The 115343-nt window shown below is 40.9% G+C and carries 115 protein-coding genes, 1 tRNA gene and 1 riboswitch (2 of these 117 running past the window's edge); of the genes, 9 read left to right on the forward strand and 107 right to left on the reverse strand.

Annotated elements, in window-relative coordinates; genetic code table 11:
• From Ami103574_RS10390 to Ami103574_RS10420, 7 genes are all read right to left on the reverse strand, one after another.
• A protein-coding gene (locus Ami103574_RS10390) for a leucine-rich repeat protein (protein ID WP_163066949.1) crosses the window boundary here: on the reverse strand, positions 1-3798 show its 5' portion. It extends 1419 nt beyond the left edge of the window; the window shows 3798 of its 5217 coding nt (coding positions 1-3798); its start codon is at positions 3796-3798; its stop codon lies off the left edge, out of view.
• Positions 3799-4158: 360 nt separating this feature from the next.
• Positions 4159-4707, reverse strand: a complete 549-nt coding sequence (locus Ami103574_RS10395) for a DUF1697 domain-containing protein (RefSeq protein WP_163066950.1) — start codon at positions 4705-4707, stop codon at positions 4159-4161.
• Positions 4708-4739: 32 nt separating this feature from the next.
• Complete coding sequence (locus Ami103574_RS10400) at positions 4740-6299, reverse strand: MAC/perforin domain-containing protein (RefSeq protein ID WP_163066951.1); 1560 nt, start codon at positions 6297-6299, stop codon at positions 4740-4742.
• 308 nt (positions 6300-6607) lie between these two features.
• Complete coding sequence (locus Ami103574_RS10405; protein ID WP_163066952.1) at positions 6608-7237, reverse strand: TetR/AcrR family transcriptional regulator; 630 nt, start codon at positions 7235-7237, stop codon at positions 6608-6610.
• Complete coding sequence (locus Ami103574_RS10410) at positions 7234-7539, reverse strand: DUF2834 domain-containing protein (RefSeq protein WP_163066953.1); 306 nt, start codon at positions 7537-7539, stop codon at positions 7234-7236. The genes Ami103574_RS10405 and Ami103574_RS10410 overlap by 4 nt, the downstream gene beginning before the upstream one ends.
• 239 nt (positions 7540-7778) lie before the next feature.
• Complete coding sequence (locus Ami103574_RS10415; protein WP_163066954.1) at positions 7779-8246, reverse strand: DUF2798 domain-containing protein; 468 nt, start codon at positions 8244-8246, stop codon at positions 7779-7781.
• Positions 8247-8514: 268 nt separating this feature from the next.
• The gene (locus Ami103574_RS10420) at positions 8515-9147 is read right to left on the reverse strand and encodes a hypothetical protein (protein ID WP_163066955.1); all 633 of its coding nucleotides are present in this window, start codon (positions 9145-9147) and stop codon (positions 8515-8517) included.
• A gap of 77 nt (positions 9148-9224) precedes the next feature.
• Between Ami103574_RS10420 and Ami103574_RS10425 the strand changes: the two genes are divergently transcribed.
• Positions 9225-9842, forward strand: a complete 618-nt coding sequence (locus Ami103574_RS10425) for a cyclic nucleotide-binding domain-containing protein (protein WP_163066956.1) — start codon at positions 9225-9227, stop codon at positions 9840-9842.
• A gap of 101 nt (positions 9843-9943) precedes the next feature.
• Here Ami103574_RS10425 and Ami103574_RS10430 read toward each other — a convergent pair whose 3' ends face one another.
• The 5 genes from Ami103574_RS10430 to Ami103574_RS10450 form a co-directional block, all read right to left on the reverse strand.
• Positions 9944-10720, reverse strand: coding sequence for a S1 family peptidase (locus Ami103574_RS10430; RefSeq protein ID WP_163066957.1), 777 nt, complete (start codon positions 10718-10720; stop codon positions 9944-9946).
• Positions 10721-10848: 128 nt separating this feature from the next.
• Positions 10849-11592, reverse strand: coding sequence for a TraX family protein (locus Ami103574_RS10435; RefSeq protein WP_163066958.1), 744 nt, complete (start codon positions 11590-11592; stop codon positions 10849-10851).
• Positions 11593-11709: 117 nt separating this feature from the next.
• The gene (locus tag Ami103574_RS10440; RefSeq protein WP_163066959.1) at positions 11710-12201 is read right to left on the reverse strand and encodes a nucleotidyltransferase domain-containing protein; all 492 of its coding nucleotides are present in this window, start codon (positions 12199-12201) and stop codon (positions 11710-11712) included.
• Positions 12202-12379: 178 nt separating this feature from the next.
• A complete protein-coding gene (locus Ami103574_RS10445) occupies positions 12380-12817 on the reverse strand; it encodes a GNAT family N-acetyltransferase (protein WP_163066960.1) in 438 nt (145 codons plus the stop codon).
• A gap of 50 nt (positions 12818-12867) precedes the next feature.
• Positions 12868-12958, reverse strand: a tRNA-Ser gene (locus Ami103574_RS10450).
• A 257-nt stretch (positions 12959-13215) separates the two neighbouring features.
• Between Ami103574_RS10450 and Ami103574_RS10455 the strand changes: the two genes are divergently transcribed.
• Positions 13216-14325 (forward strand): aminopeptidase, encoded by a 1110-nt coding sequence (locus Ami103574_RS10455; RefSeq protein ID WP_163066961.1) that lies wholly within the window; start codon positions 13216-13218, stop codon positions 14323-14325.
• A gap of 157 nt (positions 14326-14482) precedes the next feature.
• Here the strand turns inward: Ami103574_RS10455 and Ami103574_RS10460 are convergent, their stop codons facing one another.
• From Ami103574_RS10460 to Ami103574_RS10545, 18 genes are all read right to left on the reverse strand, one after another.
• The gene (locus Ami103574_RS10460; RefSeq protein WP_163066962.1) at positions 14483-15412 is read right to left on the reverse strand and encodes a thiamine pyrophosphate-dependent enzyme; all 930 of its coding nucleotides are present in this window, start codon (positions 15410-15412) and stop codon (positions 14483-14485) included.
• Entirely contained in the window at positions 15402-16664 is a 1263-nt protein-coding gene (locus Ami103574_RS10465; RefSeq protein WP_163066963.1) for a pyruvate ferredoxin oxidoreductase, read from the reverse strand. The genes Ami103574_RS10460 and Ami103574_RS10465 overlap by 11 nt, the downstream gene beginning before the upstream one ends.
• Positions 16664-16966, reverse strand: coding sequence for a 4Fe-4S binding protein (locus Ami103574_RS10470; RefSeq protein ID WP_163066964.1), 303 nt, complete (start codon positions 16964-16966; stop codon positions 16664-16666). Before Ami103574_RS10470 ends, Ami103574_RS10465 begins: the two co-directional genes overlap by 1 nt.
• Positions 16966-17547 carry a 2-oxoacid:acceptor oxidoreductase family protein gene (locus tag Ami103574_RS10475; RefSeq protein ID WP_163066965.1) on the reverse strand — a complete coding sequence of 194 codons (582 nt, stop codon included), beginning with the start codon at positions 17545-17547 and terminating at the stop codon, positions 16966-16968. The genes Ami103574_RS10470 and Ami103574_RS10475 overlap by 1 nt, the downstream gene beginning before the upstream one ends.
• A 557-nt stretch (positions 17548-18104) precedes the next feature.
• Positions 18105-18368 (reverse strand): DUF3343 domain-containing protein, encoded by a 264-nt coding sequence (locus tag Ami103574_RS10480; protein ID WP_163066966.1) that lies wholly within the window; start codon positions 18366-18368, stop codon positions 18105-18107.
• 81 nt (positions 18369-18449) lie between these two features.
• Entirely contained in the window at positions 18450-19508 is a 1059-nt protein-coding gene (locus Ami103574_RS10485; RefSeq protein WP_163066967.1) for an SIR2 family protein, read from the reverse strand.
• A gap of 164 nt (positions 19509-19672) precedes the next feature.
• Positions 19673-21346, reverse strand: a complete 1674-nt coding sequence (locus tag Ami103574_RS10490) for a CotH kinase family protein (RefSeq protein ID WP_163066968.1) — start codon at positions 21344-21346, stop codon at positions 19673-19675.
• Between the two features lie 122 nt (positions 21347-21468).
• Complete coding sequence (gene sfsA / locus Ami103574_RS10495) at positions 21469-22149, reverse strand: DNA/RNA nuclease SfsA (RefSeq protein ID WP_163066969.1); 681 nt, start codon at positions 22147-22149, stop codon at positions 21469-21471.
• A gap of 121 nt (positions 22150-22270) precedes the next feature.
• Positions 22271-23047 carry a bifunctional hydroxymethylpyrimidine kinase/phosphomethylpyrimidine kinase gene (gene thiD / locus Ami103574_RS10500; protein ID WP_330587255.1) on the reverse strand — a complete coding sequence of 259 codons (777 nt, stop codon included), beginning with the start codon at positions 23045-23047 and terminating at the stop codon, positions 22271-22273.
• A gap of 1 nt (position 23048) precedes the next feature.
• Positions 23049-23699 carry an HAD family hydrolase gene (locus tag Ami103574_RS10505; RefSeq protein WP_163066970.1) on the reverse strand — a complete coding sequence of 217 codons (651 nt, stop codon included), beginning with the start codon at positions 23697-23699 and terminating at the stop codon, positions 23049-23051.
• Positions 23696-24334, reverse strand: coding sequence for a thiamine phosphate synthase (gene thiE, locus Ami103574_RS10510; protein ID WP_163066971.1), 639 nt, complete (start codon positions 24332-24334; stop codon positions 23696-23698). Before thiE ends, Ami103574_RS10505 begins: the two co-directional genes overlap by 4 nt.
• Positions 24321-25142: a hydroxyethylthiazole kinase gene (gene thiM, locus Ami103574_RS10515; protein ID WP_163066972.1), complete on the reverse strand. Its 822-nt coding sequence runs from the start codon at positions 25140-25142 to the stop codon at positions 24321-24323. The genes thiE and thiM overlap by 14 nt, the downstream gene beginning before the upstream one ends.
• 12 nt (positions 25143-25154) lie before the next feature.
• The gene (gene thiC / locus Ami103574_RS10520; RefSeq protein ID WP_207710492.1) at positions 25155-26459 is read right to left on the reverse strand and encodes a phosphomethylpyrimidine synthase ThiC; all 1305 of its coding nucleotides are present in this window, start codon (positions 26457-26459) and stop codon (positions 25155-25157) included.
• A gap of 82 nt (positions 26460-26541) precedes the next feature.
• A riboswitch (TPP riboswitch) is annotated at positions 26542-26642 on the reverse strand.
• A gap of 128 nt (positions 26643-26770) precedes the next feature.
• Positions 26771-28210 (reverse strand): D-alanyl-D-alanine carboxypeptidase family protein, encoded by a 1440-nt coding sequence (locus Ami103574_RS10525; RefSeq protein ID WP_163066973.1) that lies wholly within the window; start codon positions 28208-28210, stop codon positions 26771-26773.
• Between the two features lie 101 nt (positions 28211-28311).
• Positions 28312-28602, reverse strand: a complete 291-nt coding sequence (locus tag Ami103574_RS10530; protein ID WP_163066974.1) for a TIGR04076 family protein — start codon at positions 28600-28602, stop codon at positions 28312-28314.
• Positions 28603-28663: 61 nt separating this feature from the next.
• A complete protein-coding gene (locus tag Ami103574_RS10535; protein ID WP_163066975.1) occupies positions 28664-29362 on the reverse strand; it encodes a response regulator in 699 nt (232 codons plus the stop codon).
• Positions 29322-30818 carry a sensor histidine kinase gene (locus Ami103574_RS10540; RefSeq protein WP_163066976.1) on the reverse strand — a complete coding sequence of 499 codons (1497 nt, stop codon included), beginning with the start codon at positions 30816-30818 and terminating at the stop codon, positions 29322-29324. Before Ami103574_RS10540 ends, Ami103574_RS10535 begins: the two co-directional genes overlap by 41 nt.
• A gap of 16 nt (positions 30819-30834) precedes the next feature.
• Positions 30835-31509 carry a Crp/Fnr family transcriptional regulator gene (locus Ami103574_RS10545; protein ID WP_163066977.1) on the reverse strand — a complete coding sequence of 225 codons (675 nt, stop codon included), beginning with the start codon at positions 31507-31509 and terminating at the stop codon, positions 30835-30837.
• 129 nt (positions 31510-31638) lie between these two features.
• Here Ami103574_RS10545 and Ami103574_RS10550 point away from each other — a divergent pair, with 129 nt between their 5' ends.
• The gene (locus tag Ami103574_RS10550; RefSeq protein ID WP_163066978.1) at positions 31639-32349 is read left to right on the forward strand and encodes an ATP-binding protein; all 711 of its coding nucleotides are present in this window, start codon (positions 31639-31641) and stop codon (positions 32347-32349) included.
• A gap of 13 nt (positions 32350-32362) precedes the next feature.
• A complete protein-coding gene (locus Ami103574_RS10555) occupies positions 32363-32551 on the forward strand; it encodes a DUF6774 domain-containing protein (RefSeq protein ID WP_163066979.1) in 189 nt (62 codons plus the stop codon).
• Between the two features lie 37 nt (positions 32552-32588).
• Here the strand turns inward: Ami103574_RS10555 and abc-f are convergent, their stop codons facing one another.
• The 20 genes from abc-f to Ami103574_RS10655 all read right to left on the reverse strand — a co-directional run bounded on the left by abc-f (position 32589) and on the right by Ami103574_RS10655 (position 56501).
• Complete coding sequence (gene abc-f / locus Ami103574_RS10560; RefSeq protein ID WP_163066980.1) at positions 32589-34067, reverse strand: ribosomal protection-like ABC-F family protein; 1479 nt, start codon at positions 34065-34067, stop codon at positions 32589-32591.
• 330 nt (positions 34068-34397) lie between these two features.
• A complete protein-coding gene (locus Ami103574_RS10565) occupies positions 34398-35600 on the reverse strand; it encodes an FprA family A-type flavoprotein (protein ID WP_163066981.1) in 1203 nt (400 codons plus the stop codon).
• Positions 35601-35645: 45 nt separating this feature from the next.
• The gene (locus Ami103574_RS16250; RefSeq protein WP_163066982.1) at positions 35646-37550 is read right to left on the reverse strand and encodes an acyl-CoA dehydrogenase family protein; all 1905 of its coding nucleotides are present in this window, start codon (positions 37548-37550) and stop codon (positions 35646-35648) included.
• Between the two features lie 54 nt (positions 37551-37604).
• A complete protein-coding gene (locus Ami103574_RS10575; RefSeq protein WP_246213128.1) occupies positions 37605-38087 on the reverse strand; it encodes an RrF2 family transcriptional regulator in 483 nt (160 codons plus the stop codon).
• Positions 38088-38171: 84 nt separating this feature from the next.
• Positions 38172-38360 carry a hypothetical protein gene (locus tag Ami103574_RS10580; RefSeq protein ID WP_163066983.1) on the reverse strand — a complete coding sequence of 63 codons (189 nt, stop codon included), beginning with the start codon at positions 38358-38360 and terminating at the stop codon, positions 38172-38174.
• 125 nt (positions 38361-38485) lie between these two features.
• On the reverse strand, positions 38486-39952 hold the full coding sequence (locus tag Ami103574_RS10585) for an amino acid permease (RefSeq protein ID WP_163066984.1): 1467 nt from the start codon (positions 39950-39952) through the stop codon (positions 38486-38488).
• Positions 39953-40397: 445 nt separating this feature from the next.
• Complete coding sequence (locus Ami103574_RS10590; protein WP_163066985.1) at positions 40398-41252, reverse strand: DNA-binding domain-containing protein; 855 nt, start codon at positions 41250-41252, stop codon at positions 40398-40400.
• Positions 41253-42518 carry an ATP-binding protein gene (locus Ami103574_RS10595; protein ID WP_163066986.1) on the reverse strand — a complete coding sequence of 422 codons (1266 nt, stop codon included), beginning with the start codon at positions 42516-42518 and terminating at the stop codon, positions 41253-41255.
• 68 nt (positions 42519-42586) lie between these two features.
• Positions 42587-44023: an amino acid permease gene (locus tag Ami103574_RS10600; protein ID WP_163066987.1), complete on the reverse strand. Its 1437-nt coding sequence runs from the start codon at positions 44021-44023 to the stop codon at positions 42587-42589.
• A gap of 193 nt (positions 44024-44216) precedes the next feature.
• A complete protein-coding gene (locus Ami103574_RS10605; protein ID WP_163066988.1) occupies positions 44217-45614 on the reverse strand; it encodes an aldehyde dehydrogenase in 1398 nt (465 codons plus the stop codon).
• Positions 45615-45623: 9 nt separating this feature from the next.
• A complete protein-coding gene (locus Ami103574_RS10610) occupies positions 45624-47141 on the reverse strand; it encodes a Mur ligase family protein (protein ID WP_163066989.1) in 1518 nt (505 codons plus the stop codon).
• A 25-nt stretch (positions 47142-47166) separates the two neighbouring features.
• On the reverse strand, positions 47167-47883 hold the full coding sequence (locus tag Ami103574_RS10615) for an aspartate/glutamate racemase family protein (RefSeq protein WP_163066990.1): 717 nt from the start codon (positions 47881-47883) through the stop codon (positions 47167-47169).
• Between the two features lie 87 nt (positions 47884-47970).
• The gene (locus Ami103574_RS10620; protein ID WP_163066991.1) at positions 47971-49176 is read right to left on the reverse strand and encodes a carboxylate--amine ligase; all 1206 of its coding nucleotides are present in this window, start codon (positions 49174-49176) and stop codon (positions 47971-47973) included.
• A 158-nt stretch (positions 49177-49334) separates the two neighbouring features.
• Positions 49335-50270, reverse strand: a complete 936-nt coding sequence (locus Ami103574_RS10625; RefSeq protein WP_163064718.1) for a hypothetical protein — start codon at positions 50268-50270, stop codon at positions 49335-49337.
• Positions 50212-51774 (reverse strand): recombinase family protein, encoded by a 1563-nt coding sequence (locus tag Ami103574_RS10630; protein ID WP_163066992.1) that lies wholly within the window; start codon positions 51772-51774, stop codon positions 50212-50214. Before Ami103574_RS10630 ends, Ami103574_RS10625 begins: the two co-directional genes overlap by 59 nt.
• A 29-nt stretch (positions 51775-51803) precedes the next feature.
• Complete coding sequence (locus Ami103574_RS10635; RefSeq protein WP_163066993.1) at positions 51804-51956, reverse strand: hypothetical protein; 153 nt, start codon at positions 51954-51956, stop codon at positions 51804-51806.
• Positions 51957-52164: 208 nt separating this feature from the next.
• Entirely contained in the window at positions 52165-53901 is a 1737-nt protein-coding gene (locus tag Ami103574_RS10640; protein ID WP_163066994.1) for a hypothetical protein, read from the reverse strand.
• A gap of 77 nt (positions 53902-53978) precedes the next feature.
• The gene (locus Ami103574_RS10645; protein WP_163066995.1) at positions 53979-55001 is read right to left on the reverse strand and encodes an S-layer homology domain-containing protein; all 1023 of its coding nucleotides are present in this window, start codon (positions 54999-55001) and stop codon (positions 53979-53981) included.
• Positions 55002-56008: 1007 nt separating this feature from the next.
• Entirely contained in the window at positions 56009-56221 is a 213-nt protein-coding gene (locus Ami103574_RS10650; RefSeq protein WP_163066996.1) for a hypothetical protein, read from the reverse strand.
• Between the two features lie 52 nt (positions 56222-56273).
• Positions 56274-56501 carry a helix-turn-helix domain-containing protein gene (locus Ami103574_RS10655; RefSeq protein ID WP_163066997.1) on the reverse strand — a complete coding sequence of 76 codons (228 nt, stop codon included), beginning with the start codon at positions 56499-56501 and terminating at the stop codon, positions 56274-56276.
• A gap of 88 nt (positions 56502-56589) precedes the next feature.
• On the opposite strand from Ami103574_RS10655, the gene Ami103574_RS10660 reads away from it, so the two are divergent.
• Positions 56590-56820 carry a helix-turn-helix domain-containing protein gene (locus tag Ami103574_RS10660; RefSeq protein WP_163066998.1) on the forward strand — a complete coding sequence of 77 codons (231 nt, stop codon included), beginning with the start codon at positions 56590-56592 and terminating at the stop codon, positions 56818-56820.
• 124 nt (positions 56821-56944) lie between these two features.
• Here the strand turns inward: Ami103574_RS10660 and Ami103574_RS10665 are convergent, their stop codons facing one another.
• A complete protein-coding gene (locus Ami103574_RS10665) occupies positions 56945-57148 on the reverse strand; it encodes a helix-turn-helix transcriptional regulator (RefSeq protein WP_163066999.1) in 204 nt (67 codons plus the stop codon).
• Positions 57149-57289: 141 nt separating this feature from the next.
• On the opposite strand from Ami103574_RS10665, the gene Ami103574_RS10670 reads away from it, so the two are divergent.
• Positions 57290-57670, forward strand: a complete 381-nt coding sequence (locus tag Ami103574_RS10670) for a helix-turn-helix domain-containing protein (RefSeq protein WP_163067000.1) — start codon at positions 57290-57292, stop codon at positions 57668-57670.
• A gap of 272 nt (positions 57671-57942) precedes the next feature.
• Complete coding sequence (locus tag Ami103574_RS10675; protein ID WP_163067001.1) at positions 57943-59148, forward strand: deoxyguanosinetriphosphate triphosphohydrolase family protein; 1206 nt, start codon at positions 57943-57945, stop codon at positions 59146-59148.
• 74 nt (positions 59149-59222) lie between these two features.
• On the opposite strand, the gene Ami103574_RS10680 is transcribed toward Ami103574_RS10675, so the two are convergent.
• Positions 59223-59654, reverse strand: coding sequence for a hypothetical protein (locus Ami103574_RS10680; protein ID WP_163067002.1), 432 nt, complete (start codon positions 59652-59654; stop codon positions 59223-59225).
• Between the two features lie 344 nt (positions 59655-59998).
• Here Ami103574_RS10680 and Ami103574_RS10685 point away from each other — a divergent pair, with 344 nt between their 5' ends.
• Positions 59999-61246, forward strand: a complete 1248-nt coding sequence (locus Ami103574_RS10685) for a DNA polymerase Y family protein (RefSeq protein WP_330587029.1) — start codon at positions 59999-60001, stop codon at positions 61244-61246.
• Positions 61247-61759: 513 nt separating this feature from the next.
• Here Ami103574_RS10685 and Ami103574_RS10690 read toward each other — a convergent pair.
• The 50 genes from Ami103574_RS10690 to Ami103574_RS10935 all read right to left on the reverse strand — a co-directional run bounded on the left by Ami103574_RS10690 (position 61760) and on the right by Ami103574_RS10935 (position 106757).
• Positions 61760-62116, reverse strand: coding sequence for a hypothetical protein (locus tag Ami103574_RS10690; protein WP_163067003.1), 357 nt, complete (start codon positions 62114-62116; stop codon positions 61760-61762).
• Positions 62103-62579 carry a type II toxin-antitoxin system HicB family antitoxin gene (locus Ami103574_RS10695; protein WP_207710493.1) on the reverse strand — a complete coding sequence of 159 codons (477 nt, stop codon included), beginning with the start codon at positions 62577-62579 and terminating at the stop codon, positions 62103-62105. Before Ami103574_RS10695 ends, Ami103574_RS10690 begins: the two co-directional genes overlap by 14 nt.
• A 43-nt stretch (positions 62580-62622) precedes the next feature.
• Entirely contained in the window at positions 62623-62883 is a 261-nt protein-coding gene (locus Ami103574_RS10700) for a type II toxin-antitoxin system HicA family toxin (protein WP_163067004.1), read from the reverse strand.
• 225 nt (positions 62884-63108) lie between these two features.
• Positions 63109-69297, reverse strand: a complete 6189-nt coding sequence (locus Ami103574_RS10705; RefSeq protein WP_330587032.1) for a helicase-related protein — start codon at positions 69295-69297, stop codon at positions 63109-63111.
• Positions 69298-69797: 500 nt separating this feature from the next.
• Positions 69798-70847: a DUF3991 and TOPRIM domain-containing protein gene (locus Ami103574_RS10710; RefSeq protein WP_163067005.1), complete on the reverse strand. Its 1050-nt coding sequence runs from the start codon at positions 70845-70847 to the stop codon at positions 69798-69800.
• A gap of 120 nt (positions 70848-70967) precedes the next feature.
• Positions 70968-71522, reverse strand: a complete 555-nt coding sequence (locus Ami103574_RS10715) for a helix-turn-helix domain-containing protein (RefSeq protein WP_163067006.1) — start codon at positions 71520-71522, stop codon at positions 70968-70970.
• Positions 71523-71653: 131 nt separating this feature from the next.
• Complete coding sequence (locus Ami103574_RS10720) at positions 71654-72007, reverse strand: hypothetical protein (protein ID WP_163067007.1); 354 nt, start codon at positions 72005-72007, stop codon at positions 71654-71656.
• A gap of 11 nt (positions 72008-72018) precedes the next feature.
• Entirely contained in the window at positions 72019-72501 is a 483-nt protein-coding gene (locus Ami103574_RS10725) for a single-stranded DNA-binding protein (protein WP_163067008.1), read from the reverse strand.
• Positions 72502-72517: 16 nt separating this feature from the next.
• Positions 72518-72949 carry a prepilin peptidase gene (locus tag Ami103574_RS16195; protein WP_163067009.1) on the reverse strand — a complete coding sequence of 144 codons (432 nt, stop codon included), beginning with the start codon at positions 72947-72949 and terminating at the stop codon, positions 72518-72520.
• Positions 72949-73698: a DUF6674 family protein gene (locus Ami103574_RS10735; protein ID WP_163067010.1), complete on the reverse strand. Its 750-nt coding sequence runs from the start codon at positions 73696-73698 to the stop codon at positions 72949-72951. Before Ami103574_RS10735 ends, Ami103574_RS16195 begins: the two co-directional genes overlap by 1 nt.
• Before the next feature lie 114 nt (positions 73699-73812).
• Positions 73813-74886 (reverse strand): hypothetical protein, encoded by a 1074-nt coding sequence (locus Ami103574_RS10740; RefSeq protein ID WP_163067011.1) that lies wholly within the window; start codon positions 74884-74886, stop codon positions 73813-73815.
• Positions 74887-74900: 14 nt separating this feature from the next.
• Positions 74901-75629, reverse strand: coding sequence for a JAB domain-containing protein (locus Ami103574_RS10745; RefSeq protein ID WP_163067012.1), 729 nt, complete (start codon positions 75627-75629; stop codon positions 74901-74903).
• Complete coding sequence (locus Ami103574_RS10750; protein WP_163067013.1) at positions 75610-75933, reverse strand: hypothetical protein; 324 nt, start codon at positions 75931-75933, stop codon at positions 75610-75612. The genes Ami103574_RS10745 and Ami103574_RS10750 overlap by 20 nt, the downstream gene beginning before the upstream one ends.
• Before the next feature lie 29 nt (positions 75934-75962).
• Positions 75963-76442 (reverse strand): hypothetical protein, encoded by a 480-nt coding sequence (locus tag Ami103574_RS10755; RefSeq protein ID WP_163067014.1) that lies wholly within the window; start codon positions 76440-76442, stop codon positions 75963-75965.
• Positions 76443-76451: 9 nt separating this feature from the next.
• Positions 76452-76898, reverse strand: a complete 447-nt coding sequence (locus tag Ami103574_RS10760; RefSeq protein WP_163067015.1) for a DUF4320 family protein — start codon at positions 76896-76898, stop codon at positions 76452-76454.
• Positions 76899-76909: 11 nt separating this feature from the next.
• A complete protein-coding gene (locus Ami103574_RS10765; protein WP_163067016.1) occupies positions 76910-77122 on the reverse strand; it encodes a hypothetical protein in 213 nt (70 codons plus the stop codon).
• A 23-nt stretch (positions 77123-77145) separates the two neighbouring features.
• Positions 77146-78042, reverse strand: a complete 897-nt coding sequence (locus tag Ami103574_RS15855) for a hypothetical protein (RefSeq protein ID WP_246213129.1) — start codon at positions 78040-78042, stop codon at positions 77146-77148.
• Between the two features lie 22 nt (positions 78043-78064).
• Positions 78065-78997: a type II secretion system F family protein gene (locus Ami103574_RS10775; RefSeq protein ID WP_163067017.1), complete on the reverse strand. Its 933-nt coding sequence runs from the start codon at positions 78995-78997 to the stop codon at positions 78065-78067.
• A gap of 13 nt (positions 78998-79010) precedes the next feature.
• The gene (locus tag Ami103574_RS10780; RefSeq protein WP_163067018.1) at positions 79011-80363 is read right to left on the reverse strand and encodes an ATPase, T2SS/T4P/T4SS family; all 1353 of its coding nucleotides are present in this window, start codon (positions 80361-80363) and stop codon (positions 79011-79013) included.
• Between the two features lies 1 nt (position 80364).
• Positions 80365-81132, reverse strand: coding sequence for an AAA family ATPase (locus Ami103574_RS10785; RefSeq protein ID WP_163067019.1), 768 nt, complete (start codon positions 81130-81132; stop codon positions 80365-80367).
• A 6-nt stretch (positions 81133-81138) separates the two neighbouring features.
• Positions 81139-81852, reverse strand: coding sequence for an RcpC/CpaB family pilus assembly protein (locus Ami103574_RS10790; RefSeq protein ID WP_163067020.1), 714 nt, complete (start codon positions 81850-81852; stop codon positions 81139-81141).
• Positions 81853-81872: 20 nt separating this feature from the next.
• A complete protein-coding gene (locus Ami103574_RS10795; RefSeq protein ID WP_163067021.1) occupies positions 81873-83336 on the reverse strand; it encodes a hypothetical protein in 1464 nt (487 codons plus the stop codon).
• A 2-nt stretch (positions 83337-83338) separates the two neighbouring features.
• Positions 83339-85240 (reverse strand): VirB4 family type IV secretion system protein, encoded by a 1902-nt coding sequence (locus Ami103574_RS10800; protein ID WP_163067022.1) that lies wholly within the window; start codon positions 85238-85240, stop codon positions 83339-83341.
• Positions 85237-85875 carry a hypothetical protein gene (locus tag Ami103574_RS10805; RefSeq protein ID WP_163067023.1) on the reverse strand — a complete coding sequence of 213 codons (639 nt, stop codon included), beginning with the start codon at positions 85873-85875 and terminating at the stop codon, positions 85237-85239. Before Ami103574_RS10805 ends, Ami103574_RS10800 begins: the two co-directional genes overlap by 4 nt.
• Positions 85805-86179: a hypothetical protein gene (locus Ami103574_RS10810; RefSeq protein WP_163067024.1), complete on the reverse strand. Its 375-nt coding sequence runs from the start codon at positions 86177-86179 to the stop codon at positions 85805-85807. The genes Ami103574_RS10805 and Ami103574_RS10810 overlap by 71 nt, the downstream gene beginning before the upstream one ends.
• A 14-nt stretch (positions 86180-86193) precedes the next feature.
• Positions 86194-87339, reverse strand: coding sequence for a C39 family peptidase (locus tag Ami103574_RS10815; protein ID WP_163067025.1), 1146 nt, complete (start codon positions 87337-87339; stop codon positions 86194-86196).
• Between the two features lie 31 nt (positions 87340-87370).
• A complete protein-coding gene (locus tag Ami103574_RS10820) occupies positions 87371-88276 on the reverse strand; it encodes a hypothetical protein (RefSeq protein WP_163067026.1) in 906 nt (301 codons plus the stop codon).
• A 21-nt stretch (positions 88277-88297) separates the two neighbouring features.
• The gene (locus Ami103574_RS10825) at positions 88298-88615 is read right to left on the reverse strand and encodes a hypothetical protein (RefSeq protein ID WP_163067027.1); all 318 of its coding nucleotides are present in this window, start codon (positions 88613-88615) and stop codon (positions 88298-88300) included.
• A complete protein-coding gene (locus Ami103574_RS10830; RefSeq protein ID WP_163067028.1) occupies positions 88612-90504 on the reverse strand; it encodes a type IV secretory system conjugative DNA transfer family protein in 1893 nt (630 codons plus the stop codon). The genes Ami103574_RS10825 and Ami103574_RS10830 overlap by 4 nt, the downstream gene beginning before the upstream one ends.
• 6 nt (positions 90505-90510) lie before the next feature.
• Positions 90511-91440 carry a hypothetical protein gene (locus tag Ami103574_RS10835; protein WP_163067029.1) on the reverse strand — a complete coding sequence of 310 codons (930 nt, stop codon included), beginning with the start codon at positions 91438-91440 and terminating at the stop codon, positions 90511-90513.
• A 39-nt stretch (positions 91441-91479) separates the two neighbouring features.
• On the reverse strand, positions 91480-92628 hold the full coding sequence (locus Ami103574_RS10840) for a hypothetical protein (protein WP_163067030.1): 1149 nt from the start codon (positions 92626-92628) through the stop codon (positions 91480-91482).
• Between the two features lie 22 nt (positions 92629-92650).
• A complete protein-coding gene (locus tag Ami103574_RS10845; protein WP_163067031.1) occupies positions 92651-93913 on the reverse strand; it encodes a hypothetical protein in 1263 nt (420 codons plus the stop codon).
• Position 93914: 1 nt separating this feature from the next.
• Complete coding sequence (locus Ami103574_RS10850; protein ID WP_163067032.1) at positions 93915-94409, reverse strand: hypothetical protein; 495 nt, start codon at positions 94407-94409, stop codon at positions 93915-93917.
• The gene (locus Ami103574_RS10855) at positions 94406-94801 is read right to left on the reverse strand and encodes a hypothetical protein (protein WP_163067033.1); all 396 of its coding nucleotides are present in this window, start codon (positions 94799-94801) and stop codon (positions 94406-94408) included. Before Ami103574_RS10855 ends, Ami103574_RS10850 begins: the two co-directional genes overlap by 4 nt.
• 19 nt (positions 94802-94820) lie before the next feature.
• Complete coding sequence (locus Ami103574_RS10860; protein ID WP_163067034.1) at positions 94821-94967, reverse strand: hypothetical protein; 147 nt, start codon at positions 94965-94967, stop codon at positions 94821-94823.
• Positions 94968-94975: 8 nt separating this feature from the next.
• A complete protein-coding gene (locus Ami103574_RS10865; protein ID WP_163067035.1) occupies positions 94976-95119 on the reverse strand; it encodes an amiloride-sensitive sodium channel family protein in 144 nt (47 codons plus the stop codon).
• 17 nt (positions 95120-95136) lie between these two features.
• Entirely contained in the window at positions 95137-95967 is an 831-nt protein-coding gene (locus tag Ami103574_RS10870) for a hypothetical protein (RefSeq protein WP_163067036.1), read from the reverse strand.
• Between the two features lie 10 nt (positions 95968-95977).
• The gene (locus Ami103574_RS10875) at positions 95978-96919 is read right to left on the reverse strand and encodes a hypothetical protein (RefSeq protein ID WP_163067037.1); all 942 of its coding nucleotides are present in this window, start codon (positions 96917-96919) and stop codon (positions 95978-95980) included.
• A gap of 19 nt (positions 96920-96938) precedes the next feature.
• Positions 96939-98315 (reverse strand): P-loop NTPase family protein, encoded by a 1377-nt coding sequence (locus Ami103574_RS10880; RefSeq protein ID WP_163067038.1) that lies wholly within the window; start codon positions 98313-98315, stop codon positions 96939-96941.
• A gap of 1 nt (position 98316) precedes the next feature.
• Entirely contained in the window at positions 98317-98979 is a 663-nt protein-coding gene (locus Ami103574_RS10885) for an SAF domain-containing protein (RefSeq protein WP_163067039.1), read from the reverse strand.
• 257 nt (positions 98980-99236) lie between these two features.
• Positions 99237-99869, reverse strand: a complete 633-nt coding sequence (locus Ami103574_RS10890) for a hypothetical protein (RefSeq protein WP_163067040.1) — start codon at positions 99867-99869, stop codon at positions 99237-99239.
• 22 nt (positions 99870-99891) lie between these two features.
• Positions 99892-100629, reverse strand: a complete 738-nt coding sequence (locus Ami103574_RS10895; protein ID WP_163067041.1) for a hypothetical protein — start codon at positions 100627-100629, stop codon at positions 99892-99894.
• A gap of 693 nt (positions 100630-101322) precedes the next feature.
• Complete coding sequence (locus Ami103574_RS10900; protein WP_163067042.1) at positions 101323-101505, reverse strand: hypothetical protein; 183 nt, start codon at positions 101503-101505, stop codon at positions 101323-101325.
• An 18-nt stretch (positions 101506-101523) separates the two neighbouring features.
• Positions 101524-101931 (reverse strand): single-stranded DNA-binding protein, encoded by a 408-nt coding sequence (locus Ami103574_RS10905; protein ID WP_163067043.1) that lies wholly within the window; start codon positions 101929-101931, stop codon positions 101524-101526.
• 158 nt (positions 101932-102089) lie between these two features.
• Positions 102090-102488, reverse strand: a complete 399-nt coding sequence (locus tag Ami103574_RS10910) for a hypothetical protein (protein ID WP_163067044.1) — start codon at positions 102486-102488, stop codon at positions 102090-102092.
• 27 nt (positions 102489-102515) lie between these two features.
• On the reverse strand, positions 102516-102833 hold the full coding sequence (locus Ami103574_RS10915) for a hypothetical protein (protein WP_163067045.1): 318 nt from the start codon (positions 102831-102833) through the stop codon (positions 102516-102518).
• Between the two features lie 107 nt (positions 102834-102940).
• Entirely contained in the window at positions 102941-104470 is a 1530-nt protein-coding gene (locus tag Ami103574_RS10920; protein WP_163067046.1) for a hypothetical protein, read from the reverse strand.
• Positions 104457-104747, reverse strand: a complete 291-nt coding sequence (locus Ami103574_RS10925) for a hypothetical protein (protein ID WP_163067047.1) — start codon at positions 104745-104747, stop codon at positions 104457-104459. The genes Ami103574_RS10920 and Ami103574_RS10925 overlap by 14 nt, the downstream gene beginning before the upstream one ends.
• Before the next feature lie 4 nt (positions 104748-104751).
• Complete coding sequence (locus tag Ami103574_RS10930; protein WP_163067048.1) at positions 104752-105942, reverse strand: ParB/RepB/Spo0J family partition protein; 1191 nt, start codon at positions 105940-105942, stop codon at positions 104752-104754.
• A gap of 8 nt (positions 105943-105950) precedes the next feature.
• The gene (locus Ami103574_RS10935; RefSeq protein WP_163067049.1) at positions 105951-106757 is read right to left on the reverse strand and encodes a ParA family protein; all 807 of its coding nucleotides are present in this window, start codon (positions 106755-106757) and stop codon (positions 105951-105953) included.
• Between the two features lie 291 nt (positions 106758-107048).
• Here Ami103574_RS10935 and Ami103574_RS15860 point away from each other — a divergent pair, with 291 nt between their 5' ends.
• Positions 107049-108359 carry a collagen-like domain-containing protein gene (locus Ami103574_RS15860; protein WP_207710494.1) on the forward strand — a complete coding sequence of 437 codons (1311 nt, stop codon included), beginning with the start codon at positions 107049-107051 and terminating at the stop codon, positions 108357-108359.
• A gap of 170 nt (positions 108360-108529) precedes the next feature.
• Here the strand turns inward: Ami103574_RS15860 and Ami103574_RS10945 are convergent, their stop codons facing one another.
• The 5 genes from Ami103574_RS10945 to ribH form a co-directional block, all read right to left on the reverse strand.
• Positions 108530-108775, reverse strand: coding sequence for a hypothetical protein (locus Ami103574_RS10945; protein ID WP_163067050.1), 246 nt, complete (start codon positions 108773-108775; stop codon positions 108530-108532).
• A 65-nt stretch (positions 108776-108840) separates the two neighbouring features.
• Entirely contained in the window at positions 108841-109002 is a 162-nt protein-coding gene (locus Ami103574_RS10950; protein ID WP_163067051.1) for a hypothetical protein, read from the reverse strand.
• 90 nt (positions 109003-109092) lie between these two features.
• Positions 109093-109401 carry an ATPase gene (locus Ami103574_RS10955; RefSeq protein WP_163067052.1) on the reverse strand — a complete coding sequence of 103 codons (309 nt, stop codon included), beginning with the start codon at positions 109399-109401 and terminating at the stop codon, positions 109093-109095.
• Between the two features lie 107 nt (positions 109402-109508).
• The gene (locus Ami103574_RS10960; RefSeq protein WP_163067053.1) at positions 109509-114818 is read right to left on the reverse strand and encodes a S8 family peptidase; all 5310 of its coding nucleotides are present in this window, start codon (positions 114816-114818) and stop codon (positions 109509-109511) included.
• Between the two features lie 267 nt (positions 114819-115085).
• Positions 115086-115343, reverse strand: partial view of a 6,7-dimethyl-8-ribityllumazine synthase gene (gene ribH, locus Ami103574_RS10965; protein WP_163067054.1) — the 3' portion only. 204 nt of this gene lie beyond the right edge of the window; 258 of the gene's 462 nt are visible here — the last part of the coding sequence; the start codon falls outside the window, past its right edge — the gene reads right to left on this strand; it ends in the stop codon at positions 115086-115088.

A 115343-nucleotide genomic window follows, 5' to 3' on the forward strand; every position in this document is an offset into this window, starting at 1 on the left:
ATAGAATGCAGACGCACCAATCGTATCAACATTTTTTAGATTCGCTACAAAGCCTGTAGTTTCATCTCCCTGGACTTTGATTGCCGTAAGTGATTCGCAATTGTAGAATGCTTCTTCCCCAATCTCCGTAATGGTGGTTGGCAGCGTAATTTCCTCTAATAATCTTCCTCTGAAGAACATTCCTTTACCGATATGTGTCAGCTGAGAGCCCTCTTCAAAGGTAACTGTCTTCAACCCGTAATTCCAAGCGAAAACATAATCGTGAACAGTCTCTAAGGATGCAGGCAGTGTCAGCACCTCCAGCTTCGCATTATCCGAAATTGCTCCGTTTTCCAGTTCTTTTAAGGTACTGCCCTCTGCAAAAATAACGGAAGTTAAATTTGCATTGCTGGAAATGGCGTTCACCCCAATTTTCTCAATGGTATTTGGAATGGTGATGCTTGTTATGTCAGCATTTCCATGGAAGGCACTTGTAGCAATGGTCTTTACCGTATACCGATAACCATTGTGGATTACCTGGCTTGGAATAACCACATCACCTGCGATACCGGTTAAGGTACTGCCATTTCCAACCTGTATCGTCCCGTTTTCTCCATTATCCGGGTCAGCCAAAACAACATAAGAAATGCCGTCCTTTGTGAATGCAGCTTCTTTAATATCGTCCTCTAATAACGTGTTGTCTACTGTAATATTAGATTCCGAAACACCTTTTTCCACCAACTTGCTCTTCACCGCCTCTGTTGCCACATAGTATTGTGCGGACTTTAAGGAATTAAAGGCAGCACCCAGTTCAATGGTCTCGCTTGTTGTTGCTGTAGAACGAATTTTGATGGTCGTTAAGTTTCCAGGCAAAGCCGAAGCACCAAAAGAAACAACACTCTTAGGGATTTCTATTTCTTCCAAGGCATCACAGCTGTAGAATAAGTAATCGGCCAAACTGGTAAGTCTTGCCGAAAGCTTAACGCTTTCCAAATTTACGCATTTATAAAATGCCATTTTGCCGATGGCGGTTACATCATCATGCATGGTCACGGCGGTCAGCTTCGCCATTTGGTTCATCGCATTTGTTCCGATGGTGGTTACATCGGTGCCCAAAGCCAGTGTTTTGAGTTCCTGATTTTTATAAAACGCATAATCAGTAATGGTTTTTACCGTATCCGGTACGGAATAACTATTCCCTTCTTTTGCGGCAGGATATTGCAACAGAATCATCTTTGCTGCATTCATCAATACCCCGTCTACACTGCTATATGTGCTGCTTCCGGCAGCAACCTGAATGGAGGTTAAGCTATTGCAATCGTAAAAAGCCTGTGTTCCAATAGATTTAATCGTAGCCGGCAGTTCTACAACAGAAACCTTTGTGGTTGCAAAAGCACTGTCTCCAATGGATTCCAAACTGGAGCCGAACGTAACTGTTTTTAAATACTTGCAGTTTTTAAACGCATTGTTGCCAATGGTTTTTACTGTAGAAGGCAGCTGAATTGCCAATAAAGATGTGCAATACCCAAACGCATCTGCACCGATGGACTGTAGCTGACTTCCTTCTTCAAAGGTTACCGTAGTTAAACTACTGCAATCGGAAAATGCTTTATCTTGAATAGTGACGACGGATTTAGGAATGGCTATCGTTTTTAAATTACTTCCCTCACCCAATGCATCGGCAAAAGCAGAGGCACCAATTGAAGTTACCGTATATTTTTGACCGGTTAAGGACTCTATTACTTCTTCCGGAATAGTCATGTTTGCGGTTAAAGTAAAGCCTCCAAAGCTACCATTCCCTACCTGAACAGTACCGTTTTGCTCCCCTTTAGGGTCCGTAAGCACTTTATAGTAAATGCCATCTGTAACGAAGTTATCAATCTCGGGGATAGGATCATGTCCCTTTGAGGTAATCTTGTCCCCAGAGATTCCCAGCGTACTCACCATAACCCCTTTAATCGCATCTGTCTCAACGGTATATTGAGTAGTGCTTGGCACACTGTTAAATGCGCTGGCATCGAAGTCCAGTTCCATAGACAGCATTGTAACGGATTCCAAGTTCTCACAGCCGCTTAAAATATTGTCATCAATATAGGTTACACTAGCAGGAATGGTAAGACTGGTTAATGCTGTGCACTTATAGAACAGGTAATCCGGAACACTTGTCAGCTTTTCGGATAATATCACTGTTTTCAGCTTGGTGCAATTTTGGAATGCTAACCGTCCAATGGTTTCCACATTCTTCCCAAAGGTAACCTTTTTTAAAGAGCTGGCATTAGAAAATGCAAACATCCCAACAGCGGTTACATTGTCTGTAAGAGTAATTTCCTCTAGGTTTGCTGCGCTGGCAAACGCATAGGCATCAATGGTTTGTACAGATTCCGGTGTTATGTATTTCTCGTCATCCTTGCTTGCTGGATATGCAATCAACTGTGTTTTAGCTTTGTTAAACAGAATGCCATCTGTACTGCTGTAGTCCGCATTGTCACCAGAAACGGTGATGGATTTCAATTTTTTGCATTCATGAAGGGCATCTTTTCCAATGGAGGTAGTCGAAGCAGGAATATAAATATTTTTAATCTGTGTGCTGGAGAAAGCTGATTCGCCCAAGTATTCCAAGTTAGAATCTGCGGTTTCCAATCCCATCGTTTTCAAAACAGCACAATTTTGAAAAGCAGAGTTTTCAATTCTCACAATGGATGAAGGAATGTTAATGCTTTCTAACTGTTCACAGAAATGAAAAGCCTGTTTCCCAATGCTCTCCAATTCACTGTTATTTTCAAAAGTGACTGTCTTTAAAGAGCCATTTGACCAAAAGGCTTTCTCTCCAATATCAGTTACCTTTGCAGGAATAGTGATATCTGTTAACGCACCGCAGCTATTGAATGCGTCCTTTTGAATTGTGGTTAAACTTGCTGGAAGCTCCACCGAGGTGAGCTGTTCGCAAAGGCTAAACGCCTGCTCCGGAATTTCTTCAATGCCATCAGGCAAAGTGATACTTTCCAGGCTTGAACCTGCAAAGCAGGATACTCCCAGTGTTCTAACAGAATCAGGAAGTGAAAGGGACGTCATTGTCACACTGTAAAAAGCCATGTCCCCAAGGGTCGTGATGGTAGAAGGCAGTGTAACAGAGGTAACCTCCTCGTTCCTCATAAAGGCCTTGTTTCCAATTGTTGTTACGGTATAAGTTTCGCCCTCATATTCTATAGTGGCCGGAATGGTGATACTGCCGGATAATCCGGAGAGTGCTTCACTGCCAGTACCAACCTGAACCGTTTTATCTTCTTCAGATAACACCTTATACGTAATAGACTCTTTCTCAAAAGTAGTACCCACAGATAACTGTAGTGCCATGATAGCCTGCATGAGCGGGGCATTTATCTCTGGCTCAATCAGAATTTCTGGATCCTCTAAAACAGGTTTCTCTTGAATGATTTCATCTTGGATGATTTCATCATTTGCAGCCTCATCCTCTGTAATATTTTCCTCTTTTTCTTGGGAATCTACTGCTTCCGGCTGTGTGCCTTGATCGTCTGTTTCATTGTTGCCATCATCGATGCCGTTTGTTTCATCTCCGCTATCCGTAACGTCCTGTGTTTCCGTTGATTCAAGGTCATCTCCCTTGTCTTCCCCATCAACAGTTTCAGAAATCGCTTCGTCATTTGCATTGCTCTCAGAATCTCCGACATTTTCATTTGATTCTATGGCATTTGCCTGCGTTGCATCGGTAGAGTCCACATCCGCTGCACTTACAACTGAAATAGAGTTTACTGATAATGCAGAGATTATCATCGCTGCAATCAATTGCTTTCGTTTCATTTTAAACCATCCTTCCTGAATAGATTTGATTTTAAATAGTTCGTAAATAATCAAAACGAACTATTACATGCTTTAGTGTTAGCTATGGCTAACTAAATATGCTTTAGATGGGTTAGCCATAGCTAACCCATCTAAAGCATATTCTAATTGTTCTTTCGTCACATGTCAACATAATTTTACAAAAATCTGCTAATTTATACACGGGTCATTAAACTTCCTCTTCTAGTACAATCAAAAAGACATACATTCCCTTAGCAGAAAAAGTATGTCTTAATTTTTTACCCAGCTATATCAAGATATTATTTAATTTTTAAGTTGAAATTTTAACGATCACCTATCAGACAGCTGCTCCTAATTGGTTTACTCCTTTGATAGCAAAAGCAGCTTTTTCGCCGTGTTGGCATTTCTAATTGTTACTTTGTTATTCACAGAAGAACTTGCGATTTTATACCACCTCGTCTTTGATAATGTGGCTCTTGGTGCAGACCAAAAAATCACATTCTTGTAATAACCAACTTGTTCGTATTCCGGTTTAGCTTCTCCCACGGCATTATATACTTCTTCCATAGTAACAGGTGGAATAAGAAAGATGGCTTGGTGTATCACTTCTTGATCAGAATTTATATCCCACCATTCGGGGGCATTATCCAAAGCTTGCAATAATTCTTGTTGAGAAATAATTACCACAGGAACATCCAGCATAAAGCTTTTCTCTATCATGGCTTTACATCTGCTGCTTATTTCACTTGCATCATTGTTATCACTGGAAAAAAGCACATTCCCACTATTGATGTAGGTACGAACATTTAAAAAGCCTATATCTTCAAAGGCCTCTTTTAACAAGGGCATTGATATTTTGTTTTTACCGCTAATGTTTATGCCACGCAAAAGAGCAATGTATTTTTTCAACCCAAAGTACCTCCTAAATCTAATATCATCGCTTATTCCCAAGGATTAATAAAAAATTCCACCGGCTTATCTAGGAGTTCTTTTGTAGACTCTCGAAACCACAGCGGGTAGCTATAAATCCTGTCACTTGCCACTATAGCAAATAAATTCGCATGAAGAGACTCCTTACGTCGATCACAATCGCAAATAACATATTTCCCTGTTAGTACGGATTTAAGTTTAAAGCTCTTTGCAGCAGACCCAAAAGCCTCGAGATAAAATCTGCTGTCTTTGTCAAAGTCATCTTCTCCATCAAAGAACAGCTGCCCTGCATTTGTATACCCTTTCTCTGCAAATGTACTTTTACTACCGCTTACCCTCAAATACTTTTTATTACAGCAAAGCTGAAAAGAATAGGTGTTGTCCGGGTACCTGGTCTTTTTTATGTGATGGTAGGGCATCAGCTCCTTACTGGAGGACATTCTGCTGTCTAAAAAAGCAACATTAGCTGCTCTATAAAATACCTCTTCACTCACACCCATCATATCTTTATTCATACCGCCACTTAAGGGCTGTATCCACTTATGTTGACGCTCTTCCTCAAATATGCCGCGACGAGATTTATAGGAATAAATTTCATAAACTTGGCAGGACATAGAGACATCTTGTTCTTCCCCATGTTCCTTTGACAAATAATTAGAGACATCTATATTTCGTGCGTCTGCCATTTCATAAAAAGTACGCTCTAATTCTTTGCTTCGTTGAGCAGTTTCGGCAAAAACCCAGATAGGCGTATATTCATAAACATTGGACAAGACATGGAAACTCTTATCTTCTAAAGATTTTCCCCATAGTTTTAAGACGTCTACCATATCGCTATATTTAATCATACCAGCTAAGAGTCCGGCTTGTCCCCCATAGCAATAGGATCGTATTTCTGTATTTGTAAGAACTGTCTTTTGTTTTTCTGTTAAGGCAGTTGATGAAGAAGCCGATACAAAAGAACAGGTCGCATCAACAGCCGCTTTTAATTCATTGCTGCTTAATTTTTCACTGGAATTATAGATAGCGGTGACTTGGATAAACCCTCCTATAGTGGCCTCTTTAATAATATGCGTGCCATAGGCTTTAAAGATTTTATGGGGTTCTATACTGCTGTCATTTAAACTTTCCAAAACTGCTGGATCAATAATAGATTTCCACTTCGTTTCATTTCTATATGCAGGCTTTAATGTGTGTTTTTTTGTGTTAACAGACACAATCCCACTGTAGTATTTAGCTGTTCTTTTCAAGGTTTTACTTTCTCCATACTTAGCAGAAAGTTTCCCCGAAAAAAAGGGAATCTTTTTCCCTGGCTCTATAGAAGCATTTACATCTAGGTCTGTGAAGCATTCCAAAAAAGAATCTCTCTCAACAGAGAGGGTTACTCCCTCTTCTATAGCAAAACTATCAATAACGCCGTCCTTCCCATAGGCACTATCTAAAAAAATAGTTCCTTTAAGTTGTGAGGTATTAGGCCCCGAAGCATTAATAATATCAATGCCATACCCAATATATGTATTCCCGCCATCATTTAACTGAGCGCCAAGCCCGATTTTATTGTTCTTCTCCATATCTCTGCCTCCTTCATACAAACCCTTTAATAATTCTAACTTGTCATAGTATATTAAACTTGTAATTTCCAGCCACCCTGTCGAATACGGTGTTTCTCACGCAACGAGATTCAATCTAAGTATACCATACCCACCCAGAAAATTCCACTTCTAACCATATTCGATAAATTTAGACAAAACGATCTGCGTCCCAACGGGAACGGCAAGCAAAAGGAATAGACGGAACAGACAGCATGAAAAAAACAGAGTGTACCGTTCAATACACTCCGTTTTTCATTAGCTTTATTGTTGAGTCATAGATTAGATTATTATAAGGTGTTAACATCTTTGAACAAACTTTGTATGAAAGTGGTTGTCACAAAATCTTTATGCCTTTGTAAAAAGCTCTTTGAAAAAGGGTCAATTTTAAGTGACTTTGCAATCAAATCTTTCTGCAAAAAAGGAAACCACGTAATCGAAAGAGAGTACATTAAAATGCTGTCACTGTCTTGGCTGACTATTATACCTCGATTACGTGCCAGCTCTATCAGGTCTTTGCCCTGTTCTACTATAGCTAAAAAGTTATCTATGGATAAAAGGAAACCGTTGTTGTCAAGGGCTTCTCTACAAATCAATTGAACATATGTCGGTCGTAGAAAAATAAAGTCAATATGGGTGCAAAGCAGTTCCCTTACGCGCCCCACAATATCGTCACTCTCTAATAAATCCCTACGCTTAACAAATTCTCTTTCGTCATCAATTAAACGCAGCAACACCGCTTTATATAACGTAGGTTTATTCTTAAAATAATAAGTAGGTGTAGCTCTTGACAAGTTGGCATACTCACCAATTTCTGCAAGACTCGTATTGTTAAATCCTTTCGTTGCAAATAGCTGTTCTGCGGCGTCTAATATTTTGTTTTTTGATCTCTCGGCATCTCGCATGACCTCTTCCCTCATCTCTTATCCTCCCGCAAGAATAGGTAGAATGGTACAGAAAATGATAGCCCTATGCAAAAGTTACCCACAAAAGGTATCCACCAGAATTTAATGTCTTTTTTCTTATGGTCAACAAAAATGAATGCTAACCAAGCCAACCAGGTAATGATAAAATCAGCAGCAAAAAATTTTGAGATTGGTGTAGAGAGCCATTCACTAACAAAAAGTGATAAATTTAGGCCATTTACAAGCAACCACGGCACAAAAATAGCAAATGGGATGATGGTTCCAAGAACAGAGAATCCTAAAAAAAATTTCTTCATCAAGCATCCTTCCTTATAACAAATTAACTTGTTATTCAACAAGTTAATTTATTATACTTGTCCTAAAGCCCAAAGTCAATCTATTATATGAAAAAAGCCAATCCATATGGATTAGCTTTTACTTGTGTCATTTGGTCAATATAGATGCAACCGGAGCTAAGACTTCCCTTAATCTAAAACAAATTATAGAAGTCCTATATAAAATTCATCTATCCTGCTAAAAATGAGATATTACTATATTATTTTGTAAGCGAATTTTTAAATAACGTTCTAAAAAGTAACCTGATTAATGGCCCAGCAAAAAATATTTGAAAACAAAGAGCCATTGGAAAATTGATTACGGTTGTTTGAAGCCATACAGCAATAAATTCCTTCCCTGCATTTTTAAACAAAAGCGTTACTATTAAACTCATCGTTGGACACATTAAACATACAATCATCGAGGAGATTGCTAAAAGAATAAAAATAGGGGGATCGTTAGGTTTTACAATTCGAAATGCAAGAAAAGTCGATAATTTATCAATTACAACTATTTCTATTATAAATGCAATTGGTACTAAAATAATTAGCTCGTGAAAACCCTCTAAAAAAACTGAATTGGCCATTCCACCAATATTCAACGAAACATTGTAGCAAACCATGGTGTACACCATGACGACTACCATCATAAAGGTAAAAATAACTTGTTGATACTTTGTTTTGGGCATAAAAAAATCTCCTTAAATGAAATATTTAACACAAGTACGTGTTGTTCGTTAATCATTCAGGAGAATGTACGTTTCCAATTTACCATACTATATTGTTTAAATTGTATCATATATAAGGTTTATCTGTCAATATCCTGAACACTTACAAGACTTGCCCCCTAGATTAATTTATTTATAACAGAATAAGTGAAAATTCGCATCCATGGGTCCCTGCTATACACGACACTTTTTATTCTGGGAGCAAGTAGCTATATGCAATAATAGTTGCCTATTGTGAAATATCCAGTTTTTGAAAGTATTTATAGGACTTGCCTAACAAATAAGGCAGCAACATGAAACTAATAATAGTTCCCTCTCGAACATAAAACGGTACATGGACTGATATAACCAAAATCAGTATAATCAAGAAGAAAATCAAATCAATTGAAAATCGCACTGTAGAAAGCTCCTTGTGCAATAGGTTGTTTAAGGTTATGCAAAAGCCTTCCATCGGAAACTTTATAATTCCAATTGCAAGCAAAATTCCTAATGTGACTGACGAAAGCAACAGCCCGATAATAAATAGAGCTAATTTTAAAAAGTACTCATTCAATACCATTGAATGCAGCACAAAATAGACAAAAAAGTTGACAATAAAACCATTTAGCAATATTACAATTATTTGCACGAAATCAGATGTGTTTACTTTAAACTTGCGCATAATTATATTCGTACACCAAAAAAATCCATTAATCATGTTTAAAATGGTTCCTATTTTTATATCTAGTACATCGGCCAAAGTAAGGGATAAAGCATTGAACATGCTCTGGCCAACATTCGACTTAACTTGTAAGGAAATCCCAAATCCAAACAATATGAATAAGATAAGCGACACTGAAACTCTTTTTATTTTTATAGACATTTTTTTACCTCCAGATATATAATACAAGAAAGTAAATAGAAAAAATATGATAAATCTCACAGTGAAAGGATTATGCTATGATTGAATTGCCGTCTCAACTATATGCTCTAGGGAAACCCAAAGTTTTTTCTAAAGGCACACATATTTATCATACACAACAGGCTGTTACTCAATGTTACTACATTATTAGCGGTATCGTTAAGGTATATATTGATCATCGCAACGGAAAAAGATCTGCATTGGATTTTTTTAATGGCGGTGATTGGCTTGGGGAGATATCAATTTTTATTCACGAAGATACCATAAAAGAAAACCAAGTTTTAGAAGAAGTTCATTGTTTAGAGTTTGATTTGAACATGCTGCAAGAGTATTGTAATTCATCATCTAACATATCATTCTATTTTGCCACATATATGGCAAACAAGTTATTAGACAGAAGCTACAGAATGAGTGAATACATGAATTATTCTTTGGCTGAAAAATTGGCTCAATTTATAATACGATATGAAAAAAACGGAATTTACTCCATTTCCCATACAGATGCATCTGAGTATTTAAATGTTAGTTATAGACATGTTTTATACATCATTAAAAAATTTTGCGATCAAGGAATACTCAAGAAGGAAAAACACTATAGGATTACAGACTATACCCAACTCGAGGAGTATGTAGACTGTCATGGCAGCAGTGAATAAGCTTATCCTGTAAACTTACTAAATCATTGTTCTAAGGTTAGTTGTAAGAAATAAAAACAAAAAAGTCACCTAAATTAATAGGTGACTTTTTAATTAATGTGTCATAATTCCATATCCATGATACTTAAAAATTCTAATATTCTATCACAGGGCATGGCTTTGCCTTTTACAAATTGATGAAAGATATTTTCACTTGCTCCCAAAACGATACCGACAACTTCCATATCTTTATTTAGTAAAGCGCCACCACTGCTTCCTTGGGATATCTTTGCTGAATGCTCAATAACAGGATATTGATTTAAACCAGCTATATCTCCAAATGGAACCGGATTTTTACTTGTAATTTTCCCCGTAGTTATACTATTTCTGCTGCCTTCATGAGGATTTCCGATTGCCGCCACGGGTTCCTTGTATTTAAACCCTGATGCAATGGATAACACTGCATATTCCTTTTTAGAATAAAAGCTGATAACCGCAAGATCGTAAGTGTCATTATAATATTCAAGAAGCGCTTGGGGGAATTGTTCGTAATATCCTTTTAGACCCATATTAACACCGGCTTCATTATATGTCGGCTGGTCATATCCCAAAGCAATGATTTTTATCTTTTTTTGATCAGGCTCTAATCCATGCAAAGCCGTCAGCACATAATATTTTTCGGCATCCTTTTTAAAAATCACGCCGCTTTGTCCTGCGGAAAAGGAGGTTGAGCCAGCCTCCTCTGTTATATTGATTAACAAAATATTAGCGGAAATGGCCTTATTGTTAATCGCTTCTACGAACTCTACGTCATTTCTGCCGAAGTTAAATATAGCATACACCATTACACCCAGTATCACAGCCGCACATATTATTGCACTAATATATTTTCTTTTCATTATTATCCACTATCATTTTAACTCCATTTATCTATTTGCCATAATATAAAAAGCAATATAAAGTTCATGTCTCTTTTGTTATGTGCCACTTTAAGTACAGTATAAAAAAGAGTCCGTTTAAAATCAGTCTAAAACAACAAGGAAACGTTCCCATAAATTACAAGTCTCAAAATACCTATAATGATAAGATGTGCGGGATAATATGCGTAAAAAAACCATTTTATCCAATTCGCTTTACCTTTTTTACCATTATATAATTTTAAAACTGGATAAACAAGTAAAATGCCCGATAGTACCATTGCATAAACTTTGCTTACAAAGAAAAAAGAAACAACACCATACAAAAAAACCAACGGCAACATCTTTTTCATTTGGCCCTTTAGATCACCACGTTTTCTATACATGCCTATAATTGCTAAAACAGCAATGCATGACCAATCTGCAGGAAAGGCACTCCATATTAGAATAAAAATGATAATTCGCTTTAGCCCAATTCTAATTTGTAACTTTTTATTATCATCTAGCCATAAAACTACTACAGCAATAAACAATGGATACATAATACTTGTTTGGTTAAATATCCCTGTACTAAAGGGAATTAGTGGAATTCCAAAGGAAAAACAATATGCAAAATGGGAGATTACTGCAAAAATGCCCAATCTCATTATGTACTTCTTTATATCCTTTGTGTAGTGATATCCTTCACAAATAAAAAACCACATAATAGGAGCAGTTAATCTTCCAATCAGGTGCATCACAATCGGCAGTGGTTCTGCTGTAAAACCGGGAAAAATCAAATCTGCCACATGATCAATAGTCATAGCAATAATTGCAATGAACTTCAAATGATTACTGTTTAGTTTTGTCGGCATTTATTTTACTCCTATATTCTCCTCATATAAATATTCTTCATCCACTCTATTTTACCACACAAAACAACAAAGTCATGTATGATTTCAAATCCTCAAACATGACTTTAATTTGTGTCATTAGGTCAAAATAGATGCAAGATTTCTAAGATCAATTTTATCAACTTCTCTCAGCTCATATCCACTATGAAATAATTTCTGGGCTTCTGCAGAAATACACGGGATAATTCGTTCATCAAACACAGCACTCGAAAACCATTCTGCTTTAAAATCATACCAATCATCATTTAATCCAGCTTGTTTTGCACTTCCATCTTCACTGATTATTAAAGGGTGTATATCTATATATCCCAATTTCGGATGACACAGCTCAATACGTGTGGGACGCCAGTCGGTTGTAATCGTATAGCCTTTTACCTCCAGTGCATCTAATAAAATATCTGTAAATTCTCCGTCAAAGTCCACATCAACATCCCTGTGCTCCCTGTTTTGCTTTCCAAGCAAAATGTCCACGCCCCAGCCACCATCTATCCAATACTGTATATGAAGGCTGTCCAGTAAATCCAGAACTTCCATTAAATTTTCCTTGTTGGTAATTTCCTTTCTTTCCATAAAATCTCCTTATTATAAATTGTCATTATATGTTTATTATATCATCTAGCTCTACAAAATATAGAAAAATAATCAGGTCAAAATAGATGCAATCACAACAAATTTCAAAACGAACCGAATCTTAACACGACGCTTATACCTATTATGAAGCGTGGGGCGCAATTGTAATATCATGGCATCAAGAGTTCTTCCATTCTTTTTTCAAAATAGCATATTGGTATGTATTCTCATAATATGGAGTTCCATCAGGATTGTTTATAAAGGATATAAACTCAAGAAATAGTCCCTCTTTTCTCATTCCTAACCGTTCACAAACTTTTTGTGAAGAGATATTGTCAGCCTCTGCATACGCATAAATTCTCCTTGCATCTTTTTCAAAAAGATATCGAAAAAGTTCTTTCGCAGCTTCTGTTGCATGCCCATTTCCACCATAATTCAAATTAAAGTTCCATCCCACGCTATAAGTATCAAGTCCTTCTCTCTTTGCAAACACTTCACCAATAATAAAGTCTGAGTTGTGCAAACAAACTGCATAGCAATTGCCGAAAATCCCGCCGTTTTGTCTTTCTTTAAGTTTTATTACTGCCTCATCATAAGAATTTACTTTTTCACTCATGAATATAGACAAACTAAAAGACCGACGACATAAATCGACGGTCTTCGCAATGGCGGAGATGGAGAGATTCGAACTCTCGCGCCGGTTACCCGACCTACCGCATTTCGAGTGCGGACCCTTCAACCACTTGGGTACATCTCCTTATTCTATTTGCTGCTTCATTCTCAATTTGCAACGAAGAAAATTATACCATACAACGGCATCTTATGCAATCAAATTCCGTCGGATCCGAACTATCCTTTATAATTTTTTTAAGATTTACTTGCTTCACTGCCTGCCGATGAACATTCCTAAAACAACTCTACAAACGACTTTTATAATCTGCAATCTTGGGGTATAATAAATATTGGAAATAACCACCCAGAAAAAATACCTAAAAAGAAAAGGAGATAAGATATATGGATCCACGCATAAAAAAACTAGCAAATGTATTAGTTGACTATTCCTGTGACGTGAAGCCTGGTGAAAAAGTCTTCATCCACTATGAAGGTGAATGCACAAAAGCCCTGGTGAAACAACTGATAAAAAACATCTACGCCAAAGGCGGACTTCCCTATTTTGAGATTCGGGATGCTGAGATCAACCGAGAGATTCTGCTAGGCTGTACGGAAGAGCAAATTGAGTTTATGAAAGAATATCAGCTGAAGCAGATGGAAGGCATGGACGCCTACATTTCCATCCGGGCGGGATTGAATACATCAGAAACCTCCGACGTGCCTTCTGCGAACATGAGTATGTACAACCGGATTCTCCATCCGGTGCTGGAGCAGAGGGTAAACCGCACGAAATGGGTCGTTCTGCGTTATCCTAACCACAGCATGGCCCAGTTAGCTACCACTAGCCTGGAGGCCTTTGAGGACTTCTATTTTGAGGTGTGCACCCTGGACTATCAAAAGATGGCTGAAGCGATGACTCCTCTGGTAGAGCTCATGAATCGGACAGATAAAGTCCATCTTGTGGGACCAGGGACAGACCTGACCTTCTCTATCAAGGGAATACCAGCTATCAAGTGTTCCGGCGAACGCAATATTCCAGACGGCGAAGTGTATACAGCTCCTGTAAAGGATTCCATGAACGGCATCATTTCCTACAATACCCCATCCGAAGAATTGGGCTTTACCTATGAAAACATTGTCTTTGAAGTGAAAGACGGAAAAATTATAAAGGCCACGTCCAACAACGATAAAAAGATTAATGAAATTCTGGATACAGATGAAGGCGCCAGATACTTCGGAGAATTTGCTATCGGAGTCAACCCATATGTGCTTCACCCGATGAAGGATACGCTGTTTGATGAAAAAATCGCCGGCTCCTTCCATCTGACACCGGGACAGTCTTATGAAGATGCTCCTAACGGCAACGGTTCTGCTGTCCACTGGGATTTGGTTATGATTCAGCGTCCAGAATACGGCGGCGGTGAAATCTATTTTGATGACGTCCTAATTCGAAAGGATGGCTTGTTTGTCCTTCCTGAACTTCAGTGCTTAAATCCCGATTCCTTAAAATAGGCATCACAGACCTTATAAAAAGATAACGCACGTCAGAGCCCCCAAGGGATATGGCGATATAGGTGCAGGACAAAACCAAAACGCCCTCAGATTAGGTGTATCTTACTCCTTCTGAGGGTGTTTTTTGCTTGTAGTTTTAATTGGTTTTATTCTCTGCTTATTTGCACTTGTCCAGCAACCGCTGCCACTGTTGGTCTACATACTGCTGGGCGTCTTCAATCATCCATTCGTTCCCTTTGGTAAACATATGCTTAAACCGCCCCTGCTTCTTCAGAAATTCTTCTATCGGCAATTTCTTCTTCGGCTCGTAGCTGAGCTTCCAGGTGCCTTCTTCAATCTCATACAGCGGCCATACACAAGTGTCTGCTGCCAGTCGGCATAGTTCGGCCAGCTCGGCCATATCATACCGCCAACCTCTTGGACACGGAGCTAAAACGTTGAGAAAGCAGGCTCCTTCCGTATAAATAGCCTTGTGAGCCTTTTCGTGAAGGTCTTTAAAGTTGCCGAGGAAAGTAGTCTGTGCCGCATAGGGTACGTTATGAGCGGCAATAATCTCCGTCAGATTCTTCTTCCGCTGAGTCTTGCCATAGGATTCTCTGCCTACCGGAGTCGTGGTGGCATCAGCAAACCGAGGTGTAGCCGAGGACCGCTGAATACCAGTATTCATGTAGGCTTCGTTGTCGTAACAGACGTAAACCATGTCGTGTCCTCGCTCCATGGCTCCTGACAAGGATTGCAGGCCGATGTCATAGGTGCCGCCGTCTCCGCCGAAGGTGATAAATTTAAAATTTTCCTCAATTTTGCCCTTCTTTTTCAACACCCGATAGGCGGCTTCCACACCGCCGCAGGTTGCGGCTGCATTTTCAAAGGCGCTGTGAATGTAGCTGTCTTCGTAAGCCGTGTAAGGATACAGATAGGTCGATACCTCCAGGCAACCGGTGGCATTGGTGACCACGGCCCGATCCGACGGTTCCAGCGCCCGCAGGACGCCTCGGACGGCTACAGATGCGCCGCAGCCTGCGCAGAGGCGGTGGCCGCCGGCCAGCCGTTCCGGCTTTTCCATCTCCTGTTTAAAATTATAAGCCATTGCTTTGCCACCTCCAGTTGTTGTTCTCCATCTGATACCGCTCATAAGTCACGTCTTTTTCTGCTCCGTCTGCTTCCCGCTGACCGATATGTCGATAGACGGGGCCGGTCTGACGGGTCTCCACAATGCTGTCCAGCTGACTGTAAATCTCTTCAAAATCGGTTACGGTAATGTCTCTGCCCCCCAGCCCGTATACGTAATTAATCAGGTTCGGACGCTGAGGCAAATCGTAAAGAGCAGAACGGGTCTCCGCAAACAAAGGCCCTCCCGCAGCAGAAAAACTCTCCGCCTTATCCATGACAGCCACCGCCTTAACGTGAGATAGGGCCTCCGCCAGCTCCTCCATGGGGAAGGGGCGGAAAACACGAATCTTAATCAAACCCGCTTTCTTCCCCTGCTGCCGCAGTGCATCCACCGCAGCCTTCCCTGTGCCGGCACTGGAACCAATAAGTACCACGGCTACCTCCGCATCCTCCATCATGAATTCCTCAAAGAAGCCATATTTCCTGCCGGTAACCTGCTCAAAGGCCTCGGCCACCTCCAGGATAACTTTTTTCGCACTTTTCATGGCTTCCGCCTGTTGTTTTTTAAATTCCATATAATAAGCCGATATGCCATAGGGCCCTACGGCCAGAGTATTATCCTTTTGCAGCAGATAATGTTCTGGCTGGTATTCTCCCACGAAGTCCCGAACTTTATCATCTTCCAGTAAGTCCATATTTTCTACCGCATGACTGGTGATGAAGCCGTCCTGGCAGACCATCACCGGCAGTCGGATATCCTTATGCTCCCCAATAGGCATCGCTTGAAGGAAATTGTCGTAAGCCTCCTGATTGGTCTCCGAATAAATCTGAATCCACCCGGAATCTCTAGCCCCCATGGAATCAGAATGATCGTTATTGATATTGATAGGCCCGGTCAGGGCCCGATTCACCAGCGCCATAGTAATTGGCAGCCGATAGGAGGAAGCCACATATAGCAGCTCCCACATGAGGGCCATACCGCAGGACGAGGTAGCTGTCACGGCCCTGGCTCCCGCAGCCTGAGCCGCGATACAGGTAGACATGGCACTGTGCTCTGATTCCACTGCTACGAACTCCGTATCCACCAGCCCATCTGCTACGTAAGAGGAAAAATACTGCGGAATTTCCGTAGAGGGCGTGATGGGAAAAGCGCCCATCACGTCGGGATTAATCTGCTTCATGGCAATGGCTACTGCTTCATTGCCGGATAATCTGTCTCTGATAGCCATCACTTTTCCTCCTTTTCAAACTGGATGGCACCGAAAGGACATACCTTGTAGCATATGCCACAGCCCTTACAGTGCATAAAATCAAAATCTGTCCGCTTTCCTTCTGCCACCGGTATGGAACTGTCGGGGCAGAAGGGAACGCAGATTAGACAATGTTTGCATTTATCTTCTATAAAAATCGGGGTCATGGTTCGCCAATCCCCCGTGTTTACCAACTTAGACGTAGCCGGCTCGTAAATCTCAGCCCCGGGAGTCAATTCCTGCCAAGGGGTGTGTTCATTAATCTCTGCTGCCTTTCTCATTAGCCTACCTTTACCTCCTCCATGGATTTTCTCAGGGCTTCCATATTGCCAGAAACCACCTGAGGCTTTGTCGTAAACTTGTGACGCAGGGAACTCTCCATATCTCGGATAAATTGCTCCTGTTCCACGATTTTACTAATCTTTACCGCAGCCGCCAGCATAGGGGTGTTCGGCATATTCCGGCCAATAGTCTCTTCTGAAATCCGTCTGGCATCGATAGAGCACACCTGCCCCTTAAAACCACCCAGCAGGCTTCTCAATTCTTCCGGCTCTTTCTCACTGTTGATAATGATGGCCCCTTCTTCCTTCAATCCGCTGGTCACATCCACACTGCCCAACAAGGTTTCATCCACTACGATGACGTAATCCGGACTATAAATATTAGAATGAACCGTGCACCGCTTATCGGTGATTCGGTTATAGGCTGTAATCGGCGCACCCATCCGCTCCGGACCGTATTCCGGAAAACCCTGTACGTGCTTCCCTGAGTAAAAGGCCACATCCGCCAACAGCAGGCAAGCGGTCTTTGCACCCTGGCCTCCTCGTCCGTGCCAACGAATCTCCACTGTACTCTTTCCCATCTTTCTATACCTCCATAAATCCTCTACTCTTTTTGTATGTGCAGGTAAAATAATAAAAAAAGACTTCTATCCTTGTAAAAGGACAAAAGCCTAAAGCATTTGCTATACCACCTCATACAACATACTAACATACGCGTTCCCGATTACGGGGGAAAACCGTCAAAGCTTACGTGGGGAGGCCCCAACCTTTCCTTCTTGGAAATGGCCTTGCCTCCGTTTCAGCCCTGCAACTCGGGAGTGATTTTCAGCTGTCCTGCTACTCCTGTCAAGCTCTCACCGTCCTTGACTCGCTCCTATTTTCACCTGGATACTTACTCTCTCCGTCATCGTCTTTTGCTTATTCAGTTGACTGCTTTTCATTTAGCATACTTGAATTTTAGTATAAAAAAGTCCCGCTGTCAAGATTTTTTTATTTTTTAAAACAAATAATTTTAAATATATTTGTTTTAAAAAACAATTATCGTAAATTCAGCGGTTCTTCTCTGTTATAACATGAAAAAAGCTTATTCAAAGCTTAATAAGCTTTAAATAAGCTTTTATTTTATCTCAACTACAGTCTAAAAAGACAGCCTTCTATACTGAGTGGTTCCGGTAGAATAATCGATCAGGAAAATGCTCTTGACGGTGAGTATTTCCCCGTCAAAGATACGCAGCACCTGGCTAATATCCTCTGTTTTCACGTAAACAGCATATCCGCAGGACGTAACAATCTCTGAGGGCGCTCGCTTTACGGTGCTCCGGATTCCCAGCTCGGTTATCTTTTCCTGAGCATACTTTGCCTTATAAAACGAAGAGAACGTAAGCAAATACTCATTTTTCATATTGTGTGCCTCCCATCCTATGAGACTCGCGGTCTATACTCATCATATGCGGGGCACCGCTTTTCTGCTATCGAAAATAAATTATTCCAAAACCTGAAATGGGTCTTTGGAAAATTCCTGAAAGGACATCTCTCTTATATAACGAATTTGACTGCTGTGCTTAAAAAATCGGTGGTAACGATGTTCTTCCTTTTGAATCGCTCCATTGATTTTATCCGGAAAATAGTTGATTACCGTTGCCTTAAACGGGTTTTCCTTGGCCCGGTTCAGTTCAGCCCGCTTCAACAGGTATTTGATGTGCATGTCAGCGCTGGGCAGGGAATAGCCTGAAAATACAATGTGATCTGCTTCCCGCAGGACCTTTTCCGCATTATTCCAAATATTGGTCAGGTACACATTGCCCATGTCCTTGTAATAGGTAGGGGGAACAATGATATATTGGGCCTCGCCGCGGCATTGACCACAAGTCACCGCTCCCGGATTATCCACGATAGACAGCGTTCCTTGCGGGTCTATCTTCGCGTCGATACACTTGCAAACCGGACAATATTTCCAGTTCAAAGACCCATGGATTTTTAAGAGTTTTACACTCTTCTCTGCTGCATCCCCGCGATCCAGATGATAAAAGCCATAATCCACATCAAATTTTCGCCCCAACACATTGTCCAAAATGATATCATAATTGGTAGAAATAAAAGTAATGTCCCCCTGAGATATGACCTCCTCCAGGTTCTCAATAAGCTTGGCGTGGCTCTCTCCCTGCATGCCGTTCTGCCGAGCCTCAATCTTATATTGAATTGCCTGCGCCATGGCAAAAATCAATGCCGTCCGATACTTATAAAGATTGCCTAAATCACTGCGGTACTTCTCATTGCGTTCAATGGCTAAATCCAAAATACCCAGTGCCTCTTCAAAGGTGGGGAACACAGCCTGCCGATAATTAAAATCTTCTTCAAAGGCAAAAAAATTCTTAAAATATCGATCCACCAATCCCTTAACTTTACTGTGTTTTAGTGGATATCTCCGATTAAATCCTTCATCTTCACACGCCTGAAAGTAAGAACAGAACAATTCCCGCTGCAAAGGCGCACCGTCCGCCTTAGAGGCTCCTGCTCCTAAAAATATGACTGTCTTTTTCATCACAGCTCTCCTTACATTTCCTTCACCAGCCCTGATTATTTTCTTCACTTATCTATTAAGTATACCATACCATTCCTACCGTCGTCTGAGAAAAGCAAAAGATTCGGGCGCAGCCGATCATGGCAGTAACGCTCGAATCTTTATATCTTAGAAAATAGAATTCCTTATTGAGGTGAACCCTCTGTCTTGTTTCCATTTTCTCCGTTTTCCTGATTTTTCCTCTGTTGCTGTGGTCCCCCACCCTGAGACCCCATATCCTCTATGCTTAGCGAACTGGCATCGATTAACTGAACACCTTCCCCTTGCTGCGCCTCTGTAGTAGATGGCAAATCACCGCTCAACTGGGCGCGGATACTGGATGCCCGCAGTAAACAGAACTCTTTCAAAGTGCTATAAGCCTTGTCGAATTCATCTACGGTATAAAAAGCCGTCGCATCCTTTTCCACATATGGGCGAATCATATTGTAAACCGAAGTAATCTTTTCCTCAAATTTACCGGATTCAAAGTAACTGGTGATGAATTCATCAAAATACTGGTGATAAAGCTCCTTATACTGTTCATTGTTGACAATGAAACTCCACATAGGCCGATCTGCTTCCTGGGCACCAGACAGCGGTGTGTCGATGGCGTAATTTACCATAGAAGTAGCCTGATCCCCATCAGCTTCCGTGGTGTTGCTTGTACGCTGTGCTCCAGGCCCCTTCATGCCTCCAAAAGCACCAAAGGCCAAGTTGTAATCCCAAGGAATCAGGGAGAGCACTCCATCTTTTTCGTACAAGTAATAGTTGTGCAGCATGTTGCCCGTATAGCTGTCGTAATTATCTACAAAGTTGTGAGCCACAAAGTATTTAATGATGGACTCTACATCCAGCGCACTTTCCAGGTCTTCCCCTGTACTAAGCTGTTTCAGGGCTGTAACAACCCGCTGCTGGTCTTCCTCTGTCGCATCCGTCTCTCCATTGTCAAAGATATCGCTATAGCTGTCCAGCTGGTCATCGGTATAGGCTAGGCTGGCGCCTTTACTGGACCCGCCGAATCCTTCAGCACCTTCGCCTGCTTTGTTTCCATCCTTGGACCAATCCGGCGGAGCCTGCATGGCTCCCGATGTCGTGCTGCCGCTTTGTCCATTCGGCATCCCCTCTGGCCTCTCACCCATAGCTCCTCCCGAAACAGATTGTGCCATGTCTGCCGGAGCCTTCATACCATCTTTGTCCATATTGCCCATGTTGTTCAACTGTTCCGTCTCCGGTTTATAGAGTTCACCTGCATCCTCTCCATAATTCCTGCTCAGGAAGGAATCGCTGACATCTTCCACGGCTAAGTACAGCCCCCAAGGTTCGCCGTTTATGGAAATATTCACAAAGCTGGTTAAAGGCGCAGCAGCACCTGCTTCCCGCATCATTTCATAGCTGAAATAATCCTTCATGTACGTAGCATCCGACATGAGATTATTCAAACTCAATTTATCCAGTCCGTAATAAGTCTGTCCGTCTACATATTTATCAAAGTTAATCTTAAAGCTATACCGATCCGTCGTATCATCGCTGGCAATCTGACTTAGTGACGTATTTCCCTTGGTAGCAAAAGACACCTCTGAAAAGGTCTCTCCATCAATCGTAACGTCTGCCTTATATTTACTCTTTTCCAGGGGATTTTCCAATAAATCCTGCCAGTCCTCCTCCCCTATATCCACATTAATCTCGTGGACGACGGAATCGTTCAGCAGCTTGTCTTCATACTCCATGGTCTTTCCCTGATCGGTGGAAGCATTGCTGCACCCGGTAAAGGCAGCTATCACTAAGGTTAAGCTGCATACTATGGCGATGGTCTTTTTCATAAGCTATTCCTTTCTTCTGAAACTATGCCTGTAATGGCCTCTGCCCTGTTGGGGCCGATTTTTTTCAGTATACAGTCAGATTAAGGAACTTCTATAAGGGTTTTGTGAGCAATTTATGAAGTTTACAGAAGGACGGGGAGCCTCTGCCCTATGGCAATGCTCTCTGGCGTCACAGCACATTGGAAAGCCAGAACCTGCACCCCCTGTTCCCATACCTGGCGGAGCACTTGCGCAAATTCCCTATGGGTCCGCTCGTTGGCTGTAAATAAAAGGGCATCGGCCATCTGTACCACAAAGATGACGTAAGCCTCATACCCCTCCTGCAAACATTCCGACAACTCTTTCAAATGCTTGACTCCCCGTTCCGTCGGCGCATCAGGAAAGCGAACCAGGCCGCCTTCCTCTAAAGTCACACCCTTGACCTCCAGGTAAATCTTTCGAGCTCCCGTCTCTACGTAAAAGTCAAAGCGGGAATTTTTATACTTACTCTCTGGCTTGATAAGCTCTATATCCTCAAAGAGGCCGCCGCTTTGGAGCCACTCTTGAACCGCCTTGTTTGGGACCTGGCTATCCATATTGATCAGTAAATCCTTCTTATAGACGGCAATCAAGTCGTACTTGGTCTTTCTGGAAGGATTGTCTGCTTCCTGCACGAAAATCTTGGCCCCCGCTGTCAGCAGCTCTCGACATCTGCCCGTATTTTTCACATGACAGATTTCTTCTCTTCCATCGAGGAGAATATGGGCGATGAAGCGGTTAGGCCTGGATAAAAACACCGCCGGGCGAATGCGTTCATACCTCATTATTTATCTCCTCTGCCCTCATCAACATACTCTTGCACTTCATATCTTTGTCTCCTTTTTCTCTGTCTTCCTGCGGCTATCTTGAACCATATATCTAAGAGTATATCATACTTTCATTTTTTCAGCTGTATAAGTTCCACATGTGGTTGAGAGGCCCTGAACCCGACCCTAAATCAAGCTGAGCCTTCAATGCGCCGGATATATATTCTTTTCCCCTACAGACACTTTCATGCAGGGTTTTGCCCCTTGCTAGACCACAGGCTATGGCAGAAGATAACGTGCAGCCCGTTCCATGAGTATTCGGATTATTGATTCGCTCTCCTGGAATCCAAGCTCCCTTTCCATTTTCATAAAGCAGATCTGCGGCATCAAAAAGGAGATGTCCCCCTTTAATCAGTACATTACTGTAAAATCGATTATAAAGTGTTTCCGCGGCCAGCAGCATATCTCTGTGACTCCTTATGGAAAAGCCGCATAAGCCCTCTGCCTCGGGGATATTGGGCGTGACTAAGTCGGCAACAGGAAACAGTTTTTTTACCAGCGCATCTATGGCATTTTCTGATAGCAAACGACTTCCGCTTGTGGAAACCATAACTGGATCCAGTACAATGTTGCGGGCCTTGTAATGCTGCAATCGCTCTGCGATAACTTCAATAATGTCGGGATTTGAAACCATACCGATTTTTACGGCATCGGGGAAAATATCGGTAAACACGGCATCAAGCTGCTCGGCGACAAATTCAGGCGCCGTATCCGCCACACCAGATACCCCTTTTGTGTTCTGAGCGGTAAGGGCGGTAATAACGCTCATGGCATACATCTTATGAGCGGTAATGGTTTTAATATCAGCCTGAATACCCGCGCCTCCGCTGCAATCAGAACCGGCAATCGTAAGCACTTTAATCAAAACAAGCCCCCATTTCTCTAAGAGAGCAGATGTATGTATCTGCGGTTTCCCTGAGCTGATTTTCATATTTGGCAAAAGACTTATCCTGCACTGCTATTACAGGAAATCCGGCGGTTTTTGCAGTTTTTACCGCGTGGATTGCATCTTCAAACACCGGCGTATACTCCTTTTCCGTCTTTAGTACCCGGAGGGCGTATTCAAAAATATCTCCTTGGTCTTTTCCCAAACCAACATCCCCACAGGTGATGATCCCTTGGAAATATCCCAGCCAGCCTAGCCGAGAGAAGGCGGCCTTTACCAAATATTGATCCGTTGCGGTTACCACACACATTTTTATGCCCCGGCTATAAAACTGTCTCAAAAGTTCGTCCGCTCCGTCTTTAGGTAGCACCTGATAGCGATAGAATGTTTCTATGCTGGCGTTTATCTCCTTTTCAATTTCTGCAACAGTCTGTGCCAGCTGGTATTGGCTCTGAAAATGTGCTGCCGCCTGACGAAGAGTCATCCATTTCAATCTATCCGAAAGGCCCTCTTTTGGCACAATCCCCTGAGCACGTAGATACGCTTCCCCTAAATGGTCCCACATCTCCATGGATTCCAAAAGCGTTCCGTCCAAATCGAAAATAGCACCCTTCATCTTCATAACAACCACTTTTCCGCCAGCTCACGAAGCGCCAGGCAGCTTACCCGGATATCCGGCTGCGCAAAAATCGCGGAAACAAGAGCAACCCCGGCAAGCCCTAAATCGGTGAGCTGGTGAAGGTTTTCTTTGGCGATGCCGCCTATGGCCACTACCGGTATTTTAACAGCATGGCATATTTCGCCCACGGTTTCCAATGAAACAGCATCTGCATCCGCCTTGGTTGAGGTGGAAAACACTGCTCCTACCCCAAGGTAGTCCGCACCGCTTTTTTCCGCAGCTCTCGCGTGTGCAACAGTGCTTACTGATACGCCTAACAACATATTTTCACCAATCCGACTGCGGACATCCTGTGCATTCATGTCCCTTTGTCCGACATGAATGCCGTCGGCCTTGCTATCCAGGGCAATTTGCACATGATCATTAATGATAAACGGTACGCCGAACTTATGACAGAGCGCTTTTATCTCCAGTGCTTCCGCCAAGAATTCATCGTCTGGCATGGACTTTTCCCTCAGCTGTAAACAAGTAGTACCTCCTTTTAGGGCCTCTTCCACCGCCACACTGAGGTGCTTGCCCTTTAGCCAGGAACGGTCGGTAACCCCATACAAGAGCAGCGAATTTTTATCGAATTGCATACCGTGCTCCTTTATCCAGCGTTTCGCCGTCCAAATTATAGATGGCATCAATGATGTAGCTGCGGTAAGTAGCATTGCCATCAGCGGTGGTCAGCCTCTTGTACGCAATCTCTCCCGCAAGACCCATGGCACATACCGCTGCCGCAGCGGCCTTTAGCTTCTCTTGGGGATTGGCTGAAAGAAATGCAGCAATCAAACAAGTGAGCATACAGCCTGTCCCGGTGATTTTTCCCATCTCCGGCCGACCATTGCGGATGACGTATGCCGTATCTTTATCCCCAACAATATCAATGGCCCCCGTAACGGCTACAATGGTACCCATTTGCTCTGCGTATGCTTTGACAAAAGCAATTGCCGCAGTTAGTGTTTCTTCGGAAACCACATCGGTTTCAGCGGCATCAACTCCTTTTGTGCTTCCGCCAATCGCTGCCAAGGTCTTTATTTCAGAGCTGTTGCCTCGAATGACATCAAATTTTATTTCCTCCATCAGCTTTTTTGCCGTACTGGTTCGAAGGGCTGAAGCCCCTGCCCCCACCGGATCAAGAATGACTGGGTGAAAAAGCTCGTTGGCCTTTTTTCCGGCAGCGAACATGGCAGGAATAGTGTTTTGATTCAAGGTGCCAATGTTGATGTTCAAGGCACTGCAAATAGAAGTAATGTCTGCTGCTTCCTCTATATCATCGGCCATAATCGGCGAAGCTCCAGCGGCAAGCAATATATTGGCACAGTCGTTTACCGTGACATAGTTTGTGATATTATGCACAAGCGGGGAAATCAGACGTACATTTTCAATAAAATTTCCAAACATTATAAATCCTCCTTATTTCGCGGTTACGACTTCACCATTTAGAATCTTGTTCATATTCCGCATAGCACACATTTCGCCGCACATGGTGCAGGCATCTTTAATCTCTGACGGATTTTCGTCGTGAATTTTTCTTGCCTTTTCAGGGTCTATGGACAGCGAGAACATCTTTTCCCAATCCACCTCTTGGCGGGCTTTGCTCATTTCATCATCCCAGTCAGAAGCATGTGGAATATTCTTGGCCAGGTCGGCGGCGTGAGCGGCGATTTTAGCGGCGATAATACCGTCGTGAACATCCTGCTCGTTGGGCAAGCGCAAATGCTCGGCCGGCGTAACGTAGCAGAGAAAGGCAGCGCCATTTGCCGCTGCAACGGTACCGCCGATAGCAGAGGTAATGTGGTCGTATCCCGGAGCAATATCAGTCACAAGAGGGCCTAAAACATAATACGGTGCTCCATGACAGAGGGTCTGCTGTAATTTCATATTTGAAGCAATCTGATTCAGGGGCATATGTCCGGGGCCTTCGATTATCACCTGCACATCTCGAGCCCAGGCTCTTTTGGTTAATTCACCTAACGTAATCATTTCTTCCACCTGGGTGGCATCTGACGCATCATGGGTGCTGCCAGGCCGACAGGCATCCCCCAAACTGAGGGTGACATCATATTTTCGGCAAATTTCCAGAAGTTCATCAAACTGTTCGAAAAAAGGATTTTCTTTTCCTGTCATCTGCATCCAGGCAAACATGAGAGATCCTCCTCGCGACACAATGTTCGTTATGCGGTTTCTGTTTCTCATAAATCGAGCAGCAGTAGCCTGATTCATGCCGCAGTGAATCGTCATAAAGTCGAATCCGTCTTCTGCATGGATTCGGGCAATTTCCAGCCATTCATCTGACGTAATTTCAGCTAGCTCTTTGTTGTAATACACTAGCGCATCATAAATGGGTACACTGCCCAAGGCTGCCTTACACTGTGCTGCCAACGTGCGCCGAAAAGCACGGGTATCACCAAAGGTGCTTAGATCCATGATGGCATCTGCACCTAATCGTTCTGCTTCCTGCACCTTTGCCAATTCCACGTCTATGTTGCAGCAATCCCTGGATGCGCCCAGATTTACATTGATTTTGGTAGAGAGCATACGACCAATTGCTTTCGGATGCCCAATCTGGTGTCTTTTGTTCTTAGGTATAACTGCTTGCCCCTCGGCAATAAGCGCTCTCAGCTGCTCCGCAGAAATATGCTCATCTCCCGCTGCGATTTCCATTTCAGGCGTAACGATGCCAAGCCGTGCCGCCTCCATTTGTGTTGCGTAAGCCATAATCCAACTTCCTTTCCATTTTTAATAAATACAAAAATGCCCCTTTCCGCCGAACGGAAAGAGGCAACAAAAACACCACGATGTGCTATATGTTTGCTTTCCTACGGCGGCATTATCCGCATCAGGTATAAGGGTCGAAGCTTTTGCTTCCTCTCAGCCGTAACGGCTCCCCTGAGCATTTTTCACATTATAACATAAAGGAAAGGGAATAGTAAGCACTTATTCTTCTTATTCTCACATCTTTTTTATTATCTAAAATAGAAATTCGGACATATCAAGCTTTTATCTGCTGGGCTTCTCTCCTACATCCTTTACTGAATCATATTCTTTACCAGCCGCTTATAAAGCTGGAAGAGACTGGCTTTCTGAGCGCTCTCTTCCGCTACCAGCGGATAACGGCCAAGTTCTTTTTTATCCTGGTAAACCACGATTTCTCCTACCTTATCGCCCTTTTTAATTGGAGCCTTCACTTCTTTATCTTGCTCTACCTCAAAAGTTACCCCATCCTTTTGACCTTTTTCCACTAGGATGGAAATATCCTCGCCTGCCACCGCATTGATATAGTTTGGCTCCCCTTTTTCAATTTCCATCAACCCGTGAGGCTCGCCTTTTTCTGCCAGTTTCACCGTATCATAAGCAGCAAATCCATAATCTAACAGTTTGCCGGCTTCGGCAAAACGGACCTTCGAGCTGGAGCAGCCTAAAACGACAGCAATCAAAGTCATATCATCCCTGGTAGCAGAACCGGAAAGGCAGTAGCCAGCCTCCTGAGTAAAGCCGGTCTTGATGCCATTGGCTCCTGTATATTGCTTAATCAGCCGGTTGGTATTGGTCAGACCAAATTCCGTCTGTTTGCCCGGCAGTCCCACCATCATCTGATCTTGCCACTTGGTGAACCAATCGTGAGTCTTCTCGTGTTTAATCAATTCACAAGACATAATCGCGATGTCATGAGCACTGGTGTAATGCTCTGCCACCGGCAGTCCGTTGGTGTTGACAAAATGAGTGTTCTCCATCCCCAGCTCTCGAGCTCGGCTGTTCATATTTTCTACAAAAATATCCACACTGCCGGAGATGTATTCTGCTACAGCTACACAGGCATCATTTGCTGATACCATGGAGATTCCTTTCATTAAATCTTCCAAAGGATGCTGTTCACCTGGCTCCATGTACATCTGAGAACCGCCCATAGAAGCCGCTTTCTCCGATATGGTTACCATATCTGTCAGCTTCACTTGACCTCGGTCAATAGCCTCCATGGCCAGCAGCATGGTCATAACCTTCGTCACAGAAGCCGGCGGCAATCGGTCTGCTCCGTTTTTAGAAAAGAGCACTTTGCCGCTGCCTACGTCCATCAGTACTGCCGCTTTAGCATCTACTGTTAACCCTGCGTTATTCACTTCCAGCGATCCAGCCGAACTCCCTGAGCCGGCACCTGATTCAGAGCCGCCTCCCTCTCCAGCTGTCGGATCAACAACTGCCGGTGTATCTGCACTGACTGAAGGATCCTCTGATTCCAGCTGTCCTCCTTCTCGGCCTGCGGAAACAGTTTTACCCAAATCATCAGGCAGAATACTGCCAATGCCAATGGCACCGCCGCCCACTACCAGTACACCGACTAGCAGGACGGACATAAATCGAATCAGCGAAACCCGGTGCACCGTCCGGGCTACCAGCAGCCGCTTCTTCCAGTGAACCAGATTCTTTCTCGTCTTCTTCCTTCTATCAGAATGTCTATTAAAAATACGCATAATTTCCCTCCCTGCCCTGCTCTTTGTTCAAGTCAGTTACACTAATATTATGATATTTTTAAAGACATCTTATTATTCTTATATTCTGGCAGAAAAGCCGATTATTTCTGGCGACATTCTTCTTTTATCGCCTCTCGCTCAATTTCAAACACATTAATGACATCGGCATCCGGGCAGCAAAACTTACATTTATCCGCAGTCTCTCCGCCTGGAACGGTGCCGCCATACCGCAGGATGTCGATGTAAGGGAAGGCCGTGTGCAGCATCATGGGGCACATGTGTCCTCTGTCTTGGTCAAAATCAAAAGTGTCTCCCACCTTATGCCCATAATGACAACCGCCTTTTCCAATTTTATCCACCATGCGCAGCGTGATTTTTGGTCTTTTCGCCATGTTCTGCCTCCTTTTTCACCTTTGGTTTTATAAATGCTTTTCTTGATAATCCTTGGGACATCTACTCGTCTATAAGCCGATATCCTACCCCCACCTCCGTCATGATGTACCGAGGCTTAGCCGGGTTCTTCTCGATTTTGCGCCGCAATGCCGCCATCAAGGTCCGCAGCGCCTGGGTGTCACTGCAATAATCCACCCCCCAGACCTGTTTTAAAATATAACCTGTAGTTAATACCTTACCAATGTGTTTAAAAAACAATGCCAACAAGTTGTATTCCATAGGGGTTACATGAATCTGCTCTCCTGACAATTCTACCAGCCTCTTATCCAAATCAATCTTCAACTCTCCCACCTGAAAAGCCGTCTCTTCTTTTTCCCTGCTCCATTTGCTCATATGGCGAAGCGCCACCCGAATTCGAGCCAGCAGTTCTGCAGAAGAAAAGGGTTTGGTCAGGTAATCGTCAGCTCCCAAATCTAAGGTGGATACTTTTTCCCGATCTTGATCTCTGGCCGACAGGACCAGAATAGGTATGTCGGAGTTTTTCCGAACCTGTTGAATAATCTGGCTGCCATCCATATCCGGCAGGCCTAAATCTAGAAGGAGCAGATCAAACTGCTGAGACTCCAGCAGACTGAAGGCTTCTTTACCACTTCCTGCCAGTACGGGCTGAATGCCTTCTCCCTTTAAAGTATAGGCAATAAAATTTCGAATCTGCACATCATCCTCGACGATTAGAATGCAAGTGTCTTGACTGTTCATCCTTCTTCACCTCCATCGGCAGTGTAAAAATAAATTCGGCCCCCTTGCCATCGGAGCTGTTTCCAGCCTCCATACGTCCTCCGTGAGCTTTAACGATAGCCTCACAAATGGTTAGCCCCAGGCCAGTACCCCGATGTGCATCCGCCAGCTTTCCTCTGGAGGTGAAAAAAGGCTTGAACAATAGGGGTAATTCTTCGCTTTTAATGCCCTCTCCCTGATCTCGAACGGTAAAAATCACCTCTTGCCTCTTCGGGTCTGCTGTTACCGATACGCAGATTTCACCCTCCTTAGGGGTGTGCTTCACGGCATTATCCAGGAGGTTCATCAGCACCTGCTGGATAAGCTTTCCATCCATCGGAATAAGCAACAGCTCTGGAGGCACTTCCACCTTAATCTCATATTCGGGAAAGCGTCGGCCGATATGGGATACCGCCCCGCCTACAATTTCTTCCACAGCTTCCTGCTCCTTGTCGATGAGCAGCTGGCCATCCTCAAGCTTAGTCAAGCTGAGAATATTTTCCATCATACCGTGAAGCCAGTCCGCTTCATTGTATATCCCTTTTATCATCTGGTATTTTTCATCAGATGGCTGAATCAGATCCAACAGCATTTCCGATGTGCCAATGATGCCTGATAATGGTGTCCGCAAGTCATGAGAAACAGACCGCAGCAAATTGGTCCGATACCGTTCCTGAATGATTTCTGCATCAGCTGCCATTTGCTTTTGTGAAGCCTGCCACCGATCCATAGCCAAAGCGATGCTTTCAATCATCACCTGCAGAAGATTCTTTTGTTCCTCGTCCATAGTTCGACCCTTGGTAGCTGGAATGCGAATCATCCCTAAAGGCTCTTCATTGCCATAAATAGGCCAATCCCAAAATTTTTTACCTTGATCCCAAGCAGCCTCCAGGTTTTCCATCCGTATCCGGAGTTTTTTATATTGATCTGACCGATAGAAACACAGGCATTCCGCCTCACAATCAAAGCTCAGACTCACCGCGCTGGCAGCAATCTGTGCCATATCACCGATGTCGCTGGCCCCAGTTAAACGGGTATTAAGGCTGTAAAGAGCCATTGCCTCCGCTTCCTTCTTTCTGGCCTCCCTGGTGCTGTCCTTCATTTTAAAGGTCAGGGACCGGGTTATCAGCGCCGTAGTAATCATGATGACAAAAGTCATCCCATAACTGAGGTTGTTTTCAGACACAGAAAAAAAAGGCTCTGTAAAGAAATAATGAAAAATAAAGGTCGCCGCGATAGAGGCGGCGATACCCGTTATATATTCCGATGCTGCCCAGGTGGTCAACAGCACAGCCAACAAGTAAACCAGTACGATATTGGTCTCTGACAAGCCCATGTACTGCAATCCGTAACTGATGACTGAAGCCCCGCCAATCATGGCAGCAATCAACAGCACTCGGCAGATAAAAAGATATTTCCACGTCCTGGTTTCTTTCATGTCTTCTCCTTAAAACTCAATGGAATTCATCCATTAAGAGGTTGAATTCATTCTTGTTAAACTCCAAAATGCCTTCTTCCCGCAGCTTGCTCAGCTCGTTGGACAGGGCACTTCGGTCTACACAGAGGTAGTCTGCCAGCTCCTGTCGGTTGAAAGGAATCTTAAAACTTCGCCTTTCCTGCTGCTGGGTCTGCTCAAACAGATAGGACAGGACTTTGTCCCGGGTGCTCCGCTTGGACATATGTTCAATCTTATTGTTGAGCATAATATTCTTTCTGGCCAATATGCCCAGCATGTTTTCCAGCAGCCGGTGATGAAAAAGACAGGCATTGCTGCACGTATTGATGATGCGATTATAGTCAATAAACATGATCGTGCAGTTAACGCTGGCCATGACAGTGACTGGCAGCTTTTCGGTGGAAGCACAGGAAAAAGCTTCGCCAAAGATTTGTCCAGTAGCGATATGTGCAATGATGGTACGATTGCCCATAATGTCTTCCTTGACAATGTGCACACTGCCTTCCACTACAATACCTACTCGATCGATTCGATCCCCCGCCATGAGAATAATCTCATTCTTGCTGAAATCCCGTACCTTGACCATCAGACAGTCCAGCATGATCGGCAGTTCTTCCTCCGTCATGTTGGCGAACAAGGGGTTATGCTTTAAAATATTTAAATATTTTTTCATTTTTCACCTCTTTGTTGTAAAAACAACAGATTCTCTGGTTGTAGTATAGTAGTATAAGCACATAAAGTCAATGACAATTCACCAAATCACAATATAGGATGATTTTTTAGAAATATGGAGGATATAAAGATGATTAGAAAGATTATAAAGATTAATGAAGAAAAATGTAACGGATGTGGACTGTGTGCAGAAGCCTGTCATGAAGGAGCCATTGCCATGGTTGACGGCAAGGCCAAATTAATTCGTGATGACTACTGTGACGGCCTGGGAGACTGCCTGCCAGTCTGCCCTACAGATGCCATCGCCTTTGAAGAGCGGGAAGCGGCAGCTTACGACGAAGCCGCTGTACTGGCCAAGAAAGATGACAAACAACCAGATTTGCCTTGCGGCTGTCCAGGTACCCACTCCAAGGCCTTCCACCGAACCCAGCCTGCTGCCCAGGCAGCCCCTGCGCCTACCCCAGCAGCAACCATGGAATCTCAGCTTTCCCAGTGGCCGGTTCAGATTAAGCTGGTGCCAATCAATGCTCCTTACTTTGACGGGGCCAACCTGCTGATTGCGGCAGACTGCACCGCCTTCGCCTATGGCAACTTCCACCAGGAGTTTATCCGCAACCACGTGACCCTCATCGGATGCCCAAAACTAGATGCCGGAGAGTACAGCGAAAAGCTGACCGAAATCATCAAGAACAACAACATCAAAAGCGTCAAAGTGGTGCGCATGGAAGTACCTTGCTGCGGCGGTATTGAGAACGCTGTCAAGCAAGCTCTGATGAACAGCGGTAAAATGATTCCATGGCAGGTGGTAACCATCTCTACAGACGGGCGTATACTGATATAACGAGGTGTATGCCATGACGTCATGCCAGGTCACAGTATTCATTACTGCTGTCGCCAACATCATTGCAGAAGACAAATCGGCAGATGAACTTGGCCTTCTGGCCGCTATGTTGACCCAACTGGGAGATACCCTGGCCACCATAGCGGTCATCAAGGAGGCCTCCGAGTCTCCGCCAGATTCAGAGGCTGATCTAGCCTGTTAAAAGACCGTCAGCCACAAGCCGACGGTCTTTTTAGTTCTTATAACTCGATCTGCCTGGTCGCAATCTTCTCACAGAAGACCGAATCGTGTTCCACAAAAAGCAGCGTGGGTGCATAGGACAAGAGTAGTTCTTCAATCTGCATGCGAGAAATCACATCCACATAGTTCAGCGGTTCATCCCAGATATACAGGTGTGCCTGCTCACAAAGGCTCTTTGCCATCAGAACTTTCTTCTTCTGGCCCCCGCTGTAATCCGCCATATCCTTTTCAAACTGCACCCTGGAAAAGTCCAACTTCCGTAGGATTGTCTTAAAGAGACTCTCGTCAATTTGACTTTCCCTCGCATAGTCTGTCAAACTTCCTCGTAGAAAAGAGCTGTCCTGGGGCACATACGAGACTTTCAACTGACTTTCCCGCCGAAAATTTCCTTTAAAACAAAGTGGCTCTCCACAGATCAGCTTGAAAAGACTGGACTTTCCTGAACCATTTTTACCCTTGAGTGAAATTCGCTCTCCCTGCTGCAGACTAAAGCGGACTTGCTGGCAGGCCGTCCTGCCTTCATAAAAGATTGAGACGTTCTCCAGCTCCAACAATTTACTGGTGTGAAAGGTCAAGGGGTGAATCTTCAAGCTGTCCGAACTATCGATATTCTTTAGCAGTCTGGACTTTTCTTCGATAGCTGCCTCTCGTCGATTCGCCACTGCCGTAGCGTGCTTCATCATCTTAGCCGCCTTATGCCCAACATAACCCTTATCCACCTTCAAGCCGGAATTTTTTGTATCTACTTTGGTCTTTTCTACCTGGTCAGACCAATCTGCCATTCGTCTGGCAGATGCCCCTAGCTGCTTGATATCTTTTTGCAGTTTTTCATGCCGGGCCAATTCAAAGTTGTCTCTCCGGTCTTTATTTTCCCACCAAGAAGAAAAATTGCCTTTGCACACCTGAATATCAGATTTGTTGAAGGACAAAATATGATCCACGCAGTTATCCAACAAAAATCGGTCGTGAGAGACCAGTATAAAGCCTTTTTTCTTATTCAGATAATTACAGACCAGTTCCCGGGCTTCCCTGTCCAAGTGATTCGTGGGCTCATCAATCAGCAGAAAATGACCGCTTTTTAAAAACAGGGCCGCCAGCAGAACCTTAGTCCGCTCCCCGTGGCTAAGCGTACCGAAGGAACGCCACAGCACCTCATCGTCCACCTGTAAAAGAGACAGTTCCCGTACCAGCTCCCACTGTTGATACGGGCCACAAACTTCGTCGATGACCTCCATTGTTATGAGCTGCTCATCCGCCACTTCATAAGGAAAATAGTCAAATTCCACGTTGGCGGAAATTTTGCCGCTATAATCGTACTGTCCCAGCAACAGCTTGAGAAAAGTCGTCTTTCCTTTGCCATTTCTTCCAATGAAACCCAACTTCCAGTCCGTGTCAAGTTGAAAGCTGGCCTGCTGAATAATATTATCGTAGCTGCCATCGTAGGCAAAAGTTAAATTAGAAATGTTTATTAAAGACATCCGTTACCCTCCCGTATTCATAGATATAAAAAATTTCTTCGCCTCAGGGCGAAAAAAAGCTGCAAGAAAGTTCATCCTTGCAGCTCATTAAATATCGCGAAACGACTCCCTGCTTACATCCAGGGAAGAGTAACCCGTCCTATATGAGAATGAAATGGAAAACACGAATAACTTTCTTGCAGAAGCACAACAAAACAGGCGGTATGACACAAGTCATATTCAAAGGTTTATTATGCTTAATAAAATTAGCAAGAAAAATTACGCATCTTTTCAACTCCTATCTTTTTTAATTCTCCACCAGCTTACCACACTATAGGTTGCAAAGCAAGCCTATTTCATGGATTCGATCAGGCTGTCGACCAGAGCGTCCAAATCAGGCAGCTGGTCTGTGGATAAAGCGGAATTCAACGTGACTTTCTCCTCCAGCACCCCAATCTTTTTCATATTTGACTCCAGAAATTCCTGCATCAAGGTACCGGATTTGCACGCCCAGGAGCCATTTTCCAGAATGGCTGCCGTCCGATTTTGCACATTCAAGGCCTTCATATCCATGAGATAATTGTGCATCGGCGGAAATATACCCAGGTTGTAAGTCACCGAGGCCAGCACGAGATGGCTTAGGCGGAAAGTTTCTGAAATCAAGTAAGACACGTGGGTCTTGGATACATCATACATAGATACATTGGTTATCCCTTTTTCCACCAGCTTAGTTGCCAGAAGCTCTGCTGTGCTTTCCGTATTGCCGTACATGGAGCCGTAAACAATCAACACGCCTTTTTCCTCTGGCTCATACCGACTCCACTTGTCGTATTTATCGATGAAATATCCTAAATCACTGCGCCAAACAGGGCCATGAAGGGGGCAAATCATTTTGATATCCAGGCCGGAAGCCTTTTTGAGCAGGGCTTGCACGTGAGGCCCGTATTTGCCCACAATGTTAGTGTAATACCGCCGAGCATCATCAATCCAGTCCCGATCAAAATTCACTTCATCATTGAACAATTTGCCATCTAATGCGCCAAAGGAACCAAAAGCATCCGCCGCAAACAACACGCCATTTGTCGTATCAAAGGTGACCATAGCTTCCGGCCAGTGAACCATCGGTGCAGCTGCAAAAGTCACCGTATGCTTCCCGAAGCTTCTGGTATCGCCTTCCTTTACCTCGTCGATTCGCCCATCAATGGAAAAGCCGAACTGCCGCATCATCATAAAAGCTTTTTCGTTACTGATGATTTTGACTTTTGGGTAGCGAATCAGAATTTCCTCCAGGGAAGCTCCGTGATCTGGCTCCAGATGATTGATGACAACATAGTCCAAGGTTCTTCCAGCCAGCACGTGCTCTACATTCTCTAAAAACTGACGGCAAACAGCCCAATCCACCGTATCGAACAACACGGTCTGCTTATCTAAAAGCAAATAAGAATTGTAGGACACCCCTCTAGGAATCGGATGAATATTTTCAAAAAGGGCCAACCGATGCTCATTGGCGCCCACCCAGTACAGATTATCCGTTACATTTCTAACACAATACATTTCTTTCCTCCTTACTCAAGCATATTTTCTATGAAAAATAGTATATTAGACTTCTATAAAATTGGTCTTTTCTTCTCCGCAATCTGGACATGTCCATTCCTCCGGTAATTCCTTAAAGGCAGTACCCGGTCGAATATCGTTTTCTTCATCGCCCACAGCCTGATTGTACTCATAGCCGCAGCCGCTGCACACGTAGGTCTTCCAGCCCGGATCGGTCTTCTTCGGTATCGCTCGCTTCATCTTCTTCATAGGAGGTGCCGGCGTTTTCGCTTCTCCGTTGTCCAGGGCAGCCGTCAACAACGGCAGGATTTCCATAACATCGCCGACGATGCCATAATCACAATTCTTGAAAATCGGTGCATTGGCATTGTTATTAATAGCTACAATCGTGGTAGCTTCCTTGATGCCTTTCAGGTGCTGCCCCGCCCCTGATATGCCGCAGGCAATGTACAAGTTGCCCTTGAACTTCTGGCCAGACATGCCCACATAACGGTTCAGCGGCAGGTATTTCAAAGTTTCTGCTACCGGACGAGAGGACCCAACAGCAGCTCCGGCCTGTAGGGCTAACGCCCGAATCAGTTCCATATTTTTCTTCTCCCCAATGCCCTTGCCGGCACTGACTACTCGTTCTGCTTGCGAAATCGGGGTATCTAGGTCGATGCCTACCGTAAAGTCATAGCCATCGCCCTTTAACGCTTCTACTAAGGAGTCCACCCGTTCCGCCGCCGTTCCCTCTTTGAGAATCATCTTCTTGCGGACACCAGTCAGGGCACCTTTTTTAGCAGCAGGCCGAACTTCTTCCTTCGCGATCTTGCCGATGATGTGGGAGGCAATAACTACCCGCTGAATTTCATTGGTGCCTTCATAAATGGTGCAAATCTTGGCATCTCGGTAGGCCCGCTCTACTTCCATCCCTTTCAGATAGCCGTTACCGCCAAAAATCTGCAAAGCATCGTTGACGATTTCCAAACAGCAGTCGGAGGCGTACTGCTTGGCCATGGCCGATTCCAGACCATAAGGCTCGTGGTGCTCTTTCAAATCTGCCGCACTGTAAATCAGCAGTCGAGAGGTGTGAAGCTTGGTGGCCATATCTGCCAGCTTGAAAGAAATGATCTGCTGCTGACAAATGGGTTTGCCAAACTGTACCCGCTCCTTGGAATATTCCAGAGCATTCTCAAAAGCCCCTTGCGCGATACCCAAAGCTTGAGAGGCGATACCAATACGTCCTCCATCCAAAGTGGACATAGCAATCTTAAAGCCTTGGCCTTCCTCCCCCAACAAGTTTTCTTTCGGCACCTTCACATCATTAAAGATCAGCTCTGCCGTCACCGAAGAACGAATACCCATCTTGTCATAATGGTCGCCGAAGGTAAAACCTTCCCAGCCCTTCTCTACAATAAAGGCACTGATTCCTCTGGTACCAATGTCCGGCGTGGTAACGGCAAAGATTACATAGGTGTCAGCCTTACCGGCGTTGGTGATGAAAATCTTCCCCCCATTTAATATGTAATGGTCTCCTTCCAGCACTGCCGTCGTTTCCGTACCGCCTGCATCACTGCCGGCGTTGGGTTCGGTCAATCCAAAAGCACCGATTTTTTCCCCTTTAGCTAACGGCACCAGATATTTCTGTTTCTGTTCTTCGGTCCCATAGGCAAAGATCGGCCAGGCCCCTAAGGACACATGAGCCGAAAGGATAACACCGGTACCGCCGTCTACCCGAGCCAGCTCCTCTACGGCTATAGCATAGCTGATGATGTCCAGGCCCATGCCGCCGTATTCCTTCGGATAAGGAATCCCTAAGACCCCCATCTGTCCCAACTGTTTGATGATATCATCTGGAAACTGATTTTCCTGATCCAGCATAAAGGTCTGAGGCTTTAGCTCCGTCTCCGCAAATTCTCTAATTCTGGCCCGCAGGGCTTCATGCTCCTCTGTGGTTTTAAACAACATATTCCATCCTCCCTTTTACAAACGTACAGCGCATCATCTCTCCTGCGCCGTTCTCTAACAGCTTTTTTCTTTAAACAGCATGTCATAGATGCTGTAGGTCTTTAACTGTTGATCTAAAGAATTCTGTATAACCTGCAAGTTTTGATGTATCTGGCATCTGGAGCCAAATTTCTGCTGCCACTGGCACTGAAAATTAGCTTCCATGCAGCTGCTTATAGCTCTTTGTCCCTCTGTAATAGAAATCAAATCATATAGGGATAACATTTTGAGGTCAGCAGTCAGCTGACAGCCGCCCTCCACTCCTCTGAGTATGCGGATAACCCCAGCCTTATTCAGCTTTTTTAAAATCTTATAGGTAAAATGCTGAGGCAGCGCTTCCTGCTCACATATGGCAGCCGAGTTCAACAGCTTTCCATCCGCTAGAGCCCTCAAAATACGCAGGGCGTAATCGGTTTCTCTGGTAATCAGCAGCGTCCTTCCCTCCTTTTCATCATCTTTTATACCTCTTATGATAGTATTCTGGACTATTATTGTCAAGATTAAATTTACAAAATTTTCTTTAATACAACTAAAAAACACCCTGCCATCATTGATTTCTCAAAGATATCAGGGTGCTTTGCCTTAGTGCTTCATGGATTCCAAATATTCCTGCATCCTTCGAGCCTGCATGCCCTCGGATAAGGAATAGTCTCGAAAAAAGCTTTTTAAGTCATCTCCTTCTAATTTTGAAGAGTATGTCTTAAAATCTCGTACCCGTTCCTGGGTATCCAGCAACGCCTTTTTCAGATAATCTTCCGTTTGCATTCCCATATAATCACCTCCACGGCCTTTAGTATAAGCAAATTTCAGGCAATCATACCTATAGAAAAAGGAACCGTCTTGTGAACGGTTCCTTTCTATGTCGTCGTCTTATGTGCTTTTAGTTGAGAGATTAATTACTCTGCTTTTGCATAGTCCTTAGACATGTCAGCTTCTGCTGGGTTTACCTTCTTAGTCTTCTTTACGATCTTGTAACCAAGATACAGTGCTAAGAACAGTGGAATACCGATGTATGCTACAAGGATTCCTAACCAGTCGATAGTCTCACCGGAAAATGCGGACATACCCTGTCCAGCAATAACAACTAGACAAAGTAACATAGCCAGAATAGGTCCAAGCGGATACCACTTAGCCTTAAACTTCAGCTCATCCAAGCTGTGGCCCTGAGCCAAAAATGCCTTTCTGAAGTTGTAGTGAGAGATAGCAATACCCAGCCAAGCGATGAAGCCAGCCAGACCAGAAGCATTTACTAACCAGATGTAAACTGTTCCGCTTCCTGCCATAGAAGTCAAGAAACAGAGTGCAGCAATAGCTGTAGTCAAAAGCAGTGCCGGGATTGGAACTCCAGCCTTGTTAACGCTCTTGAAGATCTTCGGTGCTTTGCCTTCCACAGCCATAGCATACAGCATACGAGTGGAAGCGTACATACCAGAGTTACCGCAAGACAGAACGGATGTTAAGATAACAGCGTTCATGATGGAAGCGGCAGCAGCGATACCAGCTCTTTCAAAGATCAGTGTGAACGGGCTGATTGCGATATCTGTTACTTCACCAGAAGCGTGTAACAGGTTCGGGTCATTGTACGGCAGTACAAAACCTACGATGATAATCGCACCGATGTAGAAAATCAGAATACGCCAGAATACAGTCTTGATAGCCTTTGGCACGTTCTCCTCTGGGTTTTCTGTTTCACCAGCAGCAACACCTACCAACTCTGTTCCCTGGAAAGAGAATCCAGCAATCATGAAGATGTTGATGATAGCCATAATACCACCTGCAAACGGAGCGTCTCCAACGGTCCAGTTGCTGAATCCAGTGGAATGTCCGCCGATGATACCAACGATCATCAAAAGACCAACGATTAAGAATATAATGATGGTAACTACCTTAATTCCTGCAAACCAGAACTCGCTCTCCCCATACATTTTAGCTGAGACAAAGTTTAAGCCAAACAGAAGGGCTAAGAATAGTCCACTCCAAATAACAGACGGTGTATCTGGGAACCAGAACTTCATTACTAAAGCACCAGCAACCAGCTCAGCTGCTACAGTGATAGCCCAGTTGTACCAATAGTTCCAGCCTAATGCAAAACCAAAGGCAGGATCTACGAATTTTGTTGCGTAAGTTTCAAATGCGCCGGAAACAGGCATGAACGTAGCCATTTCCCCTAAACTAGTCATTAAAAAATAAACCATAATACCGATTACACCATAGGCCAGCAGTGCTCCGCCCGGTCCAGCTTCACTCAACGATCCGCCAAGAGCTACGAACAGACCTGTACCGATGGCTCCACCGATAGCGATCATGTTCATGTGTCTTGCTTTTAAAGATCGTTTTAAACCTTCTTCTTGTTTTTCACTCATTTTAAGGTCTCCTTATTTGCTACAAAAAATATTCCTCTAAATAATAAAAATCTAACAACTGCCCTCCTTCTCCTAAACTTTGAAAAATACAGATATATTATAACATATTTTAATTAAAATGGTGCTCTGATATCTATTTTTGTAAAAATTACAAATTTTTAAACAGCTCCTGTCTAAATGTACAAGTTCTTGATTTTTTTGCGGTAAACAGTTCACTTTTCTGCGGTTTAAGCATACTATAAACTACCAGAGAAGGAGGTGCTGTCATATGTGTCATCCTTGTTGCTGGATCGCCCTATTTGCTCTTTTCAGAGACTGCGACCGAAATAGACGAAGTCGATCTTGCTGCTGTAGGCGTTGGTAAATAAATACAAAGCCTGTCGATGTTCCTGTCCCCTGTAAAAACTTTCATCAGGGAACGCTGGATCCTCGACAGGCTTTTTAGCTATTCCTTCATTTCACTAAATACCAAAAGACCTTCCATAAACTTATCTACATTGGTTTTGCCCCCATCAGACCGCTTCCCCCGGATACAGTCCATTTCCGCTCGAATACTCTCAAAGTCGAAGACCACGTGATGATAATTCTGAAAAATCTCGTTGTAATAATCCTCTACACCCATGGCCGCAATGTTCCGCAGGCCTTTTTTCACGGCCCGCCGAATGCGCTGCTTGACCATTTTGGAGTCTTCCCCCTTCTTCCGACAGTACTGAGCCGTTCCTTCCTTAACGGTAAGGCCCAAACCGGACAAGCATTCCTGACAGATGGCCAGAATGTCCCCGGTACCGTTTTCACCCAGCATACCTAAAACCCCCAGCAGATACCGAACTGCTTTTAAACGCCGCTCTTTCTCCGACTGAACCGTTACGCCCTCCTGCTGTATGGCTGCCTTTTCTGAAATCATCTCCCGGATGCCTCCCAAGGTGCTTTCCAGCTCCACCTTTTCATTGACATTTCGCAGGACGCTGACCACTTCGATTAAATTAATCGGCTTGCGGATAAAAAACTGAATGCCCTCCTGATAGGCCGCCGTCACCATGTCCTTGTCGGAAACCTGAGAAATCATGATAAAGTAAATCCCCGGTTTCATCTGACGAACTTGACGCACCAGCGAAAGACCATCCTGCCGCGGCATGAGATAGTCTACCAAGACAATATCCGGTTCCTCCACCAGGATATCTTTTACCGCCTCTTCGGCATCCGTAGATATGCCAACCACCTCGCCCAGCCCTTGTTCCTCCACGATGTGGTTTAAAATCTTCACTACACTTAAAGAATCATCTACAATGTAATATTTCATTTACTCCTCCTGAAACTTGGCCGCTGGAATCCACACTTCAAACTTAGTGAAGCTTCCTTCCCTGGATTCCACGGCAATGCGGCCATCAAACTGAACTTCCACCAAATCCTTTACCAAAGCAAGTCCCAACCCCCGGTTGATGTCCCCGGTGGTTTCATCAAATTTGGTGGAATACCCCGTGACGAAGATGATCTCCAAGTCTTCTTCTTTGATGCCAGACCCATTATCCGTAATTCGGAATACATAGGACTGTCCGTCTATTTTCAACAGCTCTAAGGTAATCAGCCCTTCCTTTTCATACGGGATGGCGTCAATGCTGTTAATTACCAAGTTTCTCAAGATAGACATGAGATAATAATGCTCGTTGACGGTGAAATTGCTATACACCTTCACTTTAAACTGAATTGCTTTATTTTCATGCCGGATGAGGTCCTCCATATCGGTGGACAAAATACTTACGAGGTCTTTGATATTTAAGCTGTTAATCTTGATGTCTGTGAGAAAATTATCCCGAAGCCCCTTTATCACCCGGATATAGCCTTTTTTGATCTCGTGAACATCCGTAGCAATATCAAGGGCCAACGTGCGGAATTCCTGAGGAAACACATCATCATCCATCTGCTGGTACAGCTGATAGGCCTTCTTCATCACATCCTCAATCTCAAAGATACCTTTTTTCATGAAATACACTTCACTATCAAAGACAGAAGCCATGACCATTAATTTTTTATAACGAAGCTCATGCTCCTCTTTTTTCAATAAGGACTTATATTGATCCATGGCCAGACAAACAGCAAGCGTCATAGTAGCCCGAACCATAGCAATGGTCAGCAGGGTGCCCAGTATAGTCAAATTCATATAAGTGAGACCATACATCACAGACAGCTCCGCGGAGTTGCCCAAGGCATCCCCCAGGACGAGGGCTGTCCAAAAAGCAGTGTAGTTTTTATTCGTATTCCTATAATACAGCAAGAAGTATAAAATACCAAAAGCAAAATAGAAAATCATATCCGGCAAAGCATCTCTGGCTGCCTTACCCATATCTCCTGTGGCTGTCCACAACACCAGAAACCGGAAACAAGGAGAACAAATCCCCGTCAGAATCGCTAGCTTCAAAGGGTGCACATCTTGAAACAGATGAAGACAAATACCAAAGATGACCACAGCCAAGGCAATAATAAAGCCGTCCGAAAATACGTTGATGTACAGCTGAGAACCGATGGATACACACGCAGCTGTAATAAAAGCCTGTTTTCTCCTCTTCATACTGCCTCCTAAAAGTTTTTACTCAGAAAAACGTGGAAGAACTTTCCAGTGCTTCCACGTATATTTTATCATCTTATTCTTTCTGGTTCAAGACTCTCCTGGTTTGCCTTTTTTCTACCAGTCACCAGCCGATATCCTACATACAAAATGATTGTCAGCGGCAACCCAAAGAGGATAGCCAGCCGTTCTGTCGGATCAAAAACCATGGCTACAATGATGATACAGTAAGTAACAATCGCCAAGATTGGCGTAAGTGGATAAAATGGCGTTCGATATTTCAAGTCCTCTACCTTGTTTCCCGCCGCTATGTATCGCTTTCTAAACCGCATCTGGCAGACACAATCTACGCCGTAGACAAGGATGTCGATACTGGCCAGCAGAGAAATCAAGAACAGGTACACCGTGTGGGCCGCTACAAAGCTGGATACGATGGCAAAAGCTGCAAACATAATTGAGATAGCCAAAGCATAAACCGGAACCTTTTTCTTATTCGTCTTGGCCAGAATCTTTGGCGCCTGGTCGTGCTTGGCTAGGGACCACAGGGTTCGGGTACTAGCGTAGAGGAATCCGTTAGCTGAAGATAATGCCGAGGTCACCACAATGATGTTGATAATCAGTGTAGCCGAGTGGATGCCAGCACTTTCAAACATATAGGCAAAAGGGCTGCCAGCCAGATTAGCTTCTCTCCAAGGGATTACACAACCGATGAGAATAACGCATATTACATAGCAAGAGGTGATGCTGATCAGAAAGCCCTTAATTGCTTTCGGCATTTCTACACCGGGATCCTTGCTTTCTCCTGCTGCCGTCGCAATCAGGTCAGACCCGCCGAAGGCGAAAATAGCGGAAAGCATCGAGGCTAGGATGGCTGAAAAGCCGTTGGGGAAGGCACCCCCATCGTTGACAAAATTGGTAAAACCAATGCGCTCGCCACCTATGACTCCGGTGATAATTCCAATACCAGTAATAACAAAAAGAATAACAGCAATGATTTTGATACTGGCGAACCAGAATTCTACCTCTCCATAATGTCTGGAAGGTAAAATGTTCAGTACAATCAGTAATAGGGTGAAGAGTACCGTCCATACCAGAGAGTTCACATCAGGAAAGATGTTTTTCATGATGATTGAGGATGCCACAATCTGAGCAGTAACGGTAACTGCGCAACTAATCCACTTCATCCAGCCTGTAGTAAAGCCCATAGCCTTGCTAATCAGCTCTGTGGCATAAGCCTGCACGTTGCCAGCCACTGGCATGGCTACAGCCAATTCGCCCAGACAGGACATCATCAGCCACATAATCAGTGATGCAAAAAGATAAGCCACTACAGCGCCGCCTGGACCTGCACTGTGTATGACGTATCCGGAAGCCAGAAATATGCCGGTGCCAATGGTTGTACCCATGGCATACATTTGAAGATGTCTGCTAGAAAAATTGCGTTCCAGGCCTTTGGACTTATTCATGGCTTCTGCGACTTCACTTAATTGTTTCGTACTTGGTTCCATATTATTTCCTCCATACTTTCTTGCTCCATAGAGCATTTTTTTAATTATAGAGGGTGGCTTCAAAAATCTTCGAGGGGCTTCATTAATGCTGGATTTCTTAGGATTTTTTTAAAATAAAACAATCTCGACAGACGAACTTGCCATCGAGATTGTATTACTTTGCTCTTATTTATGATTTCACGCTTGTCCCTGTTTACCGGAGAAACCGTTTCACCAGCCATAGCTTTCCCTTGGTGAAAGGCGGATAAGCTAAGGTATTATTCAGAGAAGCTGGTTTTTTCAGCACCCCTTTCTCATGAGAAAACGTATGGAAACTCTGCTGCCCATGGTAACTGCCCATGCCCGACCGGCCTACTCCGCCGAAGGGCAGCCAGTGATTTGCCAGATGCAGAATTGTATCATTGATGCAAGCCCCGCCAGAGGAAAGCTCCTTAATCACTTTCTTTTCGACCTTCTTCCTTCTGGTGAACAGATACAAAGCCAGGGGCTTCGGTCGCTGCTGAATGCGGCTTATCGCTCCCTCCAGTTCTCCATACGCAATAACCGGCAGCACCGGTCCAAAGATCTCCTCCTCCATAACAGGATGGTCCCAGCCTGCCAGACGCAGGATGGTGGGCTCAATATACAACGTTTGCGGATTGCTGCCGCCTCCAAAAAACAGAGAATCTTTCTCCAATGCAATTAGCTTGGAAATACGCTGAAACTGTCGTCGGTCAATGATACGGCCGTAGTCCCGGCTTTTTTCTACATTCTTACCATAATATTTCCGCACTGCTTTTTTCATCTGTTCCAGCAGCTTTTCTTCTACGGACTGGTGAACCAGCACGTAATCCGGTGCCACACAGGTCTGTCCGGCATTAAGCAGCTTTCCCCAGACAATCCGCCGGGCCGCCGCCTTTAAATTAGCCGATTCATCTACGATAACAGGACTCTTGCCTCCCAGCTCCAAGGTCACCGGCACTAGATTTTCCGCAGCTGCCTGAAGCACCTTCCGTCCTACGGATTCACTGCCTGTAAAGAAGATATAGTCGAAGGCACTGTGAACCAGTGCGTCCCCTGTTTCCGGTCCCCCTTCCAGGCAAGTCACGTAGTCTGTCTCAAAAGTATCTTCTATCATTTGCCGGAGAGCGGCAGCCGTGTGGGCTGCCAATTCCGACGTCTTGAGCACGGCAGTATTGCCAGCTGCTATGGCGCCAATTAAGGGCTCCAGCAACAGCTGAACTGGATAGTTATAAGCACCTAAAATCAACACCGTGCCGTAAGGCTCCCGGACAGCATAGCTTCTGGCTGGCATCAAGAATAGGGGCGTCTGCTTTCGTTGAGGCCTGTCCCACTTTTTTAAATGGTTGATTGCATTTGACAAACTGGCATAGAGAAAGCCCACTTCAGTCATGTAGCTTTCGCTGCTGTGTTTGCCCAAATCATTCTTTAAGGCCTCACAAAGAGCCTCCTCATGCTTTTTTAATCCTTGTTTCAAGGCTTTCAGTTGCCGCAATCGGAAATCTACAGCTCTAGTTGCCTTCGTATCAAAATACCGGCGGTGACGGCTTAAAAGCCCCTTCACATCCGTTCTCGTCCATTCCCTCTCCATGCGCCTGTCCTACCTGTCTCTTAAAAATTCCTGAACATACTCTACGTCCGAAGGGGTATCGATATAGCTGGTCCCCCGCTTCTGCCGGGTCTCCCGGCCTTTTCCTGTCACCAAGACCACCGTATCCCGGTCTGCCCCAGCGATGGCCTGCCGGATAGCTTCCTTGCGGTCAGGAATGATGGCGCACTTACAATGATGTTCTTCCACGTGCTTGGCAATTTCCTGGCAGATTGTCATCAAAGGTTCTTCCCCCGCATCCTCTTCAGTGATAAAGACCTGATCGGAATAGCGCCCTGCGATATCCCCCAGTTCCCGTCTTCTGGCCAGAGCCTTTTTCCCCGGGCAGCCAAATACAATCGTAATCTTCTTATCAGGGAATTCTTTCTTCATCGAAGCAAACAGCGATTCAAAACTCATCTTGTTGTGGGCGTAATCTACAATCACATATAAATCCTTGTTCAGGTTGGTGTATACCTCCATTCGTCCGCTAACTTGGGCTTTTTTCAGTCCTGCCCGTATATTTTTCAGCGGAATGTTCAGTGCATAGCAGATAGAAATAGCTGCCAGCGCGTTGGAAACATTAAAAATCCCCGGCATGCTCAACTTGAAAGCTTCGTCAAAGCTGTCGGATCGCACCTGAAAGGATATACTATTTCCACTGGTAGAAATATTGTACCCATAAATATCGGCTTTTTCATCCAGACCGAAGGTTAAGACGCGTTTGCAGGACTGAGCTGCCACAAGCACTCGCTCTACATGATCACTATCCAGATTTATACAGGCGGTGTCGCACTGACTAAAAAGTTTCAATTTAGACTGGAAATAATCTTCAAAATCGGTGTGCTCAATGTCACTGATGTGGTCCTCTCCAATGTTGAGGAAACACCCCACCGTATACTGAATTCCTAAAGTCCGATGATATTTCAAAGCCTGACTGGATACCTCCATGGATAAATATTCGATACCAGAGTTCACTGCGTGGGCAAAGTGCCGATGCAAATCCAACGTTTCCGGCGTGGTTAGATGAGACTCCTCGCTGAGAACTCCGTCATAATTGTCGATGCCAGAGAGTACGGCGCTCTTAGGTTTTTTCATGTCTTTCAAATAATCGTCTAAAATAGAACGCATGAAATAGGTGGTAGTGGACTTGCCTTTCGTTCCTGTAATGCCGACCAAATTCAGCTTTTTCCACACCTGCCCATAGTACAAATCAGACAGATACGCCAGCGCTTTTCGCATGTCGCTCACTAAGATATAAGGGATATTCGTCTCTTCTTCCCCCAAATCGTATTTCTCTTGGCTGATATAGGCAAATGCTCCCTCTTGAAGAGCACTTTTCAAGTATTCCACCTTAAAATGAGCTCCCTTGCAGATGAATAAAGTTCCGTATTTTACATCTGTGGAATTGTAAGATAAATGCTTAACCACTCCCTCCAGCTGCTGTTCTCCTGCGTTGGTCTGCACCAGCAGATCGTGCTCTTTTAGCAAGTCCACGTATGTTTTTAAAGTCCATATGGTATCGGCCATATTCCATCCTCCGTTTTCCCGGTTTTCATTCCTTCAATGTCTTTTCGCACAGGACGATGGCTCGGTCTGCCAACACATCCATCGCGTCTATATAAAAGTCCGAAAGACCGTACATCTCTTTAAAGCAAGAAAGTTCTGCGGAGGCTAGCAACACACATTTGCAGCCTTCCTCTTTCATCTCTCTTTCCACTTTTTCAAATTCTTTCTTATTTATAGGTGCTCCGCCCTTAATACCCTTGTAGATTATGTTCATGATACGCTCTTGATTTTCTGCTGAAGGTTCCAGGACTTTTATATCTAGAGCTTTGCACTCCTCTTGGTACAACTTAGTTGCCAAAGTGCCGTCTGCCGCTAGAATCCCCATCTTAAAGTTGCTGCCATGTCGGCAATACACCGAGAGAGCCGCCTCTTTAATCATGTGGATGATAGGAATCTTCAGATGTTTTTGCAGCCTGTCCACCAACAGATGGCAGCTGTTGCTGGGGATAGCGATGTAATCCGCACCGCCCACCTCCAAGAATTTGGCATCATGAAGCAACTTGTGATATAGGTCTTCTAAATCACCGCTTTTGATGGCGGCGGTTCGGTCTGGCATACTGACGTGATTTAAAACAATCATATTCAGATGATCTTGGTCCTGGCTAGCCGCCGTCTTTTCAATAATTTTTTTGTAGAAATGCTGGGTCGCCAAAGGCCCCATTCCGCCCATAACACCCAAGACTTTTTGTCCTTTTTCTCTCATGTATCCTTTCTCCCGAGACGTTTTCCCTTTTATACACACCGGCTGTTAAAAAGCTGGTTTTCAGCAGATTTTAAAGAAATAGCACCATTATTTTCCCAGATATTTTTTAAACTTCACGTAATGTCCCAGCTGAGATTTCAGCAGCTTCAGCCGACGAATCAACCCGCTATCTTCTTTATAAAACAGTGGATTCACCCATTTACCAGCTGCAAAAAGTTCCCGCATCTCCTGCTTATAAACTTCCGGCTTAATGTATGTGAAGGCCACGCCTTTAGGCACTACCAGCCATAGGTGGCGGTTGCGCACAAAATGTTCTGTCAACGGCTTGTCTTCCACATAGTCTTCTACCAGACACCTGGCCACATTAGCGCCCGCTCCTGTCACATAGAAATTGCTCCGGCCCTGTCGGGTGTTAATTTCAAAGACCTTGTACTTGCCGTCTCTGGTATCGTACTTAATGTCAAAATTGGAAAAGCCAATATAGCCCATGCTCTCTAACAGCTGTTTAAATTGAGCTTCTACCTGCTCGTTGTGCTCTGTTATGATGACCGCATGATTGCCGATGCCGTGAGGCGTATGTTCCTCCAAGAGCACATGACCCAGACACATCATCTTCACCTGTCCCTGCTTGTCCGAATAATTAGTCAGAACCCGCATGAACGTATCATCTCCCGGAATGAAATCCTGAATAATAATGGAGTCTTCATAACCTGCCCCGTAAATATCCGACAAGATGCTCTCCAGCTCTTCTCTGGAATCCGCCTTGTACACCTTTTTCTGGGTAGCAAAAGGATGACGCCAATATTCAATGCCGTTGGCAGGCTTGACGATAAAAGGACCTTCAAAAGGCATCTCAAAGTCGGCTCCCATATCCTTTTTATGCACAAAGGTAGCAGGATAATCCACCCCCGCCTTCTCACACATAGCATAAAACTTTTCCTTGTGAATTAAATCGTCCATCATCTGGATAGGAATATAGGGGGCAATGACATTGGCTGGCAGCTTGTCCTTGTTGGCACTAATCAGCTGTACGTAACTATCCCCGCAGCCGATTAGAAGGATTTTCTCCTGAGCGTGACGTTGGGCAAAGTCCAACACTAAGGACAGGAAGGTATCCTGCTGATCAGCTTTAGGTTCTGGATGATAATTCATGATCTTACTCTTGTAGCAGGGCCCTGTAGGATATTTCCCATACACAAAGGGTTTAACTCCGTAGGCCTCGTGAAAGGCCCTGGCTACACTGTATACATTAATATCCCCTGCAAAAAGCAACGGAATAAAGTTCTTTTTCATCTTCTGTTCTCCTCGGCAGTTTTCGTTTATATAAAAAAGCTTCTGCGAAGCGCTTTCAGCTCGCCTGCGCTCGCATTTAAGATTGTAGCTTTTTATGAAACTCCGTCAATATCCTACACGATATTTCCTACGTCATAAAAAAAGCTTCTTACTTTTAATTATACCTCTGGCTCGCTAATTTTAGCAATAATTTCATGGCGTAATTCATCTATTTTTTTGAAATCCATGTTTGGTATATAAAAGCTCTCTAAATAATCATGTTCCTGTTTCGCCAGTTTTAAACAGCCGATACCATCCTCAAGCAGCTTATCCATACTGTTACTGCTGCGCTGAATAAGTGATTCCAGCTTTTCCAGTTTCCGCCGATCCAGCATATCATTCATATCAATATGAACAATCTCCGGATTATTCTTTTCCTCTTCATCCGTGGCAATTTCCCATGGTTCCAAATCATGATACTTGTTTACGCTGATAAAGGCCGTTCCAATCTCTGGCACCAGTAGATGCTCAATTTTACTGCCCGGCTTCATTGGACAGTAATACAGCTCAACATCAAAGCCACGATAGACAGCACTTTCGGAAAAAATGTTCAGCAGGCTGCCGGCACAGAGCCCCACTGGGCTGCTGATGATATATACTTTTTTATACCCCTGAATCAGGCTTTTTATGTAATTGGTCATGCCCATGGGAGTAATCGCACTGGCAAAATATTTCTTTACGGTGCCAGGGTTCAAGCAAAGTTCTTTGTGAGCCAGCTCGTTCCCCACGATAGCTGCTGTCAGCTTGTAGATTTCAGCCTGTTCCACGGCCCCCGCATACATGGATGCCACGCTGTCGTAAAGCTTTCCCGCTGCCGCTAAATAGTTGTAGGCATATTGAAACAAGCTTTTAATCCGCTCGTTGGTCTCAATGACCGCCATCTTGTTTTCTCGTATGCCCCGCTCATTCCAGTAGTCTCCCAGATGCACAATCTGATCTACTGCTCCGGGATTAATTGGATCAACCACATGGGCTGTGGTTTGTAAAGATAAAAGATTAATATCGCCACTTAATATTAATTTCTTGCTTTCCTGCTTTCTTACTCTTCTCCCCAACCGTTACAAAATCAATAAATTCATGGACAACGCTTGCACTCAGCACCTCTATGTCTTTATACTTTTTTATTTTTTCCAAGAGAAGCGTATCTTGATCTTGTTTGGAAGTGGATATACCTTTTTCACGGTCTAGCGCAATCTTTCTGTTATGTAGTGCCTCCAGTTGTCCGTCAAAACTTGATTTCATTTCCGACCATTGCTGGATGGTGATGTGGCCATTGACTCTATCCATATATAAAACTTCAATCGCTCGTTGTTTTTGAGCAATCTGCTGGCTAAGGTCGTACAACTGGCTATCCAGGCTTTTAATGGTTTTCTGTTCACCAGACATCCTCTGGCATTTTTCTCTTAGCAGCCCTTCATTCACATTTTTAAAGTAATCCTTAAGCCGGATTAATACAAGTTCCTCTAACTGATCTAGCCGTATATAATGTCCGGTACAAACTCCTGTCTTTTTATTTACCATACCACACTTTAAATACTTGTACCGTGAATTGCTTGGTGACAAGCGGATCATTGCACTATGGCAATCTGCACACTTGACTTTTCCCGCCAGTACATGGGGCTTTCCCAATCCATCTGAACGTCTTTTTTCTACTAACATTTTTTGTACCAGTTCAAAGGTTTCTTGATCAATAATTGCATCGTGGGTACCCTCCACCATAAACCAGTCCTCTTTTGGCATTGGAACACATTTTTTAGACTTGTAACTTACCTTTTTATGGACACCTTGTACCATAATTCCTAAATACATTTCATTCTTTAAGATTCTTCGTACTGTCACGGCATTCCACAGGCCAGCTTGAGCTGCCTGTGTGTCCTTTTTCCACTTAAACCCATGAAGAACTTTATACTTTGTCGGATTCGGTATGCCTTCATCATTAAAAAGCTTCGCAATCTTGTAGGTTCCATAACCGTCTAAATAAAGTTGGAATATGCGTTTTACGATAACGGCTGCCTCTGGATCAATAATCAGCTTTCCCTTCTGCTCCGGGTCCTTCATCAGCCCATATGGACCCAATCCGCCAATATAATGGCCATCCCGTCGTTTCTTGTCAAAGATAACCTTTATATTTTCGGATATATCTTCGCAATACCATTCATTTACAAGGCCGTTTATCTGCCTTGATTTTTTGTTTCCTTTATTTTCTGTGTCGGCATTATCAGCAAAGCCCACAAAACGTATTCCCCAGATAGGAAACAATGTATGTAGATACTTCTCCACCATCTCCATATCCCGTGTAAATCTGGCCTGACTCTTACACAATACAATGTTGAACTGTTTGTCTTGTGCATCAGCAATCATCGCATTCCACTCTGGTCGCTCGTTATCCAAGCCAGACCAGTCGTCGTCACTGTATAACTTATAAATCTCCCATCCGTGTTCTAAGGCATATTCCATAAGAAGATTTTTCTGATTCTGAATACTTTCTGAATCCTGATTATCCGTTGCCTTCATCCGGTCTTCATCTGACAGCCTACAATATATGGCCACTCTATTCATGTGCAACTCCCTGCTGATATTCTTTTTTTCTATGCAGTTTTAATTTCAGGGCCGCTTTCCAGCTCATCTCGTATGATGATTCCTGCCAATTTCTCAGCAATTACTTTGTCCCTATCATCTTGGTTGGACAACCCATATGTCTCATTGATAACAAACGTCATCCCGCTAATATTAATTTCCATATCTCATACCTCCTTCATTTAGATATATTCAATATTTTATCGATTATGTTTGTGTCTTTTAATTAAACAGCACACTGGTATCGGCAGACCCGCTGCCGACACGATCTACTGTTTTACTAAACTTTCTGTGTCTATCTAAAACTTCTGCTGATTTCAGCAGAAGTGTCATAAGCTTTGAAATTATAAGGGTTATAAGCCTTTTCGATACTTATCTCGGCAACCCATCCACTGTCCAGTCATCCTCATACATATTGCCATTAATGGTAAAAGTAAGCGGTAGCGATTTGCAGAACTGTACCCCGTTTACCCCTCCGCCATAGCTGTATACACTTATCGTATGCTTTATTGGCTTCTGCTTGGTGCCTTTTAGAGCCACATCCGTATATATCTGAGCATTCTTGTAGTTGGAAAGTTGATTGGCTGCCGTCACAAATTTGGAGGTTGTCCCGGTCACCGCTCCCTTAAACAGGGCGACATTCTTTGGCTGAGTATACTTACTGTCTTTTAGCTTCACAGTCCAGTTTGTCCGAACCTCTGCTGCTGACGGTGGCACTGGCTTCTTGATATTTGCTTTAGACAAGCTTTTTCCGCATGCTCCACTGTTACCGATCTGACTGGTTGCTATGCTATTGTTTACATTTACTGAAAATCCATATCCGGATTTAAAGGTGGTGCTATTCCCGTTAGGTTTAGCTGCTGTTAAGGTCCCGGATGATGAAAGCTTGCTCTGGTAAGTGTACACATGATTGCAAGTATGTCCTGGACAATATTTTGTTTTTTTACCACTGCTGCTGGTCTTGGTTTTACAACCACTGCACTTATAGCTGTGGGACTGAACCTCAGACCATTTAATCACATCGGTGCAGCTACCAGTGGTATCAGCTGGTGGTGTTACCTGTGCTACGGGGTCCGTATAGCACCCACACTGTGGAGTTCCAAAATGCGGACAAGAAGAAGCGGTGCAGTGAGTATCCGCCACCTGATCACTGAGGCGATCTTGTCCACATACATCACAGGTCTTCAGGGCTTCATATTCGATAACGGTAGGAATAAATACCAAATAATATTCATCATTTAAGTTTGCCTTTCCCTGCTCCATATTGACCATCATCTGGTACATGCTCGGGTTCGTGGCCTTCAACCCTTCTTGCCCGCCCCAAAACTTGTAGACTTCCTGTATAAAGCTCTTTTCATCCAGCTTGTAGCTTTCAATTACTTTATCTATAGTTTTGTAGCTTGGTCTAGCTTGTAAAGCATTTAGCTGCTTTAGCACCACATCATACCTAGCTACCACTTGCTTTTCATGTGAATTTAATTGCCCTCCAAAATTAATCCCCTTCATCTCGGCCAGCAGCTTGTTCTTCTCAGCCACTAAATTCTGTATAGCCGTAGAAGTTTGATTGTCCTTTACCACAAGTTGCTGGATAGTCTCCGTCCTGGTGATTCGATCCTTATACTGCTGCATGACATCATAATCTGAATACTGACCTTTTAAAAGAGCATCTACTGAAAACTGAAGGTTATTACCATTATTCGAAATAATAGTATGTGCCACTAAATTAGGTGAAATATAGTCATCATATAGGCCAAAATAAGCTTTTGCAGCTGGTTCACCGTTATTTAATGGAATGTTATTTGTAAAATATTTCTGATTCCAGATATTGATACCTTCATTATTAGCTTGTGCCAAAGACATAACCCGCTTGACCTTAATATGGGTAGGGAAATTCAAATTGGCTTTGTAGGGCTGAACTGTGTTAGAAGCAATGCCGTTTACCCATTTACCATTTACTTTAGCCACCACGTATACACCTATATCCAGATGATAGCGGACATCTCCGGTTTCTGCCCCATGAGAATAACCCTCTTCTCCCAATACTGGCAAGATTGCCAGAGAAGTAAATAGGAGGACAGCTACCAGTACATTTGCTATGTGTTTTTTCATTTTTACTATTTTCCTTTCTTTTTATCTGTATGAAAAAAGGATAGATTAGTGAAATCTACCCTTTTAGCTGTCTGCTTTTATTCTGTTAAAGTATTTGGAACTAAATATATCGTTGAATTATTATCGTTATCATGCCAAGCTTCAAAGATAAAATAGGCGGTCTCTGCCAGTTTTCCATTAAAGGCTTGCTTCTGGACTGCTGGGTTAGCCTCTGTTCCCCAATCATTAGTAGGACTGCTTACATCAATTGCTCCCATATTTTTGTCTAAGGTATAGACTTTTCCAGAAATCTTATATTCTACATAGAAATTTTCATCATTTGAATACAGATATTTCAGATTGAACTGATTACCATTTTCTAGGACAACATAATCTTTTGCAAAACTGCCTACGCCTTTATCTCTCAACGCCTGTGGCAAAATATCCGCTAGGTTAGTTCCCTCTTTCACAGCCTCTGTTTTCACTTCTACAGTTCGATAGGTGGGTTCTGTGAGCCGAACTATCATAGTAGCCGCTTCTGCTCTGGTAGCTGTTTTTTTCGGGCCAAAAGTACCGTCTGCATAGCCTTGAATCAGTCCCCGGTTCACCGCTTGGATGATATAATCTTTGCAATAGTCACAGATACTACTATAATCTTTGATACCTGTTTTCACAGAGGCAAGCTTGGCACTGTCCGCCAAAGTTTCCTCTTCGTAGAAAACCTCTGCTACCTTTTCCATAATCACGCCCATCTTTTCTCTGGTGATAGGTTTATCCCAATCGCTTTTTTCAAACATGCCTTCTGGGACAATCCCCAGCACTCCTGCATAGTGCATGTAACCAGAAGCCCAATGCTTATCCCCTTCTATTGGTTGATATTCCCCATCGCCGATGATAGCCATAATGGTTTTGATAAATTCAGCTGTGGTCATGGTGCTAGAGGGCTTAAAAGTTCCGTCTGGATATCCATTGATACCGCCCTTCTCAACCAGTTTGTTCACATAAGGCTCTGCCCAGTTTCCAGACTTAATGTCTGTAAAGTTTGAAAGAGCGAAAGAACTACTGGCTGTTGCAAGTGTCAGTATCCCTACTAGGCACATAGTAAACATTTTCTTCTTCATGGTTTCCTCCTTGTATTTTCATGATTTTCTACTTCCTCCTGCTTCAGGAAGCCTTGACGAATATTCTAATGTAGCTTATAATATAGATATAAGGATTACCGCCTTTAGCGTGGCGGTTCAGTCCAAATAGGGTTTTGAAGCCGCCTACTAGTGTTTAATTAGTTAGGCGGCTTCTTCATTTTTTGGAGAGCTTACACAAAGTAATAACTCCGATTATCACAAGACAGAACTGAAACAATTCTGAGTATGTAACCATGAAGCATCACCTCCTTTTTAGGAAGTGACCTAACCGCCAAACGGTAATCCTTATACTAGTATAATACCATAAAATCGTTGAAATTTCAACATATTTCAGTTATTTTGATGTGTTTTTTTAAGCCTCCTCTTTTTTTCTTCTGCCATTAAAGACTACCCTGATGGGCCTCACCTTACGAATTGCCGATACAATTGACTTTTCTATAATTTTTGTTCATTTGCTACTCCTTTTCTTTTTAACATTTAGTAAAACTAAACAGCACATTGATGCCGGCAGCTCCGCTACCGGCACGATCTACTGTTACGTAGTTATTTTTATACTTAGTCGCCTTTCCGTATTTGCCACCCGCACCCCGGACTGGGAACAATCTTAATTCATCTGTGCCCCTGACTGACTATATCCTACAGGACCAGCATAATATTAGAAATCTCCTGGCAATGCTCTTATTGCTCCCAACCCTTATCAAAGCAAGTACGACCACGTCTCACGACCATACGACGTTATTTTTGCTTTAGATATGTACACAGACCTTTCAAGGCCATGCAGGGGATTTTGGCAGTGCATCGCTGCTTTTCTAACTTAACTTTTAAGCTGCTGCGTATTTACTTGACTGAGATCATGGCTGCTGTTTCACAACAGTCAGCATGAGAGCTACTGAATGCCATATAGCTTTTGCTATATATCTTCAAAGTGGCAGCCATCCATTCTTGCTGGAGTATCAATGGCTGCTGCTTTCAGGATATATTTAACATTAATCGATTAACCCTGCACATCTTATTCCTTCATATTCAGAGCAGTACATTGATAAGTGATAACAAACACCTTCATCCAAGCAAGCATTAAACATGTCTTGTAGCGTAAATGGACCTCCGGAGCTTTCCGACAAATCTTGCGCTATCTTTGTTAAAGCGTTAATCACACTGTTTGAAAGATAAAGCTTTGCAATCATTTTTTTTCTGTCCATGATTTTCCTCCTTATAGTCTTTTTTATTTATTCATAATATGCTAAAATCAATTTAATTGGTTGGAGAGAAAGGCTTCTCATCTACTGCGGCCAACAGTTCACGATGAGATAAGTTAAACAAATTTTCTAACTTAACAAGGACTTTGTATGAAGGTAATTGTTTACCTTTTTCAATATCATGGACAGATGTTTTAGAAATTCCTAATTCATCAGCAACGTACTCTTGCGTCCATCCTCTATTGATTCGTTCGATTCTTAGCCTTGTTATAATTGTTTTCATTTGCCTTTCTCCCTTATATTAAGTTAGATTAAATCTAACTATATTTTAATTATACATTAGGTTTAATCTAACATCAAGGAGTTTCTTTATGTTAGATAAAAATATTTTCGCTTCAAGAATTAAAGCACTTCGCTTATCTTTTAACGTCCCTCAATCTACATTAGGACAAGTACTTAATGTCAGCAAAACCCAAATAAGTGATATTGAAAATGCCAAAAGTACGACTTCTTTAGAAAGGGCCTATTTACTAGCAGATTACTTTGACGTTTCTGTTGACTACCTACTGGGCCGAACAGACAACCCGAAGATTAACAATTAAATATTAAATTTCATCATATACCCTCAGTAGATTTCTGAGGGTATGTAGCTTTTGGCGAATTTCTATATGATTACATCTGTCTATCTATCTTCTAATTTACACATCCATATCGCACTACTATATATTACATTTGCTCCTGCTCTTCATAGAATCTCGTCCATTTAAATTCCAAAATATTAGCAATTTTCATAGCTACATCCGTTGATGGCGTTCTAAGTCCCTTTTCAATTTTAGAATAATATTGTTGGCTTATCCCAACGCTCTGGGAAATAGATGCTTGTGTATGCTTTTTTTTATTTCTGCAATTGATTAACCACTCACGTTCCATAATGTACTCCTTTATTTTAATATATACGCCATTTTGGAGTATGTCAAGGATTTTACGCCATAATCACCATTTTTTATTAAACTTGTCTTCTGTAATATAAACTTGAGTGTTTATCGTTTCACTATTACTGGGGAGGAATTTATGCGTATCAAGGAGCTCCGAAAGGAAAGAAAATATACACAAGCGCAATTAGCAGAAATTCTTGAAATTTCTCAGCAAAACATGAGCAAATATGAGACATCGAAACTTGAGCCAGATATTACTAGTCTTATGAAGCTTGCCGACTTCTTCGATGTTTCTATTGATTATCTATTAAATCGAAGTAATATACGCAACCTCACTACTGTAAACATTGGAAATAATCAAGTTGCTTGCTTTTCAAAAGATCAACAAGAACTTCTAAATTCTTTTAATCTACTGAACAAAAAGAACCAAGGCGCCATATTAGAAAGAACACGGATGTTACTAGAGTTACAAGAAGAAGAAATCAGTACAAATAAAAAGGGGGCATCTGCTTCATGATGACCCCGACGCCGGAAAGGTCATTCCCCTACACTGGAAATGACCCTTTTTACATATACTATTAAATTTAAATAATTAAAAATATTTATGGTAAATTATGTATTTATCCCATGATATACCAATTTTCGACATTTCTCAACATATTTCAATATTTTTCTAATAATTAAAAAATAACCCTGGGAATATTCCCGGGCTATTTTCTTATAAACACATTAAATTATAAAAAATTAATCGATTAATTACAATTTTTGTAGTAAGAAAGGAAAATTAATATGTCTAAATATGATCTCATAAATCCCGAAATAAATGATTCTCGAAAAGCAGATTTTAAAGCTAATAAATCACCACACGCTTGCAGCTATCGTCTAAGCGTTAGACCAAATTTTTCAGAGGGGTATGATTATATTAGGACTGATTTTATCAAAGACGTAGATAAAATTTTAAATCATCCGTATTATTCTCGTTATACTGATAAAACACAAGTTTTTTCTTTTTATAGAAATGATGATATAACAAGAAGAGCTTTACACGTGCAATTAGTTTCTCGAATTGCACGTACAATTGGTGCTGCATTAAATCTTAACCTTGATTTGATTGAAGCAATTGCCTTGGGCCATGACATTGGTCATACACCTTTTGGACATGCTGGCGAAGACTATCTTAATGACTTATATAAAACAAATACCAATAGGTATTTTGCTCATAACTTACACAGTGTAAGAGTATTAAATACGCTGATTCCTTATAATTTAACACTTGCCACCTTATCTGGCATCCTCTGCCATAATGGAGAAAAAGGACAACAGTATTATCGCCCATCAGATGTAACAAATTTTAACCAATATAATGAGATTATTGAAAAGTCGTACATTGAAGGTCCTAAATTTATGTCCACACTTGTAGCAAACTCTCTTGAAGGGTGCTTAGTAAGAATTTGTGATATGATTGCATATGTCGGCAAAGACAGACAAGATGCCTATAAAGCCTCTCTTACTACCACAAAAGAAGCAGATTATGCTAATACCGTTTTAGGCTCCACCAATCCAGAAATTATACATAACTTGACTTATAATATTATAAACAATAGTTACGGGCAGGATTATATTTCTCTAGATTCAGAATATTTTGATGCTCTGGTAGTACTTAAAAATGAAAACTATAAAAATATATACGAACGGGAAGAGGTCAGAGAGAAATATGATTCTTGCATAAAACCTATGATGGAAGATTTATATTACGCACTATTAGATGATTTGGTTTCAAATAATAGGAATTCCATGATATTTAAACACCATATTGATTTTGTCATGAACTTTAAAAGAACAAAAAACTATCCAGATACTGAACCTAATCAAATTGTAGTAGATTACATTGCAAGTATGACCGATGATTATTTTATTGCTCTTCATGAAAAAATGTTTCCAAAATCTGAACATAAAATTGAATTCTATTCTTATTTCTATAAAGAAAATCAATAGCTCGTCGAATAAAAAATAGCCCTGGGATTATTCTGGGGCTATTTTTCAACTTAAATCCTAATCCAATATTTCTCTTAATTGGAACTCTCTAATTCCTCCACCCTTGTTTCCAAGGCATCTAATTCATCCATCTTGGTACTCAAGTCAAGCCCTTCTAATTCCTCCACCCTTGTTTCCAAGTAGGAAATATTATCTATAAGTTTATTTATCTCAATCTCAAATCTTTCCCTTTGCAAAGAAATTTCTTTTTCTAACTGCTCTCTATTATCTTTATTCGTTTTGCTCCATTTCTTTTCTGCCTCATCAATAAGCGCCCTTGTTTCTACATTAATTAAATACTTAAGCATAAGCTTTACTGCCAAAAATCCTATTAGACTTATTATTGCTATAACTCCAGCTATAATTGCCCAAGAAAGTTCCAAGTAATACTGATTGCTTTCAATTAATTTCTCTAATATTTCAATTTTTACATCTAAGGTGTAAATTGCTGCTTCCGTTGTATTCATTTCATTGATTCTCCTTTATCCTTGTAGTCTGACTATTTTGTCTAATATATCACCATAATTTTCATTAGGGTCCATTTTTGGTGTTTCTTTTATCTATACCTCCCAATCGTTTTCTAATGAAATTATCATACATGATAATGGAAAATATGTCCATTATTAGAGAAATAAATATGAGGACAGCAATTAGTAAATTTTGCTATACGTTTTTTATTTTCTCTTCTTCCCTTTCATCTATATCTGCATGAAAAGCTGTTATATCTATCTAATATACCATATTTTGCGCATTGAAATCAGAACTTATGTTCTGTACAATGAAATCTACAGAACATAAGGAGGTGACACATATGGATGTTTTGCACATAGATGCCAACGCTGCCTACCTGAGCTGGACAGCAGTGGAGTTACTAGAAAAAGGCTGTCCGATTGATATTCGAACAGTCCCATCAGTTATAGCCGGCGATCCTGAAAATAGACACGGTATCATCTTAGCTAAATCAATCCCAGCAAAAAAATACGGCATAAAGACCGGCGAAAGTCTATTTGAAGCCAAGAACAAATGTCCGAGTCTGCTTGTTTTTCCTCCAGATTATGATTTGTACATGTGCTGTAGCAATGCTATGTATCAGATATTGCTTGAATATTCCCCCCTTGTGGAGCGGTACAGTATTGATGAGTGTTTTCTGGATTATACCGCATCGCATAAGTTATTTGGCAGTCCTGTAGCTGCTGCACATGCCATAAAAAATCGAATAAAAACAGAGCTGGGGTATACTGTAAACGTTGGGGTATCTTCTACTAAAGTTCTTGCTAAAATGGCAGGAGAATTAAAAAAGCCTAATCTGGTTCACACTCTTTGGCCAGAAGAGATACCAGCGAAGATGTGGCCGCTGCCTATAGGTGCCCTTTTCATGGTAGGCCATGCCACGAAAAAGAAGCTGGAGTCTATCAATATAAGAACAATTGGAGAGCTGGCACAAACGAAAAAAGAGCATATGAAAGCTCTTTTGAAATCTCATGGGCTTTTAGTATGGAACCTTGCTAATGGAATTGATGACTCCCCAGTTACTTTGAATAGCGAAATCCTCCAGAAGAGTGTTGGTAACAGCACTACTATCGACCATGATGTTACGGACCGCACAGAGGCCCATATAATCCTTTTGGCACTGACGGAACGGGTAGCAATGCGACTGAGAAAGCTGGGGTATTTAACTTCTGTAGTATCCGTTTCTATCAAAAACAATAGTTTTATGAGATATACTCATCAGCTTAAGCTGTCAAACAGCATTAATTCAACGACAGAAATTTATGAAAATGTCTGTAGGCTCTTTGACCAGAGCTGGAAAGGTGAGCCACTCCGTCATTTAGGTGTGCATGTGTCGGACTTTCAAGCTTCAAAGACTAGACAGATCTGCATGTTTGACCGAAGTGATAGTAGTAAACTACAGGATATTGATAAAGCTGTAGATAAGATAAGAGCCAGGTATGGAACAAGAGCAATAATACGGGGAAGCTTTGTAAATGGAAGTATAAATCCAATTCAGGGCGGTGTTAATGATAGCGAATATATTATGATGGGGGGATATGAACAGTGAGAGTACTTGCAGAACCGATAGACACGCTAGTTCTTTTTGTGGGCCAGGGAAAGCCTATACCTTATAAATTTAAGTATACCAATCAAGATGGAATACGAAGAGAGATAAAAGTAGATAAAATCTTGTCTTCTGACGAAAGTAAACTGGCTGGAATTAGAGCCTTTATTTACAACTGCCAAAGTATGATTGGCAATCAAGTAAAAAGGTACGAATTGAGGTATATAGTAACAGAGTGTAGATGGGAACTCTTTAAAATGTAATGGGGGATTGTAAAATCATGAGTAAATAAATCAAGTAGTCACTTCCAGATATTTAACGCCTTCCCCTTTTTTCTCTGCCATTAAAAAGCTGTCTTGATGGGCTCTCATTAAAGCAGCTGGGAGTAACATATAACTTCGGCCCGAATTGGGCCGAAGTTTGGCCTGTGCTTCATTCTAATAAGAAAAGTAACAATTAGCCTAACTAAAAATCCACAGACTGCAATCTGTGGATTTCTTTGTGCTTATATGTGGATTATTCCTCTTCTGCCAAACCCAATTCTTTATATCCCATTTCAACTAAAATATTATCTAGAGTTTTAAATAAATCTTTCTGGGCTAACGGAACAATTTCGTCTTTAACAATTGAATCATAATCATTTGGAACTTCATCAAATTCAAATACGAAATCTACATTCAATATAATATTAATATCATCGCTGTTAGGAATACCTATATGTGTTTCCATTAAAATTAGCAGAGTTTTTTCTTCCTTATTTTTTGGTGTTTTTACTTTTACCGTGCTTTCTGCATCTAATTTGAAGTTTTTGGGTAAAGCTTGTGAAATATCAATATGAATTTTGTTTAATCGTCTTTTTTTAATGTTCAACATAAAAATTTTTCTCCTTTCTATTAAAAGTACCGCTGTCTATATATGCACCTAAATCCATAAAGTCATCATTTTCCCATGAAACCGTCCGATTGCTTTGTGGCATATAAATAATTGTCTCTTTCACTGCTAGATTTTCAAATGATTTTTCTAATGCCTGTGCAACATATTGATTAAGCGTTATCTTCTGCTCTGCTGCCATAATAGCTATTTTTTTATGAAGTTCCGGAGAAACTCTTACATTGAAGCTTCCTTTAAACTCCTTATCCGGTTCTTTTCCACATTGTGAACATATATCTAAATAATTCTCAATGCTTTGATGAAACATTTCTTCTAATTCGTCAACAGTAGTTCCATGAAAATTTAATGAATCAGTAATACCAAAAACTTTTCCAACAAAAATCTTATCTTCTGCATCATAGTCTATGGTAGCATGGTATCCTTTATACCCCATCATTGAACTCATATCAACACATCCTTTCTTAGTTCATTATATATATTATTCGCAATTAATCTATTTCCCCAATGTCCTTTAAAAATTTCAACACCATCTTTATTTGGTATCTATATAACTCGTTACCAGGATGAGGTCCATCAAATTGCAATGTCTGTTTTGTCTCTCGGTGGCAATAAGCAATGCTAGAGCCTCTTCCTCCTGAGAATTTATCACAATTACATTTTCCCAACAAAGTGTCCAATTCTCTTGTTGTAAAATTATTCGGGCTAGGCTTTCTAGAGATTTTGTCTAATAGATCTTCTTTTTTGGGCATTTGTAATTATCACCTACCTTTCATGTGAAATATGCAACTACATTATAGTTGCATTGTATCATCATTAAAAGAGGAATGTCAATCAATTCGTAACATTTCCTACTATTATTTTGTATTGTTGTTAGATAAAAAATAATAGCATTGGTCTCCCTTAATTCTCTTATTTTCATAGCTTAAAATAACTTCGGCCCAATTCGGGCCGAAGTTATCCTTCATTAAAATATACTACATGGTACGCTTCAGGTCTGACCTTGATTCTTGAAGCCTTTCTATGAGAGCTGTTTTTTTCGCTTCATCAAATCCATTCTTATCTTTTACTTTAATTACTCCTACATTCAAGTCTTCTTCCATTTCATTAATCTCAATTGCTTCATTACCTTTTTCATCCATATTAAGAGATGCATTCAGTTGATTTAAGCGGTTTTGTTTTTCTTTCAATTCTTGTTCCTGTGTAAACGGCTTTTTGACCGCTTCTTTTGCATTTTCTAGTTGATGCAGTACAGCACCTAATTTTTCTTCATAACCACTTTTTTTCTCATTCATAGTTTCCAGTACATGATTAAGTCGCTGGATGTTGCCCAGTGGATCTGTCCCCATTTCCACACTATGTATAAGATTCCCTTCTAGGCTAAGTTTATATCTTTGCTCAAAAGATTCAAAAGTTGATGTTATTTTTAAACCGTTGTACTCTCCAATCATCATCACTCTCAAATGAGTCTTTTGAGCTTCTTTCTTTACCATAGAAATTAAGGCTGTTCCTGCTTCTTTCTTTTCAGTATACTTGAGATCGCCAACCTTCATGAAAAAATGGCCTTTATCCATTGACCTGTTTTTCTGATAAATTTCTAAGTCTTTTTCATATCCTGCTATCTTTTCTTTTAGCTCGGCTATTTGCTTAGGGTAACTCTTTGCGATACTATCTTCCAAGCGATATATTTGGCTTATATGATTTGCCTTTAGCAGCTTCAACTTTGATACTTGTATATCAAGGTCCATTTTTTCCTTGATATAAGGATTTCCAGTTGCTAAGGCTTTAACTTCCGCATAGGTAAGAGCAGTTTCGTCAATGTCTTCACAACTTCGTACTGGACTTTTGCTCGTCATAATCTGTCCAATAAATTTTTGTTTATTTTCTATGAGCTGCCAGGAATAGCTATCAAAGGTCCCTTCTGTCACATAACGGAAAATCTTAACCTTTGGATTAAGATTACCTTTTCTAACTATGCGCCCTTCTTGCTGCTCAATATCGGAGGGTCGCCATGGTACATCAAGGTGATGTAAAGCAATCAGCTTGTCTTGCACATTTGTCCCAGCTCCCATCTTCTGTGTTGACCCCAGTAGGAATCGAACTTGCCCACTTCTAACTTGAGCAAAAAGTTTTGCTTTACGTATTTCCGTAGTAGCTTCATGTATAAAGGCAATTTCCTCTTTTGGCACTCCTTTAGCAATCAACTTATTTCGAATATCATCGTATAAATTAAAAGTACCATCCCCTTTTGGGGTAGATATATCACAAAAAATTAACTGCGCTAACTTATTCTCTTTAGTCTCGTCCCATATTTTATAGGCATTTTCTACACAAACCGAGGATTTTGAATTTTCTTCATCAGGTAGCATATCATTAATAAGTCGCTGATCAAGGGCTAACTTTCTTCCGTCACTTGTAATTTTCAGCATATTGTCAATATGGGCATCTACTATTCTATTACGGACTGCTTCTGCCCGATCAGCCAACGAGGCTACCATTGCTTTTTGATGCTCACTAGGTTTTAATACCACATTAATGTATTCGACTTCCGGCACAGGAAGCTTTAGCATGTCTGAGGTCTGAATGTCTGCACATTCCTTAAATAGAGAAATCAGCTCTGGCAGATTAAAGAATTTAGCGAACCTGGTCTTTGCCCTATATCCAGTTCCCTCTGGGGCCAGTTCTATGGCAGTTTGCGTTTCCCCAAAGGAGGCCGCCCAACTGTCAAAATGTCCAAGACCCATTTGTTGTAGGGTATTGTACTGAAGATAACGCATATTCGTATATAACTCAGTCATACTGTTGCTGATTGGTGTCCCGGTAGCAAAGGTAATTCCTTTCCCTCCGGTCAGCTCGTCTAAATACTGACACTTTGCAAACATATCCGAGGACTTCTGTGCTTCCGTTTGTGCTATTCCCGCCACATTTCGCATTTTAGTGTGAAGAAACAGGTTTTTATAACTATGGCTCTCATCTACAAATAGCCTATCTATGCCTAGCTGCTCAAATGTAATTACATTATCTTTTCTTGTATTATCATTTAAACGGCTTAACCTAGTTGTTAATGACTTCTTCGTCTTTTCCATTTGCTTAATGGTATAACGCTCCCCATTTTCTTTCTTTACTGCTTGAATTGACAGCTCAATCTCTTGAATTTGTTTCTTCACAGTTGCGATTTGTCTATCTGTGGAAAGAGGAATTTTTTCGTATTGTGAATGACCGATAATAACTGCATCATAGTCTCCAGTTGCAATCCTGGAGCAAAATTTCTTCCGGTTGGCTGGTTCAAAATCTTTCTTTGTGGCAGAGAGGATATTAGCCCCAGGGTATAGCCGTAAAAAGTCACTTGCCCATTGCTCTGTCAGGTGGTTCGGTACCACCATAAGGCTTTTCTGGCATAATCCTAGGCGCTTGCTTTCCATTGCTGCTGCAATCATTTCATAGGTCTTTCCTGCCCCTACACAGTGGGCCAACAAGGTGTTATATCCGTACAAGATATGTGCTACCGCATTTTTCTGGTGTCTCTCTAAAATAATATCTGGTGTCATACCCGGAAACGTTAAGTGACTTCCATCATATTCCCTTGGCCGGATAGCATTAAATAATTCATTGTATGTATTACATAAAACTTGCCTTCTATCTGAATCTTTAAATATCCAATCCTTAAATGCTTCTCGAAGTGCATCTTGCTTCTGACTTACAAAGACAGTTTCCTTTTTATTTAAAACTCTCTTTTCTTTTCCGTCTTCCAATATAACATCAAAAACTCTGCAATCACGGAGATTTAATGAATCCTCAAGGATATCATAAGCATTTTTTCTACTTGTGCCATAGGTCACATCTACCAGAGAGTTACCCTGATCCGAACGTTTACCCTTGATATTCCACTGTCCTGTCACATGAGAATATCGTGCTCCTACTTTATCTCTAGTAAATAGATATTCTGGGGTTTCAAAGGTTTGTCGCATAAAATCATCTATATATTTGGAATCAATCCATGTTGCTCCAATACGAATTTCAATCTCCGCAGCACCTAATTCTTTCGGCTGCACTTTCTCCAGAGATGAAACATTTATATTATACTCTTGATGTTTTTCTGCAAATACTTTTGCAACAGCCAGCTTTTCTCTCACATTTCCACTTAGATATTCATCAGCAGTCTCCCAGTCAGAAGTTATTGGATTTAGAAATATCACTCCGGCAAGTTCTTTTATAATATTTTCTTCTTTTTTACCCGAAAGCTCCGCCATATAAGACAGGTTTACCTTTGCTTTCTCTGAAAGGGATACTGCTAAAGCCTCACTTGCTGTAGCTACACTGGTAATTACCATACGCCTTTTTATTGTGCGTTTAGTAAACATGTCTGCCTTGCCTTTTAGATTACCTTCCTCGTCCAAGTTCTCCAAGGAGCAGAGAAGCGCATAGCTTGCATCCTGGTTAAAAGCCTTTTTATTAGGCTGAGAATTAATAATTCCAAACTTTTTCGAGAAAGCATCGTATAGCTCATTCAATTCTGTCTGCTTATTTTTTATGGCTTCCTCTGGGTATTCGTTTAATTGCAGATCAATAAGTCCCTGGGTACATTCCCGTATCGCTACCAGTTCTTTTATTCGCTGTTCCATTAATGGGGGCACTTGCACGGGCATCATAAGAGAGTTTTCTCTGTAGTATGCTCTACCCTCAACAATGGTGTAACTGTAATTCTTTACAGTTGGGTCGGCGGGTATCCCCTCCATTACCAGGTTATCATTAAGATCGTCAAGCTCTACTGCATCTATACTCCCCTCGATCCGTTCCATTGCCTTCTGTAGCTGCTCGGTAAAAGAAGTGTCCATATTCGGGGAACAGGTGGGCTCCATACCATAGGGTCCCGACACCATTTCCATCTTACCTAAAATCATGTCTGGGTGTTCTACAAAATAGTCATTTAGGGTAATACCGTCTTTATTTTCTGATAAATACACCCAATCCGGATCTAGATCCATTACTCGGTCACGCTTTTTAAGAAAAATTATGTCTGACGTGACTTCTGTCCCGGCATTTTCCTTAAATGCAGTGTTGGGAAGTCTGACTGCACCCAAAAGCTCGGCCCTCTGAGCAATATATTTTCGCACCATAGGACTTTGCTTGTCCATGGTCCCCTTTGAAGTAATAAAAACAATAATTCCGCCAGGTCTAACTTTTTCTAAAGCTTTTGCAAAAAAATAATCATGAATTAAAAAATTGTGCTTATCATAGGCTTTATCCACAACTTTATATTGTCCGAATGGGACATTTCCAACGGCCACATCAAAGAAATCAGTAGGATAGTTGGTGTTTTCAAAACCAGCTATCTTAATATCAGCGTGAGGATAAAGCTGCCGTGCAATTCTTCCAGTAATACTGTCTAACTCCACTCCATACAGCTTACTGTCCTGCATTTTTTCCGGTAACATGCCAAAGAAACGGCCTGTACCTAGTGCTGGATCTAAGATACTCCCCTTTTTAAATCCTAAATTATCAAGGGCATTATAAATACCTTCAATTATGGTTGGGCTAGTATAATGAGCGTTTAATGTGCTTCCTCGAGCATGGCTATATTCATCCGGAGATAATAGTTCTTTTAATTCTAAGTATTCATTTGACCAGGCGTTTTTCCCTTGGTCAAAAACATCAGCGAGACCGCCCCAGCCCACATACTCTGATAAAATATCTTGCTCCCCCATGGTAGCGGGTCTCTTTTCTTTTTCAATTTGGTATAGGGTCTCGATAGCCAATATATTACGTCTATATTTTTCCTTTGCTGTACCCTTTCCCAGGTTAAAGTTTGTAATCCGGAAATTCTTTGATAATGAAGCTTCGGCTTTCTTTTGATCACCTATTTTTTCTGGCATAGAAAAAGCAGCGGTTTTGCTGTCTAACGCATCTGCTCCCGCTGCTTCTAGTTCTTTACCTGGAAAGGTTAAGTCAGTAAATAAATTGAGTTGTTCCGTTTTTTCTCTTAACTGAAAATTAGCTCCGTCTTCACGATTTCCTCGGCCCTCTGACGGATATTGTTCATCCGGCCAACCCATTCCATCTGATTTTCTGCTTTGAGTTTCTCGTTTACCTCTTCGGCCGTTGCCATCTGGCTTATCAGCAACTCCTCTTTCTCCTCCGACGCTTTCTGGGTCTCCATCAGATGTGTCCATAATTCCCCGTTGACCTGCATCAGGGAGTAGGTCAGATTCTGATGGTCTCTCAAATATGCCCTTCTCATCAGACCATATTTCCTCAACTCCATCATTTCTTCGCTGTCCTCCCCATCCATCATCAGTTTTGGAACTTTGTAATTCTCTTCTTGTAAGTACTCTAATCTCTTTGTCATCTGCTTCCCTTTCATTACTTTTATGCTTTAAAGCATTATACTCCATCTGACCATAAGCTTCAATTCTTTTCTTACTTTCTCTTACTAATTTTCCGAGTTCTTTTAAAATTGGACGGTTTAAATCATTAACTGCCATCCCCAAAATCATGGTAAGCTCTCTTGTATGGAAGTCTGTCAAATAATCAAAATCAAATTCATCCAATAAATTAATCCGGTTACACCTAGAGAGCACCGCATATGTCGAACTTTCTATTAGGGTTTCTTTAAACCTTACTGCTGTATTCAGTTCATCCAGGTCCTCAATTAATGTATTTTGTTTTGCTGCTTCTATTTCGGACTTATGCTCCTCGTAGTAGCTTAAAGCTGCTTTCTCTATTATTTTTCGAACTGCCACTGATAAATTTTTTTCTTCTGGCATTTGAAAGCTGGAGCACAGCAGACTGCTGAGGTCTTCATCATGCTGTTCATTGATTTCCCATATATAAGGGCTTTTGCTTGTGGCTGCTATTTTATAGGTATCTGCAACATCAAAGACATATTTTAATTTTGGTCTTGTGGCATACTCATCAACTAGAGCGATGCCTTCTGCATGACGTCTTATTCTGCACCCCATGCTATTGTTCCAAAAGTCAAATTCCGCACAAGCTTTCGCCTCTGGCCGTTGTGCATAAATTAAAACCTGCTCATTGAACGTATACTTTTTATACATTTTTCCTGCAAGCTTCAAATAGCTTTTCCAGCGATCTGCATCCGTTGTAATGCTGCTGATAGTTTCACTTAGGAGTTTACTAATGCTGATATAATTTATATTTTCTTCCACGATGTTCTCCTTTCAGGAAGTAATCTTGCTTCATCTATTCATATTTTTTCTTGCATAAAAAAGGAGACCTATTTATGTTAGGCAAACTTTTAATTAATGCGGATTAAAATCTTCTTGATCTATTGAAATGCCACTTTCCCCGTTAATTATTCATTGCACAAAACTGTCTTTTCTGATATATTATTTCCATGGATTACCGCTTGGTGGTTGGTCACTTCCTTAAAAGGAGGTGATGCTAATATGTATATTTCATATCCAGAACTTTTTCAGTTCTGCATGGTGATTATCGGAGTCATTACCTTGTGTAAGCTCAAAAAATAGCAACAGCCACCTAAATTAGCGTTTAGGTGGCCTAGTTCTGACTTTCGGACTAACCACCAGAGCAAAGGCGGTAATCCTTTTCTTTATTATATCCACATTCTATTAAAAAATGCAAGTCTTTTCGGAAACAATACTGGCAGAATAAAAAAGAAGTTAGTATTTGACCTTAATAAGACCAATTACCTGGTAAGGCCCACTTCCTGCCTCCTCGGTTGATTTCTTTGCATCTTTGCCATTATTTCCATAAGATCCTCATTAACATCTTTCATTTTAGGCACGATTTTATTCGTTTCATAACCTAAATTTTGATATTTCTCCTTTAGCTTATCTGCTCGGATTTGTCCATGATTCCGTGGTTGCCCCAGTCCATCAGTGCCTTGCAGGTCATTATCCAAAATAAAAGTAATCTTCTTAATCTCCGGATGCCTGTTTAAGTAAAGTTCCAGCGGTTTATCAGACATGCCACCAAGTGTAACTCTGTGAGGACTTTTCCAATCCTCTGCTCCCATCTTTTCTAAGGTTGCTTTTGATATTGCATCTATTGCAGATTCAAATACAAATAAGTGAGGCCCCTGCCCCTCCATAGCAAAAGAGTATTCCTTGTCTGAACCATCTACATCCCTCTTAAAAGCATTTTGAGCCAGTGTATAAGTTCCTCTTAAGGCTGCGTGTTGAACCTTGCCCTGGTCATCTTTCTGTCCCACAAATACTGCATTATGAAAACTCTTGTCTTCATAAAGGAGTCCCTTTTCAATGCAGTAGCCTATGATGTCCTTATCGATACCTCTGCTCATCAAATATCCAAACACTCTCCTGTTATTTGCAGCCTTTTCTGGTAATGCAAATGCCTTTTCTGGCATCTTCTCATGGTTATTTACAGCCTCGACCTTTTTTAGTCCTGTAGGCATACGGTGTTCTGAACTGCGACAAATAGAACTGTATCCTTTAGCATAATCAGCGAGCTTCTTAATCGCATGAGGTTTATCAATCCCCTCAAGTAGGTGGATAAGCAGAATGGGACTTTTCCCGGCTTCACCTGCTGAGTACCAAGTCCATCTTTTTCCACTTTGATGTACTTTTAAGCTATCATGCTCACCTGCCCCATCATGCAGGATGACAGCATATTCTTTGCCCTCCTTTCGTAATTGATAGCCGTTGTCCCTTAAATAATCAATTAGGTTTACATCAAGAGCAGCGAAATACTCATAGTCTTCATAAATCCTTGCCATAACTTCTCCTATTCAAAAAATTAAAAGAGGAGATTCATTATCTAAAATCTCCTCTTTCTATGGTTGTATATTTACTCTTTTTTTGTATATATCTTTTTTTACTCTGACAGTAAAAAATGTTTAGGTTATGGGCTGGTCATTTTGACCACCCCCCCTTGAAAAAAATATAGCTTTTTTTAAAAAAGTGCATACGGTTCCTTTGATTTCCTGGATTTTTGTATAGGCTTTACATAATTTTTCTTCATGAACTCGGTTTTCATCGATTCCGATCTCTGGCGATAAGGATGAAATTAACTTATTTTTAACGGCAGCAGCAAGCTTCATCTTTTTTGCCTGTTCTTTCATTCTGGCCTGCATCTTTTCCTGAATCCGCTTATTTTCTACCTTTACTTGTTCCTTTTCTCCTGCATCGTCGGTGACTATGTACACATTGCTTGTCTGGCTGCCATTCGCTCTAAAGTTCGCTTTTTTCATTAGAAGTCCGATGGATAGCAGTTCTTTAATAGCTCGTTGAACAGTGCTAACCGATATGCGGCAATCTTCGGCAATCCGCTTTAAGCCCGGCCAACATATATTTTCTTTATTGCTTCTGTCCGCTAGATATAAAAAGACGGACTGTGCCTTCAGGGATAAGCTCTCTTTGTAAATTAGTCTTTGCGCCGTAATCGTGTTCATGAAATTTCCTCCACTAATATTTAGTTTTCCTTGCAGCGGTTGGAGAAAAGATATATACTATAACATATCTTAACTCATTAGGGGTTACACTGATTCTTTTAGCTTGAGACAGTGTAACCCCTTTTGCATTTTTATTGAGCTGACTTTAATATCTCAATAATTTTTTCATTTACTTTAGTTGCAATTGCTCGATCATGATCTACCTTAATAACTTTAAATCCTAGAACAGGTATCATGTTTCCTTGAACCTGCACCAGAGAGTCACTTGGCACACAAAGAAGATAGATCATATCGTCTTTGCCATATGACAAAATTTCTTCGGCCACGGAATCCCAGGCGACAATCGGCACCCTGGCTTCTCGCTCATCGCCCTCATCCGCTTCCGTTATCAGATAGTTTTTCATTACAAACCGACCTTTAAACGCTGGCATCAGCGTCGGTTTTGTTTCCAATCTGCCGGCAATGATATTTAGCATATCGCTCATCGGTTATCTCCTTATCTTGTAAGTTCTGCTTTCGCTTCTTTAGGGGTAGGCTGCTGCTGCTGCTGTTTCTGTTTTGGTTCTTTGCTGTCCATACCCTTATTTTTCTCTTCCTGCTTGTCCTTCTGATCCTTTTCATAAGCATATCCGCTCAGTATCTCATTAAACTCCGTCAAGATACTTTTGTTGTGATCAATCCGCTTAACTTCAAACCCCATGACAGTCAAATCACGGTCCAGACCTTTTGGCCGATATTTGATATCAATAACTTTTCCAACAAATTGGACAGTTTCGCCTTTATTATACTTTGCTATATCTAGGGCCTGTTCTCCCCATGCCTCAATTTTAACTGGAATGGAATCACGGTCCGGTGAATTTGGACTAGCTCCTTTTTTCCCTGGCCACACATACACAGTAGTGTTGCACACATAGGTACCATTTGGAATCTGTCTTACTTGTGGATCTTCGGCCAATCTACCTGCCATAACATTTAACATACTTTTTTCCTCCTTGTTAATAAAAAAATTGTACAAAGTTTACTCCGGTAACAATTACGGCTCCAATACAGATATATGTCCCCAGGGGAACATATACCTGCTTGTACCGTAAACTGTGGGCTATCCCACCTATACACGCTACAAAGAGTGTAGCGATAAAGTACGATATACCAATGCAAAATCCTAAGCTTGCTAAAAGCTTTAAATCCCCCCCTCCTGACAGCTTAGGATTTTTCATATAAATAACAAAGAGGATTATGCCTGGGAAAAGTAACCCGGTAATCCTCTCTATTAGATCAATATGAAAATTAAAATAATTATCCATTAGGATTTGTAAAATCCCCATAGCTAGCAGTATTAAAATTGCGGCATTGGGAATCAATCTGTGTTTCCAATCGGAAATGCCGACATATATAAGGATTGGTAAGCTCAACAGGATGGCTAACATTAGCGTTGCATCCCTAGTCTTGGTGAATGATTTAATGTAAGGCTTTCACTGATTTTTTCCATTCCCTTTGCTTTATTTTCTCCTACCCTTTTGTCCAGATTGGCAAGCTTCGCCTGGAAATTTTCAGTTTTGTCTTTTATGCCTTCCAGTATGTTTTCTTTCTTTTCAAGCTTTGCCAGTGCCTCATCTGTTCTTCCTCTCATAATGCCCAGCACGTCCTCCTGTTTTTTAAGTCTCCACTTTTCAAAAGGCAGCTCCTCTCCGGACATATCTTTAAGGTTATCCAGATGGCCCATAGCTTTTCCAAGTTCGTCTCCTACATGACTGGCTTTCTCTTGGGCCATTTTGTTTCTTTCCAGAGCCTTGTTTAAAAACTCAAGGATTTTATTCATCAGCTCTTTCAAATTCAGTTTTTCTAGGATGGAATGAAGACCCTCCAAGTTTTTGTCATGAACGCAGGTTTTAATATCCTCGCCTTTTTCCACAATTCTGGACTTCATCTCCTCCATGGCCGTTCTCATTTCTTGAAGAAAATCTTTATCCTCTTTAATATTCTTTCGGTTTCTTGTCGTGCCTTGCTCCATTTTAGCATTTAGCTTCTCCAGCTCTGAGGTCAGCTTTAACATGTTTTTTTCCATGTCTTCTATATAGCTAAATAGGCCCTTTAGCTCATTCGGCGTAATAATAGCTTCTTTTCCCCTATAATGCTTTGCCATCTGGCGATACTGTTTGTTTACATTGTTGTCCATTCTTTTCTCCTCTCTTTCAATAACAATAGAAATAAATTACTTACTTCATCACCTCCTTTCCTCTAACTGTCCAAGTGGCTGTACTTGTGATTACAGCCTCCTGGGTTAATCTCCTCATCTCGTCAATTCTCCTTTCCCATGTTTTGCTGGATGATTTTGATGCAGTGCATTTTCTATATGCTGCTTCCACTGTTTCTGATTAGGACTTATCTTACTGCTAACCGATGGAAAATCTTTCTTTGAATAATCCATCTGAGTGATTTCTTTTGCACTGATCGGACGTCCGCAATTTTGGCTTTTAGTTATTTCTTTTTTATAATCGGAATAATTGTCATAGAATAAGCTTTCTCCAACTTTCCCACCTTGGCCAATATAATCTATTCTTCCATAGAACTTATAACTACTGAGTTTAGATTGAATGTCTTTTATCTTTTGATCGGATAAAGATAACTGCTTCTCCGCTTTTTCATAATTAATAGGGCCTGATGGATCAGATCGGTCTTTTTCTGCTATATCATAAGTAGCTTCTTCAAATTCTAAATCACATACTAGTGTGACATATGTCAAATCATGACTATATTTTTCCGGAGATTCTGCAAGTCTCCATTCAAGATCTAAACCAAAGCAGTAACCCATTTTGTAAAACAATTCACCCAGTTTATAAGCATCTGTCATGGCTTCCCCATTTTTATAATCGGAATTAAAGCCTCTAATAAAATTAATTTTTTCAGTATCTGTTTTAAAGCCTTCTATATATTTTGTAGAGTTTATTAAAACAGGATAAGAATCTCCCCTGTCAAGTGCCAACTCGAAGACCAAATCATCCTTTTCTTGAGGATTTAATAAACGTACCCAAGGATGATCAAGTTCTATAGTGTTATCGGTCCAAAATTTATTAGATAGAAAATCTTGTATTTTGGTCGTTTCACTTGCAGTATACCCTAAGCCAGCTATTTCCTTTTCTATATGGCCGATTCTCATATCATGCTCAATTAGGTCCCTTTCGCACTTTTCTTTATTTCCCTGCCAATCCGCAAGAGCCCCTTTTTTGAAAAGTTTTGTAAATAAATTAGCTTTATTTAATATCTCATTAGAATTGTTAAGAGAAATCTGTACATTTTCTTTCATATCTACGTGCCAGGTTAGATCTCGAACTAAAGATAATAGTTTTTCTTTTTTTTCATTCATTTTGATTACCTCCTTTACCGTTGCAATGGCCGATTCTCACTTTGTTTCCGTAGTTTATTAATATCAAAATTTTTCAGCTTGTTTTCCAAAATGGTCTTTGATTTCTTTACTTGAACATCAAAATCAACAGTGCCTTCTGCATTCATGCTATGGTAGCCTTTATCCCCAATTATGATGTGGTCTAACACCTTTATATCTAAAAGGTTTCCAGCCTCCACACATCTTCTTGTGAAATTTTTGTCTTCAAGGCTTGGCGTAGGATTTCCACTTGGATGGTTATGAATTAAAATTATTGAAGGTGCGCTATTTTGAATAGCTTTTTGGAAGATGTCTTTCGGATTAGCTATTGTTTCTGTAATGCTTCCCGATGAAACATCTTCTATTTTTATAACATCACCTTTTACATTTAATAGTGCGACTTGTAAATGCTCTTGATTTTCATATTGAAGATTTGGCTTTACAATTTCAACGATTGTTTCTGGCCCTGTAATAACCTTGGGCTTTTCCCGTTTAATTAAACGGGAAAAGTCACTTGAGGCCTGAAATGCTTTAAGGCGCTCTTTTTGTTCAGGCAAGAGCTCTAAGGCTTCTGTGTGCTTAAAGAGGTAATATAAAGAATTTTCATTAACCATCTTAGTCAACTTATCTTTTTCAATGCCCGTAAGTAAAGCAATATTTGATAAATGCTCGTCTATCAATTTTTCTTTCAGCTTAGGACTTATATTAACGATCATTTCTTTCATCATCATCCTCCTCGTAATACTCTGAAAGATATGCATTGACTTCGTCTGCAAGCTCGTTATAAGCTGCAATAAACTCTTTGGACTCTTCCATTATCTCAAGGGCTAAGCCTAACTGGCTGGTTCGATAAGTCAGCTTTAAAAAACCTGCTTTTTCTTTATCTAGTCCTAGCAATTCCCCATGTTTCATGGTGTACTTGTATCCATGTTTAGATACAACCGTCAAGGCTTTTTCCCGATTTACCCCAAACTCTTTTTCTAAAAAATCTGCGAACTGTCCGTATTCTTCTGCTAAATGCTTTTCCATACTTTTTCTCCTTTTAACGCCGATTTCTCCTAATCGGTTCTTATGTTTTTACTTAAAACATCAATGGGAATTTCCCACTTCTGTTCCCATAAATGAAACAAGGTTGGCGAAAAGGCCGTTGCACGTACATTCATTCTTACCGTGTCACCATTAACGCTCACCTTGTTTATGACAAGAGTATATTCAATCTCTCCATTATCATTTAATTTTTCAAAACTTCCGTTTAAATGTAAATCCTCTTTTAGATAAGTATAAAAATACTCCACGGCCACTGTTTCATCAAACTTGCTGGTACTGTCTATCCGATAGCTGTCATACATTGCTGTCTTAATGGACAAATTCGCCGCTCTGTAAATTTCATCGTCCAGATGAGCCTTCAAATCATGAACACGAAGAACCTCACTGGTAACGAGCATGACGCATATGATGAGAAACAAAAAGACGAGTATAAGAATGTATAAAGTCCCCCCCTCATCTTTAACCAGTTTCCATGCTTTTCTTTTAACCATGCTGTTCACCTACTTCCAATAGACTTCACTCATCCCTGGTGTATCTGCCTTCATGTTAATGTCCCAGACAAGTGGGTCCAGAAACAACGGGCTGGCCAGCTGGATCGAAGCCGTATATCGGACATTAACGGTGAAGGGGTCCCGAAATTGGATACTTCGGTCCCTAGTGTTAAAGTAGGTCACATCACTTACCTCAAAAGTCATATCCATGTTATAGCTTTTATTTAAAGCTTCCATCTGCTCATATGCTCTTTCTGTAACAGCACCATCTGATTCAATTACTTTTGCAATGGATTTTGAGCTGTATGTAACATTTTGATATTTAATGGCTGCACTAAATACCTCCAGCCCAAATAGAAAAATAATTACAGCTATCAAGGTAAAGATCATGAGCGGAAGTCCCATGTCTCCGGACCTTTCCGTTACAAGCCTTCTTATTTTTTTTAATAAAAACATGGTGCGCCTTTCTATAAAGAGAATACAGACTTAATCTTGCTAACCATCAATGGTCCTATCTCATTAAAGGCATCACTGAAAATACCCAACAGAATACCGCCAAGGATAATGGCAATCAGGCATATAATGATTACCTGTATCATTTCCATACCACTTTCGTCTTTTCTTACTGCTTTAACGGTTTTCATTACCTTCTTTTTTAAACCTACTAGTTTCTTAATCATTGGTTTTCCTCCATTTCTTAATCTTATTGTGATAACGTAGCTAAGCCGCCAGTCATGGCCTGGAGCATAACGTAGCCTATGGCTAAAAAGCTGATTGCAAAAAGTGGAATACAAGCAATAAGAACTTTGCTCGGCCTTTTCTCTAATTCTCTTTTGATATTTTCTTTACTCTTGATGTCCATTTCTCTGGCCAGGGAGGCTAAAGTCTCACTCTGATATTCTCCTCTTGTTAATCCAATCAGTGCATTGCATAAAAAGCCTACTTCTGGAATGGCTAAGCGGTTATTGAAGCTTCTTACTGCCACCTCAATGTCTTTAGCTTTCATCTCCATAATCAGTACAGAAATATCCCAGGCGAATACCGGATTGGCTACCTTCAGATAATCTTCAAAGATGGAAATCAAGTCCGCTTTGATTACCCCTGATTTTTTATCGTTTAATTTATATAAAATAGAACGAATAAATCCAGGCAGTCCCATCTCAATTTCATTTCTTTTCTTCTTAAGTTCCGTTTTGTAGCTAGTTAACTGTTGATAAAGTATCATGCCTGATAATATCAATCCTGCAAGGCTTAGGCTTTTTACACCTAGCACTATCAGCACTGCCGGAAGTAAAAGGGATAACACCGCTAGTATTATTGCCTTCGCATAATACTCTTTAGGAGTCTCCTTTATTCCAGCTCTAGATAAGGCATACTTTAGTTTAGCCTCTCTTTCTTCCGAAAGTCGGATGAAAGGTGCAGCTGCTTTTGTCATGGGCTGCAAAAACCCTTCCATAAACCTGTCTAAAAAGCGTTTCTTCTTTATGGAAAGCTTTAACCCGATTAATGCTTTTGCCGGGGGCTTATAATAATAGCTATCCAAGGCTAGGCTTCCGCCTTTTACTATCAGAAGAAAAGAAATAACTTGTATTAAAATCATACATTCTCCTTTCTCCATTCGGTTACATAGTACCGATTGGCTTATTTATTTTCATAACGTAGATGGCACTGAGAAGTGCCGCCACGATCATAAAAAATACAATGATTTGTCCCATGGGCGTATGGGTTAAAATAAGGTACCATTCTTTTCTCGCCATGCGGAAGGTCGGGATGACAGCGAACATGGCTCCCACCACCAATAAATAATACGTCCAGGTCTTTTTCATTTGGGTATCGCTCTCAATCTGCATAATCTTCTCATCAGCCATTGCATCAATGACTGGTTGGAGAGCAAAGCGCATTTCTTTGTTTTCCATGCAGAGCCTCAAGTTTTTAACCCATTGGTCAAAGTATTTATTATTTATCTTTGCAGCCAGCAGCGATAAATTCCTGTCTACATTCCGGCTAATATAAAGGCAATCCGACACAAATTCTTCAAAAGGTGTCACCTTTTGAAAGCTTCCATCCTGATACCTGCGCCGCTCTTCCACGTAGGCCTCTACTGCCCGAAGTATGTTATTGCTAGCTAGGTATGAATTGGTGATAATGGACATCGTGTTTTGAAGCTCAGCCAGTTCCTCTCTGGTAATCTCCTGGGTCCGAAAGAGTAAAAAAAGGTATGTCAATGGAACAAAGGCCAGTCCTGTGGTCATAGTTAAAAACGGCACTGAGAAGCAGATAAAGCCGATTCCAAGTCCCGCTATGAAGAAAAGCGCCATAATGCTGTATAAATAAGATCTCTTTTTCCTTATTTTTTTCAAAAGAGAATCGATATTAAGAACAGCTTTTTCAAAACGATTTAAAGTAGCTTCAGCATTAATCTTTATTCTCTTGGATCTCGCCTCTGTTTTTTTAAAAGAAATGCTGCTACTCCTATCTCTTCCTACTGCCTTCAGGTTGAATAGAAGAGCAATCCCGATTATAAAAAGGATTGCTGTAAAAACTTGAGTAAGCATATATCTCTCCTTTCTATATTCTGTATTGCTTAACCGTTTCTTCTGATACACCATTTAAAAGGAACGTATCAGCCAGCCTCTCTGAAATCCCGCCAATCATTTCATGTTTTCCATGAATTTTAATAATCTTTCCTTCGTCATTCACATCTGTTTTTGTTGGCATGAATTTAAAAATTGTATTTCCAACGACTTTTCCCTCTACTACATCTGTCGCTTCAAATATTTCAATGTATTTTCTGCTTTTATCAGGCATCTGCTTTTTGAAAAGCATGATTGGAAAGGCCTCAATAATCATGCGAAGAATGGTATCCTCTGATAAGGCAGCATCTGCCTGTCTATACATGGTTAAGATACGGAGGTATGCATTCCTTGCTCCGTTTGCGTGAAGCGTGGTTAAAGCTGTATGGCCAGTTCTAGCAGCCTCTACCGCAGTCTGGGCTTCCTTTCCTCTCATTTCGGCCGGAACAAAGATACTTGGGTGAAGTCTGAGTGATAATTTTAGGTGGTCGTTCATGGTAATTTCATTTGGTGCCTCTTTTGTATAGAGCTGTACCACGTCGTCACTTTCAGGGAGAAGCTCTTTCGTGTCTTCTATAGTGACGATTCGAATAGACTTATCTACGCTATTTAATAGATAATTTACATCTGCTGTCTTTCCAGACCCAGTAGGTCCAGCAACAGCTACAGGTATATTATTGTTAAGGCATAGGGTTAAAAAATCTAACTCGTTTGAAGATGCAGTCTCAAATGAAATTAAATTTTCTCTGGTAATGAAAGAAGGTTTTTGCTTTCTAATAGAAGCAATAGCACCCGCATCTTCATCTACAGCAGGAAAAATTGCTGCCGACATACGTACACCTTTAGATAAGTAGCTATCTCCAAGAGGTGTGCTGCCATCCAGTATTAGTCCACCCATTCTAGCCATTTTCTTAACCACATTAATACAATCTTCCGCAGTTTCAAATTTTTCAGGAGCCTTAACTTTGCGATTTCCATATAAAACCCAGATAGAATCTTTACCATTGATATTGATTTCTTCCACCTCGGGATCTTCCAGATATTTTTTGACGAACCCAATGCCCGCCATATCTTCATAAATACGGTCAGTCAGGGTCCCAATACTGGTCTCATTTTGAACTAATTTTTCTGATAAGAGGTATCTATTAATTAGGTTCTTTAACCTAGTCATGGTGCTTTCTGAATAAAGCCCTTCAGCCAGCTCTCTAGAGTGGTTATCTGTAATTTTCTGCGTTATTTTGTCCAGAATATCTTTATAGTCGTCACCCTCTTCTCTTCCCGTTTCCTGTATCCTGGCATTCTTTTTATAAAGCCTTCCTTGTAGGGTGACTATATTATCCTTTGGCATATCAGTTATCCTTTCCGATAATCAGTGCATCCACAATGTTCTTTATCACAAGCTGATATCTAAAGACGTCTTCTTTCTTATTAAAACTAAATAGGCTAGCTATCTTTCGCTTTTCTAAGAATATGGGTGTGCCCATATTTTCTAAAATTGAGGCTGTAGGGACATTAGGTAAAAATGCAAAAGGTTCTATATCTATAGCCTTAACCAGGGTATTCGGATCACACCCTAGTTGATGCTCCGTAATTATGGGGCAAATTGGCACATCAGATAGTTGCATTAAAACTGGCACCCAGGAGCGATGCCAAAAGGCCGCATTTGACACAGATTTGTATAAACAATAAATATGGTCTGCTTTTTCAATACCCATGATGGTTATCCCATTATATAAATCTGATGTACAGTCGATGATTAGGTAATCGGATATCATGGATAGTCGCCGAAGCAGCTGATCCACTTTTAAGTCCTCTAATCCATCGGTATGTACGTCATAGTTTTCATTAGGTATTCCCATCAAGTAAATATTGTCATTTATCTTGTTGCATTGTGTTAGCATTTTTTCTGGTTGCTCTGTTTTATCAGACAAGCTGGCAAAAATGCCTTTTCCGTCTTCTATGGTTGTCCCAAAAAAGCTTTGTAAGGTTCCATAGTTTAGCTCTGCTGCCAACAGAATAACTATTTTATCTCTTTCAGCTAGGCCACATGCTAAATTAACAGCAAATGTGGTTTTTCCTGAACCTGGCATACCCGTCACAGATAAGATTTTTCCCATGGTCTCCTACCTTTCCACAAACACAACATGAATGCTGCCGTTATACTCTGCTTGCAATAAAGCTCGTTCCTGGTCTGGAGAGGTAATAAAGGTGATGGTACTGGCCACTTTCTCATTACTGCTGGACAGATCTCCCTTGCTTTGATTTTTGTCTATGCTCTCTGCATCTGCATTCTCAATGTCATAAATCTCTACCCTTTGTAAGTCAGGGTTCTGCACAATTGTATTGCCGCTGTATTCGTCTTCTATAATGTTATATACTTTTACAATATCTCCAGCTCGAAGGTGAGAAGCTAGGCCTGCTGCATTAGACTTAATAGAAATGGTGGTCAAACCGTTTTGCTCATTTATGATGGCTTGAAGCCTGGAAATATTCTCTTTTCCGATTTTATTGGTTGTTATGTTATCTCCCTGAGATATATCAGCAGCAGCGGGCTTTCCAATTACATCGGCCTTTTTTGTGATGTAGCCTTTTAGTCCAAAAACTCCTCTTTCAGCAAAAGATATTTCTGATTCTGATATTACGGTTCCTTTCCTAATATCATTTTTTGCTATTGCTATTGTTTCTGTTTGGTTTTTGGAGTTGCTTAAAATAGGAGTTACCACAAAGCTTATGACCAGTGCGATAATAATCAGCAGAATTCCGAAAAGCTTTCTTTTTTCAAAACTGCTTTTGCTTTTTAAAGCCGTTGGTTTTGGCTTTTTACTAAATAGGCCCATATTTTTTTCTCATCCTTTCTTTACTTAAAAAGTCCTCTTCTTTGTCTTTCTTTTTCTACAGAGATGCCTAACTGTCTAAATATAAGTTGATTAAGTATCTCTGAATCTCTTTCACACATAGGAAGGGAGCATTTCCCTAGCTCCTTGGAATCTGAATAACCTTTTATGCTAAATATACTCATTAATGGATCTGGTATCTGATTATCTATAAAAAAGTTTAATTTACCAATATGCCACGGATCTGAAAAACCTACAGCAATTTTATAGCTGCACCGGAGAAGTTCTGCAACATCTTCTTGCCGATCAGATACTCTTCCAGCTCCCACTTGCAATTTGCCATTCGGGCTTAATGGGAAAAGATAACCAAAATCTTCTATAACAAAGTTATATCCTTTGCTAATAGTTCCAAGTAGTATAGACTGTGACTGTTTCTCCTGATTATCTGGAACAATATAATCCGCATATTTCTCCGGAGCATACTTAAGTTCCTTTTTCCCGTCCATGGCTATGACTGCTGTAGGATATCCTGCTGCTCCAAGCTGCTCACCTAAACTTATAGACGTATAGGTAGATCCGGCTCCAGGGGAAATAGAAAAGACACCGATGGTAATGCACCCCAGTGTCTTGACTTGCACCGATGCGGTAGCACCTGGTTGCGAGGATAACTCTTTAATCGTCTGAACTTGTAATTTTACAGCATCATCCAATTCTTTTAACTGTTTTTTATATTCCTTTTTCTCCTGCTCAAATTGTATCGTTAATTCGGCCTTCTCCTGCTCATGCTGCTTTTTTATATTCTCAACATGCTCTTCTGCCTCTCTTTTAAACTGCTGCATATTCTTTATCTGCTCTTTTAGCAGCACAATCTGACGGGAGTTCTCTTCCGTGTGCTCTAGATTTTCCGTTTCAGCCAGCTTTTTCTCCAGTTCCTGAAGCTGGTATTCCTTTTCCTCTAGCTCTTTTTCTTTCTGTTTAATTAAGTATTCTTTTTTTTCCAGTTCTTCCTGGCCTACAGAAGCCTCAGTAACCGGAATCGCATTTTGAGCAATATCTTTGATGATTTTGTCAAAATCAAAGGCCCCTGAATTAGCATAATAGATATGATATACCTTATATCCATAGGCCCAGTTTTTATAAGGCTCATCTGGTTTTTCATCATTGAAAAACATTGCGATTGTAATATCTGGGTACTCTTCTCTGACCTTACGAATAACCTCATACTTTCCTTCATCAATGCCGATTAAAGCCATGTCTGATATGAAAAGATATTTAACATTTTTATGTTCCTTAATCCCATGAAGCAGCTCATCAATCGTCGCATAATCTTTTCTTACAAGCTCCAGGTTAAATTCATTAAAAACTTCCTTTAGCGATTCCATCTCAATAATCGCATCAACAATATCTATGCTACCAAGCATGGGAAGTATTTTTTTATTTTCCTTAAAGGCTGTCTGTACTTTACTCTTTAACTTTTCAAAAGCCAAAATTAACTCCTTCCTTCTTCCGCATATTTCAATAATTTTTCCCGGTCAGTATTAATCAGTCTTTCTTCTGTTTTTGCTGCCCTGAAATTGGCTACTAGATGGTTTTGAGCCGCATATAAAAGCCCTTGGCCCCTTTTAAACTTTTCTACCTTGGTTCTCTCTGCTTCTGTTAGTTTAAGCACGTCGGTAATAGTAGCAGCATCCAATTCTTCTAGACCTAAGATGATTTTAATAGAGGAAGCATTTATGATACCCTTTCCATACTTCCCTTCCTCTAACATCATAAAGTCCTGGATATCCTGAGTGGTTCCAATAGCAGCTCCACCGTAACCTCTGATAATTTTAAATAGTTCCAGAACACTTTCAGCAACTTGAGCATTACCGGCACTACCAATAAGTTTCCAAAGCTCATCCAAAATAATAGCCTTTTTCTGAGTGCGATCCATCTTTATCCGCTCCCAGTACACATCTAAAACGGCGTACATAGTAAAAGCGATTAACTCTTTAGGAACCTCACTGATATCGCTCACGGTATAAAGGTTTTCTAAATCGACATTGGTCTGGCCATTGAAGAAGCTTAGTGACCCTGTAATTAGTGGTTCTATCTCTTCTGCAATTCTTTTTAACTCTGGTACTTCATAAACTTCTGCTTGAAGTTCCTCAAGGATGGGCATTTCCTTTAATCTAGGACGTAAATTAATGAGGTTGCCTGAGCCTATTTCTTCATATAGGCTTGCATTTTCCATCGTAATACCCTTTTTCTCATACGTTCTTTTTAAAGGAGCATCCAGAAGGCGAAGTTCTCTCGTTGTAATGTCCGGGATTAGAAGTGAAAGTAATAGTTTTAACCGCTGTAATTTGTCTCCAAGGTAACTGGCCTTTTCCACGCCTACTTGTTTTGTTGGCCGGATTTCCATGACATTAATTCGGTTTTTCTCTCCAGGTGCATATTTAATAAAATTGCCACCTACATTATCACATAACGGCTTGTACTCGTGGCCTTTAAGGGGACAGATTAGCATTGTAGGGATTTTTTGCATCCGAAAGCGTCCCGCAATCATTTGAGTTAAGAATGTCTTTCCAATTCCTGACTTTCCGCAAATAATCATATTTGCATTTGGATATTTCTCTGTATCAAATATGTCCAAGATTATGGCGTTTTTGTCATACTCGTTGTCCCCAATGTACATGCCATTTGGATCTGACAGCGAGGATGAAGTAAAAGGATAGAAGCTGCATAACCCTGAAGCCAAGATGTTTTTATTGGTTTGTTTTTTCATCCGTTCGTCCATTAGGTTTAATGGCAACGATGATCTAAAAGCTTCCAACTGCCGAAAGTCCGCACGCTGATAAAAGATATTAGTCAACTTGCTTTCAACCTTCCTTACCTTTTCTTCCAGTCCTTCAGGCGTTTCAGCAATGATTCGTACAAACAGGTTAATATAGAAAAATTCATCACCTTTTGATAGTTTGGACTTCATGTAGACCGAAGATTCTGCTGCATTTTCTTGGGTCCCTGAGTCTACTTGATTGTCCCCACCAGTTTGCATTTTATGTTTTGTAAATCCCAGTGCTGAAGTGATTTCCTTAATCATTTTTAGCTTGTCTTCGGGCTTATGATATAAACTCACTTTTACACCTTCCCCATAATTAATTAACTCATCTAAAAAACCCTTTTTAGTAGTCTCATAGGGAAAATCTACACAGAGAAGCACCGCTATGTATGCTCCATCAATATTTATATAACTTGGCTGTAAAGTATCAATGCCGGATGGCATGATATAATCTATATAGCTTTTCAAGCTACTCTGAAAGGAGTTATTTTCAAAAGACTCTGTATGAAATTTTTGCATATTTATTTTTGTACTGTTTTTGTCTTCTTTTTTTTGCTTTTTTTTCATCATGACTCCAACCTCGGTATCCTTTCTCTTTCCGAACTTTTTACATTAAGCAGTTCAAAAAGTATCTGAGCGGTAAACTGATTATCCCAAGAAACTTTAATTTCATTACCACATTCTTGCATAGCATCTTCGTAGTCCGAACAAATTTGATGTAACCAGCTTTCAGCTTCATCAAAAGGTGCCTCGATGCCCTTCACCTGTTGATATGGAATAGCTACTATAAACCTTTTTTTAACGGTTTCTTTCCGTGCAGCTTCCTTAACAAAATCCCTGTACTCTAAGGTCATTTCTCTGACCGCTTCTACTTCTTCTGTTTCAACAAGTTTTTCAACATAGCTTATGTGCTCCTTTAAATCCGCCTTTTTTGAAATTGTAGTCATATAAAAAGGAACTCTGATTTTTTTCAGCAGTTCCTCATATTTCTCCATCACATAATTTTGTTCCCGGTCAGAGCGAAGCTTAAGATTAATGGGCATTACTTCCATAAAAGCAATATAATCGTACTTTGTCAGTAATATCCCATTCTTCAATCCTTTAATGGGGAGCGCATCCCATATACTATTGCCTTCATTTGCTTGTGGCAGCTTGCTGCCTTTTTTCCCGCTCATAAGCACTTTTAAAATGTCGAGTGTCTCCATTATCTTTTTCCTTTCCCAAGTTATAATAAACTTTTTTATTCTTTCTGAACCACAAAATGTCTATGGCGATAATATCTAGGCCTTGACAAAATGCAATAACTGGAGGTACTGCCAACAGAACTTCCAGAAAGAATTTGTTATCTATCCTTAGAGGCGTAAACTTAAAAATAAGAATAGTGATTGGAATAACCCAAACCAAACTTTTAGTCAAAGCTTCTTTTTCAATTAAATTGAATATCCGTCCATTTTTTTTAAAATTGTGCGGAATTTGAAAATGTTTTTCTACTTTCTTAAATTCTTCCATAATGTGCTCCTTCCTCATTTTGATAGAATCCAGAAAGGCCCACCTGCGGCATGTCCTTTTTTTGATTCCCTGACAATAGTCTCTAGTGGCCAACTCTTATTCGTATTTTTTTGTGAATAAGAATCCGCAACTAGAATTTCACCATTTTCCGTTACACCCCGAAGTACAATGAAATGTCCAGAGGAGGTAAAATGTCCTGGCCCCATTATAGCGATGACAAGCTTTCCACTTGATAACGCATCGACGAGCTGTTGGGTTTCTTGCACATTACTTTCTACCTGTAAACCAAACTTTTTGCCACCAGTAGGAATAAGACTCCAGTAGGAGCCTCCTCCCTTGCTCTTATATCCGTTTTTATAAGCCCAATCACACATTTCCTTCGGATTAATCTGCTTATTGGTTAAAGAGCTTACAACCATGGCCAGACTTGAAGGTCCACACCCAGCTGCTCCCACCGTACCATCACCATAACTTTGCATAGCCCACCGTTCATCCCGCTGTGAAAAATAAACAACATTTGTCTCACCCGTTTTGTATATGATGCTGCCATAATTTTTCAGTGAGTCGCCTATTGTTAGAGATACCGTTTGGTCATACATATGGTTGCGATACATGTTCATAGCAATAGTTTTTTGCTCTTCGGTCAATCCATTGCTGTTCACAACTTCACTAAAAGGTTTTACCTTAACAGTCAACCCCTCTACAGTCAAAAAGCTATTTGTAATCTGACGTATTTTTTTCTGATCCAGCTGGTTCGCATCAAAGAAGCCACCATACTTGGCAGTATAAATCATTAATATTTCTTCACTGCTTGGTTCATCGCTAGATAATGTTGCACTTTCATCTTTTGTGGATAAAGAGCTGAGTAGTTCCAAGATAAAATTCTTTTTTTCTGTATCTGTTGCAGTTATCTCACCTTTTGCAAAAGAAGATAGTTCCAGTTGTTTTTCATATGTTTCACCTGGCAAAATCGACTGCATAATCAGTCCTGGCATACTTACAAGCAATGATATGACAATAATAAAAGCCATTATAAACGCTGAGACAGCTCCTACAATGACTTTCCAATTCTTTAATCCATGAATGACCGCAGACGTATACCTGCCTGTAGCCGTATAAAAGGCCGTCGTCGCTAGGGCAGATAGATCATCTTTTTTCATATCTCATTTTTCCTCCCTTCTTCTCTTTGAACTAACCTGCTACCTTTGTAAACCTGCTGGCCCCTTGGAACATGCTTGCGGTGTATGCGGCACTTTGCAATTTTCCAAATGCACCTTGCATATCTCTATTTAATCCTACTGACATACTCAAATCACGCACGATATCTTCAAGCTGCCCCATAATGCCCATAAACGCAATGGTTAGCATGACGGAAAATACATCATCGTTACCTGGAAGTATATTTCCGCCAAACCCAACCTGTAAGCTAGAGAGACAAGCGACTATACACAAAGCCTGGATAATCTGAATAACAATATTTCCCACAAATAATTTAATAAATCCCTGCATAAAGCCTTCGGTGGGTTTCGCTACCATGGTGGCCACTGCCATAGGACTACAAATGATTAGCGCAGCGCACATAGCAAGCCTTTTGAACATCTTGTACATAAGGCCGATTAACTTAAAAAATAATACGAGACCTAAAATCATATACACAGAACTTGTAGCACTACCCATGAGCATCTTTAGTACAATTTCAGCAAGACCGTCTCCGCCGATAGCTGTATTAGAGGAAGCCATAATTAATTCGATGAATCCACTTGAAATTGTAATCATCTTTATCAGGATATCTTTTATATAGTAGAGCAGGAATCCTGCCACAAAGGTTTTTGCTGCAATTTTTTGTGGCTCCTCGGCTTCAAAACCAAGCGAAACTAACATGGACTTCAAACCTTGCCAGCTTACGACTAAAATCAAAATGGCTGCTCCAATTTTTTGAACGACTGCAAAGAGTGGATCTAAAAATGGCATATTCATCAAAGTTTCCGGTGATAATGCTACAATTTGGACTAGGTTAAGAAGCGGCTTTACAAGGGTATTTGTTGCATCTTCAAAGAGAAAAGTAAAAATACTTTTAACAACTTCTCCTATATTCATCTCAACTGCCCTCCTCTCTTGCTAAGATATATATTTGTTAATTGTTGCAAAGATTAAAGGCGCACCATTAACCAGTGCCCATCCAAAAATAGACCATTTTATCGCCGTAAAACCCATCTCAATTTTTTGTGGATTTCCTCCAGCAGTTTTTATTTTAATTGCCCCAAATCCCATACCAATGATGGCCACCAATGTAGAGATCTTAACTATAAAGGATTTTGTATCTCCGAGAAAAGACTCTCCAGCTGCAAATGCATCTGCTGATGCTGCAAAAACGGTGGTTGTCCCACCTACTATCACTAATAGAACTGCCAGTATGATAATTTTTGATTTTTTCATTTTTTATTCCTTTCCATGATTTCTTTCATGTTTATTATTGTTGAGTTGTTTTCATCTGGTATATTATCTTTTGATTCTTGTTCGTCCTCCAGCTTAATATTTATAACTGGTTCCATAAAATAAGGGCACAAATGAACTAAGTGAGGTTCATTCATGCCCGTTTCATTGGCCGTAAAGCAAATAGCCTTGAACAATTTTAATACCTGGGTAAAAATCTTTTCTTCAAAGACAAAATCTTTCTGAGTAGAAACATTGAGCGATTCAGAAAATGAGGCCTTATCTGATACCAATTTACCAAAGATCTTACTTTTCTTGGTGTCATTCATGCTCTCGGAAATATTTTTACTGTATTTTTCTTTTTCCTCCTTTCCTGTTAGAAATTGAGCTGTCTCAATAGTCAACTTATCGTCTGTACGCAGCCAGATTTTGTTTATTAAGTTTTGTTGCAAGGTATCGAAAGCTTCTCTGTTTCCAAGTGTCTTCAATATTGAAGTATAAGACTGGGACGAAACAATACTGCAACACTTACTTTCACGAGATAAGCCGTAGAAGTCCGCATCATTTCCCGTCACAAATTCCTGGTACTCATCACAAATAAAGGTTACTGGTCTAGTGTTATTCAATCTAGGATTGCTTGTCCTCTGCTGAACCTCGCTCTGAAAGTCAAGTTTTAAATAGGCAGCAATCGTTCGGGAAACTTCCGGATACTGAGCCTTATTCATGGCTAGAATAATAATCTTACCTTCATTAATACACTGGTCAAATCCGGTAAAAGTAAGTTGTTCTTTACCTGGGCAAAAGGCCTTATTTATACGCTCAGAAGAAGCAAAGAACCCGGTCATCTCCGTTACACAACTTTTTATAGTCTCAATGGTGGTTTCTGCTTTTCCTGAAAATTCCCCCATAAAATAATTAACACAGGCATTCATCTCAAATTCCGAAACATTGTCCTGATTTTCATAGAGAAATTCTAAGCGTTCTTGAAGGAAATCTGTATTTGTTACTAAGGCGTGTATATCCGCTAGCGTGACATATCCTTCCGTCAGTCGCATCAATCGAATACACTCTGTCATCATTTGCCCCGCTTTGGTGTCCCAAAACTTTTCTTTTTTAGCTCCCCCAGAGAAGAGATCCATTACCGTTCTAGACCTGGAGGCCAGATCCACCGCCTCCATATGCGGTTTTGCAAGTGGGTTATAGAATTGGTCTCCATCTAGCTGAATCAGAAGGATATCATCTTTTCTACCGCATTCTTCGGCATACTTTAGTGCTTGTTCGTAAAAGTTTCCTTTTACATCTAAGATAAGCATCCCCGCTTTCTTCTCTGGATTCTTTGCTTGATAAAACATAACTTGTTTTAAGAACGGGTACATCACGGAAGCAGTTTTACCTGTTCCAATAGTTCCAGTTATAAGGAAATTCTGAAACATGGCAGCAGCTGGTATTATAAGATACTCTGGATATTTTATTGGATCTAAATTAAATTTATTTTGTTTCAGTCCAACAATGATTTGGAGTTCTTCATTGTTATACGGAAAATCTGGAATCATGCTCTCAATCTCCGCCTTATTCTCTTGTCGTTTACCACCTTTACCATAGTGAATGAATCGCTCAAAAAAGGCTCTATAAAACAGAAAACAGGCAAAGAATATGCCCGCTAATGAACTGACTATATAGAAAGACTTAAAAAGCTGGGCTTGTGAACCTTGAAAACTAAATAATGCTTTTTCAAGGAAGATAAGAGTAATAGTATCTTGACTTAAAAAGGCCTGGCTAAAAGACAGATGTAGGTGTAACAACATAGCCCCAGCTAAAATGCTGAAAACCCATTTATTGCTGAGGAAAGCAAGAAACCCATCTTCCTTAACTTTGTTTATAAAATCTTTCATTCCATTTTAATACTCCTTTTTAGACCTGTAGTAAAGATCCGTATTATCACCTGTAACTTCACTGAATTTTTCCTCCATTACCTCTCCTTCCGCAGATAAAATATCTAGCCTAAACTTTAGAGTTTTTGGGATATAATTTCCATACTTATTAAACAAGCTTTCATCCCACAGTTCCCCCGTATAAATTGCTGCTCCGGTTATTGTTGGATGCTTCTCAGGTTTGTTCAATACTGTTTTATATGGCTGTTTCTTATCATTCGTTTCCTTTAAAATAGTGACTGCAACGCCAGAAACAACTTCGGAAGTTTCCACATGAAGAATAAACTTCTCTCCACTCCAAAAAACAGCAGCTGGCCTTATTTTGTTTTCTTGGCCCAGATGCTCTTTCACTTTATTGTACTTTTCCCTATTTTCATCCCATTTCTCGGTATGATTAATATATGGACTATCCACCGGGTTAATAAAATAGGTCGGTATAAATAAAGTGCCAGGTATTTCTACCCAGCCATCGTTTCCATTGTCTGCATCTGCAATCACAATAGGCTCCTGTTTTACACCAATCGGCACGTAAAGTGTGCGCATGGCCAATTTATGTTTAATCCCCTTTTTATATGTTTTGGGGTCTCCCAGATCTAATTTGATTGACTTATGAGTTGTAATAATCCGTTTAACTTTTGAATCATCAGGAACAACTTTAAACTCTCCATCATTATCTGGGTCCCAAAATACCGCTACATCGATTCCGCAATAGATGAGCTTACCGGAATCATCCAGTCCACTCAAGTCCAATTTCACAGTTGGAATACCTGAATAAGCATCATTTTCATCTCCCAGTGCAAAGCTTATACTTTGCGCCAGCAGCATGATTACAAGGGTCAATATGACGGATATAGCAAGTCTCTGTTTTACAAAGTTTTTTCCTATTCGTTCTTCCACACCACACAGCCCCCCTTTCTTTCCTCTGTCAATAATTATTTAGTACAATATAGCCTTTACAGTTGTACTGTCAGGCTGTTCTACAACCTTAAAAACATACTTTATACTGTCTATGACAACCTCATATTGGCCTGGCGTATTGAACTTACCGGATACTTTGACATAACCATCAGTTAGATCATTATTTATGACTGTAATGCCATCTACAGTTCCACCTTTTGTTTTGTCATTGCCCTTAACGTATTCATAAAAAGCCATTTTTGAAACTACAGTTATCGTATCAGGAGTAATTGAACTTCCACCTATAGCTCCGCCTGAAATTACGCTCTGTATGCTTTGCATCGAATTTGCAATACTCTGGTTTGCTTGTTTTAAACCAGGTAGCTCGTTGGCCATAAGAGCTGTAGCATCTGCAATTCTCTGTATATTAGCGGGGTTGTCTTCTGCTCCTACCTTTATATAAGAAATGGTGCATGAAGGAACAATACCATTGTTTGTTTGTTCTACTAAATCTATTATTCCACTTGCCAGGTAGTTATAGCCCGAATATCCAGCCCATGTACTTCCTATGCCAGCGGGTTCGCATCCTGGAATTGTATTCCCTCTGCTGTAAGACTCATATGCTGGTGAAGTTCCACCGGAACCTGAAGAAAACTTACTGTTATTTATTGCAGTAACTCCCTCATGGAGGTCTACATAAAAAGATGGACTGTACGTTATTATAACGCCCCCAGCTCCTCCAGCTCCTATAATAGGTGTACCATTTATGTACACCATAGAAGCCTTACCTCCTCCGTATTTTCCGGAACTTGTTGCTGCTAATGCTTGCGTTGAGTCTGTACTACTAGGTCCTCCGGCCAACTCCACGTACTTTATTACATCGCCTTTCTTTAGACTTATTACACCTGTAAGATTTCCTCCATAGCTTATTTTCTGATCTGCTCTTCCATATCCTCCTGCCGTAGCTCCACCAACTATATTTATCTTATATCTTCCCGTTAAACCGATAGTTATAGTTGCTCCGTTATCCCCATCAAACGCTTGCCATTTACCTGTATCTGAGTTTAGTGACCCTACCACAGTGGCTTCTGATGTAATTTGAGAGTATCCACCTATTATGTAGCTACAAATTAATAACACAACTGCTGTAGTAAGGCATATTGTTTTCTTCATTATACTTTTACTCATCTGTTCCTCCTGGTTCTGCTCATTAATTTAATATAGCTGTTACATTAGTGCTGTCGGGTTCTTCTACAGTTTGTAAAACAAACTTAGTATCACCTACTACAATTTCCTTATTTCCTGCCGTGTCTATTCTGCCTACCAATTGCAGTAAACCATCCTTAACATCATTATTTATTACCGTTACTGTTCCTACAACTGTGTTCCCTGATTTTGTACTTTCCACTGGAACATAGATATCAAATGCTTTACCTTTAACCACAGATACTACGCTAGACTGTACTGGAAGATCCGTAGTATTTCCTCCAAGCTTTGAATCTAGTATGCTGCTTATCTTTTCTAGTGCAGTTGCAGCTCTCATTTGAGATTCATAGGAACTTGATTGATCTAATGCTATTGGTATAATGCCATCATTTATACTCATATCAGGCACTACTTTTTTAAGTGTTATTTTTATTTGTGCTACAGTCCCATTGTTGGCCTGTACGGTAAATCCGGGAAATGCTCCTCCTGTCTTCCACTTTACATTTCCATAGGCATCTTGGTTCATAGGACTTGCATAAGTAAGTGGATATGTACTTCCACTCGAAGCTGTAGTTGAACCAGCACCTCCCATACCTGCAATAAATCCACTTCCTCCAGTACCTCCTGCCCCTTCTAGAATTCCTATTGTTCCGCCTTTTCCACCATTACCGCCAACATATCCATCACCGCCTTTTCCACCATTACCACAACTTTGGTATCTGCCTCCGCCATATCCTCCTTTTCCACCTACTCCTGCGTAATACCCAGTCCCGCCTGTGCCACCATCGTACGGGCCGGAGGAACCATTAGCGAACTTATTGGCTCCACTTCCGCCGTTCCCACCACTTAGTTGTATAATTCCCTTTATGCCTGCACCTTCGGCTAAGTTCCCACCAGTTGTAAATTTGCTTCCTTTTACTATATTTACATCTTGTATCATATACTGCCCAGGCGTACCTGCCTGGGCTGAATTATCTGATACTGCTTGTCCATCCTCTCCTTTAGGTGTCCATATTTCTATTGTATATACACCACTTACGGCACAAGTATGTAGCCTATCTGGTATCATAGCAGCTAGTGCTTGCTTGCCACTGGAATTGTCTGATACTACAAAATAATCGCCTACGCCTTTAAACTGATTTAGATTATCATATTGGCTTGCTGCATAAACCCTACTCTCATCAGCAGCCACTCCAAAACCATATGCTCCTATGCACAATATCGCCACAGTAAATATAGCTAATATTTTATTTACAAAAGTCTTCATTCTATTCTTTTATTCTCCTCTCTCCAACTACATATTTAGTGGTTCTTTGAATGATATTTTTTTGATCCTGCAAATCTGTTAATCTATAAAATTCCCCCTTAGCTTGACCCTCTAAAATAATAGTGGGTTCGTCTATCTGTGTTTTCATATTTTTATTATCCATAAAAACATATGGATAAGTAGCGGCTTCTTGGCTGATTAATCCATCTTGGTCATAGATTCGATATATATTTTTGTCATCCCAAATATGTACCTTATACCAATCATATCCGGCCAATATATCCCTAACATATGCACAGACTTCTTCATCTTGAAAGGCTACAAACCCATCTGCATACTTTTCTTTATCTAGAAGCATGGCCGATCCTGCTCCAGCACTCTGAAGATCATTCTTTAGCTGCTGCTCCAGCAGCTCTACTTGTACATAATCACTACGAAATGTTGCTGCAAATATCAGTACAAGGATAATGCTCGCATAGATGATGACCTTTCTCATGGAACTAACCTCTCACTCATGATTTTATTCTCTACCATAATTTCGCCCTGATTATTTTCATTGCTTATACCAAAGAGCTTGTTAGCGGGGAGAACATCTTTCAATAAAACTTCAACTTTGTAATTTATCACTTCTGGTCGGTACCTTACGCTTTCATTACAAAGAATAGTTATATCGTCTTCGGATACGTTCAGACCGTTTGCAATGCTCTGTCTCATATTCTTAAGATTATCCGCAGTAAAATATCCATCCTGACTGGCTCGCTGAGCTGCGATATATACAACCTCTTCGGTAAAACTTCTTTGGTCTGCATTAGTCTGAATTGCACCAATGAGAAAAATAATTGCAATGGTAAGCGGCATTATTACACAACACACGATAACATCTTTCAATCAACTCCCCCCTTATTCTTTATGGATAGGTATTTTGTCTTTCAATTTCTTGCTGCCATACATTGGTAAGACCAGTCTTCATGCTTGAGTCTTTTGAACCATTTAGATATGAAGCAATGGCCACACCTAAAAGTATGAAAGCAATCGCTACTATTATTTGTTTCATATAGCCCCCTATTTTTTTGAAGGTGCTACTTCTTCCATAACCTTAACCGACGCATCAATTCCGGTTTCTACTGGATCATAGAATTTGTCTATTTGCACTGAAATAAAAATGCCTAAAGCAATAAAGGCTACTAATATAATAATTTGTTTCATTTTGTTCCTCCTCGTTTTTAATGTACTGAAAAATAATAATTTAACTGGACTAAGTCTCCGATATACGCCACTACCAGAAAGTCCAAAAATACCAACATAACCGTTATAATAATAGGGATTAACAACATATCACTGTAAAGCTCATCCATCATTTGTTTTTTTGTATTTCCAATCTCTGAAATCTCCCGCTGTATGGATAAAAGATTTTTTTCCATAGTAGAGGGTTCTAACGCATCAAGTTGAACTAATATCCTTGCAGTATCTACGGATAACGGTGTCCCAATATCTTGTATAAAGCTTTCCTCCGCTTCCTTCATTCTCCCAAGTCTCATCAGATTTAAAACCTTTAGAAAAGCTGGCCTTGTTAATTTTGCATCACCCGCTATATATTCAATAATATAATCCGCACCTTTTGGCGTATGGCGAAGCTGAACCATCATGTTTCTGAGCAAGCTTAAAGCTGTAAATAATTCATCATCTTTCAGCTGCTGCTCTTTTTTTATATAGTGCATGTACAACAAATTATAGGGGGTCCCGAACTTTCCAATGAATCTTCTTGGATAAGATATCACATACATTATTACTCCCGTTAAGACAATCCATTTTTGTAAGGTCAAAATTCCCATTAAGGCAAGTCCTATAAAGACAATCAACCGGAATTTATCATATTGCCCCCGTGTCATTTTATAATGTGTATTGCCAAACAGTTTATCTTCATTATGAAAACCTGTTCCAAGTGAGGCAGTAGCATTAAATAACTTCTTTTCAGGAGGTTGTCTTTCCCTTATAACACACACGCATCCAAGGCTTATAAAAAGCCCAGATAGCACAATAATCATCACGCCCATGATGACCTCCTTAACAATCAAACTTTCTGCTAAAACGCAGTTTTACTAATATAAGTGAAAGAGTAAACCCGATTACTATGAGCATGAAAAAGCTTACTCCTTGCTTAGAGGCAAACTGATTATAAAAAAGTTCATTTGCAGATAATCCAAGTTTGCTCCAGGATATATAAGCAAAGAAAAAATATAGGATAGGAATTCCCCAAAGGATTCGCCTAGGCTCTGCTGTATCCCGCTTCTGCTTCTCCCATAACCTCCTGGCCTCCCTCAGCTGAACCAACAGATCTTCCAATGATAGAGTCACATCAATATTTAGCGTAGTTGCCTGGTAAACATTGCTTCCAAGCAGCCTCGCCCAATTCGTATTAATTGAATAAACAAATACCTCTACCGCAGCTTTTATTTCAGCTTTATTTTTTGTGTTTTGCAACTTAAAAAGCAGTTTTAAAAGTAGTGGCTTTGTATTCTTAATTGATTTTTCCTTTATGATGGCTTCTAGCGTCTCTTCAATATTTCTTTGCTTGGCACGGTATTTTATTAGAAAAGCGTTGACTAGAACCTCTGCTTCACGTGATGACATGGCTCTCATTTCTTCAAGTCGAACTCTTAATAAAAGATACGGCATAATCGCTAGTCCAACCGAAAGAAAAATAGCTGTGCCCAGCAGAAGCACCCGAACAGTTAGGCACATACTGGCTATAAATATAATAAGGATAACGCCTTCAAGCTTGTCCGGTGTAAAATTCAAGCCATTGGCTTGAATTAACATTTTTAGATGCTTATCAAACTTAGTCTGACTTCTTTTCAGTCGAACTTTTTTCTTTTTTTCCTCTATAAACCCTTTTATTTGCTCAACCTTTTTCTTTAGGCTATTTTCTAAAAGGATATAAAAAAGCAGCAGCCCCCCCATCCCTAAGAGCATAGGAATTAAAATATTTAATATTTCTTCGTTCAAGTAAGCCCCCTCCTCCCGATTACCGATAATTTAACATAGCGTGGGCTTGCTGCCACTCCTTATCATCCATGGGGAACTGTTTTCCTAAGTCAGCCAGCTGCTTCTCAAAGAGCGCAAACATCTCAGCATTTTCTTTAATTCCTGATTTTCTATGGCTGGAAGCTATATGATACTCTTGATTCCACACCCATGTATCCGTATTGGCCTGGTATTTACATATCTGGGCAACAGTAATATTTCCATTCTCATAATCAACAGAAAGCTCATACATTCCATCTAGCCTTTTTTGTGATTTATCTTGTAGCTGAATAAAATGAAAAATATAATCTATTGACTGGGCTACCTTTTCAGCTGTATGGGCTATAGTTCCACCCTCTGTTCTAATAATCTCCGTTGCCATATCATAGGGCAAATTTTGCGGAAATCTATTGTGAAAGGTAATTTTACAACGTCTGGTTCCCTTGTTGGCTACTCGAAGAAAAGTATCTACGGAGATGCCATCTCTGCCCTCACCCATAATGATATAGTCTGCATCAGATCGCAGGATGTGTTTGAGAATTTTTTGGAGGTTATCATCATTTGTTACTATCTGCATAATGGGAGCTGTAGGCATTAGCTCATGAATAGGAATTTCAGGGTCCGTTTCTAAAAGTACGCCTTCAAGGGTGGTGTCTTCATAGCTTTGCCAAGTAGCAAGAAAGGTGCTCTTAGCAGTTCTAACAGCTCCTGTAATTGCTATGTTATATCCAAGCTTAACCATCGTCTTAAATAAAGCTATGGCTTCTACTGGAATCGTATGGTTTTTAGCTTGCTCCTCAAAAGTGTATTCCGGGACTATGTATCTTCTGAACACGACGGAATCGAGATACTGATCTTCTCTATTTTTTTTCGATACACTTTCGTTAAAAATAGTTACCCTCGTGCCATCTATGAGATAGATTTCATTTACATCTTTATCTTTGCGTTCATCGGGTTTAATAGATAGCAGCTTAGCCACTAATTTTTTTCTCCTTTCCTCATCAATTCGCTGTGGCATTAAGTTCAACCTGCCATTTTTCATAAAATAGATTCGGTCCCCTATAATCTTTGCTGAACTGCTTCTCTCATATGGTGGGGTAAACCATTCACTCATACCTGCCAGTCCCCAATTCTCCTGATAAATTCCATCTACAAGACTTTCATAATATGAGGGGTATTCAATATCGGTATCTGCAAGCTTTTTTTTGTATAAGTATTTATCTACATAATCCAGAAAATAGTTTTCTGCTTCCTTTCTTCCCTGCAATGCTTCTTTCAGGTTCCTGGTCGTTAACTCAAGCTGGTCACTAGAATTACACTCTTTATCAAACTCTTTATAAATAGCACTTACTAGTTCATAAAAATTTGTATATTGCATATTACTTATTCCCCCCAAGCACTTGAACGATAATAAAATCTTCTCCTACTTTCTGATCGGTATCAATAGCCCTAGCCTTAATTTGGTTGTAAACATCCAACGTAGCAATGATTTCAATGCTATTGATTACACCAGTTCCATCGGTACGTTCCAAGACCTCTTTATTTTTTGTATCAATGGCTGTAACTTCTCGCTCTTGTACGTCTTTCACAAATGCCACCTTAAATGTTCCTAATGAAGCCCCATCGCTGCCATAAACTTCAACTGTATCATCTTTTCTCACAGATGATGAACACATTCCAATCCAATCGGCTGGTATCTTATATACAGATTCGCCAGGCTTAATGTATTTATCAGCTTTAACGAGATAAGATTTATCCACTTGAGATTCTTTTACAATATTCTGTCTTGCCGTCATCCCTATGTACTTTTCAATTTCATCTGGCCTAATTGTATTTTTTAGGACGTTTCTCTTTAAGAATTTTTCTGTCTTTAAATCTTTTTCAGAAATAACATCTCCTTCCTCAATCTTGTCAGCGGCCACTACCACTATTTTGTAATTCACGTATTCGTTTCCCCACAGCTCCCAGATCAGAAGTAGTGCCGTGCCGGTGATGATAAGAATCACTGCCACAGCCATCATTATTTTCTTTCCTTTATTCATGAGGGCTCCTTTCTTTATCATTTTCAATCAGCGGTGAAGACTTCTTTTTTTTGACAGTCCTCTGGATCGCCGTGCGACACCCCCTATGACCGCCGAAAGGTTTACCTTTCGTGCAGCCCACTTTAGTGGGCGTGGTCTGGGTGGGTGTCAAGTCCCTACAAGTAGCTATTATAATAGATTCCTTGCACCGCCTTTCCTTTGCTGTATCTCACATTCAGAGGAAGATTTAAAAAAATATAACTATCCGCTTAAAAAATTCAGTTCGGATAGTCTTTATAAACCTTCTGTTTAGGCATACTAGAGATTTTAGCAGGCTCTTTAATAATTAATTCATCAATATTAATCTCAAAATCATTTATATTTATATTTTCTATAACCTGCATTCCCTCTAATTCAATTTTTTCTTTGTGTACATTCCCCTCCTTGTCAATATATGAATAGTGTAACTTGTCATAAGTGGTCCAGCACGAGGAAATACTTTTATTAATTATTGGTTTTATTTCCATATACAATTTCTGTTGTTTTGAATAATTTTTAGGTTCCTGCTTTTTTCCATAAATATTTGCTATAATACGGAAAATATATTTAGGGAGAACCAACATTAATACATAAGCTAAGCTAGCTCCCAATAAGAATAAAAAGATATTTACAATCTTATCGTAAAAAGTTGATGCAGCCCAGGCTGCATTAAAAGCTTCAACATCATTGTCTAAAAAAAAGTAAGGTACAATAAGCACAATCATCATAATAAAAAGCTGAACAATCAATTTTATAATAGCCAAACGGCACAGCCTTTTGTCAATAAGAAGGTTGTATTTTTTAACAGTTTCATTATAATCATTGATTTCTTGAATCTGCTGATCATAGTTTTCTGAATAGATTATTTTCATCTATTTTCTCCTTTGATATACTTTAAATCGTGGCTTTGTATGGTCGATTGATACTGTGGGTTTTAATATCAATCATAGAGATTTTTTTAAAGAAATGTTCTTGGTAAGCAGCCATGAAGTTTCTAGCCCGTGCATCGCTTTCCGTTACAATAAGAAAATCTATAAAACACTTTCCTGCCTTTTGCATTTTCCCATATTTGTGAAAATGCTTTTCTAGCTGAGGCCTTATGGAATAAGACTGATTATCAAAATAAACCAGGCATACCGTATGCTCCTTGCTATAAGGGGGTACATCTAAGATGAATTCCTCAATCTGCACGGTTTCTACCCCTTTATTGATTTTCTTTGGGAGATAATAATCCGTTAGTCCTTTTTCATTTAAGAATTTTTGCCTATTGGCAGAAGAAAAAAGGGTAATGTTCTTGCCCTGTCCCGCCATGGCGAAAAAAAAGTGAGAACGCATTAAGTATCGTCTCACCTGGTAAGGTTTGTGAACTTTTCTCATATAGGCTTCCGGCCTGTCGTAATATCTGCAAGCTTTTTTAGTAACCTGGTAGACGATGGGCTCTCGGAAGCTTTCAAAATAAGGTCTTGGCCTGATATAATTTTTGTCTGAAAGCTGAACTAAAATCCGATAGCAGCGATCTACAGTTAAATCTTTTCTATACAATGCCAGAATCTCTTTCGTAACATACCCCCCATACCCCACAATTCTTTTAAGTATGTCTTCCTGATTTATAGACAACGTATCATCTGCCATAAACTCACCGTCTTTCTAAATAAATTTTAGTTCATTCCTTTTATTAAATATAGACCGCTTCCAACTATAAATGAGAAAATAATTATCCCAATTATAGTTATATACTTCGATCCAGGGTATTCATCATTACAAGAATAGAAAAGTCTTGATAAAAGAAATATGAAAAATACCCCACCACTACCAACAACAAATATAATCATCTTTATATCCATTTTTTGCACAACCTTTCGTATCTACCAGTCAACTAACCCTAGATTATTTCTAATCTGTCTTTACCCTCTTCCTTAAACAGATTTTAGTTTTGTTGAACAATCTGTATCCCCTGAACAAAATTGCATATGATTGTTATTAGGAACATCATAGCTAAAATTACAGCCCCATAAAGTATCAGCATTAAAAAGGGATGCTCCATTTTAAATAATGCAATTCTAAATTTATAATCACGATTATCATTCATGTTACCACCATTCTCCCTGTTCATTATAGTGCCACCAATTACCGCTCTGGTACTCAACACAAAGGTTAGAATTAGTTAAATTTTAGTTTATCTGAGTATGCTATATTGAAATTTCTTGATAATATCTACGGCACTCCGCTAAAACTCCACTTCGTTCCGTCCCTGGCTCCGTTGCACTCCGCTATTAAACCAGCTTCATCTATATTTATTCTTATATATCACCTTTCTGAAATCTTTCAATTTAGGCTTCTTCTCCGGCTCGTATATCGGCTACTGTAACTTTTACTAATCCTAAAGCTACTTTCAATAGCAAAACTATTTAACTTATAATCTAACATCTTGCCTTCAATAACCTTCTTTTTCTTCCATAGTTCTTGCCTTTCTTCCATGTAAGCTATAAATGCCTGTTTGTTATCCATAATCAGCCTCCGTCATATTTAAAAAGGAATATCATCGTCGTCTAACTTGGAAAACCCCTCCGGAACATCCGATGTACTCCCTTCTGCCGGAGCATTGCTCTCTTTTCTGTCTCCCCATTCCAGGAACTCCACATTGTTTGCTACAACATCTGTGGTGTATACGGTCATACCTTCTTTGTTTTTGTAGCTTCCAGTCTGAATTCTTCCTTGGATGCCCACCAAACGGCCCTTTGCCAGAAACCGCTCACAGTTCTCAGCTTGCTTTCCGAATACGGTTATCCGTGGAAAATCTGTCTGTTTCTCCTTGTCCTTGCTCGTGGGGCGGTCAATAGCTATTGAAAATGTTGCTACGGCCATCTGTGTGGTGGGTGTATATCTAACTTCTGGGTCCTTTGTAAGTCTTCCGATTAAATTAACACTATTCATGTTCATTTGCCTCCAATTTTCTTATAACTTCTTACTTTTAGCCAACCTTCCATTTTATCTAGTAACCCATTCATCTTCTTTATTATCACTGAATTTTATCTCGTAAAATCCTAATTTGACGTATTAATTTCAATTAAAAATAAACTGAATAATAATTATTAATATTTTAAATTAGCTTCAAATTCTTCCCATGATATATCATCTTGGTTGTAACAGCTTTCACTCCCATCTTCGTTATTAAACCATCCGTCAATATAAATTCCGACAGTTATTTTTGCATTGATATCAGATTCATTTAATCTGTCATAAACTTCTTTCAAAAAAGCAACGCCCTGCCTATCAAAAGCGAAATGTTGATGGCTTCTAATCTGAATGTAATCGGGAAGAACTGGATCAAGATATATCTTAGTTGTAAAGGATTCAAGTAAATTATTCAGTTTAGCTTCCATCTCTTCTTGCAGTTCATCATCCTCATCAGGATTTTCAAAATCAACAGATACCATAAGTTCATTTGCTCTGCCATCAGCAGCTACTAATTCAACATTTTTATATTTCATCAAATCTACCTCTTTTCTTAAATAATTTTAGTTTAGCTTAATAACCTCATCTACCGATTTATAGGAAAAACTGCGGGTATTACTACCATCTTTCCACTCTTTTCTTCCATCTAGAAGAAGTTTAAAACCACCTTCCCATAGATTTAAAACTGCTCCAATATAAGTCTTACCGCTAATATTTACACTAATAACGCTACCTACTTCGATAGATTCTGTCATTATCATATGCTCATAAATATATTCTCCGTAATGAATATCTCCCTTTTTGGGTTGCTCTGTCTGAAATATCACGGTGTTTCCTTTTTTAATGGTATTATTTAAAAATTGTTCTTGTGTTTTATTCATAATACACTCTCCTTTTCTTTGATTTAGCCAACTTTTGAAAAGATACAGCTATACCCGTTTTTTATATACATTCAGAACTTACAGCCATATAATAACACCCTTAAATTTTATTTATTCCAATGTCTTTGCCTAACTACTTGTAACTTTCCATCCTTATCCATATAGTAGACTTCCATCTTTCTTGCTACATTCATACGGCTTACTTTTGTGGTGTCTTTGGTCAACATATTAGCCACCTTGGCAGCCTGATATAAAGTTTTGCAATACCACCCCAGATTACCACCTAACCCACTCAATTTACTTTTTATCGTCTTACTATCGTAACCGCAATCCACTTCAATATCATAGGTCAGTATTTTATTACTATTTGGCTTTTGGAATAGCACTCTCAAGTCAGGATAAGCCCCTATCATGTGTCCGTGTTTTTGTGCATCCTCCCGACGTAACTGCCGATCATTTTTTATTTCGATGATTTTGTAGCCTTTCTCCAAGATTCCTTTTTCCCATTCTTTATAGGCCGTGTAGACTAGCATGTCATGCTCAACCTCTTCTTTTCGGCTATACAGTTTCGTATAGTATCGAACTGCATTTGGGGAAAGCAGTTCATTAGATAACTCAATTCCAGCTTTGTCCATGACATAAATCCCTGTATCTTCATCCCTTTTTATAATCTTTTTTCTGATTAAAAATTGTAGGTCCGTGTCCGCCGGAGGAGCTTGATCACCGTATATGTAATGGACAATTTGATCTTTTGAAAGATTTAAAAATATTCTAATGTCTTTTATGAGCTGTATCTGCCGATCAGACAGCATCTCTAAGCTTAGGTGTTTCTCTTTACCTCTCTTTAGAGTGTTCTCCAATAGGTTTATGCAGTCTTCTGTAAGCTCCCCGTCATTTGTGATAAGCCCCTGTTTCTTATACGTAGTAATTCGTTTTTTTAGGGATTCACACTTATCATGTTCTTGTAGCAGCTGCTCATCAATTTTACCATCTCGTACAATCTCTTGAATGTGGCGGTCAAATTTAGTTGCTGCAAATGTTTTTCTATTCTCTGTAACTTTCTGGTCACGATGTGTCGGTTTTTTACTTTGCCATTCGTTTAAAAATTGAAATCCGGCATCAGTCACTTTATACTTACCTTTGTCTATTTTCTCAAGATAACCATTCTCATACAACCTTTTTACCATGCCATCAAGTATCTTTTTCTGACGGCGCTGTTCATCAGATTTTTTGCCTGAGAGCTCTTTTTTTAGCTCCAGAGTTTTTATGATCCCTTCTTTATTTTTAAGAAGAAGCTGTGCATGGTTTTTCCCTGGCTGGAACTCTGCTCGCTGAATATTGTAGGCCAAAGGATTGGCAATGTAGATGTTTTCATCTTTCTTACGCATGTACCCGGCGTTCACTAGGTTATTGAGATTGATTTGATTCCAAAGAAGCCTCTGCTTCTTTAACTTTTCTGGGTCAGAACTCCCTTTTATTTTTTCAATCTCTATACGTCGGTCATAACACCCATTATTAGCTTTCGCTTCTTTCATGATTGCTAAATGTACCGAATTGGGTTTAAAACGTGAATCAGGTATCTCTAGCTCATCTAACGGCCTACCCTCAACGAGAGGACGGGCACTAATGTCTTTCATTGAGATCTCCTATACTAAGGCCTTCCTTCTCTCGGATTTTTAATTTATCTCCTTGAATACCATTCCCATAAAGTTTTGTGAAGACTTCAAGGAATACAAAGATTATAATAAGGAGCATAACTAATAAAGCGGTAAATCCATAATAGTTATAATTTTTATTTGCCCAAGATGAAAATAGAAGCTCACATACGTGTGTTAGATATAAAAACGCAGGATAGACTATAATGACAAAATATAGCTCTCTGCGCTTAAAACTTGATTTAATTTTATTTTTCATATTTTCATCCCTTTGATAAACTATTAATATAACTTTCAATAGTCTCTTTAATTATATTCTCCAGTTCTTTTGCATCTGCCAGGGCCAGCGTTTCTGCTTGTTTATAATCCAATTTTTTTATGTACTTTTCAACCTCTTTAAAAGCAATTTTATATGGCCGAGCTATTGTTTTGTTCTTTGTCGTAGGCACTAATATGGATTTAATAATTGCCGAAGTCAACATATTATCTTTTGCAACTGCTCGCATTGCTCCTGCCATAGGAATAGTTATTCTTAGCTTATCATTCTCAGCTAACACATTTTCTAAAGTTTCTTGATTTTCCACGCATAAATAGGATAATTCTACAGCTGCATTAACAGGAATCTCCTTTTCATCTACCCGATCAAGTAAGGTGAAAATCAACTTATTTAGCCTTATATATCTGCTTATCTCCATTCTTGATGTGTTGTTGAGTTCAGCAACGACATCACGGGCATATTTAACTTCGGCCCGAATCGGGCCAAAGTTACTGGCGTTATTTTCATTATCTTGATTGGATTTAACTTCGGCCCGATTCGGGCCAAAGTTACTAGTGTTATTTTCTTTATCTTGACTGGATTTAACTTCGGCCCAATTCGGGCCAAAGTCCTCAGAATACTTTTCCTCTCCTTCTATTGCCCTTATCAAGTCATTTCTTTTTCCTTGATTTTTTAAAGCTTCAAGTTGTAATTTATATGCTCTAGCCTTTTCCGAAGGATATAGTTCTTCTCTGTTTAATGTATTTGTTTCAGTTACAATGAGCTTTGCTGTATCATCATCACAATCTTTTAAATAAATAGCTTTTATCTTTTTAATATCAGCTAACTTCGTTGCAGCAGTCCGTCTATGCCCAGCTAATATTTCGTATCGACCTCTTGCTTTTGGATGATCCCTTACGATAATAGGTATCCATAAGCCATTTATTCTTATGGAATGTGCTAATTCATCTAATCCCTTTAATACAGATTTTTCAAAGGGATGGTCAAATGAGCTTAATCTATCTAAAAGTTCAATATCTAATTCTATTATCTCATTTTTAATGTTTTCAATCGTATTGCCAGTCAAAGTTTTTATTAAATTACTTCTTCTTTGTGCAATCTCAGATGATTCTTGACCTGAGTTTCCGATACTGGAGCCAAATAGGCCCGCCATTAGATCATCTTTGGTAATGTCCATTCTGCTCCTTACTCCTCCAAATATTCCTCGACAAAGGTTTTATAAGCAACCGCTACTTTTCCTGACGGGTCATATTTTAAAATGCTTTGTCCTGCTTCTGGACACTTTTCTGCTTTTACGGCCCGAGGGATGCAGGTCTTAAATACCCTCATGCCCAAGGCCGTATATGCATTGTTTATTTCAGCAGCTTTGGCTTTGCTATATCCGGTTCGGTTGTCCACCATGGTTATGAGCAATCCCCTTACAGACAGCTGGGGGTTAACCGTATCCCGTAGCCGTATAACCGTTTGAATAAGTTCTCCGATACCAGATTCCGATGCTCCCTGAGATTGAGTAGCAATGATTACCTCATCCGCAGCGGCGAGTAGGTTTATAGAAAGAATGTTTAACGAAGGAGCTGCATCTAAGATAATGTAATCATACTGGTCTTTCAGCTTGTCCACAATGCTGCAAAGAACCCTCTTCTTCTTTTCTTCGTCATTAAATCCGGTCAAGGCATTGGTAATGCCGGGAAGCTTGTTGTCTGCCGGGATAAAATATACCCCCTCCTGATTCTTACAGATAACCTTTGGCAGCACCTCGTCAATGCTCCGATCAAATAAAGTAAACATCATCAGGTCTGTTAAAGTAGCCTCCAGCTCGTCTGGATTCTCTCCTAGAAATTTTGTCAAACTAGGGTTTCCTGTGTCATCACAGTCCACCAACAACACCTTATATCCTTTGTCCGCAAGACCTACCCCAAATGAAATGGCGCTAGTCGTCTTTCCTACACCGCCCTTTTGATTGCTGATTGCAATTACCTTTGCTTTACTCATATGTGTTTCCCTTCTATCTTATATTGTAGTAGTTATTGACGTCCCTCTCCAAGGACTTTGTTTTATCTTATTTCTGTATCAATTTATTGATGACAAACATATATTAAAGTAGTCGTTTAGAGGGTTTCCTCATTTTTAATCGAAATCCTAACAGATACGACCAAGTTGACAGTGGGGAGCATTAACAAAATAATGCTTAGAAAGAATATATTTATACAATTTCAGTAACAGATACTCAGCCTTTTGAGCTGCTTCATCTTACAATCTATTTGAATTTAAAGGAGTTAACTTATGAATAGTTATAGAAATGATCCCTGTTGGCATAAAAATGATCCGTGTTGCTTCAACTCAAACTCCTGCTTTTGCTGCCCTACCGGACCTACAGGCCCCACCGGCCCTCGAGGTCCGCAGGGTCCACAAGGTCCTCAGGGTATTCAAGGTCCGACTGGTGCGCAAGGTCCGCAGGGGCCTCAGGGGCCTCAGGGTATCCAGGGTATCCAGGGACCTACTGGGCCACAAGGTCCGCAAGGTCCTCAGGGTTTACAAGGTCCTACCGGCCCACAAGGGATTCAGGGGCCTACCGGTCCGCAAGGTTCGCAGGGGCTCCAGGGACCTACTGGGCCACAAGGACTCCAAGGTCCTACCGGCCCGCAAGGTTCGCAGGGTATCCAGGGCCCTACTGGGCCACAAGGACTCCAAGGTCCTACCGGCCCGCAAGGTTCGCAGGGGCTCCAGGGCCCTACTGGGCCACAAGGACTCCAAGGTCCTACCGGCCCGCAAGGTTCGCAGGGGCTCCAGGGCCCTACTGGTCCACAAGGTCTCCAAGGTCCTACTGGACCGCAAGGTTCGCAGGGGCTCCAAGGTCCTACCGGCCCGCAAGGCCTTCAGGGTCCTACCGGTCCGCAAGGTCCGCAAGGTATTCAGGGGCCTACCGGTCCGCAGGGTATTCAGGGGCCTACCGGTCCGCAGGGTATCCAAGGGCCTACTGGTCCGCAGGGTATCCAAGGGCCTACTGGTCCGCAGGGTATCCAGGGGCCTACAGGTCCGCAGGGTATCCAGGGGCCTACCGGTCCGCAAGGTATTCAGGGGCCTACTGGTCCGCAGGGTATCCAGGGGCCTACAGGTCCGCAGGGTATCCAGGGGCCTACTGGTCCGCAGGGTATTCAGGGGCCTACTGGTCCTGTAGGCGCATCAGGAAATACTTTTTATTTAGCTACAGACCAATCTATTGCAAATAATCAGTATTTAGGCTTGGGCAATGCTTCTGCTGAATTTACAAGAAATACAATTGTCGTTGGTGAAGATTCAACAATTGTAGGCTTAATGCTTAGCATCAGAACAGAGCCATTAGGTGTTAATGACACCGTATCAGCCCAGGTTGTACGGAGTACAACATGCGGCGATGGATTAATTGATACGGGAATTATAGCAACCGTCACGGGTCCAAGTAGCGAAGGTGATCGCAACTGCTGCGCCTTTATTGCAGCAGATTATGATGTTTTTAGCTGTGATCTACTTTCCATTAGAATCACTCGTACCGGAAACACAGGATCATTAGCAGAGGGCGCTGCAGCAACGATTATAATGAATACGGTTGTTTAATTTGCACGAGTTTACAGTAGCTTATTAGTTACAAAATAAATCATATTTATCTTTAACTCTCCAAAAAGTTAAAAAACAAGTAAAAATTCTTTTGTTCTTGCCTGTAGTCAAAGCCTCCAATTTAGTTGGAGGCTTTTATGAATTTAATAGGGCCATTTAACAAATAATAGTTAGCCGCCTATCAAGTTTTTTGCTCTGCAAAATCTTCTAACATCTTTTTCTGCCTGCTCCAACCCATCTACCTCATAAAGTAACACAGCCTTTAATTCTGAGAAAAAGGCCGGGTCATCTGGGCTCACATACCAGTGAAGCTCTGTGTCCGGAATGCACCGAAATAGATAAAGCTTTCCACTGACAGTTTCTCTGGCTACAATGTACTCCTTTTCGATATGTCCTGAAATGGGCTTAAAAAACATAATTACTTTGTATTTCATTTAGAAATTAAAAATAACGCTTTTAAAGCGTTACCCTCCCTTCCTCATTAGTCACTATAGCTTACTTCTTGTAGCGTGAGACCTATTTCTTGTTCCGAAGCTCCAATCATTAATAAGTCTCTTGTGAAAGAAACGATATTGTCTTTTACTTCTCTCGCTTGTAGCCCAGATTCTTCAATATCTACATCAACGGTTATATTTAACTGCATAAATGCACCTCCATATCAACTTTCTACTAATTTACTTTGACAAATTAAAAAAACTCTTCTATTATAAAGAAGAGTTAGCTATTTCAAGGGTTATAGCGATTTGTCTTTAAAAACCACCACATGGGGACTGGTAGCATCAATAAGCGCAATCCGCCTGTTTTTTAATACGACCCCGTCCAAGGAATTATTATCTGAGGAACAGTGCATAAAATCCACGTCTTCCCCCTTCTCCAGATACGTCTCGCCGATTTTTCTCATAAAAGTAGACTTGCCCACACCCGGTCCGCCTTTTATGCAGATAATCCGGTTCGCTTCTCGCTGCCCCAATATGTAATGGTAGTAGGAATAAAATCCCTCTGTCGTGTTATTTCCTGGAAAAATATGCCGTTCCACAGCCACAAAAAACCGCCCCTTTCAAATTATTACTCTCGCTATAATATGAAAAAGACGGTTTAAATGTTCCGAAATTGCCGGTGCTCTGTTTGTTCTATATTTTTAAAGGCTCTTTATATAAATTCAATATACCTCATCAAACGATACAGCACAATCGTTGTTTCCGCACGTGTGGTATTTTCATCAGGCGCATACTGGCCATTTGCTCTGCCTGTGGTAATACCCGTACTTACCATAGTTGACACAGAATTCTTGCTCCAGCTGCTGATTTGATTCTCATCGTTAAACACGTTCAAAGTCTGATCATAGTCATACTGCTGGGGATCTTTCCCGGCCAGCTTCATGGCTCTTTCAACGATAACAGCCATCTCTGCTCTGGTAATGGCTTCATTCGGCCGGAAAGAATTATCTTCATATCCCTTGATTAAACCATATTTCACGCCAGTTTCCACCGTCTCTTTATACCATGAATCGGAGGCAATGTCCTTGAACCCTAGACTGGTGCTGTTCTCTCTCAAATTTAGGGCTCGTACCAGCATAGACACGAACTCAGCCCTTGTCACTTGCTTATCTGGAAGGAACGTATCTTCCTTTACCCCATTGACGATGAACTTAGATGCCATTTTCTCAATTTCTTCTTTGGCCCAATGATCACTTACATCCTTGAACGTTTTATCATGCTCTACAACAAAGATCTGAGAGTCGGAAGTTATTTTCATTTTCACATGCCACTTGCCATCAACCATTTCAAAAATAGCTGGTACAAAAGAATATGAATTTTTCGCTATATCATAGGAAATGGCACAAGCTTTCTCTTTGTCCAGCTCTGTATTCAACGTCAGTGATACATCCTCATACAGCTCTTTTGCCTGCTTCTTAACCACAGTAGGCGTAGAAATCACTTTTATGTTCTGCTTTTCAAGATTTTGCTTGATTACCTCAGCTTCTGTCTTTTCCTTTTCGGGGGTTTCTTTTTCCGTTTCCTTTATAACCGAACTTCCTTTAGACCCGCCGCCTTTTCCGCCGCTGCTTTTATTTTCTGCGATTACAAATAATCCGTCTTCTGCTGCGGTTTTCACCTGGCCATTGGGACTTCCTGCAAAAGCAATCTCTGCCCGATAAGAGCCTACCGAAAGACCACTCAAAAGTTCCTCAAAAGAATGATAGTATTGAGCTTTTGATTCATTGTACATCAGTTTTTCCCCGCTGTTTTCTTGTTTATATAAGCGCATATACGGATATACAATATTGGCATTATCAGTCGTGTCATGCTGGATCTCATAATCTTGTTTTGCAACCTGTCTATTGACATCAAACCATTCATGATCAGCCGATACTCTCGTACTCAAAAGACGGTTTCCAAACTGATCCATTACCGCAGAATATCCTGTCAGCTTTTCCTGACTGCTATATGTGTCTTTTTTCAATTCCACCATCGGTTTAAAGCTGCCGCCCACTTTCAGGTGATACTCCTCTCCGGCTGCCAGCTTTAATGTTTCAGGCATCTGGAACAAATAGTTCCATACATAAGAAGTTTTCTCACTGTCTGCTAATCCCAGTACCACGTTTACACTGTCGTAATAAATATCTGCCGGAATAGAGTATATACTCCCCTGTGTATCCTCCACTTTAAAGGAATGGCTGTAATCGCTGAAGGGCAGCAGCGCCGCGCCTTTCCATTTTTTATAGCCGGTCGTTTCTGGTTCTAAAATAATTGTGGCATTTTTTGAAACATCAAAATTGATTTCCTGATTCTGTTGTACATCCACATCTTTTTCTACTACATAGTAATTGGTCTGATTCCCTTTGCTGTCCGGATGGGTGATATACTGTCCGTCAAAACTATACTGTCCCGGTTCCACCCACACATCTTCTGTAAATACAGGCATGCGCACAGGCAGCACGTCCTCCCCTACCTTTGCTTTGAAAATGATGTTGCTATTGCTTTGCATATGATCCAGCTTGGTTCCGCCGACGTTCAAATCCGCCATGGTCACTTTTTTCAGGTTCAATTCATCAAGGCGGATTTCCGTACCCAAGTCTTGAAAATCAGTAAACTGCCTGAATAAATAAACGTAACTGTCCCCATCACTCAACGTATATCGGATAATAGCCAGATTGCCGTCTTTCTCTTTTGAAAGTTTGATGCTAGAATCCAGTGCAATGGTTCCAAAGTCGTCTTCATTCTGATATTGACGTCCCCAGGCGCCATAAGTCTGCTCCCAGTAAGGCCCTTTTGTTTTGGCTGGATTGCAGTCTACTGCATCCACTTCTCCATCACCCATCGGGTTATCTTCCTTTGCCGTAGCAGAACTTACGGCATCTGTTTCCTGACTATCGCGCAAGCTGAAAAGATACATATATGGCACCGTCAGATTGCTGTCTTCATTTACATGTTCTGTTATATGCTGCGGGTCATAGCTTAAAATCTTATGAAGGCCCTCATCATAAAGCCTTACATCTATTTTCTTGCTGAGCTTCTCTTCACATAAGGCATTCTTTTCCAGAGATAATTGTAATTCATAATCTCCGGTTTTGCCGTCTAAGCTCATGATATCCCAAAAAGTGAATTCAAAGAAGTTCTTGCTTCGCTCGCCGTCTTCATGTCCGCCCAGTAAATCCCAATAAATTGGATATATCCACTCTTTATTTTCATCCAGTACTCTAAAGCGTGGGAACAAGACCTTAGACTCGTCCTCCTCGTCTTCTTCCTCCTGTGGGGCAACCGCTTGCCCATAATGAGCAACACTTGCTCCAGTTAAACTGCCTCTGCTGATTCCTGTAAGGTAATTCCCATAGTTATCCGCAAAGCGATTTAACGTCTGGAATAATTCATAGCCAATCGGAAACCTTACCACCGTCTTATTTCCGTCTTCTATCATTTGAATTTTATCTTTATTATAGGTTTTATTGGCTTCCAAGACATGCTCTTCCACCGCTTCATAGCTTAAATCAAAATTGCTGATTTTTAATCCGCCTCCGACTTTTACCTCTGCGATCTGATTTTCAGGAATTGCAATGCCTTTCTTCCCACTGTCAAACGTATAAATCCAGTCCTCTCCGTTTTGAGGATCTTTTACTTCTGCGTCAATCTTATAACGATAGGTATCTGACGATACATAAATATTCTTTCCACCTAGTTTCATCCCCAAAGAAGCATTGGTTTTGTCATTATATAAATAGACAATACCCGATTGGACTTTTGTTTCGTCGCCCGTAACCAAATGAACTTGTCCGGTTTTGCTACCGTCAAAAACCAAAGTTTGAGCAGATTCACTCTTGCTGATTCGCTTTGACCACTGAGTCAGGAAGTACGTTTCCTGATCTTTTTGGCTGTACGAAAAGAAATCATACTTTCCTTCTTCCGCATACACCACCGGAGCAGCCTCTTTGTTTGGATTTAATTCATTAGTTATGCCAATGTTGATACCCTCTTGATCCACAACTGTAGCATAGTAGGCCACATTGAAAAGTTCATTGCCCCCTTTATTAAAAGTTCCAAACTTGACAGGCTGGGTATTCTCTCCGGTGATTTCGAATTCACCAGGTCCTTCTAGTTGCTCTTGATAGATAAACAAGGCGCTTCCGCTTTTCACCTCTTCACAATCAAAAGTACCGGTAATCACAACATAAATATTGCTTAAATCTTTTCCTAAAGTGCCTGAAATTCTGGCTATCCCCAGTTGATTCGTCTTCCCTGTATAAACCCGGTCATAGTCCTGATGTTCCACATCTTTTACATAAACATTGACAAAAGCATTGACACTGGCGTTGCCATCCGGATCTTTTACCTTTAGTAAAATACCGCTTTTCACCTCATTTATGACTTGAATGGTCAGGGTATCTTTTTGTTTCAGCTCTCCATCTTTAAAGGCTGCCGCAATCAACTCATGGGTGCCATTTTCAAAATTTCTGGTATCCCACTCCATTGAAAATCTTGAATAATCTTCTGTCTCTGCTATTCCAATCAAAGATTGTTCGTCCATGTTGTCTAAATAAAACTTTACCTGATCAATTTCTTCCTGCTCGTTTAAAATGTTGGCTTTTATTTGGACCTCACCCTTTAAATAGTCATTCCGCTTCAGCCCATCTATTTTAATAACCGATTCAATATTGGTAGCCGGATTTGTCGCCGCATACATATCTAACTTTCCGTATCCGGTTTTCTCATCCCAGCCATCATCTTCGAGATCTACGGCAGTTTGAAGCAAGGCTTCCTTTATGGCATCGGCATTTGCTTCCGGATGTATAATTTTATAAACTGCTGCTACCCCTGCCGTATAGGGGCACGAAAAAGAAGTGCCGTTAAACTGGGCATAATAGCCGTCTTCTTCATTGCCGAAGGCGGCCTCTTTGGCAATAGATGTAGAATAAATCTGCACCCCAGGGGCCATAATATCCAGCTCTTGTCCATAATTGGAAAAAGCAGCGATACTGTCATCGGGGCCGACCGCACCAACAGTAAGAACCCCTGAATACGCTGCCGGATAAAAGTTACTGCCATCCTTGCCGTCATTTCCAGCAGCTGCCACGACCAACACGCCGTTATCTTGTGCATATTTCACGGCATTGGCCATGGTTTGGCTGTATCCTTCCCCACCCAGGCTTAAACTGATAATATCGGCCTGCTGGTCTGCCGCATAGCGAATGCCCTCTGAAATTTCAAATACATTACCTTCGCCATCATCATTCATGACCTTAACCGCTAAAACTTTAACATCTAAGTTTCCTGCCAGTCCGGAGACGCCAATCCCATTATTATAAGTGGCTGTAATGACACCAGATGCAAATGTTCCATGGCCATTATCATCCATAATTCCATAATTGTTCGGGTAATGACTTCCGTCCTTCCTTTCCTTTACAAAATTTTTACCCTCCAGAATTTTGCTGTCCAAATCCGGATGGCTATAATCTACGCCCGTGTCTAACACGGCAACAACGGCCTCTCCCGGAGTATCGCCGATTTTATCCCATGCTTCAAAGGCGTTTATATCTTTCAACGCCCACTGATAATCAATATATTTATCCTTTAAGGTATCCGTTTCCGGCTCTTCATTATCTTCACAAATCTCTAAAATTAGATTAGGCTCAATGTATTCAATCTGTCCATCTTTTTCCAAATCTTCGATGGTCTCATTGACATCTTCATCAGACCCTACTTCGCATAAAATGACTTCCTCTGCATCCACTTCGTCTGCAGAAAAGAACAAGCGGTTTAAAATCCCCTGGCTCTTGACTGTTTCATACTTAACAATCAATTCCCCTTCAAAACTTTCATCTATTCCATATTTTTCACACAGATTTTCTTCATTTCCCTCATCTGCATAGGCCGTTTCCGGCATGCTGGAAAATAAAGTTACAAATCCAATGCATATTATTAACATCCAGCTGATTCTGCTAAAGTTCTTCTTTTTACACCACATACTAATCTCCCTATGATTTATCTTTTATATAAAATATTGTATCGACTAGCTCTTATCCTTGTCTTCATGACTTTTTTATCTATCCCCCCGCTTTCTTATATAATTTCTGTTCTTTGTTTGTCTCCTCTCAAACCTAGAGTGGCAAACTCGCCCCTTTATGTTACCTATAGCTAACTCGAGAGGCAAAGAATGGGTTAGCCAAAGCTAACCCATTAGATTTTATTACTATGTCCAAAATATGTCAAGCCCTATTATAAACAATTCTTCTTAAAACTGCCGAAATAAATTGACCATTTCAATCGCTCCAAGGGCGCAATCATAGCCTTTGTTCCCGGCCTTTGTCCCGGCACGTTCTATGGCCTGCTCAATATTTTCCGTGGTAATCACACCAAACAAGACAGGAATACCAGACTCCAATCCTATATGGGCAACCCCTTTTGACACTTCGTTGCAGACATAATCATAATGGGTCGTGGTCCCTCTGATAACCGCTCCCAAGCAGATGACGGCATCATATTCCCCTGA

This window comes from Aminipila butyrica, from assembly GCF_010669305.1.
In the GTDB taxonomy this organism is placed as follows: domain Bacteria; phylum Bacillota; class Clostridia; order Peptostreptococcales; family Anaerovoracaceae; genus Aminipila; species Aminipila butyrica.

What these genes read in the sequence shown, in the direction of transcription:
- Ami103574_RS10400 (WP_163066951.1), bottom strand. Translation starts at nt 6,299, where the DNA reads ATGGAGAAGAACAATAAAATCGGGCTTGGCGCTCAGTTAAATGATGGC.
- Ami103574_RS10405 (WP_163066952.1), bottom strand. Translation starts at nt 7,237, where the DNA reads ATGAGGGAAGAGGTCATGCGAGATGCCGAGAGATCAAAAAACAAAATA.
- Ami103574_RS10410 (WP_163066953.1), bottom strand. Translation starts at nt 7,539, where the DNA reads ATGAAGAAATTTTTTTTAGGATTCTCTGTTCTTGGAACCATCATCCCA.
- Ami103574_RS10415 (WP_163066954.1), bottom strand. Translation starts at nt 8,246, where the DNA reads ATGCCCAAAACAAAGTATCAACAAGTTATTTTTACCTTTATGATGGTA.
- Ami103574_RS10420 (WP_163066955.1), bottom strand. Translation starts at nt 9,147, where the DNA reads ATGTCTATAAAAATAAAAAGAGTTTCAGTGTCGCTTATCTTATTCATA.
- Ami103574_RS10425 (WP_163066956.1), top strand. Translation starts at nt 9,225, where the DNA reads ATGATTGAATTGCCGTCTCAACTATATGCTCTAGGGAAACCCAAAGTT.
- Ami103574_RS10430 (WP_163066957.1), bottom strand. Translation starts at nt 10,720, where the DNA reads ATGAAAAGAAAATATATTAGTGCAATAATATGTGCGGCTGTGATACTG.
- Ami103574_RS10435 (WP_163066958.1), bottom strand. Translation starts at nt 11,592, where the DNA reads ATGCCGACAAAACTAAACAGTAATCATTTGAAGTTCATTGCAATTATT.
- Ami103574_RS10440 (WP_163066959.1), bottom strand. Translation starts at nt 12,201, where the DNA reads ATGGAAAGAAAGGAAATTACCAACAAGGAAAATTTAATGGAAGTTCTG.
- Ami103574_RS10445 (WP_163066960.1), bottom strand. Translation starts at nt 12,817, where the DNA reads ATGAGTGAAAAAGTAAATTCTTATGATGAGGCAGTAATAAAACTTAAA.
- Ami103574_RS10455 (WP_163066961.1), top strand. Translation starts at nt 13,216, where the DNA reads ATGGATCCACGCATAAAAAAACTAGCAAATGTATTAGTTGACTATTCC.
- Ami103574_RS10460 (WP_163066962.1), bottom strand. Translation starts at nt 15,412, where the DNA reads ATGGCTTATAATTTTAAACAGGAGATGGAAAAGCCGGAACGGCTGGCC.
- Ami103574_RS10465 (WP_163066963.1), bottom strand. Translation starts at nt 16,664, where the DNA reads ATGGCTATCAGAGACAGATTATCCGGCAATGAAGCAGTAGCCATTGCC.
- Ami103574_RS10470 (WP_163066964.1), bottom strand. Translation starts at nt 16,966, where the DNA reads ATGAGAAAGGCAGCAGAGATTAATGAACACACCCCTTGGCAGGAATTG.
- Ami103574_RS10475 (WP_163066965.1), bottom strand. Translation starts at nt 17,547, where the DNA reads ATGGGAAAGAGTACAGTGGAGATTCGTTGGCACGGACGAGGAGGCCAG.
- Ami103574_RS10480 (WP_163066966.1), bottom strand. Translation starts at nt 18,368, where the DNA reads ATGAAAAATGAGTATTTGCTTACGTTCTCTTCGTTTTATAAGGCAAAG.
- Ami103574_RS10485 (WP_163066967.1), bottom strand. Translation starts at nt 19,508, where the DNA reads ATGAAAAAGACAGTCATATTTTTAGGAGCAGGAGCCTCTAAGGCGGAC.
- Ami103574_RS10490 (WP_163066968.1), bottom strand. Translation starts at nt 21,346, where the DNA reads ATGAAAAAGACCATCGCCATAGTATGCAGCTTAACCTTAGTGATAGCT.
- sfsA (WP_163066969.1), bottom strand. Translation starts at nt 22,149, where the DNA reads ATGAGGTATGAACGCATTCGCCCGGCGGTGTTTTTATCCAGGCCTAAC.
- Ami103574_RS10505 (WP_163066970.1), bottom strand. Translation starts at nt 23,699, where the DNA reads ATGAAGATGAAGGGTGCTATTTTCGATTTGGACGGAACGCTTTTGGAA.
- thiE (WP_163066971.1), bottom strand. Translation starts at nt 24,334, where the DNA reads ATGCAATTCGATAAAAATTCGCTGCTCTTGTATGGGGTTACCGACCGT.
- thiM (WP_163066972.1), bottom strand. Translation starts at nt 25,142, where the DNA reads ATGTTTGGAAATTTTATTGAAAATGTACGTCTGATTTCCCCGCTTGTG.
- thiC (WP_207710492.1), bottom strand. Translation starts at nt 26,459, where the DNA reads ATGGCTTACGCAACACAAATGGAGGCGGCACGGCTTGGCATCGTTACG.
- Ami103574_RS10525 (WP_163066973.1), bottom strand. Translation starts at nt 28,210, where the DNA reads ATGCGTATTTTTAATAGACATTCTGATAGAAGGAAGAAGACGAGAAAG.
- Ami103574_RS10530 (WP_163066974.1), bottom strand. Translation starts at nt 28,602, where the DNA reads ATGGCGAAAAGACCAAAAATCACGCTGCGCATGGTGGATAAAATTGGA.
- Ami103574_RS10535 (WP_163066975.1), bottom strand. Translation starts at nt 29,362, where the DNA reads ATGAACAGTCAAGACACTTGCATTCTAATCGTCGAGGATGATGTGCAG.
- Ami103574_RS10540 (WP_163066976.1), bottom strand. Translation starts at nt 30,818, where the DNA reads ATGAAAGAAACCAGGACGTGGAAATATCTTTTTATCTGCCGAGTGCTG.
- Ami103574_RS10545 (WP_163066977.1), bottom strand. Translation starts at nt 31,509, where the DNA reads ATGAAAAAATATTTAAATATTTTAAAGCATAACCCCTTGTTCGCCAAC.
- Ami103574_RS10550 (WP_163066978.1), top strand. Translation starts at nt 31,639, where the DNA reads ATGATTAGAAAGATTATAAAGATTAATGAAGAAAAATGTAACGGATGT.
- Ami103574_RS10555 (WP_163066979.1), top strand. Translation starts at nt 32,363, where the DNA reads ATGACGTCATGCCAGGTCACAGTATTCATTACTGCTGTCGCCAACATC.
- abc-f (WP_163066980.1), bottom strand. Translation starts at nt 34,067, where the DNA reads ATGTCTTTAATAAACATTTCTAATTTAACTTTTGCCTACGATGGCAGC.
- Ami103574_RS10565 (WP_163066981.1), bottom strand. Translation starts at nt 35,600, where the DNA reads ATGTATTGTGTTAGAAATGTAACGGATAATCTGTACTGGGTGGGCGCC.
- Ami103574_RS16250 (WP_163066982.1), bottom strand. Translation starts at nt 37,550, where the DNA reads ATGTTGTTTAAAACCACAGAGGAGCATGAAGCCCTGCGGGCCAGAATT.
- Ami103574_RS10580 (WP_163066983.1), bottom strand. Translation starts at nt 38,360, where the DNA reads ATGGGAATGCAAACGGAAGATTATCTGAAAAAGGCGTTGCTGGATACC.
- Ami103574_RS10585 (WP_163066984.1), bottom strand. Translation starts at nt 39,952, where the DNA reads ATGAGTGAAAAACAAGAAGAAGGTTTAAAACGATCTTTAAAAGCAAGA.
- Ami103574_RS10590 (WP_163066985.1), bottom strand. Translation starts at nt 41,252, where the DNA reads ATGAAATATTACATTGTAGATGATTCTTTAAGTGTAGTGAAGATTTTA.
- Ami103574_RS10595 (WP_163066986.1), bottom strand. Translation starts at nt 42,518, where the DNA reads ATGAAGAGGAGAAAACAGGCTTTTATTACAGCTGCGTGTGTATCCATC.
- Ami103574_RS10600 (WP_163066987.1), bottom strand. Translation starts at nt 44,023, where the DNA reads ATGGAACCAAGTACGAAACAATTAAGTGAAGTCGCAGAAGCCATGAAT.
- Ami103574_RS10605 (WP_163066988.1), bottom strand. Translation starts at nt 45,614, where the DNA reads ATGGAGAGGGAATGGACGAGAACGGATGTGAAGGGGCTTTTAAGCCGT.
- Ami103574_RS10610 (WP_163066989.1), bottom strand. Translation starts at nt 47,141, where the DNA reads ATGGCCGATACCATATGGACTTTAAAAACATACGTGGACTTGCTAAAA.
- Ami103574_RS10615 (WP_163066990.1), bottom strand. Translation starts at nt 47,883, where the DNA reads ATGAGAGAAAAAGGACAAAAAGTCTTGGGTGTTATGGGCGGAATGGGG.
- Ami103574_RS10620 (WP_163066991.1), bottom strand. Translation starts at nt 49,176, where the DNA reads ATGAAAAAGAACTTTATTCCGTTGCTTTTTGCAGGGGATATTAATGTA.
- Ami103574_RS10630 (WP_163066992.1), bottom strand. Translation starts at nt 51,774, where the DNA reads ATGAATAGAGTGGCCATATATTGTAGGCTGTCAGATGAAGACCGGATG.
- Ami103574_RS10635 (WP_163066993.1), bottom strand. Translation starts at nt 51,956, where the DNA reads ATGGAAATTAATATTAGCGGGATGACGTTTGTTATCAATGAGACATAT.
- Ami103574_RS10640 (WP_163066994.1), bottom strand. Translation starts at nt 53,901, where the DNA reads ATGAAAAAACACATAGCAAATGTACTGGTAGCTGTCCTCCTATTTACT.
- Ami103574_RS10645 (WP_163066995.1), bottom strand. Translation starts at nt 55,001, where the DNA reads ATGAAGAAGAAAATGTTTACTATGTGCCTAGTAGGGATACTGACACTT.
- Ami103574_RS10650 (WP_163066996.1), bottom strand. Translation starts at nt 56,221, where the DNA reads ATGGACAGAAAAAAAATGATTGCAAAGCTTTATCTTTCAAACAGTGTG.
- Ami103574_RS10655 (WP_163066997.1), bottom strand. Translation starts at nt 56,501, where the DNA reads ATGAAAACAATTATAACAAGGCTAAGAATCGAACGAATCAATAGAGGA.
- Ami103574_RS10660 (WP_163066998.1), top strand. Translation starts at nt 56,590, where the DNA reads ATGTTAGATAAAAATATTTTCGCTTCAAGAATTAAAGCACTTCGCTTA.
- Ami103574_RS10665 (WP_163066999.1), bottom strand. Translation starts at nt 57,148, where the DNA reads ATGGAACGTGAGTGGTTAATCAATTGCAGAAATAAAAAAAAGCATACA.
- Ami103574_RS10670 (WP_163067000.1), top strand. Translation starts at nt 57,290, where the DNA reads ATGCGTATCAAGGAGCTCCGAAAGGAAAGAAAATATACACAAGCGCAA.
- Ami103574_RS10675 (WP_163067001.1), top strand. Translation starts at nt 57,943, where the DNA reads ATGTCTAAATATGATCTCATAAATCCCGAAATAAATGATTCTCGAAAA.
- Ami103574_RS10680 (WP_163067002.1), bottom strand. Translation starts at nt 59,654, where the DNA reads ATGAATACAACGGAAGCAGCAATTTACACCTTAGATGTAAAAATTGAA.
- Ami103574_RS10685 (WP_330587029.1), top strand. Translation starts at nt 59,999, where the DNA reads ATGGATGTTTTGCACATAGATGCCAACGCTGCCTACCTGAGCTGGACA.
- Ami103574_RS10690 (WP_163067003.1), bottom strand. Translation starts at nt 62,116, where the DNA reads ATGTTGAACATTAAAAAAAGACGATTAAACAAAATTCATATTGATATT.
- Ami103574_RS10695 (WP_207710493.1), bottom strand. Translation starts at nt 62,579, where the DNA reads ATGAGTTCAATGATGGGGTATAAAGGATACCATGCTACCATAGACTAT.
- Ami103574_RS10700 (WP_163067004.1), bottom strand. Translation starts at nt 62,883, where the DNA reads ATGCCCAAAAAAGAAGATCTATTAGACAAAATCTCTAGAAAGCCTAGC.
- Ami103574_RS10710 (WP_163067005.1), bottom strand. Translation starts at nt 70,847, where the DNA reads ATGGCAAGGATTTATGAAGACTATGAGTATTTCGCTGCTCTTGATGTA.
- Ami103574_RS10715 (WP_163067006.1), bottom strand. Translation starts at nt 71,522, where the DNA reads ATGAACACGATTACGGCGCAAAGACTAATTTACAAAGAGAGCTTATCC.
- Ami103574_RS10720 (WP_163067007.1), bottom strand. Translation starts at nt 72,007, where the DNA reads ATGAGCGATATGCTAAATATCATTGCCGGCAGATTGGAAACAAAACCG.
- Ami103574_RS10725 (WP_163067008.1), bottom strand. Translation starts at nt 72,501, where the DNA reads ATGTTAAATGTTATGGCAGGTAGATTGGCCGAAGATCCACAAGTAAGA.
- Ami103574_RS16195 (WP_163067009.1), bottom strand. Translation starts at nt 72,949, where the DNA reads ATGTTAGCCATCCTGTTGAGCTTACCAATCCTTATATATGTCGGCATT.
- Ami103574_RS10735 (WP_163067010.1), bottom strand. Translation starts at nt 73,698, where the DNA reads ATGGACAACAATGTAAACAAACAGTATCGCCAGATGGCAAAGCATTAT.
- Ami103574_RS10740 (WP_163067011.1), bottom strand. Translation starts at nt 74,886, where the DNA reads ATGAATGAAAAAAAAGAAAAACTATTATCTTTAGTTCGAGATCTAACC.
- Ami103574_RS10745 (WP_163067012.1), bottom strand. Translation starts at nt 75,629, where the DNA reads ATGAAAGAAATGATCGTTAATATAAGTCCTAAGCTGAAAGAAAAATTG.
- Ami103574_RS10750 (WP_163067013.1), bottom strand. Translation starts at nt 75,933, where the DNA reads ATGGAAAAGCATTTAGCAGAAGAATACGGACAGTTCGCAGATTTTTTA.
- Ami103574_RS10755 (WP_163067014.1), bottom strand. Translation starts at nt 76,442, where the DNA reads ATGGTTAAAAGAAAAGCATGGAAACTGGTTAAAGATGAGGGGGGGACT.
- Ami103574_RS10760 (WP_163067015.1), bottom strand. Translation starts at nt 76,898, where the DNA reads ATGTTTTTATTAAAAAAAATAAGAAGGCTTGTAACGGAAAGGTCCGGA.
- Ami103574_RS10765 (WP_163067016.1), bottom strand. Translation starts at nt 77,122, where the DNA reads ATGATTAAGAAACTAGTAGGTTTAAAAAAGAAGGTAATGAAAACCGTT.
- Ami103574_RS15855 (WP_246213129.1), bottom strand. Translation starts at nt 78,042, where the DNA reads ATGATTTTAATACAAGTTATTTCTTTTCTTCTGATAGTAAAAGGCGGA.
- Ami103574_RS10775 (WP_163067017.1), bottom strand. Translation starts at nt 78,997, where the DNA reads ATGCTTACTCAAGTTTTTACAGCAATCCTTTTTATAATCGGGATTGCT.
- Ami103574_RS10780 (WP_163067018.1), bottom strand. Translation starts at nt 80,363, where the DNA reads ATGCCAAAGGATAATATAGTCACCCTACAAGGAAGGCTTTATAAAAAG.
- Ami103574_RS10785 (WP_163067019.1), bottom strand. Translation starts at nt 81,132, where the DNA reads ATGGGAAAAATCTTATCTGTGACGGGTATGCCAGGTTCAGGAAAAACC.
- Ami103574_RS10790 (WP_163067020.1), bottom strand. Translation starts at nt 81,852, where the DNA reads ATGGGCCTATTTAGTAAAAAGCCAAAACCAACGGCTTTAAAAAGCAAA.
- Ami103574_RS10800 (WP_163067022.1), bottom strand. Translation starts at nt 85,240, where the DNA reads ATGATGAAAAAAAAGCAAAAAAAAGAAGACAAAAACAGTACAAAAATA.
- Ami103574_RS10805 (WP_163067023.1), bottom strand. Translation starts at nt 85,875, where the DNA reads ATGGAGACACTCGACATTTTAAAAGTGCTTATGAGCGGGAAAAAAGGC.
- Ami103574_RS10810 (WP_163067024.1), bottom strand. Translation starts at nt 86,179, where the DNA reads ATGGAAGAATTTAAGAAAGTAGAAAAACATTTTCAAATTCCGCACAAT.
- Ami103574_RS10815 (WP_163067025.1), bottom strand. Translation starts at nt 87,339, where the DNA reads ATGAAAAAAGATGATCTATCTGCCCTAGCGACGACGGCCTTTTATACG.
- Ami103574_RS10820 (WP_163067026.1), bottom strand. Translation starts at nt 88,276, where the DNA reads ATGAATATAGGAGAAGTTGTTAAAAGTATTTTTACTTTTCTCTTTGAA.
- Ami103574_RS10825 (WP_163067027.1), bottom strand. Translation starts at nt 88,615, where the DNA reads ATGAAAAAATCAAAAATTATCATACTGGCAGTTCTATTAGTGATAGTA.
- Ami103574_RS10830 (WP_163067028.1), bottom strand. Translation starts at nt 90,504, where the DNA reads ATGAAAGATTTTATAAACAAAGTTAAGGAAGATGGGTTTCTTGCTTTC.
- Ami103574_RS10840 (WP_163067030.1), bottom strand. Translation starts at nt 92,628, where the DNA reads ATGAGTAAAAGTATAATGAAGAAAACAATATGCCTTACTACAGCAGTT.
- Ami103574_RS10845 (WP_163067031.1), bottom strand. Translation starts at nt 93,913, where the DNA reads ATGAAGACTTTTGTAAATAAAATATTAGCTATATTTACTGTGGCGATA.
- Ami103574_RS10850 (WP_163067032.1), bottom strand. Translation starts at nt 94,409, where the DNA reads ATGAGAAAGGTCATCATCTATGCGAGCATTATCCTTGTACTGATATTT.
- Ami103574_RS10860 (WP_163067034.1), bottom strand. Translation starts at nt 94,967, where the DNA reads ATGAAACAAATAATAGTAGCGATTGCTTTCATACTTTTAGGTGTGGCC.
- Ami103574_RS10865 (WP_163067035.1), bottom strand. Translation starts at nt 95,119, where the DNA reads ATGAAACAAATTATTATATTAGTAGCCTTTATTGCTTTAGGCATTTTT.
- Ami103574_RS10870 (WP_163067036.1), bottom strand. Translation starts at nt 95,967, where the DNA reads ATGGGCGTGATGATTATTGTGCTATCTGGGCTTTTTATAAGCCTTGGA.
- Ami103574_RS10880 (WP_163067038.1), bottom strand. Translation starts at nt 98,315, where the DNA reads ATGCAATATACAAATTTTTATGAACTAGTAAGTGCTATTTATAAAGAG.
- Ami103574_RS10885 (WP_163067039.1), bottom strand. Translation starts at nt 98,979, where the DNA reads ATGAATAAAGGAAAGAAAATAATGATGGCTGTGGCAGTGATTCTTATC.
- Ami103574_RS10890 (WP_163067040.1), bottom strand. Translation starts at nt 99,869, where the DNA reads ATGAAAATAATCTATTCAGAAAACTATGATCAGCAGATTCAAGAAATC.
- Ami103574_RS10895 (WP_163067041.1), bottom strand. Translation starts at nt 100,629, where the DNA reads ATGGCAGATGATACGTTGTCTATAAATCAGGAAGACATACTTAAAAGA.
- Ami103574_RS10900 (WP_163067042.1), bottom strand. Translation starts at nt 101,505, where the DNA reads ATGGATAACAAACAGGCATTTATAGCTTACATGGAAGAAAGGCAAGAA.
- Ami103574_RS10905 (WP_163067043.1), bottom strand. Translation starts at nt 101,931, where the DNA reads ATGAATAGTGTTAATTTAATCGGAAGACTTACAAAGGACCCAGAAGTT.
- Ami103574_RS10910 (WP_163067044.1), bottom strand. Translation starts at nt 102,488, where the DNA reads ATGAAATATAAAAATGTTGAATTAGTAGCTGCTGATGGCAGAGCAAAT.
- Ami103574_RS10915 (WP_163067045.1), bottom strand. Translation starts at nt 102,833, where the DNA reads ATGAATAAAACACAAGAACAATTTTTAAATAATACCATTAAAAAAGGA.
- Ami103574_RS10920 (WP_163067046.1), bottom strand. Translation starts at nt 104,470, where the DNA reads ATGAAAGACATTAGTGCCCGTCCTCTCGTTGAGGGTAGGCCGTTAGAT.
- Ami103574_RS10925 (WP_163067047.1), bottom strand. Translation starts at nt 104,747, where the DNA reads ATGAAAAATAAAATTAAATCAAGTTTTAAGCGCAGAGAGCTATATTTT.
- Ami103574_RS10930 (WP_163067048.1), bottom strand. Translation starts at nt 105,942, where the DNA reads ATGGACATTACCAAAGATGATCTAATGGCGGGCCTATTTGGCTCCAGT.
- Ami103574_RS10935 (WP_163067049.1), bottom strand. Translation starts at nt 106,757, where the DNA reads ATGAGTAAAGCAAAGGTAATTGCAATCAGCAATCAAAAGGGCGGTGTA.
- Ami103574_RS15860 (WP_207710494.1), top strand. Translation starts at nt 107,049, where the DNA reads ATGAATAGTTATAGAAATGATCCCTGTTGGCATAAAAATGATCCGTGT.
- Ami103574_RS10945 (WP_163067050.1), bottom strand. Translation starts at nt 108,775, where the DNA reads ATGTTTTTTAAGCCCATTTCAGGACATATCGAAAAGGAGTACATTGTA.
- Ami103574_RS10950 (WP_163067051.1), bottom strand. Translation starts at nt 109,002, where the DNA reads ATGCAGTTAAATATAACCGTTGATGTAGATATTGAAGAATCTGGGCTA.
- Ami103574_RS10960 (WP_163067053.1), bottom strand. Translation starts at nt 114,818, where the DNA reads ATGTGGTGTAAAAAGAAGAACTTTAGCAGAATCAGCTGGATGTTAATA.